Below are 91,193 nucleotides of genomic sequence, written 5' to 3' on the forward strand. Positions count from 1 at the left end.
TCTACGGGATGAACTACCCGGGCTGCCGAGACCTGGAGCGCCAGACGTTTCCCTATTTCCGGGCGCGCTACGCGGGCGACCTCCTGCTTCCTCACATCGCGTGCCGGGCCGTGTACGACCGCTTCTTGAACCACTGGATAGAGCCGTTTCAGCTGCGTCAAGCTACGGAATTGCGCGACCGATTCCAGGGCACGACATCGCCGGAGGATCGAATCGCCCACTGGTTCACATCGGTCGCCGTGGAAGCGCTGGCCGCGCCACCCAGCGCGGCCCCCGAGATACTCGACCGTGCCCTCCGCACGCACCTGCGCCGCCGAACCGGTACGTCCGAACTCGCGGACCGGACGCTCCGGGACTTCGTGTCGGAGGTGCACGAGTTGCTGGCGGGAGATTACGACTTCGGCAACTACCTGCGGCGTCGCAATCACCCGGAAACCGAGGGGTATTTCCGGACTGTGCGCGGGAAGGTGCTGAAACGCCACACAGCCGAGGCCGTCGCCGGAGTCCCCCTCCTCGCCAACATCATCGGTGCGTCCCCCACCGGCACCGAAGGTCACCCCCGGTCTACCGGGCCCGCAGAGGCGCCACCCGGTCCCGTTGCGAATTTCGCCCCCGAATTCGATCCGGCGATCCTCGACCTGCCTGTCCGCGGCGGCCGACGAGTGACCGAACATGTTCCGGCGGAACCGAGATGGGCGATGGGCTTCCATCATCGTCCGCACGGGCAATCGTGGCAGGTATCGGAGAACCCGCACGAGCAGCCGGCGACCGTACCGGCGAACATCCCGTCCACCGCACAGCCCGAGGACGGACCCACGAGTGCCGCGCAGGACCAGGAGCGAGCGGAGGCCACCGCGGGATCGAGCACGAACCCCCTGCTCACCGCGGCAGACCAGCCGTTCGGGCTGCCGCCGCTCGATCGGATCACCGTCGCGCACATCTGGGAGGCAGCCGAACGAGCGAAGAGGGACGATCAGCGGGCGATGGCGGCAATCATCGAGAATCCGGAGGCGGCGACATTCGCGAACACCGTGCGACCCTACGCCGAGTTGGGTCACACCTATGCCCTGGTCAATACGATCTCGAAAGTTGTCGCCACCGCCGATCCCGAGATAGACGCGATTTTGCCGGAACTGGCGAAATGGGCGAACCGGCACCTGCGCGAGCTCCGGTCGAACGAGAAATTCCGTGACAGAATTCAAGATCTGCACGACCGTCTCCACCGCAACGAACTCGAGTTGACGCCTGGGCAGGCGGAGCATGTGGAACGGATCCATCGTGATTCGACCCCGGAGCGGCGAGTTCTGTCCGACGCGGACCGGGACCGGCTGCTCGCGATCGAGGACGAGTTGATCGAGTTGTACGACACCTATGTCCGCAACCAGCGCGAGGCAACCGAACAGGCCGCGCTGCACTTCGACGATGTGGCGGCACTCGACGGATTGTCGGAAAGTGAAATTGCCAGAGCTCGAGCCGCTGCCGAGGCACAGGGACGGTCCGGCTACATGTTGAAGCTCGCCGGCAACCGGAGCGGCAGCCGGCAACTCGTCATCGACAGGCTGACCGACCCCGATACCCGTCGTCGCCTACACCAGGCGACGACGACGCTGTGCGTCGGCGGCGAATTCGACAACACCAGGATCGCCGACCGGATCTTCGCCCTGCGGGCCGAAAAGGCCCACCTGCTGGGTTATCCCAACTTCGCCGAATACGCGAGTGTCAACGAGCCCATCAGCCCGGCACGATCACTGGAATTGATATTGAATGTCGCGCCCCTGGCCGCTGCGACGGCCGCACAGGAGTACCGCGACGCGGCAGCGAAGACGGGCCGAAAACAACTCGAACCGTCCGACTACTACAACGCGCGATCGCGATCCGCGGCGGCGTCGGTCCCGTCGGCCGCCACGGCCGCCGGCGACGTGCGCGATCACTTGTATTTGGGCATGACTTCCGAAGACAACCACGGGATCGTTCACGATGGCTTGTTCTTCACTGCGAAGAAACTGTTCGACCTCGATTTTCGTCCTCGTCCGGACATCCGCACCCACCATCCCGACATCCAGGCATTCGAGGCGGTCGACGCCCAGGGCAGAACACTCGGCCTGCTCATGCTGGATCTTTTCGCCCGGCCCGGAAAACGCGGCGGCGCCTGGACCGACCAACTGATCGCGAAATTCGAACCCGCCGGACAGGTCCCGGTGATAGTTCTTTCGATGAACCACGCCAAACCAGCCGCGGGTAAGCCCGATTCTATCGAGTGGGATCAGGTCCGCCTCTTGTTCCACGAGTTCGGACATGCGATCAACATCATATTCGGTGACAGCGTGCTCGAGCGCACCGGTACCCGCATTCCACGCCACTTCGGCGAGGGGCCCGGAAAAGTCATGGAAATGTTCCGCGACCACCCACTCGTGTTCGCCAACTACGCCAAACACCACCGAACGCGCCGGCCCATGCCGGCACATCTGGTCGAAACGCTGCGCGTCGCAACCACATCCCGAGGCGACAAGACCGTTGCGGACCTGACGCTGTCCCTGCTGGATCTGGCGGTGCACATGCAGCCGGCCGGAGCCCCGATCGCCGGCACGACCGGAGCAGCCCTCGAACAGGTGGGGGCATCGGAACTCGACCTGCCATGGTTCGAGAACATCTGGCGCAAACAATTTTTCGGCCATATTTGTGCGCCACCGACCAAGGAATACAACTACGAAGGAACCTACGGCTCCTACGTGACCACCGAAATGTTCGCCGCCGCCGCGCGTGAGGCGTACAAGCGTGAGTTCGGAGACGGCACGGAGGCACTGGGTCCCAAGGGAGGGCGCTGGCTGATCGACAACATCTACCGGCACCACGAATCCAATCTCCGTCCCGTCGTCGAGGCTTGGCTCGCCTCCGACCCCCACGGCCTTGCCTTCGCCAGAAGCCGAGGCCTGCACGAACCGAGTGCCCCCGCGCCAGGACACACCCCAGCCATTTCCGCCTCGGGAGCGACGCCGTGGAGTTCCGGCAAGGCGGCCCCACAGAATCACAGGAACCGCGCCGACCTCACCGACCCGGACCTCCACGCATAGATACCCTCGCCGATTCGCTCTCCTTAAAACCGGCCACCGCAGACTGCCGTGCCCGGGCCGGTACCGCCCCCGCGCCGTACCATGGCCTCATGACCGAACAGGACATCCTTGCCCATATCCAGGACCTGGTGAAGCAGGAGCATCAACTGCGGTCCAAGGCCACCAGCGGGGAACTCGATCCCGAGACCGAGCGGGCCAAGCTGGCCGATCTCGAGGTGATGCTCGATCAGTGCTGGGATCTGCTGCGGCAGCGGCGGGCCCGCATCGAGCAGGGCGGCAACCCCGACGAAGCCCAGGCCAACCCCGTGAAGCAGGTCGAAGGGTACCTGCAGTAACGGTTACCATCGGGTAATGGTTGACATCACGACCGCCGACGGCGTTGTCCGCGGTCTCCGGCGGCGCCGCATCGCGCAGTGGCGCTCGATTCCCTTCGCCGCACCGCCCGTCGGCGATCTTCGTTTCCGCGCGCCGCAGCCCGTCGAGAGCTGGTCCGGGGTGCGCATGGCCACCGAATACGGATTCGCCGCGATGCAGCAGCGCGACGGCGCCCGCATCGGCCCGCGCGGCCCGCAGCCGACGAGCGAGGACTGCCTGACCCTGAACGTCACCGCGCCTCTGGAACCGGCCACCGCGCCCCGGCCGGTCATGGTGTTCATCCACGGTGGCGGTTATGTGCTGGGCACCTCGGCGCTGCGGCTGTACTCCGGCGCCCGCCTGGCATTGCGCGGCGATGTGATCGTCGTGTCGTTCAACTATCGGCTGGGCGCCTTCGGCTACGTCGACTTCAGTGAATTCTCCACGGCGACACGGCCGTTCGAATCCAATCTGGGTCTGCGCGACCAGGTGGCGGCCCTGCGGTGGGTGCAGCGCAATATCGCGGCCTTCGGCGGTGATCCGAACAATGTGACCATCTTCGGCGAATCAGCCGGCGCGCACGCGGTGGTCAGCCTCCTCGCCACCCCGGCCGCGGCCGGGCTGTTCCATCGGGGCATCGCGCAGAGCGCGCCGGCGGACTGGTCGCTGACCGCCGAGGAGGCGCGGATCTTCGCCCGGCGCTGCGTCGAAAATCTGGGCGTCGACAATCTGGGCGCCACGTCGCAAGAGGCGGCCGAGGCGCTGAGCAGCGCCGGTGCGAACGACATCCGCAAGGCCGCCGACCGCGCGATCGGTGATGTGCTGTGGCGGCAGCCGGGCAGCTTCCCCGCCGCCCCGGTCGTCGACGGCGAGTTCCTGCCGATGGATCCGATCGATGCCATCGCCGCCGGGCGCGCCCACGCCGTTCCGCTGATCATCGGCACCAACCGCGACGAAGCGACCCTGTTCAAACGCTGGGACCGCAGCCTGCCCACCACCCCCGGACAACTGCACGTGGCGCTGTCGCGATGCGGCGACGCCGACCTCGAAAAGCGGGTCGTGGCAGCCTATCCCGGCTATCCGTCACGGCGGGCCGCCGTGCGCATGGGCGGTGACTTCGTCTTCTGGCGTCCCACTGTGGAGGTGCTCGAGGGCCACAGCCGCCACGCCCCGACCTACGCCTATCGGCTCGACTACGCTCCGCGCGCGGTCCAGTTGGCCGGCTTCGGCGCCACCCACGCCCTCGATCTGATTCCGGTGTTCGGCGGGGTGGACAGCCCCATCGGACGTGGCCTCACCGCGGCGGGCGGATATCGGGACTTCCTCGCGGTGCAGCGCGAATTCCAGGACAACTGGCTGTCGTTCGCCCGCAAGGGCGAGCCGCTGCCGTCCTGGCCGCAGTACACCGAGCAGCGCCGCAGCACCCGCATCATCGACAGCCCGGCGCGGGTGGAGGTCGATCCGGATCGCGCGAAACGGCTCGCGTGGCACGGAGTCCGGGTTCCGGCCCTGGTCTGAACTACTTGAGCAGCCGGGACATACGCCGATCGGCGAGGATCTTGCCGCCGGTCTGGCAGGTCGGGCAGTACTGGAACGATTTATCGGCGTAGGCGACCTCGCGCACGGTGTCACCGCAGACCGGGCACGGCAGTCCGGTCCGCGCGTGCACCTGCATGCCCGACCGCTTCTCCCCCTTGAGCCGCGCCGCGTCCTGACCGACGGAGCGGGTGATCGCGTCGGTGAGGATGCCGCGCATCGCCCGGTACAGCTCGGCGACCTTGTCCGCGCCGAGTGTGGACGCGGTGGCGAAGGGCGAGAGCCGGGCGGCGTGCAGGATCTCGTCGGAGTAGGCGTTGCCGATGCCGGCCAGCACGGTCTGATCGGCCAATACGGTCTTCAATCGCTGCGAGGTGCCGGCGAGGAGTTCGGCGAAGTGGTCCTCGGAGATCTCGAGCGCGTCGGGGCCGAGACGGGCGATCCCGGGCACCGACTGTGGGTCCTCGGTGATCCAGACCGCGAGCCGCTTCTTCGTTCCGGCCTCGGTGAGATCGAAGGCGGGCGTCGCGCCCTCGGGGGTGAAGAAGTGGACCCGCAGCGCCAGTGGGCCTTTCCCCGGTTTCGGCGGCGCGGCACCGGGTTCGTCGATCCAGCGCAGCCAGCCGCCGCGGGACAGATGCGTGATCAGCCACAGCCCGTCGCAGTCGAGACCCAGATGCTTACCCCAATGCCCGGCGCCCGTGACGTCACGCCCGGACAGCGCGGTCACCGGCGGATCGAATGTCTTGAGCACACTCAGCGCCGCGACGTCGACCCGCCCGACAACCGCGCCGACGGCATGCTCGACCAGAAACTGTTCGAGCGCCATGATCTCCGGCAACTCGGGCATTCCCGCAGCCTACCGGCGCCCACCGACAACCGGCCGCATTCGCGCGACGGCCGCCGGCCTGGCCGACGCGAACGGCCGCGTTCCCACCGGGAGAACACGGCCGTCGGCATCACGGAACGCGCGAATCACAGCGGAACGCGATTCGGATCACATCTGAGCGGGAGCGGCCTGCGGCGGTGTGGCCACACCGGGGGCGACCGCACCCTCGATCGCGCCCACTCCGGCCCCGATCGCGGCACCCGCGGCAGCGGCCGGCGCCGCGATCACCGCGTAACCGATGGCAGCGCCGACGACCGGCATGACCACCAGGCCTGCGGGCAGGAACGGGATCCCGGCGATGAAACCGGCGACCGCGCCGACGACCGCGCTGGTGCTCGCGATCGGGCTGCTGACGATATTGCCCACGCTGGACCCGATCACCGCGCCGCCGAGGGTGTCCGCGGCGATGCGGTCGGAGCGCGACGGCTCGAATCCGGCCGAGTCCAGCGTCTGCGCCAGCCCCGCCTCGGTCTGCGCGGCCGAGTCGTTGATCTGCGCGGTGAGCTGCGGATCGATGAAATCGGGCCGGGGCGTGACGACCGAACCGATCCGGATGGTGCCGTCGGGGGCCTTGATCGGCGCCACCGGCGGGGCCGGATGGGCGAGGTCGGGCAGATGCAGTGCGCCCGGATTCACCATGGCCGGCGCGGTGAGATCGGGGACCGCCCGAGTGCTGTTGGCGGCGTTGCGGTTCGCCGACACGGCGCCCGGGGCGGGCGCGGCGGCCGGCGCTTCGGCGGAGGTATTCGGTTCGGCATCGGCGACCGGCGCGGCGAAGGGCGGTACGGCCGGATCGGTCGCGGCACTCGGCTGGAACTGCCACGGGTTGGCCTGCGCGACCACGCGTGCCACGGCATCCGCCGCGCCGGCGGCGACGGTCCCGGCGTCCGGCAGCATCCCGGCGGCCGGCGCCACACCCGAATCGGCGGTCGGCGCGGCCGCCCCCGCGACACCCGTCTGCCACAGCGCCACGGTCAGTGGCAACGCGCCGATGACGAGTGAGGAACCAACGCGCCGGCACCACTGCCCCGATGCCGCCGAATGCTGCCCTGCCATGAAAACCTCCAGTCGGATTCCGATCGAATGACAGTGATTCGAACCGGCCGGTGGTCTGGATCACATTCGTATCGATTTATTCCACAGCAATTTTGGGGCTATTTCGGACATATCCGCGGCACGAACGTCCGCTAATCGGCTCTGCGCAAGAGATATATGTCCATCACCCACCCTTTGGCTTCCCGAAGTTCGTTGCGGCGCCGGACGATTCGATCCTCGACCGCACGCAGCGGACCCTCGATCAACGTCTCGTCCGGCATCCCCAGGTAGGCGCCCCACCAGATGTGCAGATCGTCGCCGGGCACCTGCGTGAACGAACACTCGCCGTCGAGCATCACCAGCGTCGAGCCGTCGGCCGCCACGCCCTCGGTGCGCAGGCGGCGACCGGTGGTGATGTGCACCGGTTCGCCGATCTCGTGCAGCACGATGCGATGGGCCGCCGCCAGGGCCTGGGCGCTGGTGACCCCCGGGATCACCGTGTACTCGAATCGCGTTCCCGCGTCCAGCACTCGCTGCACCATCCGCAGCGTGCTGTCGTAGAGCGAGGGATCACCCCAGACCAGGATGCCGCCGACCCCCTCGGTGGCGTCGAACGCCTCGGCCAGCAGTTCGGCGCGGCGGCGATGCCAGTCCTCGACCACCTCGCGGTAATCGGCGGCGCCCTCGACCGTGCGTTCACGCGGCGGATCGGCGATGGACACCACGCGATGCTCCGGAGCGGCATGTCCGGCGAGGATCGCGGAGCGGACCTCGGTCAGTTCCCGCTTGGTCTCGCCCTTGCCGATGACGAAGAACGTGTCGACCTGCCGAATCGCCTCGACCGCCTGCACGGTCACCTGCCGGGGATCACCGGCGCCGATTCCGATCACATAGAGCATGCGCACGGTGCCCCAGGCTAGCCAGCGGACCACCGGGCGATGAGGGCGGTGGTCGCCCGAAGGCTAGGCTTGCGGATATGGACGGCGCGCCCGGAAACGACACTCAGTACGAGGATCTGCTGCGGCTGGTACTCGAGCGCGGTACGCCGAAATCCGACCGCACCGGGACGGGTACGCGTTCGATTTTCGGACATCAGCTGCGCTACGACCTCTCCGCCGGATTCCCGCTGATCACCACGAAAAAGGTGCATCTGAAGTCGATCGTCTACGAATTGCTGTGGTTCCTGCGCGGCGATTCCAATGTCCGCTGGCTCCACGACCACGGCGTCACGATCTGGGACGAATGGGCCGACGCGCACGGTGAACTGGGCCCGGTCTACGGGGTCCAGTGGCGCAGCTGGCCCACGCCGGACGGCACCCATATCGACCAGATAGCGCAGGTTTTGCAGACCCTGCGCACCGACCCGGATTCCCGCCGGATCATCGTCTCGGCCTGGAATGTGGCGGATCTGCACAAGATGGCGCTGGCCCCCTGCCACGCGTTCTTCCAATTCCACGTGGCGGACGGAAAACTGTCCTGTCAGCTCTATCAGCGCAGCGCCGACCTGTTCCTCGGGGTGCCGTTCAATATCGCGAGCTACGCCCTGCTCACCCATATGGTCGCGCAGCAGACGGAATTGGAGCCCGGCGATTTCATCTGGACCGGCGGCGACTGCCACATCTACGACAACCATCTGACCCAGGTCCGCGAACAGCTGAGCCGCGAACCGTATCCGTTCCCCCGGTTGCATCTGCGGCCCGCGCCGAGCCTGTTCGACTACACCTACGAGGATGTGGAGGTGCTCGACTACCGCCATCATCCGGCGATCAAGGCGCCGGTGGCGGTATGAGCCGCATCGGGTTGATCTGGGCGCAGACCCCGGCCGGCGTGATCGGCGCCGACAACGCCATCCCGTGGCGAGTGCCCGAGGATATCGCGCATTTCAAAACGGTCACCGGCGATCATCCGGTGCTGATGGGCCGGCGCACCTGGGATTCGCTGCCCGCGCGCTTCCGGCCGCTGCCCGGACGGCGCAATATCGTCATCACGCGGCAATCGCAGTGGTCCGCGCCGGGCGCCGAACGCGCCGATTCGGTGGCCGGCGCCATCGCACTGGCCGCCGCGGAGACCGTGTGGATCATCGGTGGCGGCGAAATCTACCGGCAGGCAATGGATTACGCGACCGACCTGATGGTCACCGAAGTCGACACCGATATCCCCGGCGACGCCTACGCGCCCGCGATCGAGGGCGAGTGGCAGGTGGAGGACGCGCCCTGGTCGCAGTCGCGCTCGGGTCTGCGTTACCGGATCCGGCGCTTCGCCCGCGACACCGCCCCGGCGACCGTCGGCTGAACGGGCCCGGCAGGTCTCGAACCCGAATCGCATCGGCGAAACGCCCGACCGGGCGAGGTGGGTCCGGCATACTCAGCGATATCCAGCCTGTGACCACAGCCCCGATCCCGGCTGAACCGCGAGAGGCAGATCATGGACAAGAAATCGCTGACGGCGGCGGCACGCCAGCAGCTGAAGCTGGCCGCGTCCGCCACGAGCGGACGCAGTTCGCAAACCCTCTACGGCGGCCACACCCACAGCCTGCGCCAGACCCTGATCGCGCTGACCGCCGGCCAGAGCCTGGCCGAGCACGAAACCCACGGTGAAGCCACCCTGCAGGTTCTGACCGGAACCCTGATTCTGATCTGCGGCACCAACGAGTGGAAGGGATCGCCCGGCGATCTGCTGGTCATTCCCTCGGCCCGGCACAGTGTGAAAGCGATCGACGACGCGGTATTCCTGCTGACCGTCGCGAAGTGAGGCCGGTCTCGCCGGGCCGGGCCGTCCGCACGCGCTGTCGGGCGGGCACCGTACCCTGTTGATCATGGGTGAGCCGCAGCCGATCCTCGATCCGCTCTCGCGCGCCGCGATCTTCCTCGTCGCGACCATCGACGAGGGCGGTGAGCCGGTGGTGCGCGATCTTCTCGCCGATCTGGCGGGACTGCGGCGCTCGATCGGATTCCGGGTGCCGCAGACGCAGCTGTCCTGCGTGACGAGTATCGGTTCCGCCGCCTGGGATCGGCTGTTCGCCGGTCCGAAACCCGCTGAACTGCACGAATTTCCAGGCTACGCCGGGCCGAAGCATCAGGCCCCGGCCACGCCGGGCGATCTGCTGTTTCACATCAAGGGCGAATTGCCGGACGCCTGTTTCGAATTGGCGATGCTGATCGGTTCCCGGTTGAAGGGTGCGGCCACGATCATCGACGAGACGGTCGGATTCCGCTATTTCGAACAGCGCGATCTGCTCGGCTTCGTCGACGGCACCGAGAATCCCGAGGGTCCCGCCGCGGTCGCCGCGGCGCTGATCGGTGACGAGGATCCCGACTTCGCCGGCGGAAGTTATGTCGTCGTGCAGAAGTATCTGCACGATCTGGAGGCGTGGAGTTCGCTGACCGTCGAGGAGCAGCAGCTCGTCATCGGCCGTACCAAACTCGAGGATCTGGAACTGTCCGACGAGGACAAGCCGGCGGATTCCCATGTGGCGGTCAACACCCTGATCGATCCGGACGGGACCGAACGCCAGATCCTGCGCGCCAACATGCCCTTCGGCAGTGTCCGCGAGGGCGAATTCGGCACGTACTACATCGCTTACGCGGCCACCCCGGATGTCACCGAGCGGATGCTGGTGCGCATGTTCCTCGGCACCGACGAAGCGCCGTACGACCGGATTCTCGATTTCTCCACCGCGATCACCGGCACGCTGTTCTTCACCCCGGCCAACGATTTCTTCGACGACCTTCCCGACGCCCCCGAGCAGGAGGCGGATGCGGAACAGGACCTGGAACTCGGGGCAGCCGGTATCGCCGAGCTGTCCGCGGCCGCGCCTTCCGGCGACGGCTCTCTCGGTATCGGCACGTTGAAAAGGATTCCGCAATGAACAATCTGCACCGTGAACTCGCGCCGATCACCTCCGAGGCGTGGTCGGCCATCGAGGAGGAGGCGACGCGTACCTTCCGGCGTCATATCGCCGGTCGCCGGGTGGTGGACCTGTCCGGTCCGCACGGCACCGACTACTCCGCGGTCGGATTGGGACGCACCACCGTCATCGACGCACCGGATCAGGGCGTGCAGGCCCGCCAGCGCCTGGTGGCGCCGCTGGTCGAGTTGCGGGTGCCGTTCACGCTCTCGCGTGAGGAGCTCGACAACGTCGAGCGCGGCGCCGAGGACGCCGATCTGGATCCGGTGAAGGATGCCGCCCGCAAGATCGCGTTCGCCGAGGACCGCGCCGTCTTCGAGGGCTACCCCGCCGCCGGGATCACCGGCATCCGGGCGGCCGTGTCCAACACTCCCGTCACCGCGCCGGGCGATCCGCGCCTCATCCCCGAGGCGATCGCCCAGGCACTGAGCAAGTTGCGGCTGGCCGGTGTCGACGGGCCGTATTCGGTGCTGCTGAGCGCCGATCTGTACACCGCCGTGAGCGAGACCTCCGACCACGGCCACCCGATCCGCACGCATATCGAGCGGCTGATCCCCGAGGGCGAGATCATCTGGGCGCCCGCCATCGACGGCGCCTTCGTGCTGACCACCCGCGGCGGCGACTTCGATCTGCAACTGGGGCAGGATCTGTCGATCGGCTACCTGTCCCACGACGCGGAGAGCGTGCAGCTGTACTTCCAGGAAAGCCTGACCTTCCTGGTCTACACCGCCGAGGCCGCGGTCCCGCTGCGCGGCTGAGCACGGCGCGAACGATCTTTCGAGGTGTCACCATGAGCGACGACGTCCCGCCGGTTTCCGGACCCGATACCTCCCGCCGGTCCCGCGGGCCGATTCGTGCGGTGCGGGCCGGTGTCGTCACCGGCCGCCGCACCCTCACCTACAGCGCGCTCGCCGTGCTGTCGGTACTGGTGATCTGCGCTGCCGTGGTGGTCCTGTTCGGAGTGAACCGGATCTTCACCGGGCTGCTGGCCGGGGCGGTGGCGGGTATCGCGCTGCTGGTGGCGCTGTTCGGTCGCGATGTCGTCGTTCTGACCGACCGCGCGATCTATCGGCGCACCCCGTGGGGCGAATCGCGGCTGGAGTGGGACCGCGTGGTGGCGGGCCGGTTCGCCCTCGACGAGCGGGCCCGCTGGTCGCTCGCGCTGGATCTGACCGGTGGCGACGAACCGCACGACGAGCTGGTCCTGCTCAGCATTCCGCCGGTGCGGCATCCGGTGTCCAATGCCTACGAACACCGCAAGCGCGAACAGGTCGCCGAGATTCGCCGGATCCTGCGCGAGCAGCGGATACCGGTCACCCTGCTGCCCGAGATCGCCTCGGCCCTGCACGAACACTGGAAGCTCGCACCGGCCGCCCAGTGAGCTCCGCGCCCGCCCGTACCGACCGTATCGTGAAGGCTCCCTCCATGATTCGCACCGCCGCGCTCGCCCACATCCGGAATCGCCGTCTGCTGCAGACACGATCGACCGGCAAAGAGGTGTTCTACATGGCGGGCGGGAAGATCGACCCCGGCGAATCACCGGTGCAGGCGTTGTACCGCGAGGTGCGCGAGGAACTGGGTGTCGACGTGGCGGCCCACGACGAGCTCGGCGTCTTCGAATGTGAGGCGTACGGGCACGCCCCTGGTACCGCGCTGCACATGACCTGCTTCACCGCCGACCTCACCGGCGAACCGACGCCGACGAGTGAGATCGCCGAACTGCGCTATTTCACCGTCGGCGAGTACGCGGCCATGCCGCATGTCGCGCCCGGATCGATGCTGGTCTTCCGGCGCCTGCACGAACTCGACCTGATCGACTGGTGATCGCTAGGTCGCCTCGCCGCGTTCGGCCGGCGCGGCGCCCTCGCCACCGATGTTCGGACCCGTCGCGTCCGGTCGCTCGAGGTCTTGGTCGCGAGCGACGGCACCGGGCGGTTCGCCATCGATCCGCGCGGCGTCGAACCGTTCGGCGTCGGACGGAATGCGCGTGGCCACCACGAACGCCAGAAGCAGCACGACCGCGACACCGAGCAGGGCCACGCGAGTCGCGTCGGCGAATCCGTTGGCCAGCGCGTCGGTGACCGCGGCCGGTGCGTGCTGGGCACGCAGTCCGACGATCGCGCCGCCCGCCGAATCGCGGGTGGCCGCCCCCACGGCGCCGGCGGCGCGGGTGGCCAGCCCCGGGACGTAGCTCAACCGGTCGGGCAGGAAGTGGCCGAGACCGATCGAGAGGGTACTGCCGAGAACCGCCACACCCAGCGCGGCACCGGCGGGCCGGGCCGCGGCCGCGGTGATCGATCCCGGATCCGACGCCATGGCGCCCGCGCCGGTGCGCATATTCGCCGTCAGCGGGGCGGCGGCCAGGCCGAGACCGATTCCGTAGCAGGCCAGTAGCACGGTCGGCACCCACGCCGGAATCGTCGAGGTCAACGCCAGCGCGGTCACCGCCATCGCGAGCAACGCGATCGCCAGGCCGATCCGCACCAGCCACAGCGGAGGCACCGCTCGCAGTGGTCCGGCGGTCAGCACCGCCGAGATGAGCGCGCATCCGGTCAGCACCACGAGGATCGAACCCGTTCGCAGCGTGGACAATCCGAGACAGTTCACCAGGTACAGCGGCAGCACGAAGAGCAGTCCGAACTGTGCCGCCGCGATCAGCAGGGCGGCGCCGTCACCCCAGTGCCGCGGATCGCGCAGCTGCGAGAAGTCCATCAGCGCGGCATGTTCCACCTTCACCCGATGTCGCTCCCAGAAGACGAACAGCACCAGCAGCAGTACCCCCACGCCGAGTACGAACGGTATGGGCGAGCTCGCCGATTGGGTCGACCAGGTCACGCCGAATACGGTGAACTCCCGCCGCGGCCGCAGCCAGCCGTAGCGCTGCCCCTCGATGAGGGCGAAGATCACCAGCGCGAACCCGGCGGTACTGAGCAGCCATCCGTCCACATCCGGTCCGGTGGCCGCGGCGCCGATGCGGGTTTCGGGCACGAGCACGGTCCCGATCAGTACGACCACCGCGATCGGCACGTTGATCAGGAAGATCCACGGCCAGGTGAAGGAGTCGACGAACCATCCGCCGAGTGCCGCGCCGACGACCGCCGCGGCGGCCGGGGCCACCACCCACGCGGTGAAGGCGATCACGCGTGCCCGGCCGTGGAACACCGCGGCTACCGTACCCAAGGATCCCGCCACGACCGCCGCACCGCCGATGCCCTGCACGAGCCGTCCCCAGATGAGCGGGCTCGCCGTATCCGCGGAGGCGGACAACAGGCTGCCACCGACGAAGATCAGCACTCCGAGCGCGAAGAGGGCGCGACGGCCGAAGCGGTCGCCGATCCGGCCGGCGGTGATCAACAGGACCGCGAGCACCACCGAATACACACAGAAAACCCACTGGGCCTGGGTGAAATCGAGTCCCAGATCACCGATGATCGCCGGCAGCGAGACACCGACGACGGTGCCGTCCAGCGTCACCATCGCAAGTCCCAGCGCGAGGACCGCGAGGGCGTACCACTGTCTGGCACCGGTGGGTGGCGAACCGAGCTCAGCGTCTGTTCGAACGTGATCAGCCATGCGCCGCTCCCGTCGTCGACCGATGTCGCTGGGAAGTAACTCGTATCGGTCGAGTCTACGAGCCGAACCGGGCGAATCTCGGCAATAGGGACCGGGCGATACCGGACCGTGCGGTGAACGCGAGCGTTCGGCTACCGGATCAGTCGGAGAGCCGGCCCGCCTCGGGGAAGGTGGCGTCGCGGATGATCCGCAGACCGCTGATCAGCGCCTCGCACTGCTCCGGGGTGAGCTGACCGTAGAACCAGGTGTCGAGGATCTTCAGATATTCCGGCAGCACCTTCGCCAGGCGCGTCGCACCGGCGGCGGTGAGGGCGGCGTAGGAGCTGCGGCGATCTTTCGGATCGGATTGGCGGCGGGCGAAACCGTTGCGTTCGAGCCGATCCACCAGGCGGGTGACACCGCTGGTCGACAGCTGGGCCTGATCGGCCAGATCGGTCATCCGGAGCCGGCGGCCGGGCGAGCGGCTCAGACGCATGAGCGCCGTGAAGTCCAGCACCGACAGCCCGTGCGCCGACCAGGTCGGTTCGAGTTTGCGGCGGATGCCGCTCGTCGCCTCGAACAGCATGCCGATGTCGGAGAGGCGCGGGTCGTCGAAGACGTCGGCGTCGTGCGTGTGCTCCATGCGGTCAGCCTAACGCACAGTTGCTGTGCGGATAGTTGACATGAGGAATATCTTCCATATTATTGCTGCGGGGATATTCCTCACAGCAACTAAATGGAGATGTCATGACCAGCACCTGGCTCGCCGGATTCCGCTCCGCGATCATCAGCCCCTACGAGCAGTTCCAGTTGACCGAACCCCGGGGGTTCACCGATCGGACCGTGCGCCAGGTGCTGCACATGGCCGGCGGCGGGCGGCAGCTTCGGGTGCGATTGAGCAATCGGTACGGGCGCGACGCGCTGGAGATCGGTGCCGCTCGAATCGTCTTGCGCAAGACCGGGTTCGCGGCTGTCGCCGAGACCGATACCGTGCTGCGTTTCGACGGAACGGACCGGGTGCGCATTCCGGCAGGTGGCGAAATAGTCAGCGACGCCGTCGATCTCGCGGTGAACGGCGGCGACGATCTCCTGCTGAGCCTGTATCTGCCCGGGCCGACCGGACTCGCGACCTTCTCCCATCAGCCGATGGAGATCGCCGCCGTGGTCGCCGGTGATCACACCGCCGATCCGGACCTGTCGGAGGTCGAGGAAGTCGCCTCGCGCTTCTTCGTGACGGGCGTCGACGTACTGGCCGACGCGGACACTCCCGTGGTGGTGGCGTTCGGTGACTCCTGGTTCGACGGCGCCGGTACCACGGTGGGCGCGAATCACCGCTCGGTGGACGCGCTGAATTCGCTGCTGAACCGCGGCTGGGTGGTCAATCAGGGCATCGGCGGCAACCAGTTGCTCACCGACGAGGTCGGCGAACACGCCCTGGCCCGGTTCGACCGCGATGTGCTCGCGGTGCCGGGCGTCACCCACGTGGTGGTCAATCTCGGTATCAACGATCTCGGGCTGGGCGAGGTGGCCGCGGCCGACGATCTGATCGCCGGCTACACCGAACTCGCCGCGCGGGCACACGCCGCCGGACTGCCGGTCTATGCCAACACGATCGGGCCCTTCGCCGGGGTGATCTATCCAGAGGTGAACGTGGCTCCGGCGCTTCCGGTGCGCGACGTCGTCAACGAATGGCTGCGGACCACAACGGTTTTCGACGCCGTGTTCGATGTGGCGGCCGCCGTGGCGGATCCGGAGCGGCCCGAGTTCATCCGCCCTGATCTCGACAGCGGCGACGGACTACACCTCAACGACGAGGGCGCCCGCATCATGGCGGAGACGATGCGGATTCCTGGGCTGCGCTGACGGCCGGCTCTGCCGCAACGGTGCCGAGACCGGCCTCGGCGCACTGCCGGCGATAGGCCTCGGGCGTGGTGGCGAGGCGGCGGACGAAGGCTCGGTGCAGGGTCTCGCCGTGGCGGTAACCGACCACGCGGGCAATGGCGGTGACGGTGAGTTCGGAGGACTCCAGGAGCCGACGAGCTGCTTCCAGGCGCAGTTCCGCGACGAACGCCGCTGGGGTACTTCCGGTTTCGGCTCGGAAGGCACGGGCGAAATGACGTTCGCTCATGCCGGCGCGCCGAGCCAGAGCGGACACCGCCAGATCGTCGCCGAGGTGATCGGGCAGCCAGTGCTGGACGGCGCGGATCGCGGGCGTACGAGCCGGCTGCGTGCGCAGCTGGGCGCTGAATTGCGTCTGCCCGCCGGAGCGCCGGGTGAAGACGACGAAGGCGCGGGCGACCTGTTGGGCCATTTCGCGGCCGTGGTCGTCCTCTACGAGAGCCAGCGCGAGATCGATGCCGGCGGAGACACCCGCCGAGGTCCAGCGGTTGCGGTCGTGCACGTAGATACGGTCGGGCTCGACGACGACGCGCGGGTACGAGCGGGCCAGGAGATCGGCCGAACCCCAGTGGGTCGTGGCTCGGTAGCCGTCGAGCAGGCCCGCGGCGGCCAACAGCAGCGCGCCGGAACACACCGAGGTGATGCGACGGGATCTGCGTGCGAGAGCGGGTAATTCGCGGACCACCTCCGCGGACACCGGTCCCGAGACCATGCCGCCGACGACCATCAGCGTGTCGATCTCGGCGGTGGAGGAGGCCAGATCGTGCAGCGATGTTCCGACCCCGATGGTCAGGCCGCCGTCGGCCTCGATCGACCGGCCGTGCGGCGAGGCCGTGACGAGGCGGTAGGCGGTCTCCCCGCCCATCGTGTTGACGGCCCCGAAAACATCCATCGGCCCGGCCAATTCGACCAGTTGCATGCCCTCGTAGGCGACGAAGACGATGGTGCGCGACGCGGGCATTTCGCCATCATCGCAGCCGGGAGGAGCGGCCGCCACGGCCGACGGCCAACCGTGGCGGGGCTCGCCCGACTCCCCCGCGCATCGGGCGATCCCGCACCAGGGCACGCACATCACCCGGCGCGCCGTACCTCGGCACTCCGGCCCCGCACCGCACACCGACCGAGAAACGGAATGATCGCTGCCGCGACAGCTTCCGGCAATTGCGCGTGTGGGTAGTGTCCGCCGTTCTCGATCATCTCGACGCGGCCCACCCCGTCCGGCAGCGCGGCCACGATCGCATGCGCCTCGGCCTCGGGATCGGCGAAATCCGGATCGGCCGTACCCATGATCACCAGTGCGGGACAGCGGACGTCCGTCAAACGGGCATGCGCGTCGGCGGGAGTGGTCCGTCCGGTCTTCATGAATTCCGCCCACCGGCCGGGCCGCCGCAGCATGCTCTCGAGGTCGGCGAGGTAGTGGTCGTAGTCGGCGGGCCTGGTCGGATACGCGACGTCCAGATAACGCCGCCACCACGGCATCGATTTCAGCATCGTGGTGAGGGCGAGGCGGACCATGCCCCGACGGTATCGGCGGCTGACGAGCAGAGCGCCGACGTGCAGCCGCTGGGTACGGGTGAAGGGGCCGATCTCGACGATCCCGCTCACCAGTTCCGGAGCCCGGGCCGCGGCGATGGTGGCCGACCCGCCCGACAGCGAGTGCCCGACGATCACCGCCGGGCCGCCGAAGTGCCGGATCACTCCCAGCAGGTCCTCCGCCACATCGGCGCGGCTGATGGCGGCCTTCCCGGTCGCCGACGGCCAATCCGCACTGGATTCGCCGTGCCCCCGCATATCCACGTTGACCACCCGGTATCCCGCCGCGGCCAGCGGCCCGACCAGAAGGCGGAAGTCCTGGCGCACAGTGCCCATGCCGTGCGAGAGCACCACCAGCGGTCCGTCCCCGACCACATCGCAGGCGAGCCGTCCGTGTTCGAGTTCCACGTACTCGGTCATCGTCGTTCCTTCCAGCGCGAGCATCCGGTCGCGATTGCGGCCTGCTGGAATGGAACGCCGGGAATCCGGCACGGTCGATACCGACGGCCGGAAGGGTCAGGGGCGCGGCCGATATCGTCAGATCACGCACGCCGGGATCACCGCGGCTTCACTTCGGCGAGCAGTTCCGGTCCATGGGATTCGATGCGCCGGGTGGCGAGGTGCGCACCCAGAACGGCTGCGCCGAGGCCCAGTGCCAGGCCCACCGGAAACGCACCCCATTCGACGAGCGCGTCGCCGAGGTAGGTGCCGAGGACGAGAAGACCCAGCACCGGCAGACCGATGATCAGCTGGCCGAAGGCGACCGCGAGTTGTACGAGTGCGCGCGCACAGCCGGGATTTCCGCTGTTGCCGGCGAGCGGGTTACCGCGTTGCTGCGGAAGGGGATACGCGGCGTAGACCGACAACAGCATCGCGGCCGCGACGCCGACACCGAGGACCACCGGCAGCATCGCCACCACCCACGGATACCACCGCGCCGCGCCGACCGCACCGGGCAGCACGAGGGTGAGTACCACCGCCAACGGAGCGACCAGCACCAGCCAAGCGATGATGCGGCCCCGGACATCGGCACGCACCGCACCCGGAATCACCAGGGTGTGCCACAGTGCCGTGCCGTCGAAGGCGTACATGTTCGCGCTGGCCATCGCGGCCAGCCACACCACGAAGACCCCCGCGAACGGCACACTGGCACCGCCGTTCTGCAGGCCGAGGAAGATCGGCAGCACCACACCGATGAGCATCAGCGGCAACAGTGCCGCTCGCCGGCGGCCGTCGCGCCACCAGGTGCGCAACTCCTTGAGGACGACCGCGCCGACGGGAGTCGGGCGGATCATCCGCTCCAGCCGGCCCGAACCCGCCTGTGCGCGAACGGGTCCGGCCGCAGCCGCGGTCGTGGTGAGGCGCCGGCGCAGCAGCACCGCCCACGCCTGCCACAGCAGCGCCGACACCGCGGCGAGTCCGGCCAGTGCCGCTACACCGAACCACCAGCGGCCCTCGTCGGCGGCCTGCACCGCATAGGGCGCCCACCCCGAGGGCAGGATCCGCAAGGTCGCGCCCAGGGCAGGCGACACATGCTCGAGGCGCGGGCCCAGATAGGACATCAGTAGTTGCAGCGGGTAATAGGCGAGTCCGGTCAGAGCGGCGAGGACCACCCCCAGATCGCGACCGCGCCGCGACCGCATCGCGGCACCGATCCAGGCGAGCAGTGCGCGGGACAACAGCACCACGAAGACGAGCTGCAGACACATGCCGAGTACGGCGAACACCGTTGGTACGACGCCCAATTGGATACCGATGGCGGCCAGACCGGCGAAGGCGATCAGATTCACCGCTCCGGCCGGGCCGGTGAAGGCCACCGCCGCCAGCCCTACCGACAGCTGGCGGTAGCTCAGCGGCAGCAGCCGGAAATGTTCGGGCTGCAGGGTTTCGTCGCTGCTGCCGGTGAGGATGGGGCCGGCCAGCCAGCCGAGTGTCCACACGGCGTACAGGGTGGCGGCCACATTGATCGCGGCCCGCGGCTCCCAGCCGTGCCCGGCGGTGGCCATCAGCACGGCCGTGCCGACGGCCGCGACGAGGCCGAAGAACAGACCGATCCAGAAGCCGACCGCGGCCCGGCCGCTGGTCATCGCGCGGACGGTCAGCCGCCAGCGCATCCGGATCAGGACGCCAACCACGACAGCCCCTCGTCTCCGCCGATGCGACCGCCGACCAGGCGGACGAACGCCTCCTCGAGACTGCCCTCACCTCGCACCTCGGCGACCGATCCGGCGGCGACCACCCGTCCCTTGTCGATGACGGCGAGGTGATCGCACAGATTCTCCACCAGCGCCATCACATGACTGGACAGCACCACCGATCCGCCGGCGGTGACGAACCGCTGCAGAATCGTGCGAATAGTACTGGCCGACACCGGATCCACCGCCTCGAACGGTTCGTCGAGCACCAGCAGTTTGGGCCCGTGCAACAGTGCGGTGGCGAGTCCGATCTTCTTGCGCATACCGGCCGAATAGTCCACGACCAGAGTGTGTTCCGCCTCGATCAGCTCCAGCACCGAGAGCAATTCCTGCGCGCGCTCGGCCACCGTGCCCGGCGGCAGCCCGCGCAAAAGCCCGGTGTAGGTGAGCAATTCGCGTCCGGTGAGCCGCTCCGGCACGGCCAGACCGTCCGGCAGCACGCCGACGATCGTCTTGGCCCGCACCGGATCCGCCCACACATCGGCGCCGAAGATCTGCGCCTGCCCCGCATCCGGCCGCAACAACCCGACCGCCATCGACAACGTGGTGGTCTTACCGGCGCCGTTGGGCCCCACCAGCCCGAAGAACGACCCGGGCGGCACCACCACACTCACCCCGTCGACCACCCACGGCCCACCGAATCGCTTGTACAGCCCGCTCAATTGCAGCGCAGGCGTGGTGGTTGTTTCCATATCCCCCTCCTCTGCAGAGCCGCCTCTCCATGCCTCCGCGATGGAAGCCGCCCCGCCCGGTCTGTGCTGCGAACTGTCTCGACTCTACGTCGGCGCTCACGTTCCTACCTGTTACCGGCGGCAAGGCGTATGTAACGCGGGTTCATCGGTTGCTGATGCGAAAAAGCCGGTGCCGGAGAGCAGCCGCACCCCGTTCGGGCAGCCGCACCCCGGGCACCGGTCTCGTTCACTCCGCCTCGATCACCCGCACCTCGCCCTCGGCGGCATCGGTCGCCTCGCCCGGCACGGTGAACCAGTGGCTGACCTCGCCCTCGGCCAGGTCGCCGGCGATATCGCCGCTGGGCAGGACGGAGAGGGCGCCCGCGGTCGCGGAGGTCAGGAATTCCGCCAGCGCTGCCGGGCCCGCCGTCGCCGTGGTGTACGTGGTCGACTCGTAGTCGATCTCGTGCTCGGCGCGCACGGCGTCGGCATGCTCGAGGGCCTGCTCCTGGGTCAGCGTGCGCAGGGTGCCGTCGGCCGCCCGCACCACGAAGGCCGGATGGTCGTCCTGCAGGACCCGGACCCGGTCGGCGTAGGACACCGGATGTGCCTGCGCCGCATCGATTTCCGCCCGCACCTTCGGATCGGTCGGGACCAGCCAGCGCACCGACTTGGCCGCCGGTTCCAGCGCGATACCCCAGCCGGCGCCCGCGGCGACGATGTCGCCGAAGGACAGGCCGTCGGCGAACAGCGCCGCGGCGCCGGCCTTCTGGATCGCCCACAGCGCCACCACGGCATCCACCGAATGCGGCAGCGCCACCGCGACGATGTCACCCGGTCCGACGCCACGCCCGATCAGGACCCGGGCCAGCTTCGACGACCGCGAATCCACCTCGTGATAGGCGATTTCGGCGTCGCCGGACAGCAGCGCGGGAGCCTGCGGATCCTCCTCGACCACATCGCCGAGGGCCTTGGCCACCGTACGGCTGCCGACCCGGCCGGGCTCGGCGACCGGTTCGGCGGTCACCGCGGCGCCGGCCAGAATGCGCGCCCGCTCCTCGGCGTCGAGGATGTCGATATCGCCGACCGCGGCCGTCGGATCGCCGATCAGCGCGTCCAGCACCCGGCCCAGTCGCTCGGCGAGGGTGTGCACCTCCTCGGCGGTGAACCGGCTGGTGAGGTACTTCCAGGTCACCTCGATCGTCGATTCGGCGGTCACCAGCAGCGTCAGCGGGTAGTGGGTCGCGTCGTTGGTGCCGACACCGGTCACCGACATGCCGTCGATCGAGCTCGCCGCGGCGATCGCGTCGGTATCCATCGGATACGACTCGAACACCAGCAGCGTGTCGAATTGTGCTCCGGCACCGGCGATCCGCTGGATATCGGTGAGGCCGACGTAGTGGTGGTCGAGCAGATCGGCCTGATCGCGCTGCAGGCGCTGCAGCAGCTCACCGACCGACAGGCGGTCGTCCACACCCACCCGCACGGGCAGCGTGTTGATGAACAGGCCGACCATCGATTCCACCCCGGTCAGCTCCGGCGGGCGGCCGGAGACCGTCGCGCCGAACACCACGTCGTCGCGGCCGGTGAGCCGGCCGAGCAGAATGCCCCACGCGGCCTGCACCAGCGTGTTCACCGTGACCCCGACCTCGGCGGCGTACTTGGTGATCCGGCGCGTGCGGTCCTCGTCGACCTCGGCGACGAACTTCTCGATCTCGTAGTGCTCGGGTCCGCGCGCGGGCGGTGCGAGCTGGGTCGGCTCGTCCGCACCGGCCAGTGCCCGCGACCAGGTGCGCAGCGATTCCTCGCGGTCGCGCCCGGCCAGCCAGCTCAGGAAGTTCCGGTACGAGGACACCCGCGGCAGCGCGGCGGTATCACCGCGCACCGCGTAGAGCACCAGCAGATCCCGCATCAGCAGCGGCATCGACCAGCCGTCCACCAGGATGTGGTGGGTCGTGATGGCCAGATGGAACGTCTCGGCGTCGGTCCGATACAGCGTGAACCGCAGCAGCGGCCCCCGCGACATGTCGAAGTGCGTCGCCCGATCCTCTTCGAGCAGGCGCCTCAACTCCGGAATCCGCTGCGGCCGATCCAGATCCGTCAGATCGACGGTCCGCCACGGCACCTCGACCCGATCCGAGATCAGCTGTACCGCCCGGCCACCGGCATCGGTGACGAAGGAGGCGCGCAGGTTCGGATAGCGGTCCAGGATGGCCTGGCCGGCCGCCCGCAGCCGGTCCTCGTCGACCACGCCGCCCAGATCCACCACGGCCTGCATGGTGTAGACGTCCACGGTCTGCTGGGTCATCATCGCGTGGAACAGCAGACCCGACTGCAGCGGCGAGAGCGGCCAGACATCCGACAGACCCGGATCCTGCTGTTCCCACTCGTCGATCTCGGACTGCGCGACCTCGACCAGCGGCAGATCGGACGGCGTCAGACCGCCCGCCTCCGGCTGCCGGACGTGGTCGGCGAGCGCGGTCAGCGCCGCCACCCACAGATCGGCGAACTCCTGCACGCGCTGCTTGCCGAACAGCCCGGTCGGGAACGCGAAGGAGGCGGACAGCTGCGCGCCCTCGGGCCCGTCGGTGACGATCGCGTTGATGTCGATCGCGGCGTTGGCGGGCATATCCGGATCCATGTCGGCATCCAGCTGTCCCAGGTCCGCCACCGGCGCCCAGTCGAAACCGACCGGGCCCGAGGCGCTTTCGGCCGTCTCGGCGCCCGCACCGGTATCCGCGCGGCCCAGATAGTTGAAGCTGATCTGGGGTGCGGTGCCGGTCGCCAGTTCGGTTCCGGTCGCAGCATTCAGGTAGCGCAGCAGGCCGTATCCGATGCCCTTGTCCGGCACCGCGAGCAGCTGCTCCTTCACCGATTTCACGATGTCGCCCAGCGCTTTTCCACCGCGCAGGGCGGCCGCCACATCGGCGTGGCCCAGATCCAGCCGCACCGGATAGGCACTGGTGAACCAGCCGACCGTACGCGACAGATCGGCGCCCGGAACCACGCTCTCCTCACGGCCGTGACCCTCGAGCTTCACCAGCGCGGCACCGCCCGCGGATTCACCGCGCCACGTACTCACCGCCAGCGCGAGCGCCGACAGCAGGCCGTCGTTGACGCCGGCCCGGTACTTGTCCGGCACGCCGGTCAGCACCGCATCGGTCACCTCGGCCGGGAGCAGCACCTCGACCCGGTCGACGGTGGCGAAGGTGTCGACCGCCGGGTCGAACGCCCGCTCGCCCAGCACCGGATCCTCGGCCGCCGAAATCTGTTGCCAGAACGGCAGTTCCCCGGTCCGCGTGGCCGCGGCGTCGACCAGGGCGTGCGCCCAGCGGCGCATGGAGGTGCCGTTCGCCGGCAGCGTCACGGCCTGATCCGACTTCAGCTGCGACCAGGCCACCGCGAGATCCGGGATCAGGATGCGCCACGACACACCGTCGACCACGAAGTGGTGGGCGACGATCACGAGCACGTCCCGGCGACGCGGCGCGGCGTCGTCCTGCGCACCGGTGAAGGCGAACCACAGGAACTGCGTCATCACCGCGTTCGCCGGATCGAGGCGACCCAGCGCGGCGTCGTATTCGGCGCTCGCCCGGCGCGACAGTTCCGCCTCCGAGATGTCACCGGGCAACTCGACCCGATGCACGAGGGCGTCGACATCGATCGCGCCCTGCTCCAGCGCCTCGAACGTCCACCCGTCCGTGGCGTCCACGGGGGCGGATTCGTCGCGCCGCAACCTGGTTCGCAGCACATCGTGGTGATCGACGACCGCGGCGACGGTCGCGACCAGGGTCTCCCGGTCGGTGTCGTCGGGCAGTCGCAGCGCCATGGCCTGCGAGAACCGCTGATACGACGAGCCGGTGCCGAGGATCGAGGCCATGATCGGCGTCAGCGGGATCTCGCCGACACCGCCACCGGGCAGTTCGGCCAGCACCTGCTGTTCGGCCTCCCCCGCGCGGGTGGCGATCTCCGCCAGCGCGGCCACGCTGCGCCGCTCGAAGACCTGCCGCGGCGTGAACAGCACACCGCGCGCCTTGGCCCGCGAGACCAGCTGGATCGACAGGATCGAGTCACCGCCGAGCGCGAAGAACGAATCGTCGAGCCCGACCTGATCGACGCCCAGCACCTCGGCGAACACCTCGGCGATGGTCGCCTCGAGCGCACTGGTCGGTGCCCGGAATTCGCGCGGCGCCAGCTGGGGTTCCGGCAGCGCCTTGCGGTCGAGCTTGCCGACCGGGGTCAGCGGAATCTCGTCCAGGACCACGATCGCCGAGGGCACCATATGCGGCGGCAACACCGCGGCCACATGGTCGGTGACCGCCGCGGGATCGACCGCGCGCCCCGGCACGCCGAGCACGTAGGACACCAGAATCGTTGCACCGGCGGCGGTTTCGCGTCCGATGGTGATCGCGAATTCGACATCCGGATGCCGGCCGAGTACCGCGTCGATCTCACCGAGTTCGATGCGGAAGCCGCGGATCTTGACCTGGAAGTCGGTGCGGCCCACGTAATCGAGCTCCCACGGCACCTCCGGGCGGGCGATGTTGCCACCGCGCACATCCGGTTCGGCGTACCACCGCACCACGTCACCGGTGCGGTACATGCGGGTTCCGGGCGCACCCCACGGGTTGGCGACGAACCGCTCCGCGGTCAGCCCCGGCCGATGCTGGTAACCGCGGGCCACCGCGCCGCCGGACAGGAACAGCTCACCGGCCACGCCCGGCGGCACCGGGTTCATCCGGGCGTCGAGCACCAGCGCCGACATACCGTGCACCGGGGTGCCGATGGTGATGTGGTCACCCGGGAACAACCGCGCGTACGAGGAGATGATCGTCGTCTCGGTCGGACCGTAGGCGTTGAAGTACTTGCGTCCCGGCTGCCACTTGGCCAGCAGTTCCGGCGTGGTCACATCGCCACCCACCGACGTCACCAGCAACTGCTCCTGGTCGGCCGGATCCATCGTGCCCAGCACCGCGGGCGTGATGATGGTGTGGGTGACCTGCTCGGTGCGCAGCAGCTCCGCCAGTTCCGGACCACCGATGATCTGCGACGGCGTGATCACCAGGGTGGCGCCGATGTAGAACGCGCACACCCATTCCAGCACCGACGGGTCGAAGCTGGGCGAGCAGATGTGCAGGAACCGATGCTGCGGCTCCAGGCCGTACAGGCTCGTCGCCACATCGGCCAGGCCGCCGAGGCCGGCGTGGGTCACCGTGACGCCCTTGGGCTTACCGGTCGAACCCGAGGTGTAGATGACGTACGCGGGGTGTGCCATCTGCAACGGGGCGCGCCGGTCGGCATCGGTCACCGGCGCCGCCGACTGCGCGGCGCACAACTCGTCGGTCGCCGGATCGTCGAGGACCAGCCAGTCCACGTCGCCGGGCAGGTCGCCGACATACGCCGAACCGGTGATACCCAGCAGCGCACCGGAATCGGTGAGCATGTGGCGCACCCGATCCTCGGGGTAGTTCGGATCCACCGGCACGTGCGCGCCACCGGCCTTGGTGACGGCCAGCACGGCCAGCACCATCTCGTAGGACCGCGGGAACGAGACCGCGACCAGTTGCTCGGGTCCGACACCGCGTTCGATCAGCACCCGCGCCAGGCGCGAGGACCGGTCGTCGAGTTCGCCGTAGGTGATCGATTCACCGTTGTAGCGCACCGCGATTCGATCCCGGCCGAGCCGGACGCCGTGGCTCATCAGATCCGGCAGCAGGCCGGTGGCCATCACCTCGTCACCGTGGACGTGGGTGAGCAGCTCGTACTCGTCGGCGGCCAGCAGCGACAGATCGCCGACCGCGGTCTGCGGCTGCGCGACGATCGCCTCGAGCAGACGGGTGAACCGCTGCGCGAACACCTCCACCGTGGCCTCGTCGAAAAGGTCACGCGCATAGGAGAATTCGGCGTACATGCCGTTGCGGCCGTCGTCGGATTCCCGAACCGTCAGCGACAGGTCGAATTTCGCGGTGTCGACGTCGAAATCGAGTGCCGAGACGTGCAATCCGGGCAGTTCGAATGTGCTCTCGGGCAGGTTCTCGAACGACAGCGCCACCTGGAACAGCGGATGCCGCGCGGTGGAGCGTTCCGGATTGAGCAGTTCGACCAGCCGCTCGAACGGAATGTCGGCGTGCGCGAAGGCCTGCAGGTCCGCATCCTTGGCGTGACTCAGCAGCTCTCCGAAGGTCAGCTCACCGCGCACATGGGTCCGCAGCACCAGCGTGTTGACGAACATGCCGATCAGATCGTCGAGTTCGGCCTCGCCGCGGCCCGCGATCGGGGTGCCGATCGCGATGTCGTCGGTACCCGACATCCGCGCCAGGAACAGCGCGAGCGCGGTGTGCACGACCATGAACAGCGTCGCGTTCTGTTCGCGGGCGGTGCGCTGCAGCCCGTCGTAGAGCTCGTTGCCGATCGGGAACAGCACCCGGCCGCCCTGGAACGACTGCACGGTCGGCCGCGGGCGATCCGCGGGCAGGTTCAGCTCGTCCGGAATCCCGGCCAGCGCCTGCCGCCAGTAGTCGGCCTGGGCGCTGAGCAGGCTCTCCGGATCGTCCTCGGAGCCGAGCAGATCGCGCTGCCAGATGCTGAAGTCGGCGTACTGCACCGGCATCGGCGCCCACGCCGGTGCCGCACCCTCGGCGCGCGAGGCGTAGGCCACCATCAGATCCCGGGTCAGCGGGCCCATCGACCAGCCGTCGGCCGCGATGTGGTGCGCGACGAAGACCAGCACGAAGTCGGTGTCGGTGACCTGGAACAGGCGGATGTGGAACGGAATCTGCGCGGTCACGTCGAAACCGGTCGTCACCGCGGCGGCGACGGCCTCGACCACGCCGGATTCGTCGATCCGCACCGGCTCGAGATCGATCGCCACCTCCGCCGGCGACAGCACCCGCTGCACCGGACCGGCATCGGTCTCCGGATAGACCGTGCGCAGGATCTCGTGGCGTGCGATGAGGTCGGCGACCGCCTCACGCAGCGCGGACACATCGAGCGCGCCGGAGAGCCGGATCGCCACCGGGATGTTGTCCACCGACGAGGTGGTGTCGAACTGGTTGAGGAACCACATGCGGTTCTGCGCCAGCGACAGCGGGATGTGCACGGGGCGCGGTCCCGCGGTCAGCGGCGGGCGGCCACCGGCACCGGCCTGCTGTTCGACCTTGGCGGCCAGCCCGGCCACCGTCGAGGCTTCGAACAGCGCCCGCACCGGCACCCGGGTGTCGAGCAACGCACCGAGGCGCGCGGCGACCTGCGTGGCCAGCAGCGAGTTACCGCCGAGGGCGAAGAAGTCGTCGTCGGCGCCGACCCGCTCGACCGACAGCACGTCGGTGTAGACGGAAGCGACCGCCTCTTCGATCGGTGTCGAGGGCGCCCGGAAGGCGGTGGTCTCGAATTCCGGTTCGGGCAGCGCGCGCCGGTCGAGTTTGCCGTTGATGTTCAGCGGCAACGCGTCCAGTTCGACGAACGCCGAGGGCACCATGTACGACGGCAACGCCGCGTTCAGTGCCGACTTCACCGCGTCGATGTCGAGGCTCTGGCCGGCCGGCACCAGATAGGCGACCAGCCGGTCGCCGATGCGCGGATCCGACTTCGCGAGCACCGCGACCTGCGCGACCTCGTCCAGGCCGAGCAGCGCCGACTCGATCTCGCCGAGTTCGATGCGGAAGCCGCGGATCTTGACCTGGAAGTCGGTGCGGCCCTGATAGTCCAGCTCGCCCTGCGCATTCCAGCTCACCAGGTCACCGGTGCGGTACATCCGGGTGCCGGGCTCGAAGGGGTTGGCCACGAACCGGTCCGCGGTCAGATCCGGCCGCGCGAAGTAGCCGCGGGCCAGCTGCGCACCGGCCAGATACAGCTCACCGGCGACGCCGTCCGGAACCGGATGCAGGCGCGAATCCAGCACGTAGACCCGGCTGTTCCACTCCGGCGCACCGATCGACACCGACTGCTGTTCGTCCGCGGTGACGCGGTGGCTGGTGATCGAGACCGCGGCCTCGGTCGGGCCGTACAGGTTGAACAGTTCGCCGGCGTTGTCGCGGCGGAACCGCTGCGCGGTCGCACCCGGCAGCGCCTCACCGATCGCCAGCACCCGACGCAGCGAATTCGTCAGCGTCCCATCGGATTCGGTGAGCAGCGCGTCCAGCATCGAGGGCACCACGTGCAGCGTGGTGACCGCCTCGCGCGCCATCAGCTCGTTGAGGTAGGCCGGATCGCGGTGGCCGTCCGGCGCCGCGATCACCAGACGCCCGCCGGCCACGGCCGCGGACCAGAACTCCCAGACCGACAGGTCGAAGGTGGCAGCGGTCTTCAGCAGCACCGAATCCTCGGCGCCCAGGCCGAATTCGGCGATCTTCCACAGCAACTGGTTGACCACCGCGGCGTGCGGGACCGCCACACCCTTCGGCCGCCCGGTGGAACCGGAGGTGAAGATGACGTAGGCGGTGTGCTGCGGGAGCAGCGGCGCGACCCGCTCGGCGTCCTCGATCGGTGAATCGTCACCGGTGGTGTCGAGGTCGTCGACGCGGACCACGGGTGCGACCTCGGTCTCGAACGCGGCGTCGGCATCGGTGAGCACACACACCACGTCGGCGGTGTCGAGGATGTAGCCGGTGCGTTCGGCCGGCTGATCCGGATCCACCGGCACATAGGCGCCGCCGGCCACGGTCACCGCGTACATGGCGACCACCAGATCGACCGAGCGGCGCATCGCCAGCGCGACCCGCGACTCCGGTCCGACCCCGAGCGAAATCAGATGGCGGGCCAGCAGGTTCACCCGGCGGTCGAGTTCGGCGTAGGTCACCCGGGTGCCGTCGGCGCCGACCAGTGCGTCGCGCTCGGAGTGGGTGTCGACCGTCGCGTCCAGCAGCGAGGCCAGCGTCACCGACCGGTCCACCGGGTGATCGGTGGTATTGCGGGCGGAGACCAGCGCATCGCGTTCGGCGGCGGCGAGCAGATCGATATCGCCGACCGCGGTGCGCGGTTCGGCCACGATCGCGCCCAGCATCCGCACGAAGCGATCCACGAAGCCCGCCACCGTCTCGTGGTCGAACAGGTCGGTCGCGTAGGTGAAGAATCCGGTGATGCCTTCGGGCGCACCGGTGTCGCTGTAGCGGTCGGTGGCGATCAGGTGCAGGTCGAACTGCGAGAGCTGGGTGTCGAAGTCCAGTCCGCTGACCCGCAGACCCGGCAGTTCCAGCGTGGCCTGGGCCAGGTTCTGGAACGACAGGCCCACCTGGAACAGCGGATGCCGCGCCGTGGAGCGCACCGGGTTGAGCACCTCGACCAGCCGCTCGAACGGCACGTCGGCGTTGGCGAAGGCCTGGATGTCGATATCGCGCTGACGCCCCAGCAGTTCGGTGAAGCCGGCCCCGGCGTCGACCTGGGTGCGGAACACCAGCGTGTTGACGAACATACCGATCAGGTCGTCGAGTACGGCCTCACCGCGACCGGCCATCGGCGTGCCGATGGCGATGTCGTCGGAACCCGACAGCCGCGACAGCAGGACCGCCAGCGCGGTGTGCACGACCATGAACAGCGTCGCGCCCTCGGTGCGGGCCAGGTCGATCAACCCGCGATGCAGTTCGGCATCGATGCGCATCTCGACCTTGCCGCCGGCGAAACTCTGCACGGCCGGACGCGGGCGATCCGCCGGCAGATCGAGCTGATCGGGCAGTTCGGCCAGCGCCTGCTTCCAGTACGCGACCTGCTTGGAGGCCAGCGAATCCGGATCGTCCTCGCTGCCCAGCAGTTCGCGCTGCCAGATGCTGTAGTCGGCGTACTGGACCGCCAACGGCGCCCAGTTCGGCGCCAGCGCGGCCGCGCGGGCCGCGTAGGCGGTCATCAGATCGCGGGTCAGCGGGCCCACCGACGAACCGTCGCCGGAGATGTGGTGCACGACCATCGCGAGCACGTATTCGCCTGCGCCACTCGCGGTTTCGGTGTCGCTGCCGGAGCGGACCTCGAACAGCGCGACCCGCACCGGCACCTCGGTGGTGACGTCGAAGCTGGTATTGATCAGCGCGACCACCTCGGACTCCACCGCGGCGGCGTCGACCACGCGCAGTTCGAGCTCCGGAATCGCCTGGGCCGCGGGCAGGATCACCTGCACCGGGCCCTGGTCGGTCTGCGGGTACACGGTCCGCAGGATCTCGTGGCGCGCCACCAGATCCGCCATCGCGGCCCGCAGCGCCGAGACGTCCAGCACACCGCTCAGCCGCACCGCGATCGGCACGTTGTAGGCGGCCGAAGCGGTGTCGAAGCGGTTGAGGAACCACATCCGCTGCTGCGCCAGCGACAGCGGGATCCGCGGCGGGCGCGGTGCGGCGGTCAGCGCGCGGCGACCGCCGGCGTCGGCGTGGTGCTCGACCCGGGTGGCGAGCGCGGCGACGGTGGAGGCCTCGAACAGCAGGCGCACCGGCACCCGGGTGTTCAGCGCCTCGCCCAGACGCGCGGCGACCTGCGTGGCGAGCAGCGAGTTACCGCCCCACGCGAAGAAGTCGTCGTCGCGGCCCATCGTGCCGGATTCCTTGCGCAGCACATCGGCGAAGGTGTTGGCCACGATCTGCTCGATCGGGGTCACCGGCGCGCGGAAGACGGCCTTCTCGAAGACCGGTTCGGGCAGGGCGGCGCGGTCCAGTTTGCCGTTGGCGTTCAGCGGCAGCGCGTCCAGCTGCATGAACACCGACGGCACCATGTAGGACGGCAGCTGTTCGGCCAGTGCGGCCTGCAATGCCTGCTTGTCCAGCTCGGCGGTGCCGACCACATAGGCGACCAGGCGATCGCCCAGATTCGGATCCGCGTGCGCGACAACGGCGGTCGCGGTGACGACCGGCTGCCGCAGCAGCACCGCCTCGATCTCGCCGAGTTCGATGCGGAAGCCGCGGATCTTCACCTGGAAGTCGGTGCGGCCCCGGTAGTCCAGTTCACCGCGCTCGGTCCAGGCCACCAGGTCACCGGTGCGGTACATCCGCGTGCCCGGCGCCCCGAACGGATCGGCGACGAACCGGTCCGCGGTCAGATCCGCGCGACCGAAGTAGCCGCGCGCGAGCTGCGCACCGGCCAGGTACAGCTCACCCGGCACACCCACCGGAACGGGCCGCAGCCGCGAATCCAGCACGTACGCCCGGCTGTTCCACTCCGGCGCACCGATCGACACCGACTGCCGGTCGGCGGTGGTGACGCGATGGCTGGTGATCGAGACCGCGGCCTCGGTCGGGCCGTACAGGTTGAACAGTGCGGCCCCGGCGGTCTGCAGGAAGCGCTGCGCGGTCGCGGCCGGCAGCGCCTCACCGATGGCGAGCACCCGCTTCAGCGACGAGCTGAGCATGCCTTCGCTCTCGGTGAGCAGGGCGTCCAGCATCGACGGCACCACGTGCAGTGTGGTGACGGCGGTGCCGAGCATCAGATCGTTGAGGTAGGCCGGATCGCGATGGCCCTCGGGCGCGGCCACCACCAGGCGGCCACCGCAGGCGGCGGCGGTCCAGAACTCCCACACCGACAGGTCGAAGGTGGCCGCGGTCTTGAGCAGCACCGAATCCCCGGCGCCGAGGCCGAATTCGGCGATCTCCCAGCGCAACTGGTTGACGATGGCGCCGTGCGACACCACCACGCCCTTGGGGCGGCCGGTGGAACCGGAGGTGAAGATCACGTACGCGGCATTGCCTGCGGTGAGTTCACGCAACCGCTCCCCCGCGGTGATCGGCGCCGCCGAGTAACCGGAGAGCTCGAGCCCGTCGAGTTCGATCACCGGACGCTGCGGGGTCCAGCGCAGCGCGCTCTCCTCGTCGTCGCCGGTGGTGGCCGCGACGACGGCGGAGGTGGTCAGCACACAGGCGGGGGCCGCCGTCTCGAGGATGTAGTCGATGCGTTCGGCGGGCTGGCCCGGATCGATCGGCACGTAGGCCGCACCGGTCTTGGCCACCGCGTACATCGCGACGATCAGCTCCACCGAGCGGCCCAGTGCCAGCGCCACCCGATCCTCGGTGCCGATCCCGCATTCGACGAGGTAGCGCGCCAAGCGGTTCACCCGCGCGTCGAGGTCGCCGTAGGTCAGCACCTGCTGCGCCGTTCCGGTGGCCTCGGTGTCGACCACCAGCGCGACCGCGGTCGGATCGGCGGCGACCGTGTCATCGAGCAGCGACACCAGCGTCGCCTCGGTGTCGATCGGATGGGCGGTCTCGTTCCACTGCCGCAGGATCCGCTCGTTCTCGGCCGGATCCAGCAGGTCGATATCACCGACCGGGCCGGACACGTCCGCGATCACCGCATCGAGCACACGGACGAACCGGTCCGCGAAGCCCTGCACCGTCGACTCGTCGAAAAGGTCTATGGCATAGCCGAATTCGGTGATGATCTCGGCCGGTGAACCGTCCTCGGCGTAGCGGTCGTAGAGCGTCACGTGCAGATCGGTCTTGGCCAGCTGGGAATCGAAATTCACCGCGCTCACCGAGAGACCGGGCAGTTCCAGGGCGGTCTCGGCCAGGTTCTGGAACGACAGACCCACCTGGAACAGCGGGTTGCGCGCCGTGGACCGCACCGGGTTGAGCACCTCGACCAGCCGCTCGAACGGCACGTCGGCGTTGGTGAAGGCCTCGAGGTCGCGCTCGCGCACATCGGCGAGCAGCTCGGCGAAGCTCGCGTTGCCGTCGATGCGGGTGCGGAACACCAGCGTGTTGACGAACATGCCGATCAGATCGTCGAGTTCGCGCTCACCACGTCCGGCGATCGGGGTGCCCACGGCGATGTCGCCGGTCCCCGAGAGCCGCGAGAGCAGGACGGCCAGCGCCGCGTGCACGACCATGAACAGCGAGGCGTTGTTCGCGCGCGCCAGCTCGTGCAGGCGGGCGTGGCGCTGCGGGTCGATCTCGAAGCGAATCGCCTTGCCCTGGAACGACTGGGCCGGCGGACGCGGACGGTCGGTCGGCAGTTCCAGCTGATCCGGCAGCCCGTCGAGAGCCGCGGTCCAGTAGGCCACCTGCTGGGCGGCCAGCGATTCCGGATCTTCCTCGGATCCGAGCACCTCGCGCTGCCACAGCGCGTAATCGGCGTACTGCACCGGCAGCGGCGTCCACTGCGGCGCCTCACCCTGGACGCGTGCGGCGTAGGCCGCCATCAGATCACGGGCCAGCGGTCCCATCGAGGAACCGTCGGCGGCGACATGGTGGACGGTGAACGCGAGGACGTGCTCCTCGGCCGACTGGTCCCCGCCGGTGATCCGGAACAGCGCGACCTTCAGCGGCACCTCGGCGGTGACGTCGAAGGTGGTCATCGCGAATTCGATGATGCGGTCCAGCAATTCGGACTCGTCGACCGCCACCGGCTCGAGCGGGGGCGCGGTTTCGGTCGCGGGCAGGATCACCTGGTGCGGGCCGTCCGCCGAACGCGGGTAGGTGGTTCGCAGCACCTCGTGGCGGGCCAGCACGTCACCGAGCGCGCGTTCCATGGCCGCGACGTCGAGCGCACCCGACAGCCGCACCGCGAGTGGAATGTTGTCCACCGCGGAGGTGGTGGTGTCGAACTGGTTGAGGAACCAGTAGCGCTGCTGCGCCGGCGAGAGCGGAATCCGTTGCGGCCGTTGCCCGGCCACCAGCTTCGGCCGGGTCCGGCCGGTTCCGGCGCCCTGCTCCAGGCGCGCGGCCAGGGCGGCGACGGTCGACGCCTCGAACAGATCGCGCACCGCCAGCTGAGTGTCGAGCGCGGCGCCCAGGCGTGCGGTCACCTGGGTGGCGATCAGCGAGTTGCCGCCCAGTTCGAAGAAGTCGTCGTCGAGACCTACTCGGGTCACGCCCAGCACATCGCTGAACGTGCCGGCCACGATCTCCTCGATCGGGGTGGCCGGGGCGCGGAACTGCCGGGCCTCGAACACCGGCGCCGGCAGCGCCTTGCGGTCCAGCTTGCCGGAGGCGTTGAGCGGGAACGCGTCCAGCACCACGAAGGCCGAGGGCACCATGTAGCCGGGCAGCGCCTCGCCGAGTTCGGTACGCACCGCGTCGGGGTCGACGATGGCGCCGGTCGCGGGCACCACGTAGGCGACCAGCTGATCGCCGAGCCGGTCGTCGGAGCGCACGACCACCACGGCCTGCGCGACGGCGTCGACCGCCACCAGTGCCGATTCGATCTCGCCGAGCTCGATGCGCAGACCGCGCAACTTCACCTGGAAGTCGGTGCGGCCCAGGTATTCCAGTTCGCCGGAGGAGTTCCAGCGCACCAGGTCACCGGTGCGGTACATCCGCTCGCCCTCGGCTGCGCCCATCCCCCCGGACCCGCCCCCGAAGGGGTTGGCAACGAACCGATCCGAGGTCAGATCGGCACGCGCGACATATCCGCGCGCCAGCTGGTCACCGGCCAGGTACAGCTCGCCCGCGACGCCGGTGGCGACCGGGTGCAACCGCGAATCCAGCACGTAGACACGGGTGTTCCACACCGGGCGGCCGATCGGCACCGCGACGGTGTCGGCCTCGGTCACCTCGTGATAGGTGACGTCGACCGCGGCCTCGGTCGGGCCGTAGAGGTTGTGCAGCCGGGCGCCGGTCAGTTCGATCAGGCGCTGGGCGGTAACCGCGGGCAATGCCTCACCGGAGGCGAACACCCGGCGCAACGTCGTGCAGTCGGCGCCGGAGGCGTCCAGCGCGGCGACGAAGACCGACAGCATCGACGGCACGAAGTGCACGGTGGTGATGCGCTCGGCGTCGATCAGCTCCGCCAGATAGGCCGGATCGCGGTGGCCGTCGGGCTTGGCGACGACCAGGCGCGCGCCGACCTGCAAGGGCCAGAAGAATTCCCACACCGACACGTCGAAGGTGGCGGGCGTCTTCTGCAGCACGACGTCGTCGAGGTAGAGGTCGTACTCGTCCTGCATCCAGGCCAGGCGGTTCACGATCGCGGCATGGCTGACGGCCACACCCTTCGGCCGCCCGGTAGAACCGGAGGTGAAGATCACGTAGGCGGTGTGCGCGGGCCGCAGCGGCGCGATGCGGTCGGCATCGGCCACCGGGTCGTCGGCGTACTCCGACAGCTCCAGGCCGTCGATCGCCAGGACCGGCACGTCCGGCCGCGCCGCGAGCGGGCTGTCCGCGGTGGTCAGCACGCAGACCGGATTCGCGGTCGCCAGTACGTATTCGGTGCGCTCGGCCGGGTGGTCGGGGTCCAGCGGCACATAGCCACCACCGGCGACGGTCACCGCGTACATGCCGATGACCAGTTCCAGCGAACGCCGCATATGCAGCGCCACCAGCGAATCCGGGCCCACGCCCTGCTCGATCAGGTGGCGAGCGAGCCGGTTCACCCGCGCCGCCAGCTCGCCGTAGGACAGAGTTGTCCCCTCGAACGTGAGCGCCGGTTCGTCGGGATCGCGTTCGACCTGCCTGTCGAACATCGAGGCCAGTGTCAGCGCGACGGTACCGGCCGCCCGGCCGAGCACGACGCGGTCGACGTCGTACGCGGTGGCGTTCCAGTTGTCCACGATGGTGCGGCGTTCGACGGCGTCGAGCAGGTCGATATCGCCGAGCGCGGCGGCCGGATCCGCGGTCACCGCGTCCAGCATCCGGACCAGGCGATCGGCGAAGGCCGCAACGGTCCGGGCATCGAACATGTCGGTGGCGTAGGCCAATTCGGCCGACATCCCCTCCGCGGAACCGTCGGCGGCGAAGCGCTCCGTGAGGTTCAGGTGCAGATCGAATTTCGCGGTCAGGACATCCAGCGGCAGGCCGCCGACCTCGAGATCCGGCAGCGCGAACGAGGCCTCACCGGTGTTCTGGAACGACAGCATCACCTGGAACAGCGGATGCCGCGCCTGCGATCGCGCCGGATTCAGAATCTCCACCAGCCGCTCGAACGGCAGATCCGCGTGTCCGAAGGCGGCGAGATCGGATTCCTTGGTGCGCGCGAGCAATTCGGTGAACGACATCGCCGGATCGACACTGCTGCGCAGCACCAGCGTGTTGACGAACATGCCGATGGCGTCGTCCAGCGCGGCCTCGCCACGGCCCGCGACGGCGGTGCCGATGGCCAGATCGTCACTGCCGGACAACCGCGCCAGCAGCGCCGCGAAGGCCGCGTGCGTGACCATGAACAGGCTGGCGCCGTGGGAGCGGGCCAGCGCATTGAGCCGGCGCACCAGCCCGGCGTCGAGCGAGAACTCGTGCACGCCACCGCGATACGTGGCGACCGCGGGACGCGGACGGTCGGCGGGCAGATCCAGCTGCTCGGGCAGACCCGCCAGATGCTGCGACCAGTACGACACCTGCTGGGCGATCAGCGATTCCGGATCGTCCTCGGAACCGAGCGTTTCCCGTTGCCACAGGGCGTAATCGGCGTACTGCACCGGCAGCGGCGCCCAGCCCGGCGCGGCGCCCTGCGAGCGCGCCGCGTAGGCGAGCATCACATCGCGGGCCAGCGGCCGCACCGACCAGCCGTCACCGGAGATGTGGTGGACGACGAACACCAGCACGTAGTCCGGCGCCGGCTCGCCCGCGCCGTTGCCGCTCGCATGCTCGACGCGGAACAGCTTGGCGCGCACCGGAACCGCAGCGGTGACGTCGAAGCCGGTGAGGACCAGCTCGCGCACCCGCTGGGGCAGTTGCGCCTCGGTCACCGGTTCGGCGTCCAGTTCCACCGCGTCGCGGTCGGCGGGCAGGATCACCTGCACGCCCTGGCCTTCGGAGGTTTCCGGGTAGACCGTGCGCAGCACCTCGTGGCGTTCGATCACATCCGCGACGGCCTCGCGCAGGGCGTCGACGTCGAGCGCTCCGGTGAGCCGGACCGCCATCGGGATGTTGTTGACCGCGCTGGCGGTGTCGAAGCGGTTGAGGAACCACATCCGCTGCTGTGCCAGCGAGAGCGGAATCTCCTCCGGTCGCGGCCCCGCCACCAGGGCGCGGCGGCCACCGGAACCGGCGTGTGTCTCCAGCCGGGCGGCCAGCGCCGCCACGGTCGGCGCCTCGAACAGGGTCCGCACCGGGATGCGGGTGTTCAGCGCCTGCCCCAGGCGGGCGACCACCTGCGTGGCGATCAGCGAGTTGCCGCCCAGTTCGAAGAAGTCGTCGTCGAGTCCGACCGGCCGCGCGTCGGTGTCGATACCCAGCACTTCGGCGACAGTGGCGGCGACGATCTCCTCGACCGGAGTGGTCGGGGCGCGGAACTCCCGTGCCTCGAATTCCGGTGCGGGCAGCGCGCGCCGGTCCAGCTTGCCGTTCGCGCTGAGCGGCAGGGCGTCGAGCACGACGATCGCGGCCGGAACCATATAGGAGGGCAGCCGCGCCGCGAGGTGCGCGCGAACCGCGTCGACCTCGATCTCACCGGCGCCGGCGGCGGGCACGACATAGCCGACCAGCTGTTCGCCGATCCGCTCGTCGGAACGCACCACGGCCACCGCTTGTGCGACCGAATCCTGTGCGGTGAGCGCGGATTCGATCTCGCCGAGCTCGATGCGCAGACCACGCAACTTCACCTGGAAGTCGGTGCGGCCCATGTATTCGATGGCACCGTCGGCGCCGCGGCGCACCAGATCACCGGTGCGGTACATGCGGGAACCGCTGCCGCCGAACGGATTCGCGACGAAGCGGTCCGCGGTCAGGTCGGTGCGGCCGAAGTAGCCGCGCGCCAGCTGCGCACCGGCCAGATACAGCTCACCCGCGACACCGGCCGGAACCGGATGCAGCCGCGCGTCCAGGATGTAGGCCTGCGCGTTCCACACCGGCAGGCCGATCGGCACCGCGCCGGCGATATCCGCGGCCACCGGCATCGCGGTGGCGTGCACGGTGAATTCGGTGGGCCCGTACAGGTTGTGCAGTTCGGCGGTGCCGATGCGGCGGTAGGCCTGCGCGGCGTCGGCGGTGAACGCCTCACCCGCGATCAGCAGGGTGCGCAGCGACGACACCGCCGCGGCCGTACCCGCGTGCACGCTGTCGGAGAACACCGACAGCATCGACGGCACGAACGAGGTCATCGTGACCTGCTGGGCCGCGATCACCTCGGCGAGGTAGCCGGGATCGCGATGGCCGTCCGGCGCGGCGATCACCAGGCGCGCGCCGGTGGCGGTCGCACCGAACAGCTCCCACACCGACACGTCGAAGGTCGGCGGCGTCTTGAACAGCACCACGTCATCGGCGCCGATGCCGTATTCGGCGGTGATCCAGCGGATCTGGTTCACCACCGCGGCCTGCGAGACCGCCACGCCCTTCGGCCGTCCGGTGGAGCCGGAGGTGAAGATCACGTAGGCGAGGTGCTCCGGCCGCAGTGGGGCACGCCGTTCGGTGTCGTCGAGTTCGCCGTCCGGGTAGCCGGACAGGTCCAGCTCGTCGATGCGCACGGCGGTCGCGGCACCTTCGAGCGCGCGATCGATGTCCGCGCCGTCGCGTGCGGTGGTGAGCACGGCGATCGGGGCGGCGGTGTCGACCACGTAGCGGATGCGCTCACCCGGCTGTTCCAGATCCAGCGGCACGTACGCGCCACCGGCCTCCAGCACCGCGTAGGCGGCCACGACGAGGTCGAGCGAACGCCGCACGGCCAGTGCCACCCGCGCGTCCGGGCCCACACCGGCCTCGACCAGATACCGCGCGAGTCGCTGTGCCCGCGCCGCGAATTCGGCGTAGGTCAGCGTGACGCCGGCCTCCGGATCGACGACCGCGACCGCGGCCGGGGTCTGCTCGACCTGGGCGTGGAAGTCGGCCAGCAGGGTGGTGGCACCCTCGCGGCGCACCGGCAGATGGCGTGCCGTGTTGTTCCAGCCGCGCAGTTCGCGCGCCGCCTCGGCGGGAGCGAGCAGATCGATGTCGCCCACCCGGGCCGCCGGTTCGGCGACCACGGCGGAGAGCACCCGCACCAGGCGATCGGCGAAGCCGGCGATCGTCGCGCCGTCGAAAAGGTCGGTGGCGTAGACGAATTCGGCGGTGATACCGGCGGCGCCGTCGGCGGTCTCGGCGGTCTCCTCGGTGAGTACCAGCTGCAGATCGAATTTCGCGGTGTCGATCGGCAGTTCCACACCGCTGACCGTCAGCCCCGGCAGTTCCAGGGCGTTCTGGCCGGTGTTCTGGAACGACAGCATCACCTGGAACAGCGGATGCCGCGCCTGCGAACGCGCCGGGTTCAGAATCTCCACCAGCCGCTCGAACGGCAGATCCGCGTGCCCGAAGGCGGCGATATCGGTGCTGCGCACCGACTGCAGCAGATCGGTGAAGCTCGCGCCGCCGTCGATCTCGGTCCGCAACACCAGGGTGTTTACGAACATGCCGATCAGGTCGTCGAGCGCGCGCTCACCGCGGCCGGCCACCGGCGTGCCGATGGCGATATCGGCCTCCCCGCTCAGCCGCGACAGCACCAGCGCCAGCGCCGCGTGCGTGACCATGAACATGGTCGCGCCGCGAGTGCGGGCCAGTTCGGCGAGCCGGGCGTGCACGTCGGCGTCGATGTGGAAGATGTGCGTCGCGCCGCGGCCGGAGGCGACGGCCGGACGCGGCCGGTCGGTGGGCAGATCGAGCTGTTCGGGCACTCCGCGCAGTGCGTCGCGCCAGTATTCGATCTGGTCGGCGATCACCGATTCCGGATCGTCCTCGCGGCCGAGCACCTCACGCTGCCAGAGCGCGAAGTCGGCGTACTGCACCGGCAGCGGCGCCCAGGCCGGTTCGCCACCCTCGACGCGCGCACCGTAGGCGGTCATCACGTCGCGGGTCAGCGGGCCCATCGAGAAGCCGTCGGCGGAGATGTGGTGCACCACCAGGGCCAGCACGTGTTCGGTCGGGCTGACCTCGAACAGCCGGGCCCGGAACGGCACCTCGACGGTGACGTCGAAGCCGGTGCCGACCAGCTCCGAAATCCGCTGCGGCAGTTCGGTTTCGGTGACGTCGATCGGCGTGAGATCGGGGATGACCTTCGAGGTCGGCACGATCTCCTGGTAGGCGGTGCCGTCCACCTCGGGGTAGCGGGTGCGCAGCGATTCGTGGCGCGCCAGCACATCGGCGACCGCGATCTGCAGCGCCTGCCGGTCCAGCAGACCCGACAGCCGCACCGCGGCCGGGATGTTGTCGACCGCGGATTCGGGATCGAAGCGGTTGAGGAACCACATCCGCTGCTGCGCCAGCGACAGCGGCACCAGCTCGGGCCGATGCTGCGGCACCAGCGCCGCGCGACCGCCCGCACCGGAACGGGTCTCGGCCCGCGCCGCCAGACCGGCGACGGTGGAGGCCTCGAAGATCTCGCGCACACCCAGCTGGGTGTCCAGGGCCGAGGACAACCGCGCGGCCACCTGGGTGGCGATCAGCGAGTTGCCGCCGAGGGCGAAGAAATCGTCGTCCAGGCCGACCCGGTCCACGCCGAGCACCTCGGCGAAGGTGCCCGCGACGATCTGCTCCACGGGGGTGACCGGCGCACGGAACACCGCCGCCTCGAACACCGGGGCGGGCAGCGCCTTGCGGTCCAGCTTGCCGGAGGCGTTGAGCGGGAATTCGTCGAGCACCATCACCAGCGCGGGCACCATGTAACCGGGCAGCTGCCGGCCCAGTTCCTCGCGCACCGCTTCGGCGTCGACCGGAAGGCCCGGTGTGGCAACGACATACGCCACCAGCTGATCGCCGGTGTGCTGGTCCCCGCGGACCACCACGACGGCCCGGTCGATCTCGTCGAGCCCGGTCAGCGTCGTCTCGATCTCGCCGAGTTCGATGCGCAGACCGCGCAACTTCACCTGGAAGTCGGTGCGGCCCAGGTAATCCAGTTCGCCCTGTTCGTTCCAGGCCACCAGGTCGCCGGTGCGGTACATCCGCTCGCCCGCGCCGAACGGGTTCGCCACGAACCGGTCCGAGCTCAGATCCGGACGCGTCACATAGCCGTGCGCGAGCTGGTCGCCCGCCAGATACAGCTCACCCGCGACACCCACCGGAACCGGCCGCAGACGCGAATCCAGCACGTAGACACGGGTGTTGAAGACGGGGCGGCCGATCGGCACGGAATCGACATCGGCATCGGTCACCTCGTGATAGGTGACGTCGACCGCGGCCTCGGTGGGGCCGTACAGGTTGTGCAGCGCGGCGCCGGTGAGCTCGCGCAGACGCTGCGCCGACTTGGGCGCCAGCGCCTCACCGGAGGCGAAGACCAGGCGCAGCGTCGTGCACTGCGCGGCCGCCGCCTCGGCGACGAAGACCGCCAGCATCGACGGCACGAAGTGCGTCACGGTGACGCCCTCGCCGACGATCACCTCGGCCAGATAGGCCGGATCGCGATGGCCGTCTGGCCGCGCCACGACCAGCCGAGCACCGATCTGCAAGGGCCAGAAGAACTCCCACACCGACACGTCGAAGGTCGCGGGCGTCTTCTGCAGCACCACATCGGCGGGGGTGAGGCCGTATTCGGCCTGCATCCACACCAGCCGGTTGACGATCGCCGCATGCGACACCGCGACGCCCTTGGGGCGGCCGGTGGAACCGGAGGTGAAGATCACGTACGCGGTGTTGGCCGGGCGCAGCGGGCCGCGGCGCTCCGCGTCGGTGATCGGCTCGATCGCGTAGCCCGACAGGTCCAGCAGGTCGATGCGCACCTGCGCGGTGTCGATGTCGAGATCGTCACCGGAGGTCAGCACGCAGACCGGATCCGCCGTGGCCAGAATGTATTCGGTGCGCTCGGCCGGATGATCCGGATCCAGCGGCACATAGGCGCCACCGGCGGCGGTCACGGCGTACATGCCGACCACCAGATCGATCGACCGCCGCATACCGAGTGCCACGAAGGTGTCCGGGCCGACGCCGCGCTCGATCAGCCAGCGGGCCAGCGCATGCACCCGGGCCGCGAAGTCGGCATAGGACAGACCTGTCCCCTCGAAGCTCACCGCGGTGGCGGCGGGGGTGCGTTCGGCCTGCGCCTCGAACAGCGAGACCAGGGTGGCCGAGCCGTCGACCTCGTGGTCGGTCGCATTCCATCGCGACACCACGAGTTCGCGTTCGGCGGGCTCGAGCAGTTCGATATCGCCGGCGCCGACCGCGGGTTCGCCCACGATGGTGGTGAGCACCCGCACCAGCCGGTCGGCGATGCGGTGCACCGCGTTCTCGTCGAACAGATCGCGCAGATAACCGGCCCGGATCCGCAGGGTGGAGCCCAGCGAGGCGATCAGGCTCAGCGGGTAGTGGGTGGCGTCGGTGGCCTCGAGTCCGGCCACCGCCATACCGTCGATGTCGGCGGCCTGGCGCTGAATGCCCTCGGCATCCACCGGATAGGACTCGAACACCACCAGGGTGTCGAACAGTCCGCCGACGCCGATCGCGTCCTGGATATCGGCCAGGCCGAGGTAGTGGTGGTCGAGCAGATCCGCCTGCTCACCCTGCACCCGCGTGAGCAGCTGCTCCGCGGTTTCGGCGGCATCCAGGCGCACCCGCACCGGCACGGTGTTGATGAACAGGCCGACCATGGACTCGACACCTGCCAGCTCCGGCGGGCGGCCCGAGACGGTGGTGCCGAACACCACGTCGTCACGGCCGGTCATGCGGCCCAGGACGATGCCCCAGGCCGTCTGCAGCACGGTGTTGGCGGTGACGCCCAGGCGCGCGGCGAATTCGGTCAGCCGCGCGGTCTGCGCGGTGTCGAGTTCGAAGACGAACTCGTCCGACAGCGCGGTGATCTCGCGACCGGCGTCGGGACGCGCCAGCAGGGTCGGCTCGGAGATGCCGGCGAGGGCATCGGTCCACGCCGCCAGCGAGGCCGAATGATCCTGCTGGGCAACCCATTCCAGGAAATGCCGGTAGGAGCGCACCGCGGGCAGCGCGCCGGAGTCGGCGTGCGTGGCGTACAGCACCAGCAGATCCCGCATGAGCAGCGGCATCGACCAGCCGTCGAGCAGGATGTGGTGGTTCGAGACGACCAGCGACCAGCGCTGCTCGGCCACCCGGATCAGGGTGAACCGGATCAGCGGAGGCGCGGCCAGGTCGAAGCGGCGGGTCCGATCGGCCTCGATCAGATCCGCGGCCTCGCCGGTCTCGCGGCGGTCGTGTTCGGCCCACGTCGCCCGCACGCCGTCCAGCACGACCTGCACCGGATGACCCTGTGCGTCGGTGACGAAGGCCGTGCGCAGCGTCTCGTACCGATCGATCAGAGCCTGTGCGGCACTGCGCAACCGGGCCGGATCGACGCGGCCGGTGAGGTCGAGAACGGCCTGACCGGTGTAGACGTCGACGGAGGCGGCGGCCAGTTCGGCGTGGAACAGCAGACCGGCCTGCAGCGAGGACAGCGGCCACACCTGCGAGATCTCACCGAAGCGCCGCTCCCAGCCCTCGATATCGCTCTGGCCGACGCGCACCAGCGGGAAGTCCGACGGGGTGTGCCCACCCGCACCGGCCGATTCCGCGTGTCGCGCAACGGCTTCCAGCGCCCGCGTCCACAATCCGCCGAATTCGCGCACGGCGTCGGCGTCGAGCAGCGTGGTCGGATAGCCGATCCGCGCGGTCAGCCGGTCGCCGACGACGATGGCGTTGATGTCCAGCGGCGCCATCGCCGGCATGTCGGCGTCGTAGTCGCCGGCCAGTTCGCCGAGTTCCGGGGCGGGAATCCAGCCGAAACCGCGCAGCGCCTCGGGCACCGCGTTGTCGGAGACCCGGCCCAGGTAGTTGAAGCTGATCTGGCCCGGCATCTGCTCGGGCAGCTGGGTCGCCGTGCGCGGGTTCAGGTAGCGCAGCATGCCGTAGCCCAGGCCCTTGTCGGGCACGGCCAGCAGCTGTTCCTTGACCGCCTTCACGACCCGGCCCATCGCCGGGCCGCCGGTCAGCGCCGCGTCGATGTCGAGACCCGACAGGTCGAAGCGGACCGGGAAGATCGCGGTGAACCAGCCGACCGTGCGGGACAGATCCGCGCCCGGCACGACGTCCTCTTCGCGGCCGTGGCCCTCGAGGCGCACCAGCGCACTGTCGGTCCGGTCGTCCGAACCGGCGTGCGCGGCACGCCATTTCGCGACGGCCAGCACCAGCGCGGCCAGCAGGCCGTCGTTGATTCCGCCGTGGTAGAGCGCCGGCACCGCGGTCAGCAGGGCCTTGGTGACCTCCGGCGAGACCTCGACCTCGACCTTGCCGGCGACCCCGGCCACATCGACGGTGGGATCGAACGGCCGCTCGGTGAGCAGCGGGTCCGGGCCGTCGACGACCGCACGCCACCAGTCGAGTTCGGCGTCGCGGTCGGCGGCGGCACGCTCGAGCGCATGCGACCAGGTGCGCATGCTGGTCGGCGGCGCGGCCAGCTCGGGGGTCTGCCCGGCCGAGAGCTGTCCCCAGGCGGTGACGAAGTCGGGCACCAGGATGCGCCACGACACACCGTCGATGACGAGGTGGTGGGCGACCACGATCAGGCGTCCGGCCCGGTCGGCGGCCGAGGGCTCCAGCCAGGCGAAGCGCACGACCACACCGGCCTCCGGATCGAGCCGGTCCAGGCTCGCGTCCAGGGCCGCGGTCGCGATCCCGAACAGTTCCGAATCGGTTGCGGCGGCGTCGAATTCGGTGTGATCGAGCAGTGACTCGACATCGATGCTGCCCGGTGCGGCGGTCTCCACGATCCATTCCGCGCCCGCGTGCCGGCGCAGCCGCGCCCGCAGCATGTCGTGGCGATCCACGACGGCGGCGACGGTGGCCAGCAGCCCGGCCCGGTCGATGCCGATCGGCAGTTCCAGGGCGAGCGCCTGATGGAACCGGCCGAACGAACCCGACCGCTCCACCATGAACCGGGCCACCGGAGTCAGCGGCATGGTGCCGACGCCGCCGCCGGGCAGCTCGGTCAGCACCGGCACCGAATCACCCTGTCCCGCAGCAGATTCGGCGACCATCGCCAGCCCGGACACGGTGCGCTGTTCGAAGACGTCGCGTGGGCTGAACACCACGCCGCGCGCCTTGGCCCGCGACACCAGCTGGATGGACACGATCGAGTCGCCGCCCAGCGCGAAGAAGGAATCGTCGACGCCGACGCGTTCGATGCCCAGCACCTCGGCGAACACCTCGGCGATGGCCTGCTCCACCGGCGTGCGCGGTGCGCGGAAGGTGGTATCGGTGGCGAACTCCGGTTCCGGCAGCGCCTTGCGATCGAGCTTGCCGGCCGGGGTCAGCGGCACCCGGTCGATGACCATGATCGAGGACGGCACCATGTAGCCGGGCAGGCGCTGTTCCAGATGCGCCGTCACGTCCGCGACGTCGATCGACGCGCCCGGGACCGCGACGACGTACGACACCAGCGAGGTGGCGCCCGCGCCGCGGGTGTGACCCACCGTCACCGCGAAATCGACGGAATCGTGGGCGGTGAGCGCGGCGTCGATCTCACCCAGTTCGATGCGGAAACCGCGCACCTTGACCTGGAAGTCGGAACGGCCGACGTATTCGACCTCACCGGTGTGGTTCCACCGCACCACGTCACCGGTGCGGTACATCCGCTGTCCGGGCGCGTAGGGGTTGGCCACGAAGCGTTCAGCGGTCAGGCTCGCCCGCGCGTGATAGCCGCGGGCCAGCTGCACACCGGACAGATACAGCTCACCCGCGACACCCACCGGAACCGGCCGCAACCGGGCGTCGAGGACGAGCGACTGCATGCCGCGGATCGGGCCGCCGATGGTGACCGGATCGCCCGCGGCCAGCGGATCGCTGATGTTGGTGGCGATGGTCGCCTCGGTCGGGCCGTAGGCGTTGTGGAACCGGCGCGCCGACCCGTCCGGGGTCACCGACCACTTGGCGACCTGTTCGGCGGTGACCGCCTCACCACCGGCGATGACGACCCGCATCCCGGCCAGATCGGCGGGATCGAGGGTGGCCAGCACCGACGGGGTGATCAGGGCGTGGGTGACGCCCTCACGGGCGATCAGCTCACCGAGTTCGCTGCCGCCGTAGGTGCCCGGCGGCACCACGACCAGCGCACCGCCCGCACCGACGGCGAGCAGGAACTCCAGAATCGAGGCGTCGAAGCTGGGCGAGGCGAAATGCAGTGCGCGCGAATCGGAATCGAGCCGGTAGCGCTCGTTCTGTTCGGCGCGGAAGTTCGCCAGGCCGGCGTGGGTGACGACCACGCCCTTGGGCACACCGGTGGAACCGGAGGTGTAGATGACGTAGGCCGGATGCTCGACGCGCAGCGGGCGCACCCGGTCGGCGTCGGTGATCGCGGCGGCGTCGTAACCGTCGATTTCGATCTCGTCGAGAACCAGCCAGTCCACCGACTCCGGCAGATCGTCGCGCACCGAGGCCACGGTCAGGCCGACGGGCGAACCCGAATCGGTGACCATGTGGTCGATGCGGTCGGCCGGGTACGCGGGGTCGATCGGCACGAACGCCGCACCCGACTTGGTCACCGCCCATTCGGCCAGATAGCTCTCGGCCGAGCGCGGCACGGCCACCGCGACCAGGTCCTCGGTGCCGATCCCGCGTTCGATCAGCAAGCGCGCCAAGCGGTTCGACCGCTCGTCGAGTTCCCGGTAGGTGAGGGTGCGCCCGTCGGCGATGACCGCGGGAGCCTGCGGATCGCGGCCCGCGGCCTCGGCCAGCAGCTGCGGCAGGGTCGCCGCCGCGACCGCCGGGCCACCCGTGCGTGCGAGCAGGTCCGCGCGTTCGGACGCCTCGAGGATGTCGACCGCGCCGACGGCGATGCGCGGATCGGTGGCCACCGCCCGCAGCACCCGGATCCAGCGATCGGCGATTTCCGAGGCGGTCTGCTCGTCGAACAGATCGGTGGCGTAGACGAGGTTCAGGGCCATACCGTTGGCGGCCGCACCGTCGGCGTCGCCGACCCGTTCCGACAGCGTGAACTGCAGGTCGAAGCGGGCGATGTTCTCCTCGCGCTCGACCGTGGACACGGTCAGGCCGGGCAGCTCGAGGCTCGCGCGGTCGAGGTTCTGGAAGGCCAGCATCACCTGGAACAGCGGGTTGCGGGCCTGCGAGCGCTCCGGCGCCAGCAGTTCCACCAGCCGCTCGAACGGCACGTCGGCATTGCCGAAGGCCTCGAGGTCGGTGTGGCGGACCCGCTCCAGCAGGCCGGTGAACGACTCGTCGGGGTCGATGCCGGTCCGCAGCACCAGGGTGTTGACGAACATGCCGACCAGATCGTCGAGCGCGGCTTCACCGCGGCCGGCGATCGGGGTGCCGACGGCGATGTCCTCGGTACCCGACAGATGTCCCAGCAGGACGGCCAGGGCCGCGTGCATCACCATGAACAGCGACGAACCCTGTTCGCGCGCAACGCCTTCCAGTGCGCCGATCAGCTCGGGTGTCAGGGTGCGATGCAGTTCGGCGCCGCGCAGCGAGGCGATCGCCGGGCGCGGGCGGTCGGCGGGCAGGGTGAGCTCTTCCGGAATTCCGGACAGCGAGCGCTGCCAGTAGTCGACCTGGCGGGCCAGCAGCGACTGCGGATCGTCCTCCGAGCCCAGCACCTCGCGCTGCCAGATCGCGAAATCGGCATACTGCACCTCGAGCGGCGCCCAGCCGGGGGCACTGCCCTGCGTGCGGGCGGTGTAGGCGGTCATCACGTCGCGGGCCAGCGGGGTCATCGAGAACCCGTCGGCGGCGATGTGGTGCACGACCACGACCAGCACGTGTTCGTCGCTGTGCACCTGGAACAGCCGGGCGCGCAGCGGAACCTGTTCGGCGACATCGAATCCCGCGGACGCGAAATCGGTCACCGCGGTGGTCAGATCGGCATCCGAGACCGGGTAGGCGCGCAGATCCAGCACGATCTGCTCGGCCGGCACCACCAACTGCATCGGCGTGCCGCCGTGCTCCGGGTAGCGGGTGCGCAACGACTCGTGCCGGCGCACCACATCAAAGACGGCCAATTCCAATGCGGCCGTGTCGAGTTCACCGGAGAGCCGGACCACCAGCGGCAGGTTGTAGGCCGCCGAGGAGGTGTCGTACTGGTTCAGGAACCACATGCGCTGCTGCGCGAACGACAGCGGCACCGGTTCCGCGGCGGCGCGCGCGCGGGCGATCAGGCGCGGGCGCGCCTCGCCGCCGGTGTGCGTTTCCAGCCGTGCGGCCAGCGACTCCACGGTCGAGGCCTCGAACAGCGCGCGCACACCGACCGTCGTGCCCAGCGCCGCCCCGATGCGGGAGACGACGCGGGTGGCGATGAGCGAGTTGCCGCCCAGATCGAAGAAGTCGTCGTCGAGCCCGACCCGTTCCACGTCGAGCACCTCGGCGAAGACCGCGGCCACGATCTCCTGGACCGGGGTCTCGGCGGCCCGGAAGGCGCGCGACTGCACCGCGGGGGCGGGCAGGGCGCGGCGGTCCAGTTTGCCGTTGACGGTCAGCGGAATGCGGTCCAGCACCACGAACGCCGAGGGCACCATGTACGCGGGCAGCCGTTCGGCCGCACCGTCGCGCACGACATCCAGCGCCGGTTCGGTCTGTCCGGCCGGGGGCACCACATAGGCGACGATGCGCTGGTCGCCCGGCTGGTCCTCGCGCACGACGACCGCGGCCTGCGCGATCCCCGGCTGGGCCAGCACCGCGGCCTCGATCTCGCCGAGTTCGATGCGGAAACCGCGCACCTTGACCTGGTCGTCGGCGCGGCCCAGATACTCGAGTTCCCCGAAGCGGTTCCAGCGCGCCACGTCACCGGAGCGGTACAGCAGCGTCCCGGGCTCGCCCAGCGGATCGGCGACGAAGCGGGCCGCGGTCAGATCCGGGCGGCCCAGGTAGCCGCGCGCCAACTGCGGACCGGCGACGTACATCTCGCCGGCGACGCCGACCGGAACCGGATGCAGCCGGTCGTCGAGTACGTACACCCGCAGTCCGGCGATGGCCCGGCCGACCACCGAACCCGTTGCCGCGGCGATGGTTTCGGCATCGAGCACCCGATGCGAGACGTGCACCGTGGTCTCGGTGATGCCGTACATGTTGACCATTCGCGGCGTCGTGTCGCCGTGGCGGGCCACCCAGTCCGCGAGCCGGCGCAGCTCGAGCGCCTCACCGCCGAAGACCACATAGCGCAGCGCCAGCGGCCGGCCACCGGCCAGACGATCGGCCTCGGCCAGCTGATAGAACGCCGAGGGGGTCTGGTTGAGCACCGTCACCCGTTCGCGGCGCAGCAGTTCCAGGAACTGCTCGGGCGAGCGCGAGGTGTAGTAGTCGACCACGACCAGCGTGCCGCCGAACAGCAGCGGACCCCAGATCTCCCAGACCGAGAAGTCGAAGGCGAAGGAGTGGAACATCGTCCACACGTCGTCGGCGCCGAAACCGAACTCGCGATCGGTGTTGGCGAACAGCCGCACCACGTTCCGGTGCGCGACCGCCACGCCCTTGGGGCGGCCGGTCGAGCCGGAGGTGTAGATGACGTAGGCGATATTGCTCGCCGACAGCGGCGCGTTGCGATCGGCATCGGTGATCGGGCCCTCGCCCGCGTCCACCAATTCCGGCGTCTCCGCGCCGAATCCGTCCATGAGCACGGTCGGCAGGCCGGCCAGCAGCTCCACCTCGGTGCCGCCGTCCACGATCACCCCGGCCGGACGCGAATCCGCGAGCACGTAGGCGATGCGTTCGGCTGGATAGCTCGGATCGATCGGCACGTATCCCGCGCCGGACTTGACTACCGCCAGGAGGGCGACGACCAGATCCAGCGAGCGCGGCAGCACCACCGCGACCAGCGTCTCGGGTCCGGCGCCGTCGGCGATCAGCCTGCGCGCCAACTGGTTCGCGCGCCGATCCAGTTCCGCGTAGGTGAGCTGATCGGCGCCGAACTTCGCCGCCACCCGGTCGCCGTGCTCGGCGACCGCGGCGTCGAACAGATCCGACAGCGTCACGGCCCGGTCGGCGAACCGCCCGGCGCCGCCGTCCTCGCCGGCCGAGACCCAGCGCTGCGAGACGTCCAGGCGTTCGCCCTCGCCGAGCAGATCGATATCGCCCACCACCGTGGTGGCGTCCTCGGCGACGCTGCCCTCGGTGACACTGCGCAGGATCCGCAGCAGGCGGTCGGAGAAGGCGGCGACGGTCTCCGGATCGAACAGATCGGTGGCGTAAGTCCACGACAGGGCCAGCCCCGCGCCGTCGGCGGCATCGCCGACGGTCAGCTGGATATCGAATTTCGCCATTCCCGGATCGGCGTCGACGACCGCGAGGTCCAGGCCGGGCAGGGCGGCCGTGGTGGCGTCGCGCTGTCCGGTGGCCTCGAAGGTCAAGGCGACCTGGAACAGCGGATGATGCGCCTGGGAACGCACCGGGCTGAGCACGTCCACCAGCCGCTCGAACGGCACGTCGGCGTTGGCGAAGGCGGCCAGGTCGGTCCGGCGCACCTCGCCGAGCAACTCGGCGAACGTGGCATCCGGGCGCACCGGAGTGCGCAGCACCAGCGTGTTGACGAACATGCCGATGAGGTCGTCGAGTGCGCGTTCACCGCGACCCGCGATCGGCGTGCCGATGGCGACGTCGGTGCTGCCCGACAGCCGCGCCGCCCAGGTGGCCAGGGCCGCGTGCATCAGCATGAACAGCGTCACGCCGTGGGCGCGCGCGTACTCGGTGAGCCGTGCGTGCAGGTCGGCGTCGATCGAGAATTCCTGTGTCGCACCGGCATTGGTGGCGATCTCCGGGCGCGGGCGATCGGCCGGCAGTTCGATCTGCTCGGGCAGATCGCGCAATTGCTCGGTCCAGTAGGCGATCTGGCGAGCGGCGACCGATTCCGGATCGTCCTCGGCGCCGAGCACCTCGCGCTGCCACAGCGCGTAATCCGCGTACTGCACCGGCAGCGGCGCCCACTGCGGGGACTCGCCGCGCGAGCGCTCGGAGTAGGCGGCGACCACATCACGCAGCAGCGGGCGCAGCGAGAAGCCGTCCCCGGCGATGTGGTGCATGACCAGCACGACCACGTGCTCGCGCGGGCCGACCTCGAGCAGGGTGGCCCGGAACGGGACCTCGGCGGTCACGTCGAAGAAGACGTTGACCAATTCCGCCACGCGCGCGGGCACGTCGCCGGCGTCCACCGTCTCGGTGGCGAGTTCGACACCGGCGGCCTGCGTGGACAGCACCCGCTGGTAACCGTCACCCGCGATCTCCGGGTACACGGTGCGCAGCGATTCGTGCCGCGCGACCACGTCGCGCACGGCCGCGGCGAAGGCCTCGCGGTCCAGCGCGCCGGTCAGCCGGATCGCGACCGGGATGTTGTTGACCGCGGTGCGGTTGTCGAACCGGTTGAGGAACCACATCCGCTGCTGGGCCGGCGAGAGCGGGACCAGTTGCGCGGTCTCACCGTCCGGGAGCGCGACGGGCTCGGGCCGCGGCTGCGCGGTCAGCGCGAGCCGGCCGCCCCGTCCCGCTTGGGTTTCCAGTCGCGCGGCCAGCGCCGCGACCGTGGAGGCCTCGAACAGGGTGCGGACCCCGACCTCGGTGTCGAGCGCCGCGCCCAGCCGGGCCGCGACCTGGGTGGCGAGCAGCGAGTTGCCGCCGAGTTCGAAGAAGTCGTCGTCCAGGCCCACACGGTCCAGGCCGAGGATTTCGGCGATCACGTCGGCGACGGACTGTTCCACCGAGGTGCCGGGCGCGCGGAACACCTTGGCCGCGAAGGTCGGCGCCGGTAGCGCCTTGCGATCCAATTTGCCGGAGGCGTTGAGCGGGAAGCTGTCGAGCACCACGAAGGCCGCCGGCACCATGTACGCCGGAAGTTGTTCGGCCAGCGCGGATTTCACCGCGTCCACGGTGATCTCGGCGCCCGGTGCGGCGATCAGGTAGGCGACCAGCTGATCGCCGGTGCGATCGTCGGAGCGCACCACCACCACGGCCTGCCCCACCGATGCGACGGCGGTCAGCGCGGATTCGATCTCCCCGAGTTCGATGCGCAGGCCGCGCACCTTCACCTGGAAGTCGGTGCGGCCGAGGTATTCGAGCTCACCGGCTCCACCCGATTCGGCGCTCGCGCCGGTGGTCCAGACCACCAGGTCGCCGGTGCGGTACATGCGTTCACCGGCACCGAACGGATTGGCCACGAAGCGGTCCGCGGACAGATCCGGCCGCGCCACATATCCGCGGGCCAGCTGGGCGCCCGCCAGATACAGCTCACCCGCGACACCCACCGGAACCGGCTGCAGCCGCGCGTCCAGCACGTAGACCTGGGTGTTGAACACCGGCGCACCGATCGGCACCGACGCCACATCCGCGTCGACGACCTCGTGGTAGGTGACGTCGACGGCGGCCTCGGTCGGGCCGTAGAGATTGTGCAGGCGAGCGCCGGTCAGGCGGCGCAACTGCTGTGCGGTGGTGCCGGGCAGCGCCTCACCCGAGGCGAAGACGTTGCGCAGACCGGTGCATTCGGTCGCGGCCGGCTCGCCGACGAAGACCGCGAGCATGGACGGCACGAAGTGGGTGACCGTCACGCCCTCGCGCACGATGACCTCGGCCAGATAGGCCGGGTCGCGATGGCCGTCCGGTCGTGCCACCACCAGGCGCGCGCCGACCTGCAAGGGCCAGAAGAACTCCCACACCGACACGTCGAAGGTGGCCGGGGTCTTCTGCAGCACCACATCGTCGGCGGCCAGGCCGTACTGGGCGTGCATCCACACCAGGCGGTTCACGATCGCGGTGTGCGGAACGGCCACGCCCTTCGGGCGGCCGGTGGAGCCGGAGGTGAAGATCACGTAGGCGGTATTGCCCGGTCGCAGCGGCGCGGTCCGGTCCGCGTCGGTGAGCGGCGCGTCCGAATATCCGGACAGCTCGAGCCGATCGATACGCACCTCGGGTGCGATATCGCTTGCGGTGGAAGCATTTTCGCGCAGCGCCTCGCCCGAGGTCAGCACGCAGACCGGACGGGCGGTGTCGAGGATGTAGTCGGTGCGCTCGGCCGGATGATCCGGATCCAGCGGCACATAGGCGCCACCGGCGGCGGCCACGGCGTACATGCCGACCACCAGATCGATCGACCGCCGCATCCCCAGCGCGACCAGCGACTCGGGTCCGACACCCTGGTCGACGAGCCAGCGGGCGAGCCGGCGCACGCGAGCGGCGAACTCGGCGTAGGACAGACTCGTCCCCTCGAAGATCACCGCGGTCGCATCCGGCGTGCGCGCGACCTGGGCCTCGAACAGCGAGACCAGCGTCGCGGCGGCGTCGTCGGACACCGTCGGCAACGCGGCATCGATGGGGAATTCGGTGTCGTTCCAATGCCGCAGCACCAGCGCGTTCTCGGCGGCGTCGAGGACCGGCAGGGCGCCCACGACGGCCGACGGATCCGCGGCCACGGCCTGCAGCACGCGCAGGAAGCGACGGGCGAACGATTCGGCGAACGCCTCGTCGAACAGATCGGTCGCGAAGACCAGTTCGGCGGCCATCTCCGCACCGGCGGCAGTACCGGCGGCGGCGTCCGCGCCGGTGCCGACCGGACTCTCGCTCAGCGTCAGCTGCAGATCGAATTTCGCCGTCTGAGAATCGATTCCGAGTTCCGCGACGGTCAGTCCGGGCAGCTCCAGGGCGGTGCGGCCGAGGTTCTGGAAGGACAGCATCACCTGGAACAGCGGATGCCGCGCCTGCGAACGCGCCGGGTTGAGCACCTCGACCAGCCGCTCGAACGGCACGTCGGCGTGGGCGAAGGCCGACAGGTCGCGCTCGCGGACCTGGGCCAGCAGTTCGGTGAACCGCGCGCCCGGATCGACCTGCGCACGCAGCACCAGGGTGTTGACGAACATGCCGACCAGGTCGTCGAGGGCTCGCTCACCGCGACCGGCGACCGGAATACCCACGGCGATGTCGTCGGTGCCGCTCAACCGCGCCAGCAGCGCGGCGAAGGCGCCGTGCACCACCATGAACAGCGTGCTCTGCTGTCCCTGCGCGACCCGGCTCAGCCCGTCGACCAGTTCACCCGGCACCCGGAACCGGTAGGTCCCGGCCTCGTAGCCGGCGACGGCCGGCCGTGGACGGGTCGACAGCCGCAGTTCGTCGGGCAGGCCGTTGAGCGCGTTGTGCCAGTACCCGAGTTGTTCGGAGATGACCGACCGCGGATCGTCCTCCGAACCCAGCGATTCCCGTTGCCACAGTGCGTAATCCGCGTACTGCACGGGCAGCGGCGCCCAGCCGGGCTCCGATCCCGCGGTGCGGGCCAGGTAGGCGGTGATCAGATCGCGCACCAGCGGGGTCATCGAGAAACCGTCGGTGGCGATGTGGTGGACCACCACGACCAGCACATGGTCAGCGTCGCCGAGGCGGTACAGCCGAAACCGGGTCGGCGGCACGGCGGTGACATCGAAACCGCGGCCGACGAATTCGGTCAGCGCGGCCGGCAGGTCCGTCTCGGTGGTATCGACCACGTCCAGCTCGGGCACGGCCCGGGTGGCGGGCAGGATCTGCTGGTAGGCCAGGCCCTCGTGCGAGGGGTAGATCGTGCGCAGCGATTCGTGCCGGGCCACCACGTCCGCGATCGCGGTACGCAGCGCGTCGACATCGAGTTCGCCGGTCAGCCGCACCGCGGCCGGAATGTTGTTGGTCGCCGAATCGGTGTCGAAGCGGTTGAGGAACCACATCCGCTGCTGCGCCAGCGACAGCGGCGGGAATTCCGGGCGCGTGCGCGGCGTAAGAGCCTGGCGCACACCGGATCCCACCTGGGATTCGACGCGCGCGGCCAAACCGGCCACGGTCGGCGCCTCGAAGACGGTGCGCACGCCGACCTCGGCGTCCAGCGCCGCACTCAGCCGCGCCACCACCTGGGTGGCGATCAGCGAGTTGCCGCCCAGATCGAAGAAGTCGTCGTCCACACCGACCGGACGCTCCCCCGTGTCCAGGCCGAGTACGTCGGCGAAGGTCGCCGCGACGATCTCCTCGACCGGCGTCGACGGCGCCCGGAATTCGCGGGCCGCGAACACCGGCTCCGGCAACGCGCGCCGGTCCAGTTTGCCGTTGGGGTTCAGCGGCATCGCGTCCAGCGTGACGATCGCGGCCGGAACCATGTACGAGGGCAGCAGCTGCGCCAGATGTGCGCGCAGCACCTCCAGGTCCACCGCGCCGCCGGCCGGCACCACATAGGCGACGAGCTGATCGCCCAGACGCGCGTCCGAACGCACCACCGCGACCGCCTGGGCCACGGATTCGTGTGCGGTGAGGGCGGATTCGATCTCACCGAGCTCGATGCGCAGACCGCGCACCTTCACCTGGAAGTCGGTGCGGCCCAGGTACACGATCGCACCGTCGGCGCCGCGGCGCACCAGGTCACCGGTGCGGTACATCCGGGACCCGTAGTCGGCGAACGGATTCGCGACGAAGCGGTCCGCGGTCAGGTCCGCCCGGCCCAGATAGCCGCGGGCCAGCTGATCGCCCGCGAGGTACAGCTCACCCGCGACGCCCGGCGGCACCGGATGCAGCCGCGCGTCCAGCACATAGGCCTGCGCGTTCCACACCGGCAGACCGATCGGGACCGCGCCGCGCACGTCATCGGCTACCGCGGCATGGGTGGCGTGCACAGTGAATTCGGTGGGACCGTACAGGTTGTACAGCCGTGCCGTGCCGACCCGGCGGAACGCCTCGACCGCATCGGAGGTGAAGGCCTCACCGGCGACGAACAGCGCGCGCAGCGAGGCCAGTGCGGAACTGTCGACGGCACCGGAGAAGACGGTCAGCATCGAGGGCACGAACGAGGTCATGGTGACCTGCTCGGCGGCGATCACATCGGCGAGATAGCGCGGATCGCGGTGCCCGTCGGGGGCGGCCACGACCATCCGGCCACCGACCGACAGCGGCGCGAACAACTCCCACACCGAGACGTCGAAGGTGGCGGGCGTCTTGAACAGCACCACATCGTCGGCGCCGATGCCGTATTCGCCGGTGATCCAGCGAATCTGGTTCACCACCGCGGAATGCGGGACGGACACGCCCTTCGGGCGGCCGGTCGAACCGGAGGTGAAGATCGTGTACGCCGGATTCGACGGGCGCAGCGGGGCGAGGCGATCCGCATCGGTCAGCGGCTCGTCGGAGTAGTCCGCGAGATCCAGCTCGTCCAGGCGCAGAACCGGGCGGCCACCGGCCTCCAGGTCGCCCGCGTTCGCCGAGGTGGTCAGCACGCAGACCGGTTCGGCGGTGTCGAGTACGTAGCCGATGCGGTCGCCGGGCTGATCCAGGTCCAGCGGCACATAGCCGCCGCCGGCTTCGAGCACCGCGTACATGGCGACTACCAGGTCCGTCGAGCGCCGCAGTGCCAGCGCCACCCGCGCCTCGGGACCCACGCCCGCCTCGACCAGCCGCCGCGCCAACCGGCGCACGCGGGCGCCGAATTCGGCGTAGGTCAGGCTCTCGCCGGCCTCGCGATCCACCACCGCGACCGCATCCGCGTGGGTGCGGGCAGCCTCGGCGAACAGCTCGGGAAGCAGTGTCGCGGAACCGATCTCGCGCGAGGTGTAGTTCCACTCGCGCAGTTCCCGATCGGCTTCGAGCGCATCGATCAGCGCGATGTCGCCGATGGGGCGGTCCGGATCGGCCACCACCGCGGCCAGCACCCGGTCCAGGCGCTTGGCGAATCCGGCGATCGTCGGCTCGTCGAAAAGGTCGAGCGCATAGGAGAATTCGGCGGACATACCCGCCGCCACACCCTCGGCGTCCGGCGCCTCCTGCAGGGTCAGCTGCAGGTCGAACTTCGCCAGCCGGGCGTCGTAGTCGATGCCGTTGACCGACAGGCCCGGCAGTTCCAGGGTGGCGTGGCGGATGTTCTGGAAGGCCAGCATCACCTGGAACAGCGGATGCCGCGCCTGCGAACGGGCCGGGTTGAGCACCTCGACCAGCCGCTCGAACGGCACGTCGGCGTGCGCGAAGGCCTGCAGATCGGTGTTGCGGGCCTGGGCCAGCAGTTCGGCGAAGGTCATGCCGCCGTCGACGTTCGTACGCAAGACCAGCGTGTTGACGAACATGCCGATCAGATCGTCGAGCGCGGCCTCACCACGACCGGCGACCGGCGTGCCGATCGCGATATCGGAGGTACCCGACAGCCGCGCCAGCAGGATCGCCAGCGCGCCGTGCACCACCATGAACGGCGACGCGTTGTGGGTGCGGCCGAGGTCGGCCAGGCGCCGCTGGGTTTCCGGCGAGATGACGAACGAATAGGTGCCACCGCGATACGACGCCACCGCCGGGCGCGGCCGGTCGGCCGGCAGCACCAGTTCGTCGGGCAGGTCGGCGAGTTCGCGGGTCCAGTACCGAATCTGGTTGGAGATCAACGAGTTCGGATCGTCCTCCGAACCCAGTACCTCGCGCTGCCACAGCGCGTAGTCGGCGTACTGCACCGGCAGTTCGGTCCAGGCCGGCTGCTCCCAGTTGGTGCGCGCGGCGTAGGCGACCATCACGTCGCGGGCCAGCGGATGCATCGACCAGCCGTCGGCGGAGATGTGGTGCACGACCATACCGAGCACGTACTCGGTTTCGCTGATCTCGAAAAGCCGGGCGTGCAACGGCACTTCGTTGGTCACGTCGAACGACATGGAGGCCAGTTCGACGAGGTGGTCGATCAGATTGTGCTCGGTCACCGGCACCGGGGTCAGGTCCGGCACGATCTGCGCGGCGTCGAGCACGACCTGCACCGGCGCACTGCCGGTCTCCGGGAACACCGTGCGCAGCGATTCGTGGCGGTCGATCACGTCGATGACGGCGACCTGCAGGGCGGCCACGTCCAATTCCCCCGAGAGCCGCATGGCGACCGGGATGTTGTTGACCGCCGAGGAGGTGTCGTAGCGGTTGAGGAACCACATCCGCTGCTGGGCGAGCGAGAGCGGCACCTGCTCGGGCCGCTCGCGCGCGACCAGGGATTTGCGCGCGCCGTCGCCGGCATGCGATTCCACCCGGGCGGCCAGCGCGGTGACGGTGCTGGCCTCGAACAGCATGCGCACCGGCACCCGGGTGTCGAGTGCGCTGCCGAGCCGGGAGGCGACCTGGGTGGCGATCAGCGAGTTGCCGCCCAGATCGAAGAAGTCGTCGTCGGCGCCGACGCGCGCCAGCCCCAGCACCTCGCCGAAGATCTGGGCGACGATCTCCTCGATCGGCGTTGCGGGCGTACGGAATTCGCGCACCTCGAAGACCGGGGCGGGCAGCGCCTTGCGATCCAGCTTGCCGGAGGCGTTGAGCGGGAACTCGTCCAGCACCACGACCGCCGAGGGCACCATGTAGCTCGGCAAGCGCTCGCGCAGTGCGGCCTGGATATCCGCGGTCTCGACCGACTCGTCGGCGGCCACCACATAGGCGACCAGCTGGTCACCGGTGACGGTGTCGATCACCAGGACGGCGGCCTGGTTCACGTCCGGCAGTTCGGTCAGCGCCGATTCGATCTCACCGAGTTCGATGCGCTGGCCGCGGAACTTGACCTGGAAGTCGGTGCGGCCGATGTATTCGAGTACGCCGGGCTCGCCGCCGGGGCGCTCCTTCCAGCGCACCAGGTCACCGGTGCGGTACAGGCGCGCTCCGGGCTCCCCGAACGGATCGGCGACGAACCGCTCCGCGGTCAGATCCGGACGGTGGCGGTAGCCGCGCGCGATCTGCGCGCCACCCAGATACAGCTCACCGGCGACTCCGGCCGGAACCGGCTGCAGCCCCTCGTCCAGCACGTAGGCCCGGGCGTTCCACACCGGCCGGCCGATCGGCACCGCACCGCCGTTCACCGCGCCGACCGGCCAGGCCGTGGCGTTGACGGTGAATTCGGTGGGGCCGTAGAGGTTGTAGACCGCCGCGCCGCTGAAGCGCCGGAACAGCGCCACCGTGGCCGGGGCCAGCGCCTCACCACCGACGAAAATGGCTCGCAGCGAGGTACATTCGGATGCGGGCGCGGTGGCCGCGAACACGGCCAGCAGCGACGGCACGAACGAGGTCATGGTGACCTGATGCCGCCAGATGACCTCGGACTGGTACAGCGGATCGCGATGCCCGTCCGGCGCGGCGACGATCACCTTGGCGCCGACGGCCAGCGTCGCGAACAGTTCCCACAGCGAGGCGTCGAAGGTGAACGGCGTCTTGTGCAGCACGACGTCGACGTCGCTGATACCGCTCTCGCTGATCTTCCAGGCGATCTGGTTGACCATCGCGGCGTGGTCGACCGCCACACCCTTGGGCCGGCCGGTGGAGCCGGAGGTGTACAGCACGTACGCGAGGTTGCCGGGCCGCAGCGCCGCACGACGCTCGGCGGCGCCGACCGGGCCGGCCTCGAAGCCCGCGAGATCGACGGTGTCGATCTCGAGCACCGGGCATTCGGTGGTCGACACCTCGTCGCGGGAGGTGGTCAGCAGCACCACCGGGCGCGAATTGGCGAGGACGTATTCGGTGCGCTCGGCCGGGTGGTCGGGATCGATCGGCACATACCCGCCACCTGCGGCGAGCACGGCGTAGATCGCCACGAACATGTCGATCGAGCGGCGGATGCCGACGGCGACGAGTTCGTCCGGGCCGACGCCGGACTCGATCAGCTTGCGCGCCAAGCGGTTCACCCGCTCGGCGAACTCACCGTAGGTGATCTCCCCGGCCGGTTCGACCGCCCCGATCGAGCGCTCGCCCGGGTCGAACAGCAGCGCGGTGGCGTGCGGCCGGATGCGTACCTGTTCGTAGAACGGATCCAGCACCGTGGCGAGCGCGGGCACCTCGTGGGCGGTGTCGTTCCAGTCCACCAGCACCCGGTCGCGCTCGGCCGGATCGAAGACCTCGATATCGCGGACCAGCGTGTCCGGCCGGGCCACCACGGCTTCCAGCACCCGCAGATAGCGCCGGTTGAATTCGGCGACGGTCGCGGCGTCGAACAGGTCGGTGGCATACGACAGCGCCGCCGAGATTCCGGCGGGTTCGCCGCGGCCGCCGCGCTGTTCGGTCAGTGTCCACAGCAGATCGAATTTGGCGATGTCGACATCGAGTTCGTCGGCGGTGACCGAGAGCCCGGGCAGTTCCAGGGCGGCGTGCGACATCTCCTGGAACGACAGCATCACCTGGAACAGCGGATGCCGGGCCTGCGAACGGGCCGGGTTCAGCACCTCGACCAGTCGCTCGAACGGCACGTCGGCGTGGGCGAAGGCCGACAGATCGGATTCCCGCGTGCGGGTGAGGAATTCGCTGAAGCGCTCGGCGCCGTCGACCTCCGACCGCAACACCAGCGTGTTGACGAACATGCCGATCAGATCGTCGAGGGCCTGTTCACCGCGGCCGGCGACCGGCGTGCCGATCGCGATGTCCCTGGTACCGGACAGTCGGGCGAGCAACGTCGCCAGGGCGCCGTGCAGCACCATGAACAGCGAAACACCCTGGGCCCGAGCCAGATCCGACAGCCGGGCGTGCAGGTCGGGATCGATGTCGAAGGTGACGCGGCTGCCGTGGAAGCTCTGCAGCGGCGGGCGCGGGCGGTCGGCCGGCAACTCGAGCTGATCCGGCAGTCCCGCCAAAGCCTCACGCCAGTAGGCGATTTCGCGAGCGGCGACCGATTCCGGATCGTCCTCGGCGCCGAGCACCTGACGCTGCCACAGCGTGTAGTCGATGTACTGCACCGGCAGCGGCGCCCACTGCGGAGCGTCACCCTGCGCGCGCGCCAGATAGGCGGCGGCGACATCGCGGGCCAGCGGGCCGAAGGAGAAGCCGTCCGCCGCGATGTGGTGCACCACGAACGCCACCGCGTAGTCGTCGTCCACGCCGTCGGTGTCGGTCACGCGGTAGATGCGCACCCGGATCGGCAGTTCGCGCGAGACGTCGAAACCCGTGGAGGCGAATTCGGCCAGCACGCCGGGCAATTCGCCGCTGGCGATGGGCGCGACCGGAATGACGAAGTCGACCTCGTCGATCGGCACCACCAGCTGGTAGCCGCCGTCACCGGATTCCGGGAACACGGTGTGCAGCGATTCCTGGCGCTGCATCACGTCCAGCAGCGCCTTGCGCAGCGCGTCGATGTCGACGGTGCCGCGCAGCCGCACCACGAACGGCAGGTTGTAGGTAGGCGCGGCGGGGTCGAACTGGTTGATGAACCACATCCGCTGCTGCGCCAGCGACAGCGGCACCCGGTCCGGACGATGCTGCGCGACCAGCGGCGGGCGCGCCGCGAAGTCACCGTCGCCGCCGTGTTCGGCGGCGGCGTCGGCCCGGGCCGCGATACCGGCCACGGTGGGGGTCTCGAACAGCGCGCGCACACCCAGCTGCACGCCGAACGCGGCGGAGATGCGCGCGACGACCTGGGTCGCGACCAGCGAGTTACCACCGAGGTCGAAGAAGTTGTCGTCCACGCCGACCCGAGGCTGGCTCAGCACGTCGGCGAAGACGCCGGCGACGATCTCCTCGGCCTGGGTGCGCGGGGCGCGATATCCGGTGGCGTCGGCGCTGAACACCGGTTCGGGCAGCGCTTTGCGATCCAGCTTGCCGGAGGTGTTGAGCGGGAACGCGTCCAGCACCATGATCGCGGCGGGCACCATGTAGCTGGGCAGCTTCTCGGCCACGAACCGGGTGAGATCCGCCCCATCGATCGAATATCCCGGCGCCGGAACGACATACGCGACCAGCTGCTGACCGGTCGCGGTGTCGACCACCAGCACGACGGCCTGGCTGACCGCCGGATGGGCGAGCAGATCGGTTTCGATCTCGCCGAGCTCGATGCGCTGGCCACGGAACTTGACCTGGAAGTCGGTGCGGCCGATGTACTCCAGGACGCCGGTCCCGTCCGGGCGGCGGCCCCAGCGCACCAGGTCACCGGTGCGGTACATCCGTTCGCCGGTGGTCCCGAAGGGGTTGGCGACGAACCGGTCCGAGGTCAGATCGGGCCGGCCGCGGTAACCGCGCGCCAGCTGCCGCCCACCCAGATACAGCTCACCCGGGGCGCCGATCGCGGCCGGACGCAACCGCGAGTCCAGCACGTAGACATCGACATTCCACTCCGGAATACCGATCGGAACCGTCGTGGTGTCGGCGGCGGTGGCCTCCCAGTAGGTCACCGAGACCGCGGCCTCGGTGGGGCCGTACAGGTTGTGCAGACCGGCATCCGGGTTGATCGCCCGGAACATCGCGGCGGTCTCCGGCGGCAGTGCCTCACCGATGACGAAAACCGCACGCAGCGAATCACATTGGCCCGCGGTGGCGTGCGAGGCGAAAACCGTCAGCATCGACGGCACGAAGTCGGTGACGGTCACCGCGTGCCGCTCGATCATCTGCGCGACGTAGACCGGGTCGCGATGGCCGTCCGGGTCGGCGACCACCAGTTTCGCGCCGACCATCAGCGGCAGGAAGTAGCCCCACAGCGAGACGTCGAAGGTGGTGGCGGTCTTCTGCAGATAGACGTCGGCCTCGGTCAGGCCGTATTCGTGCAGCATCCACAGCTGCTGGTTGACGATCGCGCGGTGGGTGACCGCGACGCCCTTGGGCCGCCCGGTCGAACCGGAGGTGTAGATGACGTAGGCGGTGTTGTCCGGGCGCAGCGGGGCGAGCCGGTCGGCATCGGTGATCGGCGCCTCGGACACACCTGTGGTGTCGAGCGTGTCGATCTGCATCTGCCGCACCGAATCCGGCAGGTCGACCTCGTCGGCGGAACTGGTGAGCACACAGACGGGCCCGGCGCTGTCGAGGATGTAGGCGGTGCGTTCGGCCGGGTGATCCGGGTCGATCGGCACATAGGCGCCACCGGCCTTCAGCACGGCGTGCATACCGACGACCAGATCCAGTGACCGCCGCATCCCCAGTGCCACCAGCGATTCCGGGCCCACACCGTCGGCGATGAGGATCCGCGCCAGGCGGTTGACCCGGGCGCCGAATTCGGCGTAGGTCAGCGTGCTGCCCTGGAAGTCGATCGCGGTCCGGTCGGGCGTGCGCGCGATCGCGGCGTCCAACAGGGCCGAGAGCGTGGTGGTCGGCACCTCGTGCGCGGAGCGGTTCCAGCCGGTGACGGTGGCGTCCCGCTCGACGGCCGTGGTGATCGGCAGACCCCACAGCCGGTCCCGTTCACCCGCCTGCAGGAACCGGTCGAAGAACTCGAGGAAGCGCGAATGATGGTGGCGTGCTTCGTCTTCGGTGTAGAGATTCGGGTTGGTCTCGAAGTCGATCCGGGACCGCGCACCGCCCTCGGTCTGATAGAAGTTGACGCCGAGATCCTCGATGGAACCGGTGGAGAGCACATGCAAGCGGCCCGGCGTGTTGCCGAGTTTCAGCTCGTCCTGGAACAACATGATGTTGACCCAGGGGCCGAAGAACTCGGTCGTCACCACACCGTCGCCGACGCCCGATTCGCGGCTCGCGGCGGCCGCGTCGCGGCGGATGTCCTCGTGCCGGTACCGCTGGTGCCGCAGCGCGCCGGAAACCTCCGTCTGCACGGACCTGAGCAGTTCGGCGACCGTGGTGTCGTGGCCGACGTGCAAGCGCAGCGGAACGATATTCGAGGTGGCGCCGCCCGAACGCCGCATCACCGCGGTGGTGCGCGCGGTGACCGGCAGGCTGAGGATCACGTCCTCGGCATCGGTCCACTGCGCCAGGTAGGCGGCGAAGCCGGCGATCAGCAGGACGGACGGGGTGGAGTCGTGAGCTCGCACGGCCGCGGCGAGCAGGTCGTTGCGCTCGTTCGACAGTGCGGCGCCGACCACGGTGTTCAGCGGCGCGGGCGGGGCATTGCGGCCGGCGAGGCTGGTGCCCTCCTCGAGGCCGGCCACCCGCTGCGCCCAGTGTTCCTTATCGGTCTGAAAGCGGGTGCTGTCGCGGTAGGCCAGCTCGGATTCGACGAGATCGCGCAGGTCGGAGGCCTTGAGCGGCTTCGGTTCGACCCCGTTGCGGTAGGCCGTGTAGCGCTCGGCGATCCGGTTCACCTGGTTCACCGCGCCGAAACCGTCGAGTGCGATGTGGTGGGCGCGGGAGTACCAGAACCAATGGTCGTCGGCGAGCTGCAATGCGACCGAACGCACCAGGCGGTCGGTGACCATATTCAACGGGTGGGCGATGTCGGCGCGCATCCACTCGTGCGCGGCGGCCTCCGGATCCTCGGCGTCACGCAGATCGACGTGGTCGACGCCGTCGCTGTCGGCGAGGGTGTGGTCGACGTACTGCAGCGGCTGACCGTCACGTTCGACGATGCGCACGAAGCCGGAACCCAGCTCGTGCGAGGCGTCCAGGCTCGCGCGCGAGAGCACCTCGACGTCGATGTCTCCGCGCAGGTCGACGTACTGGGCGATCGTGATCGGCACCTGCGGATCCAGGTGCTGGGCGTACCAGATTCCGAGCTGCGCCGGCGACAGCGGGAACAGTTGATCCCCCGAGACTGCCGCGGGCGTTACCTCGCCGCCAGCTTCGCCGTTTCCGCCGAAATCCAGCCGGTCCAACCCGTAACCTCGCTTCCGGAACGCCACGCAGCGCTCCCCGATGGCACACCGATGCCGACGCTCACCTCATCCGAGCGTGGCGTCCGGCATTCGGGGCTCACTTCGATTGCAATCAGACAAAAATGTTCATAGGACCTATCCGTCCGTCGGGCCGATCTTGTTACATGGGCCCGACCCCACCCACCGGCCACGGATCGGCCTCGTTTCGAGATTCGCTGATGAACACCGAACCAATCTACCGCCAGGTACCGACAATGAGCCAAGAAGGGCGATAGCGCTCCGACATCAGCACTGGACTACGTTGCCCCCGCCACCTCGCGGTTCGGTCCGGTATTGGGAACCCGCTGGGAATCGTCGGTTCCGAGTGACGGAAATCGCGGTGCGCGCGGTGGGTCACGCGCCGGGCCCGGACATCGGGTGCCGCTCCCGCCCGGGGTCGTAGAGATGCGACTGCGCACAGGCGAGCGCGGGGGTCAGCGCCCGCCCGACCAGTATCACCGCGGCCTGCCGCAACCCCGCCGCCTCCACCCGGCCTGCGATGTCGGCGAGTGTCCCGCGCAGAATCCGCTGCTGGGGCTGGCTGGCCCGGTAGACCACCACGGCCGGACAGTCCGCGCCGTACTCGTCCGCCAGTTCCGCGGCCAGTTCCCGAATCCGCGTGATCGCCAGATGCAGCACCAGACTGGCCCGTGTCCGCGCGAAATTCCCCAGCGCCTCGGACTCGGGCATCGCGGTCGAACGCACCCGCGTCCGCGTCAGCACCACCGACTGCACCACCTCCGGCACGGTCAGCTCACTGCCCAGGACCGCGGCCGCCGCCGCATACGCCGGCACCCCCGGCGTCACATCCCAGGAGATGCCCAGTGCGTCGAGCCGCCGCGTCTGCTCGGTCAGCGCCGAATAGATCGACGGATCCCCCGAACACAGCCGAGCCACATCCTTGCCCGCGGCATCGGCCCGCGCACAGTGCGCGACGATCTCGTCCAGGTCCAGTCCCTGGGTATCGATCAGTTCCGCCTCCGGCGCGCAATGCGCCAGCACCTCGGGATCCAGATACGTCCCCGCATACAGGCACATCGGAGATTCCCGCAACAACGCCACCGCCCGCAGCGTCAGCAGATCGGCCGCCCCGGGCCCCGCTCCGATGAAATGCACGGTCATGCCCGGAGTCTAGGTGCCCGGCCGATCCCGGAAAGTTCAGCCCGGCCACCCGCGCTCGATGCTGCGCGGGCAGGGTGGTGATCTCGCTGCAGCGCAGCTTCACCCGGGGCTGCGCGGCGTAAAATCATGTCCGGGGTCATCCACAACTTCGAAGGTGACCACGATGACGAAATTCGTTCAGACCATCGAGTTCAAGACCTCGCAGCTCGACGAGTTCAATCGCACGCTGGATCGGTGGCTGACCGCCACCGAGGGATCGCGTTCGGCGACGCACAGTATGGAAACCAGGGACCGCGACCACCCGGACACCTATCTGCAGATCGTGGAATTTCCCTCCTACGAGCAGGCCATGGCGAATTCCGCGCTGCCCGAGACGACCGGCTTCGCCGAAACCCTCGCCGCCCTGTGCGACGAGCCGGCGGTCTTCCGCAATCTCGACCTGGTGCGTGAGGACGATATGGACGGGGCGGCGGCGACGTCGTTGCTGGTGCGGAATTTCGATGCCGCCGACGAGACGCGGGAATTCGAATCCGGCAGCGGGCGTCTCGAGGTCGTGCAGGCATCCTCCGGCGCGGTCGGCCGGGCCGTCTTCGAGCCGGGCTGGCGCTGGTCCACCCACGTCAAGCCGATCGCGGGAACCGACAGCTGCCAGGCCGCGCATATCGGCTACTGCGTGTCGGGGCGGCTGCACATCCGGATGGACGACGGCACCGAATGTGAGGTCGGCCCGGGAGATTTCATGCAGTGCCCGCCCGGCCACGACGCCTGGACCGTCGGTGACCAAGCCTGCGTGATGATCGACTGGGCCGCGGCCGCGGAGTACGCCCGGCGCCGCTGAGTTTCTTCCGGCTACCCGGTGTTCTTCCGGCTATCCGGTCATATTCAGCCCACCGAGGATCTTGTCCGGGCGCACCCGCACGACCAGCTCGCCGGGGACGGCGTTGCGGCGGCCGAATTCCTCGGCGCGGTCCGGACCCATGTACCGCGCGGCGATGGCGGTGGCGGTGCGCAGGAGTTCGGCGGGGTCCTCGGAGAGGGTGGCGACGCCTTGCACCTGGAAATAGGCGTACGGCGGTTCGTCGAGGTCCACGCAGAGGGCGACGCGGGGGTCGCGCGCCAGCGCCTTGCCCTTGGCGGTGGTCTTGCCGGTGTTGAAGACCAGGTCGTCGCCGTCGAGGATGAACCACACCGGATTGACGATCGGGCGGCCGTCGGAGGCGACCAGAGCCAATTTGCCGGTACGGGTGCCGCCGGCGAGGAATTCCCGCACTTCGGGATCGGTGATGGAAGGCATGAGCACACCCTAGGAAGCGGCGGCCGGTGGGCGGGCCCCGACACGCGCCGACGGCCCCGGCCGCGCTCGACATCGGCGCCGGATGCGCCGGCCGCCGTTCAGATGGCCCCGCGCTCGCGCGCCCGCGCCACCGCCGAGGTCCGCGATCTCACGCCCAGCTTCGAATAGATATGCACCAGATGGGATTTCACCGTCGTCTCGCTGAGGAACAGGTGTTTGCCGATATCGCGGTTGGAATGGCCGTCGGCGACCAGGCGCAACACCTCGATCTCGCGCGCGCTCAGGGTGGTATCCGGTTTGCGGACGCGGGTCATCAGTTTGGAGGCGACCGAGGGCGACAGCACGCTCTCCCCCGCCGCCGCTGCGCGCACGGCGGCGAGGAGTTCCGGTGGCGGCGTGTCCTTGAGGATGTAGCCACAGGCACCCGCCTCGATGGCGCCGAGGATATCGGCGTCGGTGTCGTAGTTGGTCACCACCAGGACATTCGGCGGATCGGGCAGGGCGCGCAGGGCCAGGGTCGCGTCCACGCCGGATTTGCCGGGGCCGAAGCGCAGGTCCATCAGCACCAGATCGAGGTGTGTGGTGGTGCAGAAGGCCACGGCCTCCTCGGCGGTGGCGGCCTCGCCGACCACTGTGATGTCCTCGCCGGAATCCAGCAGGGCCCGTAGCCCGGCGCGGACGATGGCGTGGTCGTCGGCCAGCAGGAGACGTATCACGGCAGGTCCTCCCGCGAGATGAGCTCGGCGGCAGCGGTTTCCGAGTCGTGCAGCGGAAACGACACGGTGACGGCGGTATGCCCCGGTTCGGATTCGACGTCCATGACACCGCCCTGCTGTTCGACGCGGCTGCGCATGGCGTTGAGGCCGAAAGTGCCGCCCCCGAAGACCGCAGGATCGATACCCACACCGTCGTCGACCACGTCGAGATGGACGGCGTCGTCACCGTAGGTGAGCGTGATCCGCATCCGGGCGGCGCGGGCGTGCCGCACCACATTCGACACCGCACCCTGCGCCACCCGCACCAGCGCGGCCTCGACAGGCATCGGCAGCCGCATCGGCGTCCCCTCGACCACCGTGCGGGCGCTCAGCCCGGGGCCCTCGGCACGCCGAGCGATCCGTTCGAGCGCATCACTCAGCGATTGCCCCTCGAGCACCGCCGGGGTCAGGTCGCCGATCAACTGCCGGGTCTCGACCAGGTTGTCCGCGGCGGTCTCACGGGCGAGCCGGATCTGTTGCAGCGCGGGATGATCCGGCGCGTCGCGCTCGGCGGCATGCAGCAGCATCTGGATGCTGGACAGCCCCTGGGCGACGGTGTCGTGGATCTCCTGGGCCAGCCGTTCCCGTTCGGCGAGTTTGCCGGCGGTGCGTTCGCGTTCGGCGAGAGTGGCGCGGGTGGAGAGCAATTCGTCGATCAGCTGCTGGCGGTCGGCCGCCTCGCGGAACAGCGCCCGATAACCCAGGCCGATCGCGATCGCGACGATCGCGCCCAGCACCGGCCCGGCGATCCCGGGAACCGTCCACCCCTCGTGTAATCCCCACCCGACCACCGAGACGATCGTGGCGGCGACGACCGCGGCCAGTCCCCACAGTCGCGGCAGCAGATGCAGATAGAGGAAGAACAGTCCGAACACCAGGTAGACGGCCTCCGGAACCAGCACGATCAGCGCCAGCCACAGCGCCGTGAGCCCGCCCAGCCACACCCGGGCCGCGACCGGACGCCCGCGCAGCAGCCCGCCCGCGAAGTAGACGACCAGGAACAACGCCGCGAGCACGATCACCGCGACGATGGGCCGGGTGCCGTCGTCACCGGGAACGGCCGCCCGCACCATCACCACGACCACCAGCGCCGTCATCAACACATGCAGTCCTACCTGCAGTGCGGCGAAAACGGGGGTGAGTGGAGAGCGGTGCACGCTGCCAGCTTATGCGCGGTTATCGGGGCGGCATCCATCGAAAGGTGGAATCGGCACCCCACCGTCGGGCGGTCGCGAAGTGTCCGCGAAGGCGATGCCGACCGGCGGATTCACCGCGAGGGTGGAGATATGTTCGTCGCACTGCGAGATCTGCGGGCCGCCCGCGGCCGATTCCTCCTCATCACCCTGGTCGTCACCATGGTGGCCCTGCTGGTGAGTTTTCTGAGCGGACTCACGGCCGGACTCGCCCATCAGAATATTTCCGCCCTCGAGCGGCTGTCCGGCGGCAGTGTCGTCTTCGCCGATACCGGCGCCGACCCGTCGTTCGATTCCTCGGCGTTGACCGGCGAACAGGTACAGCGCTGGCAGCGAGCCGGGGGAACCGTCGATCCGGTGGGCATCGGCCGTAGCCAGGCCGTCCGGGACGGGTCCGCGCCGACCCAGGTGGCGATATTCGGCGTCGACGGCACGGCGTTCGGCAATGAGGTGGTTACCCGCCCCGGCACCGTTGTGCTGAGTAAGGCCGTCGCCGAGGATCTCTCGGCCACCGCCGGTGAGCGCGTGTCGATCGGCGACCGGATCTTCACGGTCGCGGGGATCGGCGGCGACGACTGGTACGCGCACACCCCGGTGGTCTGGACGACGCTGTCCGACTGGCAGCGCCTCGATCCGCGCGGCGGGGCGGCCACGATTCTGGTCGCCTCCGGCGTGCCCGGCACCGATGCGGTGAACAGCGCCGCGCACACCCGCACCACGAGCGTCGACGGCGCACTGCAGGCGATCGGGTCGTATCGGGCCGAGAACGGTTCGCTCACGCTGATGACCGTGATGCTGTTCGTGATCTCCGCCCTGGTGATCGGTGCGTTCTTCACCGTCTGGACCATCCAGCGCACGCCGGATATCGCCACGCTGAAAGCGCTGGGGGCTACCACGACCGCGCTGGTTCGCGACGCACTGGGACAGGCGCTGATCGTGCTGCTCCTGGGTGTCGGCGTCGGGGTCGGAGTGACCGCACTGGCCGGGGCGTTCCTCGGCGGGGCGGTGCCGTTCGTACTCAGCGCCGCCACGACCGTGGTGCCCGCGCTGGCCCTGATCGGGCTCGGGCTGCTCGGCGCGGTGTTCGCCCTGCGCTTCCTCGTCACCGCCGATCCGCTCACCGCGCTCAACAACTCTCGTTGATTCGATTACCGCACAGGAGCTTTCGATGACCACCAACCTGACCGTCTCCGATCTCACCCTCACATTCCCCGACGGCGCCGGCCGCCTCACCGCCCTCGACCGGGTGGCACTGACCGTGCGCGGCGGCGAGATCGCGGCCATCACCGGCCCGTCGGGGTCGGGCAAATCCAGTCTGCTGGCGACGGTGTCGACGCTCGTGCGCCCGGATTCGGGCCGGATCCTGCTCGACACCGACGACGGCGGTGTCGACCTCGCCCGAGTGTCCCGCCGCGAGGCCACGACCCTGCGCCGGGAACGCATCGGAATCGTGTTCCAGCAGCCCAATCTCATTCCGGCCCTGACCGCGGTCGAACAACTCGAGGTGATGCGGCATCTGGGCGGCCACACCGTCGTCTCACCGCGCCTGCGACGCCGAACCCGGGACAAGGCCATGGATCTCCTCGATGCCGTCGGGCTGCGCGGCCACGAGAAGAAGCGCCCGGCCCAGCTGTCCGGCGGTCAACGACAGCGCGTCGACATCGCCCGCGCTCTCATGCACGACCCCGCGCTGCTGGTTGTCGACGAGCCCACCAGCGCCCTCGACCAGGAACGCGGGGCCGCCGTCATCGACCTGATCCTCGGGGTCGTGCACACCCACGCCGCCGCCACCCTGCTGGTGACCCACGACCGCACCCATCTGCACCGCATGAACGCGGTCTACCGCATGGTCGACGGCCGGTTGTCGGTGGACGAGGCGGGAGAGCTCGCCGCCTGATCTACGCCGCCGGGACGGTATCCGGGCGCGGGCTACGTCGCCCGTTTCCGCGCCGGCACCGCCGCATACCAGGTCAGCAGGTCCGGATTGTCGACCGCGCTGCGCTCGACCACGCGATCCGGGTCCGCGCCCTGGAACAGTTTCTTGATCGGCACCTCGAGCTTCTTGCCGGTGCGGGTATGCGGAATGCCCGGGGCGGCGATGATGTCGTCGGGGACGTGACGCGGCGAGACCTCACTGCGGATCGTGGCGTTGATGCGCTGTTTCAGCTCGTCGGTCAGTTCGGCGCCCGGGGCGAGGGTGACGAACAGCGGCATCCAGTAGCCGCCGTCGGGCTGTTCGGCGCCGATCACCAGGGCCTCGGCGATCTCCGGAAGTTGTTCCACCGCTTGGTAGATATCGGCCGAGCCCATCCGGATGCCGTGCCGGTTCAGCGTCGAATCGGAGCGGCCGTGCACGACGATGCTGCCGTGGTCGGTGACGGTGATCCAGTCGCCGTGCCGCCAGACACCGGGGAACATCTCGAAATACGCTGCGCGATACCGGCTTCCGTCGGGATCGTTCCAGAACGACACCGGCATGGAGGGCATCGGGGCGGTGATCACCAGTTCCCCGACCTCGCCGCGCACCGGCCGGCCCGATTCGTCCCAGGCATCCACTGCGACGCCCAGGAACGGCACCGACAGCTCGCCCGGCCACACCGGCACCGTGCGCACACCGCCGAGGAAGGCGGACACCACATCGGTGCCACCGCTGATCGAGTTCACCTGTACCCGCTCGCCGACGTTGTCGCGCAACCACAGTGCCGACGACGGCGGCAGCGACGATCCGGTGATACCGACCGTACGCAGCGCCGAGAGATCGTGGTCGCGCCGCGGCACCACACCGGCCTTGATGCAGGCGAGCACATAACCCGGGCTGGTCCCGAGCACGGTGGTGCCGGTACGCGCCGCCAGGTCGAACAGCGAATCGGCGTGCGGGAAGGTGGGACTGCCGTCGTAGCAGACGATCGTCGCGCCCACCAGCAGGCCGGCGACCTGGAAGTTCCACATCATCCAGCTGGGGCTGGTGTACCAGAAGAAGACGTCGCCGCGCCCGATATCCGATTGCAGCGCAGCGGCTTTCAGATGTTCGAGCAGCACGCCGCCGTGCCCGTGCACGATCCCCTTCGGCAGGCCGGTGGTCCCGGAGGAGAACAGAACCCAGAGCGGATGTGCGAAACCGACCGGCTCGGTGGACAATTCGGCGCCCTCGGGCGCGGCGACCGCATTCCAGTCCAGGGCGTCGGGCACCGCACCGCCGAGACGCGGCACCACGACGGTGGCTCGGACGGTCGGCAGGCCGGCCCGCAGGGCGGCGATATCGTCACGTTTGTCGTGCTGTTTCCCGCCGAAGTGGTAACCGTCGGCGGTGACCAGCACGGCCGGCTCCAACTGCCCCAGCCGGTCGAGCGCCGCCTTGGCAGAATAGTCCTGGCCGCAGGCACTCCACACCGCGCCGATAGCGGCCGTACCGAGGAAGGCGATCACGGCCTCGGGGATGTTGGGCAGGTAACCGACGACCCGATCGCCAGGGCCCACGCCGAGCTCGCGCAGCGTCGCCGCGAAGGAGGCGGCGCGGCCCAGCAGTTCCGCCCAGGAGATCTCGGTCAGGCCGCCCTGTTCGCCGGCGTAGACGATCGCGGGCCGATCGGTGCGGGCATGGCGTGCGATCTGATCGACGTAGTTCAGCAGCTGCCCCGGAAACCATTGCGCCCCCGGCATATCGGAACTCGCCAGCACCGTGCCGGGCGCGTCGCCGAGTTCGAAGTACTCCCACAGCGCGCCCCAGAACCCGGCGAGGTCGGTGATCGACCATTCCCACAGCGAGTGGTAGTCGGCGAATTCTCGTCCGGTCCGGGCCCCGACGAATCGTGCGAAGTCGGTGACCCGCGCCGTTTCCACGTCCCCCGCATCGGGTTCCCACTGTGGTTGCGTCATGACTCTCCTAGCTCTGCCGGGTCCCGGCGCGCTGCAGAATGCGCTCGGCGTGCCGGATCACCGGGCCGTCCACCATGCGTCCCTCGAAACTGAACACACCGCGATTGTCGGGCACCTCCGCCAGCACCCGGCGGGCCCAGTCCACTTCCTCGTCCGCCGGCGCGTAGGCGGCCCGGATCACCGCGAGCTGCTTCGGATGGATCGCGACCTTGACGTCGTAGCCGACCGCCACCGCCTCGTCGGATTCCGCGCGCAGTCCGTCGAGGTCGGCGATATCGAGATACACCGAGTCCAGCGCGATCTTGCCGTACGCCTTCGCCGCCAGCAGGGCGGTCGAGCGCAGCTGCCGTGCCACATCGCGATAACCGCCGTCGGCGCGGCGGCTGGAATTGCCACCGAGCCCGGCGACCAGATCCTCCGCCCCGGCCATCGAGGCGATCACATTCGGCGCGGCCATGACCTCTTCGGTGCGCAACGCGCCCAGCGGCGATTCGAACAGCGCGAGCACCTCGTAGTCCGACAGCAGCGAGACCTGTTGCGCCGATTCACATTTCGGCAGCATGACGCGACGGTAGGCGGTCGAGGCCAGCGCGGTCAGGTCGGCGTCGAAGTCGTGCGTGCCGGCCGCGTTGACCCGGACCACCGTCCGCTCCGGATCTAGTGGCGTGGCCATCAGCACCTCGCGCGCGGCCTCCTTGTCTCCGGCCGCGACGCCGTCTTCCAGATCGATGATCACGACGTCGGCCGCGGCGGCGGCCTTCTCGTAGCGTTCACCCCGGTCGGCGGGGCAGAACAGCCAGGCCGGGCCCGGGAGTTCCCAGTTCATCCGCTCTCCTACTCGCCGTTCGGGCGCATCCGCATCAGGGTTTGACGGACCGCGGTGGCCACCACGTCGCCGTGCTGGTTGCGCCCGGTGTGCGCGAAGGTCGCGATCCCCTCACCCGGGCGGCTTTTCGACTCGCGCTTGGCGGTGACCAGGGTTTCGGCGTACAGGGTGTCGCCGTGGAACATCGGCTTCGGGAAGGCGACCTCCGAGAAACCCAGATTGCCCACGATGGTGCCCTGCGTCAGCTGGGCCACCGACAGTCCGACCAGCGTCGACAGGGTGAGCATGGAATTGACCAACCGCTGATTGAACGGCGGGAGACCGTCGGCGAAGGCCGCGTCCAGATGCAGCGCCTGCGTATTCATCGTCTGCGTGGTGAACGCGACGTTGTCCGCTTCGGTGATGGTGCGCCCGGGCCGATGTTCGTACAGCACACCGACTTCCAGCTCCTCGAACCACAGTCCGCGCTGCACCACCCGGCGCACCGGCTCCATCGGCTCGCTCACAGTCCCAGCTCCCGTCCGATCAGCATCAACTGCACCTCGGTCGTGCCCTCGCCGATTTCCAGAATCTTGGAATCGCGATAGTGCCGGGCCACAGCATATTCGTTCATGAAGCCGTAGCCGCCGAAAATCTGGGTGGCATCGCGGGCGTTGTCCATCGCGGCCTCGCTGGCGACCAATTTCGCGATCGCGGCCTGCTTCTTGAACGGCTTGCCCGCCAGCATCAAGGCCGCCGCGTCGTAGTAGGCGGTGCGCGCGGCGTGTGCCCGCGCCTCCATCCGCGCGATCTTGAACGCCACCGCCTGATTGCGGCCGATGGTGCGGCCGAACGCCTCCCGCTCACCGGCGTAGCGCACGCTCTCATCGACACAGCCCTGCGCCGCGCCGACCGACAGCGCCGCGATCGCGATCCGGCCCTCGTCCAGGATCCGCAGGAAGTTGGCGTAGCCGCGGCCGAGTTCACCGAGCAGATTCGACTGCGGCACCCGCACGTCGGTGAAGCTCAGCGGATGGGTGTCCGAGGCGTGCCAGCCGACCTTGTTGTAGGCCGGTTCGGCGACGAATCCCGGGGTGTCGGTGGGCACCAGGATGGTGGAGATCTCCTTCTTGCCCTCCGACTCCCCGGTCACCGCGGTCACCGTCACCAGCCGGGTGATATCGGTGCCCGAGTTGGTGATGAACTGCTTGCTGCCGTTGATGATCCAGTCGTCGCCGTCGCGCACAGCGGTGGTGCGGGTGCCGCCGGCATCGCTGCCCGCACCGGGCTCGGTGAGACCGAAACCGGCCAATGCGCGCCCGGAGGTCAACTGCGGCAACCACTCCTGCTTCTGCGCCTCGTTGCCGAACCGGTAGATCGGCATGGCGCCCAGCGACACCCCGGCCTCGAGCGTGATCGCCACGCTCTGGTCGATCTTGCCGAGTTCCTCCAGCGCCAGGCAGAGCGCGAAGTAGTCGCCGCCCATACCGCCGTACTCCTCCGGGAACGGCAGGCCGAACAGGCCCATATCCGCCATGCCGGATACGACCTCGTACGGGAAGGTATGGGCCGCATCGTGTTTCGCCGCCACCGGCGCGACGACCTGATTCGCGAAATCGCGGACCGTCAGCGCCAGATCGCGGTACTCCTCCGGCAGCGTGCCGGTGGACAGGAAATCGCTCATGCCTGTGCCTCTTTCTGCTCGGTGTCCGATTTCTCGGGGTCCTCGGCGGGTTCGGCGGCGATCCGCGCCAGGACCTGTTCGACCTGTACCTGGTCGCCCGCGGCGACCAGCAACTCCACCTTTCCGGCGACCGGCGCGGTCAAGGTGTGTTCCATCTTCATCGCCTCGACCACCACGATCGGGGTACCGGCTGCCACCTCGGCGCCCGGCGCCACGTGCACCGCGATCACCGAACCGGGCATGGGGCTGAGGATTTCGGCGTCGGTGAGCTGTTCGTCGCCGCCGCGCAGGCTCGGTTCGGCCACCTCACGCACCGCCGCGACACCGTCGGCGCCGGCCACCCAGATCGGGCCGGCCTGTTCGGCGACCCGGTACCGCAGCCGGATTCCGTCGAGGACGATCGTCAGCACCGCGTCGTCGAGCGCGGCGGTCAGCGAACGCGGCAGGCCGGTGTCCACCGCCACCCACGCGTCGGCGGGTGTGCCCGTAATCGCCACGTGCACAACGCGATCGCCGCCTTCGAGCCGCAGCACCGTGGGCGCCGCGGTGCCGATGCGCCAGCCGTCCGGAACTTCCCACGGGCCTCGGGGTGCGGCCGGCCACGCCCGCAGCCAGCGCGACACCGCCGCCGCGACGAACTGATCGTCGGTGACCGGCGCGGGCCGGAAATCTCCGGCGCGCCGGTCCAGCAGTCCGGTGTCGAGATCACCGCGCAGCACATCGGGATCGGCGAGCAGGAACCGCAGGAAGTCGGTATTGGTCCGCACGCCGAGGACCTGGTTGCCGGCCAGCGCCTGATCCAGCCGGGCGATCGCGGTCGCGCGATCGGGGCCGTGCGCGATCACCTTCGACAGCATCGGGTCGTAGTCGCTGCCGATCACACTGCCGGTGCGCAGCCCCGAATCCACCCGCACGCCGGGCCCCTGCGGTTCGGCCAGCGCCAGCACGGTGCCGCCGGTGGGCAGGAAGTCGCGGCCGGGATCCTCGGCGTAGACCCGGGCCTCGACGGCGTGCCCGGTGAGCTGGATGTCGTCCTGTTCGGCGACGATCTTCTGCCCGGCCGCGACGCGAACCTGGCATTCCACCAGGTCCACCCCGGTCACCAGTTCGGTCACCGGATGTTCGACCTGCAGCCGGGTGTTCATCTCCATGAAGAAGAATTCGTCCGGCCGGTCGGCGGAGACGATGAATTCGACGGTGCCCGCGCCCACATAGTCGACGCTGCGCGCGGTATTGCAGGCGGCGGCGCCGATCCGGGCCCGCGTCTGCGGATCCAGCAGCGGCGAGGGCGCCTCCTCGATGACCTTCTGATGCCGGCGCTGCAGGCTGCACTCCCGCTCACCCAGATGCAGGACGTTGCCGAACCGGTCGGCGAGGATCTGCACCTCGATATGCCGGGGTGTGGCGACGAACCGCTCCAGGAACAGGGTGTCGTCGCCGAACGCCGCGGCGGCCTCCCGGCGCGCGCTCACCAGCGCCGCGGGAAGATCGGCGGGATCGTCGACCCGGCGCATCCCCTTGCCGCCACCGCCCGCCGACGGCTTGACCAGCACCGGATACCCGATTTCGGTTGCGGCCGTGATCAATTCGTCGTCGGTGAGGCCGGGCCGGGCGATACCGGGCACGACCGGCACGCCGAAATCTGCGACCGCGGTCTTGGCCGCGATCTTGTCGCCCATGATCTCGATCGCCCGCACGGGCGGACCGAGGAAGACGATGCCGGCCTTCTCCAGCGCCGCGGCGAAGGCCGAATTCTCCGACAGGAAGCCGTAACCGGGATGCACGGCCTGCGCACCGGACCGCACCGCCGCATCGACCACCCGATCGATGTCGAGATAGCTCTGCCGTGCCGGCGCCGGACCCAGCCGCACCGCGACGTCTGCCTCGGCCACGTGCCGGGCGGCGACATCGGCGTCGCTGTAGACCGCCACCGAGCGAATACCCATGGCGCGCAGCGTGCGGATCACGCGCACCGCGATCTCGCCGCGGTTGGCGACCAGCACGGTGTCGAAGGGCACCGGGTGAGATTTGTTCAGCATGGTGATCACATCCGGAATACGCCGTAGGAGACAGGTTCGAGGGGCGCCTGCGCGCAGACCGACAGGGCCAGGCCGAGCACGTTTCTGGTGTCGGCGGGATCGATGACCCCGTCGTCCCACAGCCGGGCAGTCGAGTAGTACGGATTGCCCTGGTGCTCGTACTGATCCCGGATCGGCGCCTTGAACTGCTCCTCCTGCTCCGCGGTCCAGGCATCGCCGAGCTGATCGCCGCGCACCGTGGCCAGCACGGAGGCGGCCTGTTCACCGCCCATCACCGAGATGCGGGCGTTCGGCCACATCCACAGGAAGCGCGGCGAATAGGCGCGCCCGCACATCGAATAGTTGCCAGCGCCGTAGGAACCGCCGATCACCACCGTCAGCTTCGGCACGCGCGCGCAGGCGACCGCGGTCACCATCTTCGCGCCGTGTTTGGCGATACCGCTCGCCTCGTAGTCGCGCCCGACCATGAAACCCGTGATGTTCTGCAGGAACACCAGCGGAATGACCCGCTTGTCGCACAATTCGATGAAATGCGCGCCCTTCTGGGCGGATTCGCCGAACAGCACGCCGTTGTTGGCGACGATGCCGACCGGGTGGCCGTGGATGCGCGCGAAGCCGGTGACCAGGGTGCGGCCGTATTCGGCCTTGAATTCCTGGAATTCACCGCCGTCCACGATGCGCTCGATCACCTCGTGCACGTCGTAGGGCGTACGCAGGTCCACCGGAACCACGTCGTAGAGCTCCGACTGCGGGGCGATGGCGTCGACCGGCGCCGCGATCTCCCACGGACTCGGCGACTTCGGTGCGAAGGTGCCGACGATGCGGCGCACGATGCGCAGCGCGTCCTCGTCGCTGTCGGCCAGATGGTCGGTAACACCCGATGTGCGCGAGTGCAATTCGCCACCGCCGAGTTCCTCCGCGGTGACCACCTCGCCGGTGGCGGCCTTCACCAGCGGCGGCCCGCCGAGGAAGATCGTGCCCTGATTGCGCACGATCACGGCCTCGTCGCTCATCGCGGGAACATAGGCGCCGCCCGCGGTGCAGGAACCCAGTACCGCCGCGATCTGCGGAATTCCCTTGGCGCTCATGGTCGCCTGGTTGTAGAAGATCCGGCCGAAGTGCTCGCGGTCAGGGAAGACCTCGTCCTGATGCGGCAGATGCGCACCACCGGAGTCCACCAGGTAGATGCACGGCAGATGGTTCTGCAGTGCCACCTCCTGCGCGCGCAGATGCTTCTTGACCGTCATCGGGTAGTAGGTGCCGCCCTTGACCGTCGCGTCGTTGGCGACGATCACGCATTCCCGGCCGGACACTCGTCCGATACCGCCGATCACCCCCGCGCCCGGGCAGTCGTCGCCGTACATGCCGTCGGCCGCCAGCGGCGAGAGTTCCAGGAACGGACTGCCGGGGTCCAGCAGCCGGTCCACCCGCTGGCGCGGCAGCAGCTTGCCGCGCGCCAGATGGCGCTCGCGGGCCCGCTCGGGTCCGCCGAGCGCACTCGCCGCCAGTTTCGCGCGCAGCTCGTCGAGCAGCGCCAGATGTGCGGCACGATTGCCGGCCTGCACGTCCTGCGTCAGGGTCATCACGCCATCCTGCCCATTCGGTTAGTGGCCAATAACTGGAAACTAAGATAATCTTCGTTAACTGAAATGTCCAGGCGTGCCGGAACCAGGACCCGCCGAACGCCCCCGACCTGCGGAGAGGAGCCCGATGAGCAGCGGTGAGGCCATCGCCCCCACACGCCGGGAGCAGCTCAAGGCGCAGCGGCGGCAACAATTACTGGAGGCCGGGGCACGACTCATCGCCGACCGCGGCTTCCCCGGGGTGCGGCTCGACGACCTCGGGGCGGCGGCCGGTATCAGCGGCCCGGCGGTCTACCGGCACTTCCCCAACAAGGAAGCCCTCCTGGTGGAATTGCTGGTCGGGATCAGTACCCGGCTGTTCGAGGGCGGCCAGGCTGTCGCCGAACAGGCCGAATCACCGCGCTCGGCTCTGTCCGGATTGATCGAGTTCCACCTCGACTTCGCCCTCGGCGAGCCCGAACTCATCCGCATCCAGGACCGGGACCTGGAAAGTCTGCCCGAATCCGCCCGTCGGCAGGTGCGCCGCCTGCAGCGGCAGTACGTGGAGATCTGGGTCGGCGTGCTGCGCGGCCTGCATCCGGAACTGGACGAGACCGCCGCGCGGGTCAAGGCGCACGCCACCTTCGGACTGATCAACTCCACCCCGCACAGTGCCTCCCCCACCCTGGCCGGACGGGCTCGGCCCATCCTGCGGGAGATGGCCTGGGCGGCGCTGAGCCGAGCGACCGACCAGAGGGCCGAGCCGGCCTAGTCGCGGCGCAGTTCGGCCTCGGCGGTGGACAGGACCGCGCTCACGCCCAGATAGACGGCGGGGATCAGCGCCAGAGTCCACGCGGCGGCGAAAAGCGGTGCGGCGACTTCGAATTGGGAATGCCAGCGCACCCGGGTGCCCGCCGGATGGTCGTCGAAGGTCACGGTTCCGTCCTGGCGGCGCAGCGGCGGAACCGATTTCAGTACTCGATAACGGAACAGTCGCGGCGGGTCGTAGTCGACGACCTCCTCGGTCAGCCGCACCAGCGGCGTCACCAGCAGCCGCACCGCCCCCACCCCGTGTTCGGAGACATTGCCCGGACGGACCGGAGTGACCCGCCGGATCGCCGGAACGCGCTGGTAGTTGGTGGCGTCGGTGATCCAGTCGAAGACGTCGGCGCGAGGTGCCCGGATGATCCGTTCCAGGTCCAGCGTGCGCATCGAGAGTCCCTTCGCTACCGCGGTGTCGGATGAGTTCCCGACCGGCGGGAATGCCGGTTCGGTGCCGAGTGCCAGCGCAGCGTACGGCGCGGCGGGCACCCGCTGCCAGGGACAAGAGTCGAAACGATGCTATTTCGATACGCGCAAGCGATCTGGTCGTTCGCCCAAGCCGGGCGGCATCCGCGAAAAGTTGAATCCGGTCGGTATTTCCTTGTGACAGAGAGCCTTTCATTCTCCCCGGCACACCCCGTCGCCCGCGAGTCGGCGGCGATAGTCCACAATTGTGCCGATCCGGCCCGGAACCGGCCTTCGCCACCGCACCGATCTCCGGCCGACCTCCCGGAACCGGCGGTAACACCGGGCAGCCGGAAATCACCCGGTGACTACCATGGCATTCATGAGTGCCGAGGAGTGCCGCCGCACCACAGACAGGCCGGAACCGTGAGCGTAGAGCGTGGCACCGCGAGCCCCGCAGAACAGCCGACAACAAAGCCGCAGGAGCGGGTGATTCGCCGACGCCCGAAGAATCGGCGCGCCCAGATCGCCGCGACCTCGGCGGCGGCCTTCGGCTCGCTGGGGTATCACGGGGTCAGCATGGAGGACATCGCCTCCCGGCTCGGCATTTCCTCGGCGGCCCTGTACCGGCACTATCCGAGCAAGTACGCGCTGTTCCGGGAGGAACTGCTGCGCCTCGGCGCGCTGACGGTGGAATCGACCACGGTGGCCCCCGAGGCCGCCGAGCTTCCGGCGCAGCAGCGGCTGGCCGGCGTGCTCGACGCCATGATCGCCGCGACCATCGCCAATCGACCCACTGTGACGCTGGCCCGGTGGGAGGGGCGTTACCTCGACGACACCGATCGCGCCACGCTGGACGAGCAGTTCACCACCTCGATCCGTGCCCTCGCCGGCCTGCTCGATGAACTGCGCCCGGAGCTGACCCGGCGCGATCGGCTGGTACGGGCGGTGGCCCTGCTCAGCATCGTCAGCAGCATCGGCGACCACCACGCCACCCTCCCCGTGAAATCGCTGACCGCGGTGTTGAATTCGGCCGCGTGGGCGATCATCGGCGCCGAACTTCCGGACGCCGCGCCGTCGGCCGGCACGCCGCGGGCGGCGGAGATCCCGCAGTCGTTCAAACACGAACTGCTGCTGAAGAAGTCGGTGGAGCTGTTTCATCAGCGCGGCTATCCGAATGTGAGCGTGGAGGATATCGCGACGGCCGCGGATCTGTCCGCGGCCTCGGCCGTCTACCGGTATTACCGCAGCAAGAGCGACCTGCTCGCGGCCGCGTTCCGGCGGGCGGCGGATCGGGTGTCGGGCGCGATCGGCCCGGCCACCGCCTCGTCGAAATCTCCGGCCGAGGCACTGTCGAAACTGATCGGCCTGTATGTCACCGGGTCGTTCGAAGAACGCGAATTGACCTTCGTCTATTACGCCGAGTTCAGCCACGTCCCGCCCGAGGAACGCACCGTACTGCGCAATATCCAGCGGCTGATCGTGGCCGAATGGGTGAAATTGCTGGTCGCGGTGCGGCCGGAGCTCTCCGAGGCGCAGGCGCGCATTCTGGTGCAGGCCGGCTTCGGACTCGTGGTCGATCTGGGCCGGGTCTTCGGCGACGACGAAAACCTCTGCCCGCCGGAGCGAGTCATGGCGCTGATGGAGGTTGTCCTGTTCGGGTCGCCGCGCGGCGAGTGATCGCCTCAGCTGTTCATCCGCGGCCACGGATACAGCGCGAGGTGGATGAGCAGGATCGCCAGCAGTCCGAGCAGCAGCGCGGCGACGAATCCCGCGCGATGCTCGAGATAGCCGATGGTGCGAAACAGGGTGGGGAACGGCACTTCCCGCGCGAAGAACATCGACAGCATGCTCGGCACGATCACCCACATCACCGCGATGGTTCCGTACAGCACGTAGGCGCCGGCGAAGGATCCCGGATCGACCGCGCGGGCTCCACCGGCGAAGGCGACCGCCGCGGCCAGCGCCGCGCAGGCCAGCACCAGATAGCCACCCATCCCCTCGGTGCGCACGGCATCCGGGTCGGGCGTGAGCCGGCCGTTGGCCGTGGTCTGCCGGCCCGCGACCGTGGCCGGTTGCTGCGGCGGCATCGCCAGCTGCGGTAGCGAGTAGTAGGCCAGCACCACGATCACGAAGACGACCACGAGCCGCACCCACGAATGCCCGTCCTCGAGGTGGCCGATCGTCGCCGAAATCGTCGGCCAGTCGGCCAGATCGAAAACCGCGGCCAACTCCGGGACCGCGATGACGATGCCCGCGAGCCCCCACATCAAATATCCCCAGAACTCCGCCGAGCGCCCGGCGACCGTCGGCGCGCTCGGGGTTGCGGTTGTGACCTCCGTCATACTCTTGGTGTACCACCGCGCGGGCACGCCGGGGCAACGACGGGGAATCAGCTGGGCCGCAACATCGGTGGGTGCAGCACCTGCGCGGGCCCGGCGCGATAGAGCTTGGCGGGACGACCGCCGTCGCGGGTCGTGGTGGCGCCGGTGGCCAGGACGAAACCCGGTGTGGTGGTGACCTTGCGGTGGAAATTGCGCGGATCGATGTCGGTGCCCCACATGACCTCGTAGACCCGGCGCAATTCGGCCACCGTGAATTCGCGGGCACAGAAGGCCGTGGCCAGCGGTGTGTATTCCAGCTTCGCGCGGGCCCGCTCGACGCCGTCGGTGAGGATGCGCCGATGGTCGAAGGCGATGCGGCCACGCTCGGCGAGCAGTTGCTCCACCGACCAGATGCCGGCCGCGGTGGCTTGCGAACCCGCTTGCGGCGCGGGCAGATTCGGCGCCAGCGCCAGATAGGCGGTACTGATGACCCGGCCGCGCGGATCACGGCCGGGTTCACCGTAGGTCGCCAGTTGCTCCAGATGCATGCGGTCGCCGCGAATGCCGGTTTCCTCGCGCAACTCCCGGACCGCGGCGGCGGAGAGGCTTTCCTCGGGGCGGACGAAACCGCCGGGCAGGGCCCATCGTCCGCGATAGGGGGCGTAGAGCCGCTGGACCAGCAGTGCGCACAGCGTGTCGTTGGCAGTGTGGCGGGCGCCCAGGGTCAGAACCACCAAATCGACCGCGACCGCTGCATTGAGGCGAAAACCACTGCCCATGACGGGCATTGTAATCGTCAGTCTGACGATAAAAACTCCGGCGGCGAATTCCTCAGCTCGCGGCGACGAAAGTGAACGGGCCGAATTCACCGACATGGCCGAGGATCCAGTCCCAATGTGAAACCGGGTCGACCACCACGCCGGCCTGCAACAGTAGCCGCCAGCCGAGCTCGTCGTGCTCCCATACGTCACCGTCGGCGTCGACATAGAGACCGCGGGTGACCGGTTCCGGTTCCGTGACGGAATTCTCGCCCACGTCCCCGAAGGCGCCGAGCGTCCCCTCGTCCGGGCGGTCCGCGTGAATTCCGCCGCCGACCAGGGCACGGTCGGCCAGTTGCGCGACGGCACGGGCCATGGCCACGAATTGACCGGCCGGTACCGCGATCACCTCGTCGGTCCGCATGAACAGTTCTCCCGCCTGATCGTCGTCGTGAAAGAGGGCCACGATGTCCGGCACGGTAGGCCGGGGACGGATCCTGTTCTGACTCATGATTTCTCCTGCCCTGCGCCACCGAATTCCGTTACCGCGTTCTGTGACGTTCGAACCATTCGAAACCTCCCCATCCATCAGGTTTGTGAACGTCAGCCTTGTCCATCCCACTTCTGGTTCACTTCCGGTCGAATCGGGCGAGAAGCAATTGGACCGATATCGAGAGCAATTCCGAAGTTGCGATGAAATATACGAGCCGAGGATGATCATCCGACCGCGAATCCGCAGTTCGGCGAAAAAGTCACAATTGCATTACAGGCCGCTCACCTCGCCACTCAGGATCGAACCACGTGTGTCGCAACCTGGAACAGCCGGAACGTGATGCACAACACGCTCCGGCCGGTACTACCACACGGAATGGATATAACGATTTGGCAACCATGAAGCTAACGACAGACAGCGCCCGAAATTTATAGTAGAGATTCTGATTTAAATCAGATGTCCAGCGTTTTGGCCGTCCCGTCGGCGCACGGACGGGGGCGGGCCATGGGGAAGGTGTCCGGGATGTCACGGTGGCAGGGGGCATGGCATGGCTGAACGGCGCATCCATGTCCTCGGGCCGATGCATATCGCACTCGACGGAACTCCCATCCGCCTCGCGGGCCGGCTCACCCGGGCCCTGCTGGCGCGCTTGGTGATCGCGCAGGGCCGGGCGGTGTCCACCGATCGGCTGGTCGACGAGTTGTGGGACGGCGAACCCCCGCCGAAGGCGACTTCGGTGCTGCAGGTGCACGTCCACAACCTGCGGCGGGTGTTCGAACCCGAACGTCCCGCCCGCGCGCCGGCGACGGTGGTGGTGTCGGAGGGTCTCGGTTACGCGCTGCGGTTGCGCGACACCGAAGTCGACGCCTGGCAGTTCGAATCGCTGTTGCACGAATATTTGCAAGTCAGCAGCGGTGCCCATGCCCCCGAGGCGGCCACCCGCACTCGGATGCTGGATACCGCGCTGGCCTGTTGGAACGGACGCGCGCTGGAGAGCTTCGCCGATTGTGGCTGGGCGGCGGCCGAGGCGGCGCGGTTGACCGATCTGTATCTGACCGCCGGTGAATTGCGCGCCCAGGCCGCGCTGGAACTCGGCCGCACCACCGAGGTGATCAGCGGCCTGCGGCGCACCGTCGAGGACCGGCCCGACCGCGAGGAGAGCGTGCGACTGCTCGCCCTCGCGCAATATCGGCTGGGGCAGCAGACCGAAGCGCTGGCCACGTTACGGCGCACGGCGGAATTCCTCACCCGGGAAATGGGGCTGGATCCGGGACAACGCATTCAGGAGCTGGAGACCGCCATCCTCAACCAGGCGGTCCCGGTGCTCGACTCCACCGTGCCGACCGCGCCCCTCGCCGTGCGCGCCGACATCGTGCGTGACATCACGCGCTCGTCGGCCGAGCCGGCCGCGACCACGACGGCGCCCGGATATCCGGTGCAGCGCAAGGTCGTGCTGGAAGCCGCCTGCGAGGCCGCCGAACACGGCGCCCGGGTGGTGTGGGTCTGTGGCGGCGCGGGTTTCGGCAAGTCCACTCTCACCGAGACCGTCGCCGCCGAATTGCGCCGCCGCGACTGGGTGGTCGCGACCGGACGCTGCCCGGAGGTCGACGGAGCGCCGCAGGCATGGGTGTGGGCGGAGGTCGCCGCGCGATTCGGCGCCGATCTGACCTCGCGGCCGGTGCTCGGTGGGGCCTTCGAGATCTCGCGGGTGATCGCCGACCGGTGCCGCAAGGCGGTCGCAGACGGTCCGGTCGCGCTGATCCTGGAGGATCTGCACCGGGCCGACGAGGCCACGCTGCAGATCCTGCGCCAAGCCATGGCATGGCTGCACGATCAGCCGCTGCTGGTCATCGCCACTCTGCGCGAGACGGAGGCGCCGCCGCCGGTGCGGGCTGCCGTGGCCGCCCTGGCCGACCCGACCGCCGCGCATATCGAGCTCACCGGCGTCGATCTGGATGGGACCTGCGCCATCGCGCGCGCCGCCGGACTGTCCGGACTCGACACCGATCTGCTGGCGCTGCTGCACGAACGCACCGGTGGAAATCCGCTGTTTCTGCGCGAACTCACCGCCGCGATGGCGGTGGGCGGCGACGTCCACACGTTGCCGCCGAGCACCCGAGGGGTGATCGAACAACAACTGGCGCGGATGCCGGACCCGGTTCGCGAGGTCCTGGAGTACGCGGCCGTCTGCGGTGAGCGGGTGGAACCGGCGACGCTGATGGCGTTGACCGGACGCTCCGAGCACGAGATCGTCGACCTCGTCGGCACCGCCGAGGTGGCACGGCTGGTGATCATCGATCCCGCCGGCCGGATCATGTTCGCGCACCCGCTGATTCGTGACACCGTCTACGCGGGGATCGCACAACTGCGGCGGACCCGGATGCATCAGGGTGTGCTGGCACTGCTGGGCGGGTGCCGTCCCGACGACACCCGGGCCGTGGAGGTGCTGGCCCATCACGCCGTGCGCGCGGCCACGGCGAGTACCGCCGATTCCGCGGTCGACTACATCACGACGGCGGCGCGGCACTGTGTCGAACGCGGGATGCGCGCGGACGCGGCGCCGCTGTGGCGCACGGTGATCGAACTGCGGCGCCTGGCCGGGCACGAGGACGACGACGCCCCCGCCGCGGATCGGATCGCCTGTGTGGACGCCTACTGCGAACTGGTCACCGCCTCCGCGTACGCGGGACGGATCGTCGCGGCCCGCGAAGCCCGGGAACAGGCGCTGCGGCTGGCCACCGCACTGGGCGACGGGGAGTTGGTGGTGCGCGCGCTGACCAGTTGGCGGGCCCCGGTGGTCTGGGCGATGCGGGACTGGAGGTGGACGAATCCGCGGCTGCGGCGCGCACTCGCGGTCGCCTCCGCGCGCGACCAGCCGGTGGCGACGCAGGCACGCCTGCTGATCACGGCGGTCTTCGAAGCCAGCCCCGCCGCGCACCGGCTCGCCCACACCCGCGCCCACGCCGCACTGAAATTGGCGCGCAGCACCGGAGACGCCGAACTGCAGTGCATGGCATTGAACGCGCTGACCCATCTCGTCTTGGACGGACATTCCGGCGACGGCCTGGGGTACTGGACCGCCGAGCTCGAGCGCATCGCCACCGCCGCCGACCTTCCGCACTATCGTGCCCTCGCACACTATTTGCACTTCCGCACCGCCTGCCGCAACGTCGACCTGATCGAGGCCGGACGGCAGGCGACGCTGGCCCTGGAGTTCGCGGCGACCGCGCAGGTGCGCCCGCTGGCGACGATCTTCGGCTACTTCCGCGCGGCCACCGAGATCCTGCGCGGCGATATCTCCCGTGCGGCGCACTACTTCGACGAAAGTGTCTCGGCGGCAAGAGATTCCGGCTTCCCGCACGGCGACGAGGCAGCCCTGATCGCGCTGCTTCCGCTCGGCTGGGCGCGTCGCGATCTCTCTCCCGCCGCGGACGCCCTCGCCGATATCGAAGCCGCCCTGCCCGGCATGCTCACCCAGATCTATATCGTCGCTCTCCTCGACGCCGGCGCGCGCGCCGAAGCCGCCGCCCTGTTCCACCACGGCCCGGAGGTCGACGAGCACTTCTACCCCGTCCTGATGCGAGCCCACCGTGCCCGCGCGGCCATCACCCTCGGCTCCACCGCCGACTGCGCCGAACTGTATCGCCGGCTCCTCCCCGCCGCCGGCACGGTCGCGGGCCTCGAAACCGGCTTCACCCCACTGGATCCGGTGGACGAGATCCTCGCCGATCTGGCGGCGGCATGCGGAGACGGCGTCACCGCCGCCAAGCACCGCGCCGCCGCCACCCGGCTCCGCGAGCGAATCCGCAAGCAGCTCAAATCAACTCAGCTGATGAACACCGACACCATCGGCCTCGCCGCGAGGGATTTCCCGGCACCGTTCTGATGCGGCGGCATCGCCGGATCAGCCGAACGCGCTCACCCGGTCGCCCGCTTCTCCTCGCCGCCGGCCCCTCGGACCCGGGGTTCGGAATCCCGCGTCCGTTTGCCGCGGGCGATTTCGGTGGCGAGAGCGTCGAGAGGGTTCGCCAGGTGGTGCAGGGGGTCGAGCAGGGCGGTGAGCCAGGTTCGGGCGATCTCCACGCCGCCGGGGTCGAGGCGGTAGTACCGGCGGGTGCCCTCGGCGCGGACGGTGACCAAACCGGTGTCGCGCAGGGTCTTCAGGTGTTGCGAGACCGCGGGCTGGGAGATCGGGGTGGCAGCGCGAATCGATTCGACCAGGGCGCCGGCGGAGTGTTCGCCGGCGGCCAGGAGTTCGAGGATGTGACGGCGAACGGGGTCGCCCAGCGCATCGAAGATGCGGGCGGGTGGGGCGGTCATCGAGGTTCCGGAGTGTCCTCTGGTTCGGTGGTGTAGAAGGCGAAGGTCTGTTCGGCGGCGGTGCGGGCCGCGGTGGGGTCGTCGCCGTCGGCGATCGCGGCCTCACCCCACGCCGTGGCGGCGGTGCGGATGAATGTACGGCCCTCCGGCGTGGTGTGCAGCGTGAGCGCGACGGTCGGATCGACCGGCTCGCCGCTGTCCAGATGCATCCCCAGGCCGAGGAGGGCGAGGTCCCAGCCGACACCGACCGCACCGGGACCGAATTGCGTCCACATGGCCGGATCGATCGGCGCCTCGTGCTCGAGCTTCAGTTCGGTACCGTCGCCGGCCGGGCCGAGAGTGACCTCCAGCCAGGAGATCTGCGGGCCCATCTCCCAGGTGACGGCGAAGTGTTTCGGCGCGTCACAGCGTTCGACCACGCCGTTGGCGTTGCCCTCGAGCTGGTATCGGCCGCCGACCTCCAGTGAGCCGCTGATCGGCAGGAACCAGCGCGGAATGCGCTCGGGATTGGTCAGTGCGTCCCACAGATCTGCCTGATCGGTGGGGTAGCTGCGGCGGGCGACGGCGATCCTGGTGGTCGCGCCGTCGCGGGAGCCGGTGCGGACCTCGCGGGTGACGAGGCCGGCGAGGGCGGTGGGGTCGGAAAGCAAGGGCATGACATACCTCCTTCTATAAGTTTGCACTTATATTAGCAGGCGGCCTCAATCGATGCGAGGAGGACGTGAACGCCGCGGCGTGCTGGGTGCAGGGGGGTTCGGAGGGCACGCCGCGGCGCGACGCATTCAGTTGGCTTGCAGACGCATGGCCTCGATCAGCGATTTCGGGCGCATATCGGTCCAGTGCGATTCGACATAGTCGAGGCAGAGCTGACGCAGACAAGGGCCATGAGCGATCGTCCATCCGCTCGGCACGGCCGCGAACACCGGCCACAACGAGTGCTCGCCTTCATCGTTGGTCAGGACGTAGAACTCGGCGTCGTCATCGTCGAATGGGTTGCTCATTCGAATACCTTTCGTGCGGAACTGTTTCCGGTGCGGCGGTACCGCCACCGCGCCGGGGGTGGTGCGGGCCCGCGGTGTTCGAGCCCGCACCGCGATCAAGCGCCCGGTGTCACCGACACCGCCGATCCGGTGGAGAGCAGGTTCGCGAGAGCGGTGAAGATGCTGCCGAGGCCGGAGCTTCCGGTATCCATCAGTCGAAAATCCTTTGCTGGTGCGGGTTTACTTCGGGGTATAGGCGATGCTGGAACCGGAGCTGAGGAAGCTCAGCACCTGAGTGATGATCGCGGCGTAGTCGACAGTGCCGTCCATACTTTCTTCCTTCTTCCTTTCACGGTCGCGAACCGCGGACGCCGGACCGGCGCCCGAGGGCCGCACGGAACCTGATCGGCTCCGGGCTGATGAGGCGACAAGCGATGCGGGTCAGGCCGTTTCGCTGTCGTCCGGGTGTTCGCCGACCACCGCGCCGATGCGTCGCAACGATTCCGCGGAAGTCATGCGCCAGTGGGTGGTGGGCAGGTGGTGGCGCCGCACCGTTCCGCTGACCGCCGGTATCCACCGTTCGGCGGCCGGCTCGCTCGAGGCGTCGTGGGCGGCGACGAAGTACGTCAGATCACCGCGGTAGATCCGGGGCCGATAGGCGGCGGCCAGATCGACCGATCCCAGCGCCGCCTCGAGGACGGCGGTGATCCGCTCCCGGCCCAGCGACGCGAACGGTTCGGGCAGCGCGTCCAGGATCTCGGCAGGATCGTCCGGCATGGCGTCGCCGAACTCCTCGAACCGCTCCCCCAGCAAGCCGCCCAGCAGTTCCGCCGTCGCGACCGGCTCGGACTCGCCGGCATCCGGTTCGCCGAACCGGCTGTCCATCACGGCCAGCAGGTCGACCCGCTCACCCTCGTCCTGCAGTTGCACCGCGACGGCATGGGCGAGCACACCGCCGAGCGACCAGCCCAGCAGGTGATAGGGCCCTTCCGGCTGCACCGAGCGGATCGCCTCGACATAGCGCCGCGCCCACTGTTCGACGGTGCCGGGCAGGTCCTCCCCGCTCAGCGCCGGCGATTGCAGGCCGTAGAGCGGCCGCTGCATCGAGGCGGCCAGGCCGGCGAACGACCACGCCACTCCGCCGACCGGATGCACACAGAACAGCGGCTCGCCGATACCGTTGCGCCGCAACGGAAGCAGCACATCGAAGGCGCCATCGGCATCGATCTCGCCCGCCGCCCGGTCCAGTTCGGCCAGCACTGCCGCGGGCGTCGGCGCGGTGAACAACGTCAGCACCGGCACCTGCTGCCCGAGGGCCGCACTCAACCGCGCCGCGAGCGTGGTCGCCGAGAGCGAAGTGCCGCCGAGTTCGAAGAAGTTGTCCTCCAGGCCGATCCGCTCCACACCCAGCACCTGCGCGAAGGTGGTACAGACCAGTGCCTCGGCCGGGGTCCGCGGAGCGCGGAACTCGCGCACCGCGCGCGGCGGCGCCGGCAGGGCACGGCGGTCGAGCTTGCCGGACGCGTTCACCGGAAGTTCGTCGAGGACGACCACGGCCGCCGGAACCATATAGCCGGGCAGACGCCGCGCGAGTTCGGTCCGCAGCCGATCGGCGTCGACGGCGTGACCGGCCTCGGCGACCACGTAGGCCACCAACTGCTGGTCGGTACCGTCGTCACCGCGCACCAGCGCGACGGCCTGAGCGACCTCGGGCTGCGCGACCAGCGCCGCCTCGATCTCCCCGGGCTCGATCCGCAGCCCGCGCAGCTTCACCTGGAAGTCCGAGCGGCCGCGGTACTCCAGCTCGCCGTCGGCGTTCCACACCACCAGATCGCCGGTGCGGTACATGCGTTCCCCGCCCGTGCCGGCTGCGCCCACGTCCCCGGACCCGCCCACTGCGCCCA

The 91,193-nt window shown here is 69.3% G+C and carries 45 protein-coding genes (1 of these 45 cut by a window edge); 17 read left to right on the top strand and 28 right to left on the bottom strand.

What is annotated here, in order from left to right; translation table 11 throughout:
* The 3 genes from C8258_RS13420 to C8258_RS13430 all read left to right on the top strand — a co-directional run.
* On the top strand, nt 1–3,071 hold the end of the coding sequence (locus C8258_RS13420) for an MFS transporter (RefSeq protein ID WP_146161226.1). Its footprint begins 39,517 nt before the window's first position; the window shows 3,071 of its 42,588 coding nt (coding positions 39,518–42,588); its start codon lies beyond the left edge, outside the window; it ends in the stop codon at nt 3,069–3,071.
* An 89-nt stretch (nt 3,072–3,160) separates the two neighbouring features.
* Nucleotides 3,161–3,406 (top strand): DUF2630 family protein, encoded by a 246-nt coding sequence (locus C8258_RS13425; protein ID WP_036505506.1) that lies wholly within the window; start codon nt 3,161–3,163, stop codon nt 3,404–3,406.
* Nucleotides 3,407–3,422: 16 nt separating this feature from the next.
* Nucleotides 3,423–4,943, top strand: a complete 1,521-nt coding sequence (locus C8258_RS13430; protein ID WP_106955473.1) for a carboxylesterase/lipase family protein — start codon at nt 3,423–3,425, stop codon at nt 4,941–4,943.
* 1 nt (nt 4,944) lies between these two features.
* Here C8258_RS13430 and C8258_RS13435 read toward each other — a convergent pair whose 3' ends face one another.
* The 3 genes from C8258_RS13435 to cobF form a co-directional block, all read right to left on the bottom strand.
* Nucleotides 4,945–5,811, bottom strand: coding sequence for an Fpg/Nei family DNA glycosylase (locus C8258_RS13435; RefSeq protein ID WP_036505509.1), 867 nt, complete (start codon nt 5,809–5,811; stop codon nt 4,945–4,947).
* A gap of 147 nt (nt 5,812–5,958) precedes the next feature.
* Nucleotides 5,959–6,906 (bottom strand): hypothetical protein, encoded by a 948-nt coding sequence (locus C8258_RS32605; protein ID WP_158271256.1) that lies wholly within the window; start codon nt 6,904–6,906, stop codon nt 5,959–5,961.
* A 131-nt stretch (nt 6,907–7,037) separates the two neighbouring features.
* Entirely contained in the window at nt 7,038–7,790 is a 753-nt protein-coding gene (gene cobF, locus C8258_RS13445; protein ID WP_106955511.1) for a precorrin-6A synthase (deacetylating), read from the bottom strand.
* Nucleotides 7,791–7,861: 71 nt separating this feature from the next.
* On the opposite strand from cobF, the gene C8258_RS13450 reads away from it, so the two are divergent.
* The 7 genes from C8258_RS13450 (at nt 7,862) to C8258_RS13480 (ending at nt 12,616) form a co-directional block, all read left to right on the top strand.
* Nucleotides 7,862–8,674 (top strand): thymidylate synthase, encoded by an 813-nt coding sequence (locus C8258_RS13450; RefSeq protein WP_106955475.1) that lies wholly within the window; start codon nt 7,862–7,864, stop codon nt 8,672–8,674.
* Entirely contained in the window at nt 8,671–9,177 is a 507-nt protein-coding gene (locus tag C8258_RS13455; protein ID WP_036505512.1) for a dihydrofolate reductase, read from the top strand. The genes C8258_RS13450 and C8258_RS13455 overlap by 4 nt, the downstream gene beginning before the upstream one ends.
* 132 nt (nt 9,178–9,309) lie before the next feature.
* Entirely contained in the window at nt 9,310–9,636 is a 327-nt protein-coding gene (locus tag C8258_RS13460) for a cupin domain-containing protein (protein ID WP_030517171.1), read from the top strand.
* A 64-nt stretch (nt 9,637–9,700) separates the two neighbouring features.
* On the top strand, nt 9,701–10,753 hold the full coding sequence (locus tag C8258_RS13465) for a Dyp-type peroxidase (RefSeq protein ID WP_106955476.1): 1,053 nt from the start codon (nt 9,701–9,703) through the stop codon (nt 10,751–10,753).
* Nucleotides 10,750–11,550: a family 1 encapsulin nanocompartment shell protein gene (locus tag C8258_RS13470; protein ID WP_106955477.1), complete on the top strand. Its 801-nt coding sequence runs from the start codon at nt 10,750–10,752 to the stop codon at nt 11,548–11,550. The genes C8258_RS13465 and C8258_RS13470 overlap by 4 nt, the downstream gene beginning before the upstream one ends.
* Before the next feature lie 32 nt (nt 11,551–11,582).
* The gene (locus C8258_RS13475) at nt 11,583–12,173 is read left to right on the top strand and encodes a hypothetical protein (RefSeq protein ID WP_233225068.1); all 591 of its coding nucleotides are present in this window, start codon (nt 11,583–11,585) and stop codon (nt 12,171–12,173) included.
* A 44-nt stretch (nt 12,174–12,217) separates the two neighbouring features.
* A complete protein-coding gene (locus tag C8258_RS13480; protein ID WP_106955478.1) occupies nt 12,218–12,616 on the top strand; it encodes an NUDIX domain-containing protein in 399 nt (132 codons plus the stop codon).
* Nucleotides 12,617–12,619: 3 nt separating this feature from the next.
* Here the strand turns inward: C8258_RS13480 and C8258_RS13485 are convergent, their stop codons facing one another.
* Both C8258_RS13485 and C8258_RS13490 read right to left on the bottom strand, forming a co-directional pair.
* Nucleotides 12,620–14,365, bottom strand: a complete 1,746-nt coding sequence (locus C8258_RS13485; protein WP_106955479.1) for an MFS transporter — start codon at nt 14,363–14,365, stop codon at nt 12,620–12,622.
* Nucleotides 14,366–14,504: 139 nt separating this feature from the next.
* Nucleotides 14,505–14,987, bottom strand: a complete 483-nt coding sequence (locus C8258_RS13490; protein WP_106955480.1) for a MarR family winged helix-turn-helix transcriptional regulator — start codon at nt 14,985–14,987, stop codon at nt 14,505–14,507.
* A gap of 104 nt (nt 14,988–15,091) precedes the next feature.
* Between C8258_RS13490 and C8258_RS13495 the strand changes: the two genes are divergently transcribed.
* Nucleotides 15,092–16,207, top strand: a complete 1,116-nt coding sequence (locus tag C8258_RS13495; protein WP_106955481.1) for a GDSL-type esterase/lipase family protein — start codon at nt 15,092–15,094, stop codon at nt 16,205–16,207.
* Here the strand turns inward: C8258_RS13495 and C8258_RS13500 are convergent.
* The 6 genes from C8258_RS13500 to cobM form a co-directional block, all read right to left on the bottom strand.
* Nucleotides 16,170–17,204, bottom strand: a complete 1,035-nt coding sequence (locus tag C8258_RS13500; RefSeq protein WP_106955482.1) for a GlxA family transcriptional regulator — start codon at nt 17,202–17,204, stop codon at nt 16,170–16,172. The two genes, C8258_RS13495 and C8258_RS13500, sit on opposite strands and share 38 nt — an antisense overlap.
* 110 nt (nt 17,205–17,314) lie before the next feature.
* Complete coding sequence (locus tag C8258_RS13505; RefSeq protein WP_106955513.1) at nt 17,315–18,196, bottom strand: alpha/beta fold hydrolase; 882 nt, start codon at nt 18,194–18,196, stop codon at nt 17,315–17,317.
* A gap of 137 nt (nt 18,197–18,333) precedes the next feature.
* Nucleotides 18,334–19,911, bottom strand: a complete 1,578-nt coding sequence (locus C8258_RS13510) for a hypothetical protein (protein WP_106955483.1) — start codon at nt 19,909–19,911, stop codon at nt 18,334–18,336.
* Nucleotides 19,896–20,663 (bottom strand): ABC transporter ATP-binding protein, encoded by a 768-nt coding sequence (locus C8258_RS13515; RefSeq protein ID WP_106955484.1) that lies wholly within the window; start codon nt 20,661–20,663, stop codon nt 19,896–19,898. Before C8258_RS13515 ends, C8258_RS13510 begins: the two co-directional genes overlap by 16 nt.
* 226 nt (nt 20,664–20,889) lie before the next feature.
* Nucleotides 20,890–64,818, bottom strand: a complete 43,929-nt coding sequence (locus tag C8258_RS13520) for a non-ribosomal peptide synthetase (RefSeq protein WP_106955514.1) — start codon at nt 64,816–64,818, stop codon at nt 20,890–20,892.
* A 393-nt stretch (nt 64,819–65,211) separates the two neighbouring features.
* Complete coding sequence (gene cobM, locus C8258_RS13525) at nt 65,212–65,979, bottom strand: precorrin-4 C(11)-methyltransferase (RefSeq protein WP_106955485.1); 768 nt, start codon at nt 65,977–65,979, stop codon at nt 65,212–65,214.
* A gap of 457 nt (nt 65,980–66,436) precedes the next feature.
* Here cobM and C8258_RS33630 point away from each other — a divergent pair, with 457 nt between their 5' ends.
* Nucleotides 66,437–66,817, top strand: a complete 381-nt coding sequence (locus C8258_RS33630; protein WP_106955515.1) for a cupin domain-containing protein — start codon at nt 66,437–66,439, stop codon at nt 66,815–66,817.
* 30 nt (nt 66,818–66,847) lie between these two features.
* Here the strand turns inward: C8258_RS33630 and C8258_RS13535 are convergent, their stop codons facing one another.
* The 3 genes from C8258_RS13535 to C8258_RS13545 form a co-directional block, all read right to left on the bottom strand.
* Nucleotides 66,848–67,273 (bottom strand): PPOX class F420-dependent oxidoreductase, encoded by a 426-nt coding sequence (locus C8258_RS13535; RefSeq protein ID WP_036505732.1) that lies wholly within the window; start codon nt 67,271–67,273, stop codon nt 66,848–66,850.
* A 98-nt stretch (nt 67,274–67,371) separates the two neighbouring features.
* Complete coding sequence (locus C8258_RS13540) at nt 67,372–67,989, bottom strand: response regulator transcription factor (RefSeq protein ID WP_036505716.1); 618 nt, start codon at nt 67,987–67,989, stop codon at nt 67,372–67,374.
* Nucleotides 67,986–69,185, bottom strand: a complete 1,200-nt coding sequence (locus C8258_RS13545; RefSeq protein WP_199195694.1) for a sensor histidine kinase — start codon at nt 69,183–69,185, stop codon at nt 67,986–67,988. The genes C8258_RS13540 and C8258_RS13545 overlap by 4 nt, the downstream gene beginning before the upstream one ends.
* Nucleotides 69,186–69,314: 129 nt before the next feature.
* Here C8258_RS13545 and C8258_RS13550 point away from each other — a divergent pair, with 129 nt between their 5' ends.
* Together C8258_RS13550 and C8258_RS13555 are read left to right on the top strand one after the other, a co-directional pair.
* A complete protein-coding gene (locus C8258_RS13550) occupies nt 69,315–70,364 on the top strand; it encodes an ABC transporter permease (RefSeq protein ID WP_106955487.1) in 1,050 nt (349 codons plus the stop codon).
* 25 nt (nt 70,365–70,389) lie between these two features.
* Nucleotides 70,390–71,118 carry an ABC transporter ATP-binding protein gene (locus C8258_RS13555; protein WP_106955488.1) on the top strand — a complete coding sequence of 243 codons (729 nt, stop codon included), beginning with the start codon at nt 70,390–70,392 and terminating at the stop codon, nt 71,116–71,118.
* A gap of 32 nt (nt 71,119–71,150) precedes the next feature.
* On the opposite strand, the gene C8258_RS13560 is transcribed toward C8258_RS13555, so the two are convergent.
* Genes C8258_RS13560 through C8258_RS13585 form a run of 6 tightly spaced genes read right to left on the bottom strand, consistent with a single transcriptional unit; the run spans nt 71,151 to nt 79,208 of the window.
* Nucleotides 71,151–73,097, bottom strand: a complete 1,947-nt coding sequence (locus tag C8258_RS13560; protein ID WP_106955489.1) for an acetoacetate--CoA ligase — start codon at nt 73,095–73,097, stop codon at nt 71,151–71,153.
* Nucleotides 73,098–73,104: 7 nt separating this feature from the next.
* The gene (locus tag C8258_RS13565; protein ID WP_106955490.1) at nt 73,105–73,923 is read right to left on the bottom strand and encodes a CoA ester lyase; all 819 of its coding nucleotides are present in this window, start codon (nt 73,921–73,923) and stop codon (nt 73,105–73,107) included.
* Between the two features lie 8 nt (nt 73,924–73,931).
* Entirely contained in the window at nt 73,932–74,417 is a 486-nt protein-coding gene (locus tag C8258_RS13570; RefSeq protein ID WP_106955516.1) for a MaoC family dehydratase, read from the bottom strand.
* Between the two features lie 8 nt (nt 74,418–74,425).
* Complete coding sequence (locus C8258_RS13575) at nt 74,426–75,586, bottom strand: acyl-CoA dehydrogenase family protein (RefSeq protein ID WP_036505721.1); 1,161 nt, start codon at nt 75,584–75,586, stop codon at nt 74,426–74,428.
* Complete coding sequence (locus C8258_RS13580; protein WP_106955517.1) at nt 75,583–77,625, bottom strand: acetyl/propionyl/methylcrotonyl-CoA carboxylase subunit alpha; 2,043 nt, start codon at nt 77,623–77,625, stop codon at nt 75,583–75,585. Before C8258_RS13580 ends, C8258_RS13575 begins: the two co-directional genes overlap by 4 nt.
* A gap of 5 nt (nt 77,626–77,630) precedes the next feature.
* On the bottom strand, nt 77,631–79,208 hold the full coding sequence (locus tag C8258_RS13585; RefSeq protein WP_106955491.1) for a carboxyl transferase domain-containing protein: 1,578 nt from the start codon (nt 79,206–79,208) through the stop codon (nt 77,631–77,633).
* A 127-nt stretch (nt 79,209–79,335) separates the two neighbouring features.
* Here C8258_RS13585 and C8258_RS13590 point away from each other — a divergent pair, with 127 nt between their 5' ends.
* Nucleotides 79,336–79,959 (top strand): TetR/AcrR family transcriptional regulator, encoded by a 624-nt coding sequence (locus C8258_RS13590; protein WP_106955492.1) that lies wholly within the window; start codon nt 79,336–79,338, stop codon nt 79,957–79,959.
* On the opposite strand, the gene C8258_RS13595 is transcribed toward C8258_RS13590, so the two are convergent.
* The gene (locus C8258_RS13595; RefSeq protein WP_106955518.1) at nt 79,956–80,399 is read right to left on the bottom strand and encodes an SRPBCC family protein; all 444 of its coding nucleotides are present in this window, start codon (nt 80,397–80,399) and stop codon (nt 79,956–79,958) included. The genes C8258_RS13590 and C8258_RS13595 overlap by 4 nt on opposite strands.
* Nucleotides 80,400–80,840: 441 nt before the next feature.
* On the opposite strand from C8258_RS13595, the gene C8258_RS13600 reads away from it, so the two are divergent.
* Nucleotides 80,841–82,094, top strand: coding sequence for a TetR/AcrR family transcriptional regulator (locus tag C8258_RS13600; RefSeq protein WP_369974749.1), 1,254 nt, complete (start codon nt 80,841–80,843; stop codon nt 82,092–82,094).
* A gap of 5 nt (nt 82,095–82,099) precedes the next feature.
* On the opposite strand, the gene C8258_RS13605 is transcribed toward C8258_RS13600, so the two are convergent.
* From C8258_RS13605 to C8258_RS13615, 3 genes are read right to left on the bottom strand one after another with little or no spacing between them, the layout of a single operon-like run.
* Nucleotides 82,100–82,759, bottom strand: coding sequence for a hypothetical protein (locus C8258_RS13605; RefSeq protein WP_146161228.1), 660 nt, complete (start codon nt 82,757–82,759; stop codon nt 82,100–82,102).
* A gap of 47 nt (nt 82,760–82,806) precedes the next feature.
* The gene (locus C8258_RS13610) at nt 82,807–83,517 is read right to left on the bottom strand and encodes an NUDIX domain-containing protein (RefSeq protein ID WP_036505725.1); all 711 of its coding nucleotides are present in this window, start codon (nt 83,515–83,517) and stop codon (nt 82,807–82,809) included.
* Nucleotides 83,518–83,569: 52 nt separating this feature from the next.
* Nucleotides 83,570–84,007 (bottom strand): hypothetical protein, encoded by a 438-nt coding sequence (locus C8258_RS13615; RefSeq protein ID WP_146161229.1) that lies wholly within the window; start codon nt 84,005–84,007, stop codon nt 83,570–83,572.
* A 529-nt stretch (nt 84,008–84,536) separates the two neighbouring features.
* Between C8258_RS13615 and C8258_RS13620 the strand changes: the two genes are divergently transcribed.
* A complete protein-coding gene (locus tag C8258_RS13620; RefSeq protein WP_106955496.1) occupies nt 84,537–87,875 on the top strand; it encodes a BTAD domain-containing putative transcriptional regulator in 3,339 nt (1,112 codons plus the stop codon).
* Nucleotides 87,876–87,907: 32 nt separating this feature from the next.
* Here C8258_RS13620 and C8258_RS13625 read toward each other — a convergent pair whose 3' ends face one another.
* The 4 genes from C8258_RS13625 to C8258_RS13640 form a co-directional block, all read right to left on the bottom strand.
* A complete protein-coding gene (locus C8258_RS13625; protein ID WP_106955497.1) occupies nt 87,908–88,309 on the bottom strand; it encodes a helix-turn-helix transcriptional regulator in 402 nt (133 codons plus the stop codon).
* A complete protein-coding gene (locus C8258_RS13630) occupies nt 88,306–88,965 on the bottom strand; it encodes an SRPBCC family protein (protein ID WP_106955498.1) in 660 nt (219 codons plus the stop codon). Before C8258_RS13630 ends, C8258_RS13625 begins: the two co-directional genes overlap by 4 nt.
* A 126-nt stretch (nt 88,966–89,091) precedes the next feature.
* Nucleotides 89,092–89,310: an MbtH family protein gene (locus tag C8258_RS13635; RefSeq protein WP_030517136.1), complete on the bottom strand. Its 219-nt coding sequence runs from the start codon at nt 89,308–89,310 to the stop codon at nt 89,092–89,094.
* A 420-nt stretch (nt 89,311–89,730) separates the two neighbouring features.
* Nucleotides 89,731–91,193: thioesterase domain-containing protein (locus C8258_RS13640; RefSeq protein WP_146161230.1), on the bottom strand; the 1,463-nt coding region annotated here is incomplete at its 5' end.

It is taken from the genome of Nocardia sp. MDA0666 (assembly GCF_003023875.1).
In the GTDB taxonomy this organism is placed as follows: domain Bacteria; phylum Actinomycetota; class Actinomycetes; order Mycobacteriales; family Mycobacteriaceae; genus Nocardia; species Nocardia aobensis.

Coding starts and splice junctions, on each gene's coding strand:
- C8258_RS13425 (WP_036505506.1), top strand. CDS start 3,161: ATGACCGAACAGGACATCCTTGCCCATATCCAGGACCTGGTGAAGCAG.
- C8258_RS13430 (WP_106955473.1), top strand. CDS start 3,423: ATGGTTGACATCACGACCGCCGACGGCGTTGTCCGCGGTCTCCGGCGG.
- C8258_RS13435 (WP_036505509.1), bottom strand. CDS start 5,811: ATGCCCGAGTTGCCGGAGATCATGGCGCTCGAACAGTTTCTGGTCGAG.
- C8258_RS32605 (WP_158271256.1), bottom strand. CDS start 6,906: ATGGCAGGGCAGCATTCGGCGGCATCGGGGCAGTGGTGCCGGCGCGTT.
- C8258_RS13450 (WP_106955475.1), top strand. CDS start 7,862: ATGGACGGCGCGCCCGGAAACGACACTCAGTACGAGGATCTGCTGCGG.
- C8258_RS13455 (WP_036505512.1), top strand. CDS start 8,671: ATGAGCCGCATCGGGTTGATCTGGGCGCAGACCCCGGCCGGCGTGATC.
- C8258_RS13460 (WP_030517171.1), top strand. CDS start 9,310: ATGGACAAGAAATCGCTGACGGCGGCGGCACGCCAGCAGCTGAAGCTG.
- C8258_RS13465 (WP_106955476.1), top strand. CDS start 9,701: ATGGGTGAGCCGCAGCCGATCCTCGATCCGCTCTCGCGCGCCGCGATC.
- C8258_RS13470 (WP_106955477.1), top strand. CDS start 10,750: ATGAACAATCTGCACCGTGAACTCGCGCCGATCACCTCCGAGGCGTGG.
- C8258_RS13475 (WP_233225068.1), top strand. CDS start 11,583: ATGAGCGACGACGTCCCGCCGGTTTCCGGACCCGATACCTCCCGCCGG.
- C8258_RS13480 (WP_106955478.1), top strand. CDS start 12,218: ATGATTCGCACCGCCGCGCTCGCCCACATCCGGAATCGCCGTCTGCTG.
- C8258_RS13485 (WP_106955479.1), bottom strand. CDS start 14,365: ATGGCTGATCACGTTCGAACAGACGCTGAGCTCGGTTCGCCACCCACC.
- C8258_RS13490 (WP_106955480.1), bottom strand. CDS start 14,987: ATGGAGCACACGCACGACGCCGACGTCTTCGACGACCCGCGCCTCTCC.
- C8258_RS13495 (WP_106955481.1), top strand. CDS start 15,092: ATGACCAGCACCTGGCTCGCCGGATTCCGCTCCGCGATCATCAGCCCC.
- C8258_RS13500 (WP_106955482.1), bottom strand. CDS start 17,204: ATGCCCGCGTCGCGCACCATCGTCTTCGTCGCCTACGAGGGCATGCAA.
- C8258_RS13505 (WP_106955513.1), bottom strand. CDS start 18,196: ATGACCGAGTACGTGGAACTCGAACACGGACGGCTCGCCTGCGATGTG.
- C8258_RS13515 (WP_106955484.1), bottom strand. CDS start 20,663: ATGGAAACAACCACCACGCCTGCGCTGCAATTGAGCGGGCTGTACAAG.
- cobM (WP_106955485.1), bottom strand. CDS start 65,979: ATGACCGTGCATTTCATCGGAGCGGGGCCCGGGGCGGCCGATCTGCTG.
- C8258_RS33630 (WP_106955515.1), top strand. CDS start 66,437: ATGGACGGGGCGGCGGCGACGTCGTTGCTGGTGCGGAATTTCGATGCC.
- C8258_RS13535 (WP_036505732.1), bottom strand. CDS start 67,273: ATGCCTTCCATCACCGATCCCGAAGTGCGGGAATTCCTCGCCGGCGGC.
- C8258_RS13550 (WP_106955487.1), top strand. CDS start 69,315: ATGTTCGTCGCACTGCGAGATCTGCGGGCCGCCCGCGGCCGATTCCTC.
- C8258_RS13555 (WP_106955488.1), top strand. CDS start 70,390: ATGACCACCAACCTGACCGTCTCCGATCTCACCCTCACATTCCCCGAC.
- C8258_RS13560 (WP_106955489.1), bottom strand. CDS start 73,097: ATGACGCAACCACAGTGGGAACCCGATGCGGGGGACGTGGAAACGGCG.
- C8258_RS13565 (WP_106955490.1), bottom strand. CDS start 73,923: ATGAACTGGGAACTCCCGGGCCCGGCCTGGCTGTTCTGCCCCGCCGAC.
- C8258_RS13570 (WP_106955516.1), bottom strand. CDS start 74,417: ATGGAGCCGGTGCGCCGGGTGGTGCAGCGCGGACTGTGGTTCGAGGAG.
- C8258_RS13575 (WP_036505721.1), bottom strand. CDS start 75,586: ATGAGCGATTTCCTGTCCACCGGCACGCTGCCGGAGGAGTACCGCGAT.
- C8258_RS13580 (WP_106955517.1), bottom strand. CDS start 77,625: ATGCTGAACAAATCTCACCCGGTGCCCTTCGACACCGTGCTGGTCGCC.
- C8258_RS13585 (WP_106955491.1), bottom strand. CDS start 79,208: ATGACCCTGACGCAGGACGTGCAGGCCGGCAATCGTGCCGCACATCTG.
- C8258_RS13590 (WP_106955492.1), top strand. CDS start 79,336: ATGAGCAGCGGTGAGGCCATCGCCCCCACACGCCGGGAGCAGCTCAAG.
- C8258_RS13595 (WP_106955518.1), bottom strand. CDS start 80,399: ATGCGCACGCTGGACCTGGAACGGATCATCCGGGCACCTCGCGCCGAC.
- C8258_RS13605 (WP_146161228.1), bottom strand. CDS start 82,759: ATGACGGAGGTCACAACCGCAACCCCGAGCGCGCCGACGGTCGCCGGG.
- C8258_RS13610 (WP_036505725.1), bottom strand. CDS start 83,517: ATGGGCAGTGGTTTTCGCCTCAATGCAGCGGTCGCGGTCGATTTGGTG.
- C8258_RS13615 (WP_146161229.1), bottom strand. CDS start 84,007: ATGAGTCAGAACAGGATCCGTCCCCGGCCTACCGTGCCGGACATCGTG.
- C8258_RS13620 (WP_106955496.1), top strand. CDS start 84,537: ATGGCTGAACGGCGCATCCATGTCCTCGGGCCGATGCATATCGCACTC.
- C8258_RS13625 (WP_106955497.1), bottom strand. CDS start 88,309: ATGACCGCCCCACCCGCCCGCATCTTCGATGCGCTGGGCGACCCCGTT.
- C8258_RS13630 (WP_106955498.1), bottom strand. CDS start 88,965: ATGCCCTTGCTTTCCGACCCCACCGCCCTCGCCGGCCTCGTCACCCGC.
- C8258_RS13635 (WP_030517136.1), bottom strand. CDS start 89,310: ATGAGCAACCCATTCGACGATGACGACGCCGAGTTCTACGTCCTGACC.